Origin of the sequence: Bacillus sp. AK25 (assembly GCF_048270685.1) — a bacterium.
GTDB lineage: Bacteria > Bacillota > Bacilli > Bacillales > Bacillaceae > Bacillus > Bacillus altitudinis.
In genome coordinates, this window is sequence record NZ_JBLUWC010000001.1 from 3,168,978 (window position 1) to 3,284,320 (window position 115,343).

The 115,343-nt window shown below is 40.9% G+C and carries 110 protein-coding genes and 2 pseudogenes (2 of these 112 cut by a window edge); 45 read left to right on the forward strand and 67 right to left on the reverse strand.

Annotation, left to right across the window (positions count from 1 at the left end):
* Positions 1-40, reverse strand: partial view of a hypothetical protein gene (locus ACNO7B_RS16465; protein ID WP_024719258.1) — the beginning only. It extends 284 nt beyond the left edge of the window; the window shows 40 of its 324 coding nt (coding positions 1-40); it begins with the start codon at positions 38-40; its stop codon lies off the left edge, out of view.
* Positions 41-222: 182 nt separating this feature from the next.
* Between ACNO7B_RS16465 and ACNO7B_RS16470 the strand changes: the two genes are divergently transcribed.
* The gene (locus tag ACNO7B_RS16470) at positions 223-1,143 is read left to right on the forward strand and encodes a LytR family transcriptional regulator (RefSeq protein WP_073412884.1); all 921 of its coding nucleotides are present in this window, start codon (positions 223-225) and stop codon (positions 1,141-1,143) included.
* Positions 1,144-1,176: 33 nt separating this feature from the next.
* On the opposite strand, the gene wecB is transcribed toward ACNO7B_RS16470, so the two are convergent.
* Positions 1,177-2,316 (reverse strand): non-hydrolyzing UDP-N-acetylglucosamine 2-epimerase, encoded by a 1,140-nt coding sequence (wecB, locus tag ACNO7B_RS16475; RefSeq protein WP_144625639.1) that lies wholly within the window; start codon positions 2,314-2,316, stop codon positions 1,177-1,179.
* A 268-nt stretch (positions 2,317-2,584) separates the two neighbouring features.
* On the opposite strand from wecB, the gene galU reads away from it, so the two are divergent.
* The gene (gene galU / locus ACNO7B_RS16480; RefSeq protein ID WP_008343198.1) at positions 2,585-3,466 is read left to right on the forward strand and encodes a UTP--glucose-1-phosphate uridylyltransferase GalU; all 882 of its coding nucleotides are present in this window, start codon (positions 2,585-2,587) and stop codon (positions 3,464-3,466) included.
* A 26-nt stretch (positions 3,467-3,492) separates the two neighbouring features.
* Here the strand turns inward: galU and tagH are convergent, their stop codons facing one another.
* From tagH to tagD, 10 genes and pseudogenes are all read right to left on the reverse strand, one after another.
* A complete protein-coding gene (gene tagH, locus ACNO7B_RS16485) occupies positions 3,493-5,091 on the reverse strand; it encodes a teichoic acids export ABC transporter ATP-binding subunit TagH (RefSeq protein ID WP_081114513.1) in 1,599 nt (532 codons plus the stop codon).
* Between the two features lie 19 nt (positions 5,092-5,110).
* A complete protein-coding gene (locus ACNO7B_RS16490; protein WP_224564231.1) occupies positions 5,111-5,950 on the reverse strand; it encodes an ABC transporter permease in 840 nt (279 codons plus the stop codon).
* 248 nt (positions 5,951-6,198) lie between these two features.
* Positions 6,199-8,898, reverse strand: coding sequence for a glycosyltransferase (locus ACNO7B_RS16495; protein WP_224564233.1), 2,700 nt, complete (start codon positions 8,896-8,898; stop codon positions 6,199-6,201).
* Positions 8,899-8,903: 5 nt separating this feature from the next.
* Positions 8,904-9,644, reverse strand: a complete 741-nt coding sequence (locus ACNO7B_RS16500) for a hypothetical protein (protein ID WP_041507855.1) — start codon at positions 9,642-9,644, stop codon at positions 8,904-8,906.
* A 54-nt stretch (positions 9,645-9,698) separates the two neighbouring features.
* Positions 9,699-10,976: a nucleotide sugar dehydrogenase gene (locus ACNO7B_RS16505; protein ID WP_224564236.1), complete on the reverse strand. Its 1,278-nt coding sequence runs from the start codon at positions 10,974-10,976 to the stop codon at positions 9,699-9,701.
* Positions 10,977-10,990: 14 nt separating this feature from the next.
* Positions 10,991-12,280: a glycosyltransferase gene (locus ACNO7B_RS16510; RefSeq protein ID WP_224564248.1), complete on the reverse strand. Its 1,290-nt coding sequence runs from the start codon at positions 12,278-12,280 to the stop codon at positions 10,991-10,993.
* Entirely contained in the window at positions 12,277-13,491 is a 1,215-nt protein-coding gene (locus ACNO7B_RS16515; RefSeq protein WP_224564250.1) for a glycosyltransferase family 4 protein, read from the reverse strand. The genes ACNO7B_RS16510 and ACNO7B_RS16515 overlap by 4 nt, the downstream gene beginning before the upstream one ends.
* Before the next feature lie 286 nt (positions 13,492-13,777).
* Positions 13,778-14,965: pseudogene (locus ACNO7B_RS16520) on the reverse strand (CDP-glycerol glycerophosphotransferase family protein); the annotation flags it as partial.
* Positions 14,966-15,001: 36 nt separating this feature from the next.
* Positions 15,002-16,471 carry an alpha-glucosyltransferase N-terminal domain-containing protein gene (locus tag ACNO7B_RS16525; RefSeq protein WP_081114197.1) on the reverse strand — a complete coding sequence of 490 codons (1,470 nt, stop codon included), beginning with the start codon at positions 16,469-16,471 and terminating at the stop codon, positions 15,002-15,004.
* A gap of 94 nt (positions 16,472-16,565) precedes the next feature.
* Positions 16,566-16,955: a glycerol-3-phosphate cytidylyltransferase gene (gene tagD / locus ACNO7B_RS16530; RefSeq protein WP_008343212.1), complete on the reverse strand. Its 390-nt coding sequence runs from the start codon at positions 16,953-16,955 to the stop codon at positions 16,566-16,568.
* A 370-nt stretch (positions 16,956-17,325) separates the two neighbouring features.
* Here tagD and ACNO7B_RS16535 point away from each other — a divergent pair, with 370 nt between their 5' ends.
* Positions 17,326-18,096: a WecB/TagA/CpsF family glycosyltransferase gene (locus ACNO7B_RS16535; RefSeq protein ID WP_045033965.1), complete on the forward strand. Its 771-nt coding sequence runs from the start codon at positions 17,326-17,328 to the stop codon at positions 18,094-18,096.
* Between the two features lie 11 nt (positions 18,097-18,107).
* Positions 18,108-19,295, forward strand: a complete 1,188-nt coding sequence (locus ACNO7B_RS16540) for a CDP-glycerol glycerophosphotransferase family protein (protein WP_082181666.1) — start codon at positions 18,108-18,110, stop codon at positions 19,293-19,295.
* Between the two features lie 17 nt (positions 19,296-19,312).
* On the opposite strand, the gene ACNO7B_RS16545 is transcribed toward ACNO7B_RS16540, so the two are convergent.
* The 12 genes from ACNO7B_RS16545 to ACNO7B_RS16600 form a co-directional block, all read right to left on the reverse strand.
* Positions 19,313-21,943: a glucosaminidase domain-containing protein gene (locus ACNO7B_RS16545; protein ID WP_410684330.1), complete on the reverse strand. Its 2,631-nt coding sequence runs from the start codon at positions 21,941-21,943 to the stop codon at positions 19,313-19,315.
* A gap of 122 nt (positions 21,944-22,065) precedes the next feature.
* On the reverse strand, positions 22,066-23,016 hold the full coding sequence (manA, locus tag ACNO7B_RS16550; protein ID WP_250026662.1) for a mannose-6-phosphate isomerase, class I: 951 nt from the start codon (positions 23,014-23,016) through the stop codon (positions 22,066-22,068).
* A gap of 147 nt (positions 23,017-23,163) precedes the next feature.
* On the reverse strand, positions 23,164-23,985 hold the full coding sequence (locus tag ACNO7B_RS16555; protein ID WP_008343219.1) for a carbohydrate ABC transporter permease: 822 nt from the start codon (positions 23,983-23,985) through the stop codon (positions 23,164-23,166).
* Positions 23,982-24,953 carry a carbohydrate ABC transporter permease gene (locus ACNO7B_RS16560; protein WP_024719268.1) on the reverse strand — a complete coding sequence of 324 codons (972 nt, stop codon included), beginning with the start codon at positions 24,951-24,953 and terminating at the stop codon, positions 23,982-23,984. Before ACNO7B_RS16560 ends, ACNO7B_RS16555 begins: the two co-directional genes overlap by 4 nt.
* Before the next feature lie 57 nt (positions 24,954-25,010).
* Positions 25,011-26,279: an ABC transporter substrate-binding protein gene (locus ACNO7B_RS16565; protein ID WP_410684328.1), complete on the reverse strand. Its 1,269-nt coding sequence runs from the start codon at positions 26,277-26,279 to the stop codon at positions 25,011-25,013.
* A 99-nt stretch (positions 26,280-26,378) separates the two neighbouring features.
* Entirely contained in the window at positions 26,379-27,800 is a 1,422-nt protein-coding gene (locus ACNO7B_RS16570; protein ID WP_417901718.1) for a response regulator transcription factor, read from the reverse strand.
* A complete protein-coding gene (locus tag ACNO7B_RS16575) occupies positions 27,794-29,236 on the reverse strand; it encodes a histidine kinase (protein WP_417901719.1) in 1,443 nt (480 codons plus the stop codon). The genes ACNO7B_RS16570 and ACNO7B_RS16575 overlap by 7 nt, the downstream gene beginning before the upstream one ends.
* Positions 29,233-30,234 carry a sugar-binding protein gene (locus tag ACNO7B_RS16580; RefSeq protein WP_268358005.1) on the reverse strand — a complete coding sequence of 334 codons (1,002 nt, stop codon included), beginning with the start codon at positions 30,232-30,234 and terminating at the stop codon, positions 29,233-29,235. Before ACNO7B_RS16580 ends, ACNO7B_RS16575 begins: the two co-directional genes overlap by 4 nt.
* Positions 30,235-30,304: 70 nt before the next feature.
* Complete coding sequence (locus tag ACNO7B_RS16585) at positions 30,305-30,760, reverse strand: GNAT family N-acetyltransferase (protein ID WP_203143766.1); 456 nt, start codon at positions 30,758-30,760, stop codon at positions 30,305-30,307.
* 109 nt (positions 30,761-30,869) lie between these two features.
* Positions 30,870-31,478, reverse strand: a complete 609-nt coding sequence (locus ACNO7B_RS16590) for a bifunctional 4-hydroxy-2-oxoglutarate aldolase/2-dehydro-3-deoxy-phosphogluconate aldolase (RefSeq protein WP_417901720.1) — start codon at positions 31,476-31,478, stop codon at positions 30,870-30,872.
* Positions 31,450-32,466, reverse strand: a complete 1,017-nt coding sequence (locus ACNO7B_RS16595; protein ID WP_417901721.1) for a sugar kinase — start codon at positions 32,464-32,466, stop codon at positions 31,450-31,452. Before ACNO7B_RS16595 ends, ACNO7B_RS16590 begins: the two co-directional genes overlap by 29 nt.
* Positions 32,467-32,552: 86 nt before the next feature.
* Positions 32,553-33,563 (reverse strand): LacI family DNA-binding transcriptional regulator, encoded by a 1,011-nt coding sequence (locus ACNO7B_RS16600; RefSeq protein WP_410684316.1) that lies wholly within the window; start codon positions 33,561-33,563, stop codon positions 32,553-32,555.
* A 257-nt stretch (positions 33,564-33,820) separates the two neighbouring features.
* Between ACNO7B_RS16600 and kduI the strand changes: the two genes are divergently transcribed.
* The 5 genes from kduI to ACNO7B_RS16625 all read left to right on the forward strand — a co-directional run bounded on the left by kduI (position 33,821) and on the right by ACNO7B_RS16625 (position 39,243).
* Positions 33,821-34,648, forward strand: a complete 828-nt coding sequence (gene kduI, locus ACNO7B_RS16605) for a 5-dehydro-4-deoxy-D-glucuronate isomerase (protein ID WP_017368169.1) — start codon at positions 33,821-33,823, stop codon at positions 34,646-34,648.
* 4 nt (positions 34,649-34,652) lie between these two features.
* On the forward strand, positions 34,653-35,426 hold the full coding sequence (gene kduD, locus ACNO7B_RS16610; RefSeq protein ID WP_417901722.1) for a 2-dehydro-3-deoxy-D-gluconate 5-dehydrogenase KduD: 774 nt from the start codon (positions 34,653-34,655) through the stop codon (positions 35,424-35,426).
* Between the two features lie 104 nt (positions 35,427-35,530).
* Positions 35,531-36,997 (forward strand): spore germination protein, encoded by a 1,467-nt coding sequence (locus ACNO7B_RS16615; protein WP_035389723.1) that lies wholly within the window; start codon positions 35,531-35,533, stop codon positions 36,995-36,997.
* A 3-nt stretch (positions 36,998-37,000) separates the two neighbouring features.
* Complete coding sequence (locus ACNO7B_RS16620; RefSeq protein WP_072367375.1) at positions 37,001-38,101, forward strand: GerAB/ArcD/ProY family transporter; 1,101 nt, start codon at positions 37,001-37,003, stop codon at positions 38,099-38,101.
* The gene (locus ACNO7B_RS16625; RefSeq protein WP_410684314.1) at positions 38,098-39,243 is read left to right on the forward strand and encodes a Ger(x)C family spore germination protein; all 1,146 of its coding nucleotides are present in this window, start codon (positions 38,098-38,100) and stop codon (positions 39,241-39,243) included. Before ACNO7B_RS16620 ends, ACNO7B_RS16625 begins: the two co-directional genes overlap by 4 nt.
* 204 nt (positions 39,244-39,447) lie before the next feature.
* Here the strand turns inward: ACNO7B_RS16625 and ACNO7B_RS16630 are convergent, their stop codons facing one another.
* Entirely contained in the window at positions 39,448-40,845 is a 1,398-nt protein-coding gene (locus ACNO7B_RS16630; RefSeq protein ID WP_417901723.1) for a glycosyltransferase, read from the reverse strand.
* A gap of 290 nt (positions 40,846-41,135) precedes the next feature.
* Positions 41,136-42,500 carry a sugar porter family MFS transporter gene (locus ACNO7B_RS16635; RefSeq protein WP_417901724.1) on the reverse strand — a complete coding sequence of 455 codons (1,365 nt, stop codon included), beginning with the start codon at positions 42,498-42,500 and terminating at the stop codon, positions 41,136-41,138.
* A gap of 271 nt (positions 42,501-42,771) precedes the next feature.
* On the opposite strand from ACNO7B_RS16635, the gene ACNO7B_RS16640 reads away from it, so the two are divergent.
* Together ACNO7B_RS16640 and ACNO7B_RS16645 are read left to right on the forward strand one after the other, a co-directional pair.
* Positions 42,772-43,737 carry an LCP family protein gene (locus ACNO7B_RS16640; RefSeq protein ID WP_017360001.1) on the forward strand — a complete coding sequence of 322 codons (966 nt, stop codon included), beginning with the start codon at positions 42,772-42,774 and terminating at the stop codon, positions 43,735-43,737.
* Positions 43,738-44,053: 316 nt separating this feature from the next.
* A complete protein-coding gene (locus ACNO7B_RS16645) occupies positions 44,054-44,935 on the forward strand; it encodes a Cof-type HAD-IIB family hydrolase (RefSeq protein WP_417901725.1) in 882 nt (293 codons plus the stop codon).
* 56 nt (positions 44,936-44,991) lie between these two features.
* Here ACNO7B_RS16645 and ACNO7B_RS16650 read toward each other — a convergent pair whose 3' ends face one another.
* From ACNO7B_RS16650 to pgsB, 5 genes are all read right to left on the reverse strand, one after another.
* The gene (locus tag ACNO7B_RS16650; RefSeq protein ID WP_138826575.1) at positions 44,992-46,215 is read right to left on the reverse strand and encodes a C40 family peptidase; all 1,224 of its coding nucleotides are present in this window, start codon (positions 46,213-46,215) and stop codon (positions 44,992-44,994) included.
* A 106-nt stretch (positions 46,216-46,321) separates the two neighbouring features.
* Positions 46,322-46,492, reverse strand: a complete 171-nt coding sequence (locus ACNO7B_RS16655; RefSeq protein ID WP_008343253.1) for a hypothetical protein — start codon at positions 46,490-46,492, stop codon at positions 46,322-46,324.
* A complete protein-coding gene (locus ACNO7B_RS16660) occupies positions 46,489-47,655 on the reverse strand; it encodes a CapA family protein (RefSeq protein WP_417901726.1) in 1,167 nt (388 codons plus the stop codon). The genes ACNO7B_RS16655 and ACNO7B_RS16660 overlap by 4 nt, the downstream gene beginning before the upstream one ends.
* 18 nt (positions 47,656-47,673) lie before the next feature.
* Positions 47,674-48,123 carry a poly-gamma-glutamate biosynthesis protein PgsC gene (pgsC, locus tag ACNO7B_RS16665; RefSeq protein ID WP_007497520.1) on the reverse strand — a complete coding sequence of 150 codons (450 nt, stop codon included), beginning with the start codon at positions 48,121-48,123 and terminating at the stop codon, positions 47,674-47,676.
* 15 nt (positions 48,124-48,138) lie between these two features.
* Positions 48,139-49,320: a poly-gamma-glutamate synthase PgsB gene (pgsB, locus tag ACNO7B_RS16670; RefSeq protein ID WP_007497522.1), complete on the reverse strand. Its 1,182-nt coding sequence runs from the start codon at positions 49,318-49,320 to the stop codon at positions 48,139-48,141.
* 747 nt (positions 49,321-50,067) lie between these two features.
* On the opposite strand from pgsB, the gene ACNO7B_RS16675 reads away from it, so the two are divergent.
* The 9 genes from ACNO7B_RS16675 to rbsB all read left to right on the forward strand — a co-directional run bounded on the left by ACNO7B_RS16675 (position 50,068) and on the right by rbsB (position 59,519).
* Complete coding sequence (locus tag ACNO7B_RS16675) at positions 50,068-51,549, forward strand: spore germination protein (protein ID WP_417901727.1); 1,482 nt, start codon at positions 50,068-50,070, stop codon at positions 51,547-51,549.
* A complete protein-coding gene (locus ACNO7B_RS16680; protein ID WP_410684305.1) occupies positions 51,539-52,636 on the forward strand; it encodes a GerAB/ArcD/ProY family transporter in 1,098 nt (365 codons plus the stop codon). Before ACNO7B_RS16675 ends, ACNO7B_RS16680 begins: the two co-directional genes overlap by 11 nt.
* Complete coding sequence (locus ACNO7B_RS16685) at positions 52,626-53,768, forward strand: Ger(x)C family spore germination protein (protein WP_410684303.1); 1,143 nt, start codon at positions 52,626-52,628, stop codon at positions 53,766-53,768. Before ACNO7B_RS16680 ends, ACNO7B_RS16685 begins: the two co-directional genes overlap by 11 nt.
* 117 nt (positions 53,769-53,885) lie before the next feature.
* On the forward strand, positions 53,886-54,872 hold the full coding sequence (locus ACNO7B_RS16690) for a LacI family DNA-binding transcriptional regulator (protein WP_410684301.1): 987 nt from the start codon (positions 53,886-53,888) through the stop codon (positions 54,870-54,872).
* The gene (gene rbsK / locus ACNO7B_RS16695; RefSeq protein ID WP_417901728.1) at positions 54,869-55,747 is read left to right on the forward strand and encodes a ribokinase; all 879 of its coding nucleotides are present in this window, start codon (positions 54,869-54,871) and stop codon (positions 55,745-55,747) included. The genes ACNO7B_RS16690 and rbsK overlap by 4 nt, the downstream gene beginning before the upstream one ends.
* Complete coding sequence (gene rbsD, locus ACNO7B_RS16700) at positions 55,744-56,136, forward strand: D-ribose pyranase (RefSeq protein WP_017360008.1); 393 nt, start codon at positions 55,744-55,746, stop codon at positions 56,134-56,136. The genes rbsK and rbsD overlap by 4 nt, the downstream gene beginning before the upstream one ends.
* A gap of 15 nt (positions 56,137-56,151) precedes the next feature.
* Entirely contained in the window at positions 56,152-57,633 is a 1,482-nt protein-coding gene (locus ACNO7B_RS16705) for a sugar ABC transporter ATP-binding protein (RefSeq protein WP_035702265.1), read from the forward strand.
* Between the two features lies 1 nt (position 57,634).
* Positions 57,635-58,588 carry a ribose ABC transporter permease RbsC gene (gene rbsC / locus ACNO7B_RS16710; RefSeq protein ID WP_007497532.1) on the forward strand — a complete coding sequence of 318 codons (954 nt, stop codon included), beginning with the start codon at positions 57,635-57,637 and terminating at the stop codon, positions 58,586-58,588.
* 13 nt (positions 58,589-58,601) lie between these two features.
* The gene (gene rbsB, locus ACNO7B_RS16715) at positions 58,602-59,519 is read left to right on the forward strand and encodes a ribose ABC transporter substrate-binding protein RbsB (protein WP_017368181.1); all 918 of its coding nucleotides are present in this window, start codon (positions 58,602-58,604) and stop codon (positions 59,517-59,519) included.
* Positions 59,520-59,555: 36 nt separating this feature from the next.
* On the opposite strand, the gene ACNO7B_RS16720 is transcribed toward rbsB, so the two are convergent.
* Both ACNO7B_RS16720 and alsR read right to left on the reverse strand, forming a co-directional pair.
* Positions 59,556-60,173: a flavin reductase family protein gene (locus ACNO7B_RS16720; RefSeq protein WP_211251391.1), complete on the reverse strand. Its 618-nt coding sequence runs from the start codon at positions 60,171-60,173 to the stop codon at positions 59,556-59,558.
* A 59-nt stretch (positions 60,174-60,232) separates the two neighbouring features.
* Positions 60,233-61,120, reverse strand: a complete 888-nt coding sequence (alsR, locus tag ACNO7B_RS16725) for an acetoin biosynthesis transcriptional regulator AlsR (RefSeq protein ID WP_035702272.1) — start codon at positions 61,118-61,120, stop codon at positions 60,233-60,235.
* Positions 61,121-61,270: 150 nt separating this feature from the next.
* Here alsR and alsS point away from each other — a divergent pair, with 150 nt between their 5' ends.
* From alsS to ACNO7B_RS16750, 5 genes are all read left to right on the forward strand, one after another.
* Positions 61,271-62,971, forward strand: a complete 1,701-nt coding sequence (gene alsS, locus ACNO7B_RS16730; RefSeq protein ID WP_035702273.1) for an acetolactate synthase AlsS — start codon at positions 61,271-61,273, stop codon at positions 62,969-62,971.
* 44 nt (positions 62,972-63,015) lie between these two features.
* Positions 63,016-63,777, forward strand: coding sequence for an acetolactate decarboxylase (gene budA / locus ACNO7B_RS16735; protein ID WP_411859179.1), 762 nt, complete (start codon positions 63,016-63,018; stop codon positions 63,775-63,777).
* A gap of 153 nt (positions 63,778-63,930) precedes the next feature.
* Complete coding sequence (locus ACNO7B_RS16740) at positions 63,931-64,407, forward strand: Lrp/AsnC family transcriptional regulator (RefSeq protein ID WP_017360010.1); 477 nt, start codon at positions 63,931-63,933, stop codon at positions 64,405-64,407.
* A gap of 37 nt (positions 64,408-64,444) precedes the next feature.
* Entirely contained in the window at positions 64,445-65,005 is a 561-nt protein-coding gene (locus ACNO7B_RS16745) for a chromate transporter (protein WP_041091499.1), read from the forward strand.
* Positions 65,005-65,538, forward strand: coding sequence for a chromate transporter (locus ACNO7B_RS16750; RefSeq protein ID WP_007497548.1), 534 nt, complete (start codon positions 65,005-65,007; stop codon positions 65,536-65,538). The genes ACNO7B_RS16745 and ACNO7B_RS16750 overlap by 1 nt, the downstream gene beginning before the upstream one ends.
* Positions 65,539-65,578: 40 nt before the next feature.
* On the opposite strand, the gene ACNO7B_RS16755 is transcribed toward ACNO7B_RS16750, so the two are convergent.
* Together ACNO7B_RS16755 and ACNO7B_RS16760 are read right to left on the reverse strand one after the other, a co-directional pair.
* Complete coding sequence (locus tag ACNO7B_RS16755) at positions 65,579-66,898, reverse strand: UDP-glucose dehydrogenase family protein (RefSeq protein WP_224564257.1); 1,320 nt, start codon at positions 66,896-66,898, stop codon at positions 65,579-65,581.
* A 114-nt stretch (positions 66,899-67,012) separates the two neighbouring features.
* Positions 67,013-67,156 carry a hypothetical protein gene (locus tag ACNO7B_RS16760; RefSeq protein ID WP_003214884.1) on the reverse strand — a complete coding sequence of 48 codons (144 nt, stop codon included), beginning with the start codon at positions 67,154-67,156 and terminating at the stop codon, positions 67,013-67,015.
* A 186-nt stretch (positions 67,157-67,342) separates the two neighbouring features.
* Between ACNO7B_RS16760 and ACNO7B_RS16765 the strand changes: the two genes are divergently transcribed.
* Both ACNO7B_RS16765 and ACNO7B_RS16770 read left to right on the forward strand, forming a co-directional pair.
* Entirely contained in the window at positions 67,343-68,950 is a 1,608-nt protein-coding gene (locus ACNO7B_RS16765) for an SWIM zinc finger family protein (RefSeq protein ID WP_417901729.1), read from the forward strand.
* Entirely contained in the window at positions 68,937-71,714 is a 2,778-nt protein-coding gene (locus ACNO7B_RS16770) for a DEAD/DEAH box helicase (RefSeq protein ID WP_417901730.1), read from the forward strand. Before ACNO7B_RS16765 ends, ACNO7B_RS16770 begins: the two co-directional genes overlap by 14 nt.
* A 73-nt stretch (positions 71,715-71,787) precedes the next feature.
* On the opposite strand, the gene ACNO7B_RS16775 is transcribed toward ACNO7B_RS16770, so the two are convergent.
* From ACNO7B_RS16775 to ACNO7B_RS16785, 3 genes are all read right to left on the reverse strand, one after another.
* Positions 71,788-72,576: an STAS domain-containing protein gene (locus tag ACNO7B_RS16775; protein WP_224558774.1), complete on the reverse strand. Its 789-nt coding sequence runs from the start codon at positions 72,574-72,576 to the stop codon at positions 71,788-71,790.
* A gap of 153 nt (positions 72,577-72,729) precedes the next feature.
* Positions 72,730-73,590 (reverse strand): Cof-type HAD-IIB family hydrolase, encoded by an 861-nt coding sequence (locus ACNO7B_RS16780; protein ID WP_208970838.1) that lies wholly within the window; start codon positions 73,588-73,590, stop codon positions 72,730-72,732.
* A gap of 391 nt (positions 73,591-73,981) precedes the next feature.
* Positions 73,982-74,338 carry a hypothetical protein gene (locus tag ACNO7B_RS16785; protein WP_008343305.1) on the reverse strand — a complete coding sequence of 119 codons (357 nt, stop codon included), beginning with the start codon at positions 74,336-74,338 and terminating at the stop codon, positions 73,982-73,984.
* A gap of 117 nt (positions 74,339-74,455) precedes the next feature.
* Between ACNO7B_RS16785 and ACNO7B_RS16790 the strand changes: the two genes are divergently transcribed.
* On the forward strand, positions 74,456-74,866 hold the full coding sequence (locus tag ACNO7B_RS16790) for a YwpF-like family protein (RefSeq protein ID WP_003215215.1): 411 nt from the start codon (positions 74,456-74,458) through the stop codon (positions 74,864-74,866).
* Between the two features lie 27 nt (positions 74,867-74,893).
* Here the strand turns inward: ACNO7B_RS16790 and mscL are convergent, their stop codons facing one another.
* Both mscL and fabZ read right to left on the reverse strand, forming a co-directional pair.
* On the reverse strand, positions 74,894-75,289 hold the full coding sequence (mscL, locus tag ACNO7B_RS16795) for a large conductance mechanosensitive channel protein MscL (RefSeq protein WP_007497563.1): 396 nt from the start codon (positions 75,287-75,289) through the stop codon (positions 74,894-74,896).
* A 126-nt stretch (positions 75,290-75,415) separates the two neighbouring features.
* Entirely contained in the window at positions 75,416-75,850 is a 435-nt protein-coding gene (gene fabZ, locus ACNO7B_RS16800) for a 3-hydroxyacyl-ACP dehydratase FabZ (protein WP_007497564.1), read from the reverse strand.
* Positions 75,851-76,069: 219 nt separating this feature from the next.
* Between fabZ and ACNO7B_RS16805 the strand changes: the two genes are divergently transcribed.
* The gene (locus tag ACNO7B_RS16805; RefSeq protein WP_410684295.1) at positions 76,070-77,125 is read left to right on the forward strand and encodes a tetratricopeptide repeat protein; all 1,056 of its coding nucleotides are present in this window, start codon (positions 76,070-76,072) and stop codon (positions 77,123-77,125) included.
* A gap of 14 nt (positions 77,126-77,139) precedes the next feature.
* On the opposite strand, the gene ACNO7B_RS16810 is transcribed toward ACNO7B_RS16805, so the two are convergent.
* The 4 genes from ACNO7B_RS16810 to spoIIID all read right to left on the reverse strand — a co-directional run bounded on the left by ACNO7B_RS16810 (position 77,140) and on the right by spoIIID (position 80,427).
* Positions 77,140-77,958, reverse strand: coding sequence for a flagellar hook-basal body protein (locus ACNO7B_RS16810; protein ID WP_007497568.1), 819 nt, complete (start codon positions 77,956-77,958; stop codon positions 77,140-77,142).
* A 29-nt stretch (positions 77,959-77,987) separates the two neighbouring features.
* Positions 77,988-78,827 (reverse strand): flagellar hook-basal body protein, encoded by an 840-nt coding sequence (locus tag ACNO7B_RS16815; protein ID WP_417901731.1) that lies wholly within the window; start codon positions 78,825-78,827, stop codon positions 77,988-77,990.
* A gap of 134 nt (positions 78,828-78,961) precedes the next feature.
* Positions 78,962-79,963 carry a cell shape-determining protein Mbl gene (gene mbl / locus ACNO7B_RS16820; protein WP_007497573.1) on the reverse strand — a complete coding sequence of 334 codons (1,002 nt, stop codon included), beginning with the start codon at positions 79,961-79,963 and terminating at the stop codon, positions 78,962-78,964.
* A gap of 185 nt (positions 79,964-80,148) precedes the next feature.
* On the reverse strand, positions 80,149-80,427 hold the full coding sequence (gene spoIIID, locus ACNO7B_RS16825) for a sporulation transcriptional regulator SpoIIID (protein ID WP_008343327.1): 279 nt from the start codon (positions 80,425-80,427) through the stop codon (positions 80,149-80,151).
* A 346-nt stretch (positions 80,428-80,773) separates the two neighbouring features.
* Between spoIIID and ACNO7B_RS16830 the strand changes: the two genes are divergently transcribed.
* The 3 genes from ACNO7B_RS16830 to ACNO7B_RS16840 all read left to right on the forward strand — a co-directional run bounded on the left by ACNO7B_RS16830 (position 80,774) and on the right by ACNO7B_RS16840 (position 83,099).
* Positions 80,774-81,187, forward strand: coding sequence for a MarR family winged helix-turn-helix transcriptional regulator (locus tag ACNO7B_RS16830; protein WP_026050165.1), 414 nt, complete (start codon positions 80,774-80,776; stop codon positions 81,185-81,187).
* Between the two features lie 15 nt (positions 81,188-81,202).
* The gene (locus tag ACNO7B_RS16835; protein WP_007497577.1) at positions 81,203-82,390 is read left to right on the forward strand and encodes an MFS transporter; all 1,188 of its coding nucleotides are present in this window, start codon (positions 81,203-81,205) and stop codon (positions 82,388-82,390) included.
* 109 nt (positions 82,391-82,499) lie between these two features.
* Positions 82,500-83,099 carry an undecaprenyl-diphosphatase gene (locus tag ACNO7B_RS16840; protein WP_008343330.1) on the forward strand — a complete coding sequence of 200 codons (600 nt, stop codon included), beginning with the start codon at positions 82,500-82,502 and terminating at the stop codon, positions 83,097-83,099.
* Between the two features lie 33 nt (positions 83,100-83,132).
* Here ACNO7B_RS16840 and ACNO7B_RS16845 read toward each other — a convergent pair whose 3' ends face one another.
* The gene (locus tag ACNO7B_RS16845; RefSeq protein ID WP_144625606.1) at positions 83,133-84,524 is read right to left on the reverse strand and encodes an MFS transporter; all 1,392 of its coding nucleotides are present in this window, start codon (positions 84,522-84,524) and stop codon (positions 83,133-83,135) included.
* A 176-nt stretch (positions 84,525-84,700) separates the two neighbouring features.
* On the opposite strand from ACNO7B_RS16845, the pseudogene ACNO7B_RS16850 reads away from it, so the two are divergent.
* The 5 genes and pseudogenes from ACNO7B_RS16850 (at position 84,701) to ACNO7B_RS16870 (ending at position 88,828) form a co-directional block, all read left to right on the forward strand.
* Positions 84,701-85,589 (forward strand): annotated as a pseudogene (locus ACNO7B_RS16850) (transporter substrate-binding domain-containing protein).
* A 41-nt stretch (positions 85,590-85,630) separates the two neighbouring features.
* Positions 85,631-86,308: an amino acid ABC transporter permease gene (locus ACNO7B_RS16855; protein WP_081832172.1), complete on the forward strand. Its 678-nt coding sequence runs from the start codon at positions 85,631-85,633 to the stop codon at positions 86,306-86,308.
* 10 nt (positions 86,309-86,318) lie between these two features.
* Positions 86,319-87,059, forward strand: coding sequence for an amino acid ABC transporter ATP-binding protein (locus ACNO7B_RS16860; protein ID WP_035389775.1), 741 nt, complete (start codon positions 86,319-86,321; stop codon positions 87,057-87,059).
* Between the two features lie 193 nt (positions 87,060-87,252).
* Positions 87,253-88,461 (forward strand): ammonium transporter, encoded by a 1,209-nt coding sequence (locus ACNO7B_RS16865; protein ID WP_035389777.1) that lies wholly within the window; start codon positions 87,253-87,255, stop codon positions 88,459-88,461.
* A 19-nt stretch (positions 88,462-88,480) separates the two neighbouring features.
* Complete coding sequence (locus tag ACNO7B_RS16870; protein WP_007497589.1) at positions 88,481-88,828, forward strand: P-II family nitrogen regulator; 348 nt, start codon at positions 88,481-88,483, stop codon at positions 88,826-88,828.
* Positions 88,829-88,914: 86 nt separating this feature from the next.
* Here the strand turns inward: ACNO7B_RS16870 and ACNO7B_RS16875 are convergent, their stop codons facing one another.
* Positions 88,915-89,811, reverse strand: coding sequence for a peptidoglycan DD-metalloendopeptidase family protein (locus ACNO7B_RS16875; RefSeq protein ID WP_039165313.1), 897 nt, complete (start codon positions 89,809-89,811; stop codon positions 88,915-88,917).
* A 127-nt stretch (positions 89,812-89,938) separates the two neighbouring features.
* Between ACNO7B_RS16875 and ACNO7B_RS16880 the strand changes: the two genes are divergently transcribed.
* From ACNO7B_RS16880 to rpsN, 5 genes are all read left to right on the forward strand, one after another.
* Positions 89,939-90,436 (forward strand): GNAT family N-acetyltransferase, encoded by a 498-nt coding sequence (locus ACNO7B_RS16880; RefSeq protein ID WP_008343345.1) that lies wholly within the window; start codon positions 89,939-89,941, stop codon positions 90,434-90,436.
* A gap of 228 nt (positions 90,437-90,664) precedes the next feature.
* The gene (locus ACNO7B_RS16885; RefSeq protein ID WP_007497598.1) at positions 90,665-91,087 is read left to right on the forward strand and encodes a DUF5362 family protein; all 423 of its coding nucleotides are present in this window, start codon (positions 90,665-90,667) and stop codon (positions 91,085-91,087) included.
* A gap of 140 nt (positions 91,088-91,227) precedes the next feature.
* Complete coding sequence (rpmG, locus tag ACNO7B_RS16890; RefSeq protein ID WP_003214771.1) at positions 91,228-91,377, forward strand: 50S ribosomal protein L33; 150 nt, start codon at positions 91,228-91,230, stop codon at positions 91,375-91,377.
* A gap of 80 nt (positions 91,378-91,457) precedes the next feature.
* Positions 91,458-92,654 carry a GTP-binding protein gene (locus ACNO7B_RS16895; RefSeq protein WP_008343361.1) on the forward strand — a complete coding sequence of 399 codons (1,197 nt, stop codon included), beginning with the start codon at positions 91,458-91,460 and terminating at the stop codon, positions 92,652-92,654.
* Positions 92,655-92,670: 16 nt separating this feature from the next.
* Positions 92,671-92,940: a 30S ribosomal protein S14 gene (gene rpsN / locus ACNO7B_RS16900; RefSeq protein ID WP_008343369.1), complete on the forward strand. Its 270-nt coding sequence runs from the start codon at positions 92,671-92,673 to the stop codon at positions 92,938-92,940.
* Between the two features lie 254 nt (positions 92,941-93,194).
* On the opposite strand, the gene moaA is transcribed toward rpsN, so the two are convergent.
* Positions 93,195-94,202: a GTP 3',8-cyclase MoaA gene (moaA, locus tag ACNO7B_RS16905; protein WP_410684288.1), complete on the reverse strand. Its 1,008-nt coding sequence runs from the start codon at positions 94,200-94,202 to the stop codon at positions 93,195-93,197.
* Between the two features lie 10 nt (positions 94,203-94,212).
* A complete protein-coding gene (gene fdhD, locus ACNO7B_RS16910) occupies positions 94,213-95,001 on the reverse strand; it encodes a formate dehydrogenase accessory sulfurtransferase FdhD (RefSeq protein WP_410684286.1) in 789 nt (262 codons plus the stop codon).
* A 134-nt stretch (positions 95,002-95,135) separates the two neighbouring features.
* Between fdhD and ACNO7B_RS16915 the strand changes: the two genes are divergently transcribed.
* Both ACNO7B_RS16915 and ACNO7B_RS16920 read left to right on the forward strand, forming a co-directional pair.
* Positions 95,136-96,401: an OFA family MFS transporter gene (locus ACNO7B_RS16915; RefSeq protein WP_417901732.1), complete on the forward strand. Its 1,266-nt coding sequence runs from the start codon at positions 95,136-95,138 to the stop codon at positions 96,399-96,401.
* An 82-nt stretch (positions 96,402-96,483) separates the two neighbouring features.
* On the forward strand, positions 96,484-98,832 hold the full coding sequence (locus ACNO7B_RS16920) for an FdhF/YdeP family oxidoreductase (RefSeq protein WP_417901733.1): 2,349 nt from the start codon (positions 96,484-96,486) through the stop codon (positions 98,830-98,832).
* A gap of 51 nt (positions 98,833-98,883) precedes the next feature.
* Here the strand turns inward: ACNO7B_RS16920 and ACNO7B_RS16925 are convergent, their stop codons facing one another.
* The 6 genes from ACNO7B_RS16925 to ACNO7B_RS16950 form a co-directional block, all read right to left on the reverse strand.
* Positions 98,884-99,558: a VWA domain-containing protein gene (locus ACNO7B_RS16925; protein ID WP_025208129.1), complete on the reverse strand. Its 675-nt coding sequence runs from the start codon at positions 99,556-99,558 to the stop codon at positions 98,884-98,886.
* 81 nt (positions 99,559-99,639) lie between these two features.
* Positions 99,640-100,338, reverse strand: a complete 699-nt coding sequence (locus ACNO7B_RS16930) for a VWA domain-containing protein (protein ID WP_008343379.1) — start codon at positions 100,336-100,338, stop codon at positions 99,640-99,642.
* Positions 100,339-100,662: 324 nt separating this feature from the next.
* Complete coding sequence (gene spoIID, locus ACNO7B_RS16935) at positions 100,663-101,685, reverse strand: stage II sporulation protein D (protein WP_417901734.1); 1,023 nt, start codon at positions 101,683-101,685, stop codon at positions 100,663-100,665.
* A 256-nt stretch (positions 101,686-101,941) separates the two neighbouring features.
* Positions 101,942-103,249 carry a UDP-N-acetylglucosamine 1-carboxyvinyltransferase gene (gene murA / locus ACNO7B_RS16940; protein ID WP_007497616.1) on the reverse strand — a complete coding sequence of 436 codons (1,308 nt, stop codon included), beginning with the start codon at positions 103,247-103,249 and terminating at the stop codon, positions 101,942-101,944.
* A gap of 32 nt (positions 103,250-103,281) precedes the next feature.
* A complete protein-coding gene (locus ACNO7B_RS16945; protein WP_048001103.1) occupies positions 103,282-104,016 on the reverse strand; it encodes a YwmB family TATA-box binding protein in 735 nt (244 codons plus the stop codon).
* 128 nt (positions 104,017-104,144) lie between these two features.
* Positions 104,145-104,375 (reverse strand): DUF1146 family protein, encoded by a 231-nt coding sequence (locus ACNO7B_RS16950; RefSeq protein WP_025208130.1) that lies wholly within the window; start codon positions 104,373-104,375, stop codon positions 104,145-104,147.
* 170 nt (positions 104,376-104,545) lie between these two features.
* Here ACNO7B_RS16950 and ACNO7B_RS16955 point away from each other — a divergent pair, with 170 nt between their 5' ends.
* Entirely contained in the window at positions 104,546-105,022 is a 477-nt protein-coding gene (locus tag ACNO7B_RS16955; RefSeq protein WP_417901735.1) for a hypothetical protein, read from the forward strand.
* Positions 105,023-105,064: 42 nt separating this feature from the next.
* Here the strand turns inward: ACNO7B_RS16955 and ACNO7B_RS16960 are convergent, their stop codons facing one another.
* The 13 genes from ACNO7B_RS16960 to rpiB all read right to left on the reverse strand — a co-directional run.
* Entirely contained in the window at positions 105,065-105,460 is a 396-nt protein-coding gene (locus tag ACNO7B_RS16960) for a F0F1 ATP synthase subunit epsilon (RefSeq protein WP_008343393.1), read from the reverse strand.
* Positions 105,461-105,484: 24 nt separating this feature from the next.
* Positions 105,485-106,906, reverse strand: coding sequence for a F0F1 ATP synthase subunit beta (atpD, locus tag ACNO7B_RS16965; RefSeq protein ID WP_417901736.1), 1,422 nt, complete (start codon positions 106,904-106,906; stop codon positions 105,485-105,487).
* Between the two features lie 24 nt (positions 106,907-106,930).
* Positions 106,931-107,797, reverse strand: a complete 867-nt coding sequence (locus ACNO7B_RS16970; RefSeq protein ID WP_007497628.1) for a F0F1 ATP synthase subunit gamma — start codon at positions 107,795-107,797, stop codon at positions 106,931-106,933.
* An 88-nt stretch (positions 107,798-107,885) separates the two neighbouring features.
* On the reverse strand, positions 107,886-109,394 hold the full coding sequence (gene atpA, locus ACNO7B_RS16975; protein WP_008343398.1) for a F0F1 ATP synthase subunit alpha: 1,509 nt from the start codon (positions 109,392-109,394) through the stop codon (positions 107,886-107,888).
* A gap of 16 nt (positions 109,395-109,410) precedes the next feature.
* Positions 109,411-109,956 carry a F0F1 ATP synthase subunit delta gene (locus tag ACNO7B_RS16980; RefSeq protein ID WP_417901737.1) on the reverse strand — a complete coding sequence of 182 codons (546 nt, stop codon included), beginning with the start codon at positions 109,954-109,956 and terminating at the stop codon, positions 109,411-109,413.
* Positions 109,953-110,465 (reverse strand): F0F1 ATP synthase subunit B, encoded by a 513-nt coding sequence (gene atpF / locus ACNO7B_RS16985; RefSeq protein WP_007497634.1) that lies wholly within the window; start codon positions 110,463-110,465, stop codon positions 109,953-109,955. The genes ACNO7B_RS16980 and atpF overlap by 4 nt, the downstream gene beginning before the upstream one ends.
* A 120-nt stretch (positions 110,466-110,585) precedes the next feature.
* On the reverse strand, positions 110,586-110,798 hold the full coding sequence (gene atpE / locus ACNO7B_RS16990; protein ID WP_003214968.1) for a F0F1 ATP synthase subunit C: 213 nt from the start codon (positions 110,796-110,798) through the stop codon (positions 110,586-110,588).
* 48 nt (positions 110,799-110,846) lie between these two features.
* Positions 110,847-111,581, reverse strand: coding sequence for a F0F1 ATP synthase subunit A (gene atpB, locus ACNO7B_RS16995; RefSeq protein ID WP_007497637.1), 735 nt, complete (start codon positions 111,579-111,581; stop codon positions 110,847-110,849).
* 7 nt (positions 111,582-111,588) lie between these two features.
* Positions 111,589-111,972 (reverse strand): ATP synthase subunit I, encoded by a 384-nt coding sequence (locus ACNO7B_RS17000; RefSeq protein WP_007497639.1) that lies wholly within the window; start codon positions 111,970-111,972, stop codon positions 111,589-111,591.
* 498 nt (positions 111,973-112,470) lie between these two features.
* Positions 112,471-113,100, reverse strand: coding sequence for a uracil phosphoribosyltransferase (upp, locus tag ACNO7B_RS17005; RefSeq protein WP_003214553.1), 630 nt, complete (start codon positions 113,098-113,100; stop codon positions 112,471-112,473).
* Between the two features lie 147 nt (positions 113,101-113,247).
* Positions 113,248-114,495, reverse strand: a complete 1,248-nt coding sequence (glyA, locus tag ACNO7B_RS17010) for a serine hydroxymethyltransferase (RefSeq protein ID WP_024718755.1) — start codon at positions 114,493-114,495, stop codon at positions 113,248-113,250.
* Positions 114,496-114,672: 177 nt separating this feature from the next.
* Positions 114,673-115,212, reverse strand: coding sequence for a TIGR01440 family protein (locus ACNO7B_RS17015; protein ID WP_058213512.1), 540 nt, complete (start codon positions 115,210-115,212; stop codon positions 114,673-114,675).
* Between the two features lie 12 nt (positions 115,213-115,224).
* Positions 115,225-115,343, reverse strand: the 3' end of a protein-coding gene (gene rpiB / locus ACNO7B_RS17020) for a ribose 5-phosphate isomerase B (protein ID WP_003214714.1). It continues 331 nt past the right edge of the window; 119 of the gene's 450 nt are visible here — the last part of the coding sequence; its start codon lies off the right edge, out of view; its stop codon occupies positions 115,225-115,227.

The window sequence follows — 115,343 nt, forward strand, 5'->3', positions numbered from 1 at the left end:
GTAGTAGTATTAAGAACGGTAAAACGACGATTTTCTTCATTTTTTTCACCTCATGTCTTTGTATCGTCTTATAACTTAATATTTTAAGGTAAATTTAAGGTTTTTTGAAACCTTTTTTTTGTTACAACGTCTATATCTAGGTTCAGAGTAAAAAAATAACTTGTTTATCAAGATTCGTAAACCTATAATCATGGAAGAATCATAGAAAAGGTGAGGGACAGAATGAGAGCAGAGAGAAAAAGAAATAAGAAAAAAGCACTTTGGATTATTTTATCTATTATTGGCTTGTTTGTATTGGTAACGGGCGGCTATGCCTATCATCTTTGGAATACAGCCGCATCAACTGTCGCAGGCATTCAGGAGAACTTAAAGAAGTCAGATAAGCGTGACAAAGATGTCGATTTAAGTAAAAAAGACCCGATCTCCATTTTAGTCATGGGTGTCGATGAAAGAAAGAATGACCGCGGCCGTGCAGATACATTAATATACATGACAGTGAATCCGAAAACGAAAACAACTGAGATGGTGAGTATCCCCCGCGATACATATACAAAGATTGTCGGAAAAGGCACAATGGATAAAATCAACCACTCCTACGCTTTCGGCGGTACACAAATGGCGGCAGATACAGTAGAGGAACTGCTTGATGTACCTGTGGATTACTTTGTGAAAGTGAATATGGAAAGTTTTAAAGACATTGTCGATACACTTGGCGGGATTACGGTGAACAGCACGTTTGCTTTCAGCTATGACGGCCATTCATTTGGTACAGGAGAGATTAACCTGAACGGTGATCAAGCCCTTGCCTATACAAGAATGAGAAAGCAAGATCCTAAAGGTGACTTCGGTCGTCAGGAAAGACAGCGCCAAGTCATCGAAGGTATTATTGCAAAAGGGGCTAACATTTCCTCTATTACGAAATTCGGCGATATGTTTAAAGTCGTTGAAAACAACATGAAAACGAATATGTCCTTTGACGACATGTGGACGATGATGAATGATTATCGTGATGCAAGGAAAAAAGTGAAACAGCACGAACTAAAGGGAACAGGCACACGAATCAATAATATTTATTACTATCAGCTTGATGACAGCAGTTTAGCGAAAGTGAAGAAGGAATTGAAGGATAGTTTGGAGCAGTAAAAAAGAAGACTACAGGAATGTAGTCTTCTTTTTTTATGATTGAAATGGGGCTGGTTTTTCATCACTTAAACCATAACGATGGAGAAGCTCTTCGACAATTCGTTTTGACGCTTGTCCATCACCATATGGATTAGACGCCTTTGACATGTTGTCGTACTCTTTCTGATCGACTAGAAGCTGTTTTGCCATGTTGTAAATGGTCTCTTCATCTGTACCTGCGAGCTTCAGCGTACCAGCTTTCACACCTTCAGGACGTTCTGTTGTATCACGAAGCACTAATACTGGCTTTCCTAAAGAAGGGGCTTCCTCTTGCACACCGCCAGAATCCGTTAAAATAAAGTGCGACGCAGCAGCGAAGTTATGGAAATCAACCACTTCAAGCGGCTCAATTAAGTGCACTCGATCAAGATCACTGAATTCTGTCTGAGCAGCATCACGAACAGCAGGATTTAAATGAACAGGGTATACGACTTGAACATCTTCAAATTCTTCGACAACACGGCGAATCGCTCTAAACATGTTCTTCATCGGCTGACCAAGATTTTCTCTGCGATGAGCCGTTAATAAGATCATTTTATCTGAACCGATCTTCTCTAAAATTGGATGTTGATATTGTTCTGTGACTGTTGTTTGCAGGGCATCAATGGCGGTATTCCCTGTCACACAGATGGTCTCTTCTTTTTTATTTTCTACTAAAAGATTCTGCTTCGCCTCAGCCGTAGGGGCAAAATGAATGTCAGCAATAGTGCCTGTCATTTGGCGGTTCAATTCCTCAGGGAACGGTGAGTATTTATTGTGAGTTCTTAGGCCAGCTTCGACGTGGCCGACAGAAATTTGGTGATAGAACGCAGCCAAACTTCCTGCAAAGGTTGTCGTTGTGTCGCCATGAACAAGCACAATATCAGGTTTTTCTTCTTGGAATAATTGATCTAGTTTCAACAATGCATTTGATGTAATTTCAGATAATGTTTGGCGCTGCTTCATGATGTTTAGATCATGGTCTGGCGTAATAGAAAATGCCTCAAGAACTTGATCTAGCATTTCTCTATGCTGAGCTGTGACAGTGACAATTGAATTTATTTGTGGATGTTTATTAAGTTCAAGGACAAGTGGAGCCATTTTGATTGCTTCAGGTCTAGTACCGAAAATAGTCATTACATTTAGTTTTTTCACTTGTTTATGCCTCTTTCCTAGTATAATACTTTCAATTATACACAATTTGGAGGATAAATTTAATGATATAAAAAAGAAATTTACATTGAATTAACGTTATCATTCACCCTACTTTACATTTAACATATAAAATGTAAACTATCTAAAAATCATTTTTAGTGAAATCATTTGTCTTTCCTATGATTTGTAAGTTACACTTTATAAAGACGACCAAGAACTAACATTGATTATTAAATCGGTTATCTATGTAAGGAAGGTGCAAAGTTCATTGAAAAAAGTACGTAAAGCCATTATACCAGCTGCAGGTCTCGGGACACGTTTCCTCCCTGCCACAAAGGCTATGCCTAAAGAAATGCTGCCAATCGTTGATAAACCAACTATTCAATATATTATTGAAGAAGCTGTTGAGTCAGGAATTGAAGACATTATTATTGTCACTGGAAAAGGGAAAAGAGCCATTGAGGATCATTTTGATTTTGCGCCAGAGCTTGAGCGCAACCTTGAAGAAAAAGGAAAAAGTGAACTTTTAGAAAAAGTGAGAAAATCCTCTAATATTGCTGATATTCATTACATCCGCCAAAAGGAACCTAAAGGACTCGGACATGCCGTTTGGTGCGCACGCAACTTTATCGGTGATGAACCCTTTGCTGTTTTATTAGGTGATGATATTGTCCAAGCCGAAACACCTGGACTTCGCCAGCTGATGGATGAATATGAAAAAACCTTATCATCAGTGATCGGCGTTCAACAAGTAGCAGACAGCGATACGCATCGCTACGGGATCATTGATCCTCTTACCCAAGAAGGACGCCGCTACCAAGTGAAAAACTTTGTTGAAAAGCCGCCACAAGGAACCGCACCATCCAATTTAGCCATTTTAGGGCGCTACATTTTCACGCCAGAGATCTTTATGTACCTTGATCAACAAGAAATTGGTGCAGGCGGAGAAATTCAGCTGACAGATGCCATCCAAAAGCTCAATGACATCCAGCGTGTATTTGCCTATGATTTTGAAGGAAAACGATATGATGTCGGAGAGAAGCAAGGATTCATTGAAACGACGCTAGAGTTTGCCCTACAAGATGAAGAGCTAAAGAAAAAACTCATTCCATTTATGAAACAGCTACTCGAAAAAGAAGAAGTGAATTAAAAAAAGCTGCCGGCATCGGCAGCTTTTTATTTGCTCGCTGAAACAGTCAGCGTATGCTGTTCATTATCGATAACAAATAGATGATTTTCGCCTTTTACTGCGAATTTCGTTTGTTTTTCATTCATCCAGACATTTTGTTCTGTCAGCCCAAGTGTTGAAGGAGAGATGGGCATGATCTCGCGGAACACCATCGTATTTGCCTGGCCATTTTCAATCACATAATCGGTTTTCTCAGTGGTCAGCCGCTCAATGGTATCGCCTTGTTCACTTTTGACCGAGCTAAGTGTCTGCATTCTTTGCTTCAGCACAGACTCTTCTTTTCCAAGGAAAGAAAGTAAGTACTCATACGAACCCGCAGATGCGGGTGATACATAAGAATTAAACTGACCTGGTCCGATGGATAATGGCTTCAATTTATCCGTCGTCTTAAAGGCTTTCGGCTCCACAAAATACGTTCCTGCTGCTGTTTTAATTTGAACGATTTTTTTATTTTCACCTACAGCCTGTACTTCTTGTCCAAACGACAACGAGACGTCTGCCTTTTCCTTCATGGCTTGGTCTTTATAGACTGTTAATGGATCTTCCACAACAATACCTTGTTGATCAACCTTTTTTAGAGACGTATCCTTCAGTTGAGAACTTGTGGACTGGGGCACTTCTGTTTTATTTAACGTAATGGCACCAAAGGTGGCCAGCGTTCGAAGAGGGCGATCTGAAAACATCGAAAGGGCAAGTAAAATCGTCAAGATTGTAACAAAGGTCACTTGAAATGCAGGACCAAAAAATGAACGTTTCTGTCCTCTATCTTTATAACGAGTGACTTTTTCTGCCTTGTGTACTCCTTTTCGAGCTTCCTTCTGTTCCATTTGATATTCTTGTTTCTCTTTCTTAGAGAGCTTGTTGAACCAATTCACAAACTCTTTGTATTCTTCTACAACCTTATCCGTAGCATCAAACATACGAAGCTCGCCATAATGCATCCATGCAACTCGGTCGCAAATTTTTTGGATTTGGCCAATGGAGTGACTGACAAAAAAGATCGTCTTTCCTTGTTCTTTGAATTCGGTGATACGATCCACACATTTTTGATAGAAGGTTTGGTCTCCTACAGACAATGCCTCATCAATAATGAGGATGTCTGGATCTATATGTGCTGAAATAGCAAAACCAAGACGGGATTTCATTCCGCTTGAATAGCTCTTTACAGGCTGATCTATAAAGTCTCCAATATCCGCAAACTCTACGATTTTTTCATAAAGATCGTCAATTTCCTTATTTGTCAGACCCATCATTAAGCATTTTAAACGAATGTTGTCTTTCCCGCTTAACTGATTGTTCAACCCTGCTGATATGGCAATTAACGAAGGCTGGCCGTCCATATCAATCTCACCGCTTGTCGGTGGAATGATTTTCGCTAGAAGGTTCGACATGGTTGATTTTCCAGATCCATTAATCCCCACAAAACCAATTGTCTCACCCTCATATACATCAAAGGAAACGTTACGAACAGCAAAGAAACCTTTATTGTTTTTATTCGGAAAAAACAGCCCTTTGATTTTATCTGACTGCTTTTTATATAGAAAATACTGCTTGGATACGTTTCGAAACGAAACCTTTAGTTTCATCGTATAATCTCCTTACTTTTTAAAGAAAATCGACAAATTTATCCCTAAATTTCAAATGTAGCAATGAACCAACTATTAAAAGAAGAAGTGTAATCAGCCAAAAATAAAGCGTATATTTGACATCTTGAAAAAACCAATCTCCTTTAATAAAACTTTTCCTAAATCCATCAATAATATAATATAAGGGATTTAATTTTAGGGTAGTCGCAATCCATTCATACTTACCCGTGAATTTATCTCCAATATCCCATAAGATAGGCAGCAAAAACATGAGTAATCTTGTCAAGGATTGCAATAGTTGTTGATAATCTCGAACAAGAACACTAATCGTTGAATTAAACAGACTGAAAGCGAACATAAACACAATCATACAGATAAAATAATAAATATATTGAATCCAGTGGATATCAGGATAGATGCCATTTGCTATGAGCATAATCACATAAATAACCATCATTAAAAAGTAGCTGAATAAATTTGAAGTGATGACTACTGAAGGCAAAGCACTAATAGGGAAATTCATCTTAGATACTAAGTTTATACGTTTAAAAACACTATTCGCACCCTCTGTAATCGTCGAACTAATAAAAAACCATGGAATTAAACCTGCTAACATCCAAATAAGAAAGGGTATACTTACATGAGAACCGTCTGCCATTTCTGCGGTTCTTCCGGCCCCTCTAAGACCTAAACCGAACACAAACCAATAAGCCATAATTTGAATTAGTGGGTTCAATAATTGCCACAGAACGCCCAAATAGTTCAATTGATATTTTGATTTGGTTTCATATACAGCTAACCTTAAAATTAATGGCATTGAACCAAACTGCTCTTTTAGAATTTTATACAATGCATTCACTCTAATCTTCCTTAATTTTAATTGAATAGAATAGACTTTAAATTGATAAAAGCACCGCTCATAATTGTAACAGAAAAATTCCTTCTTTTCACCTTTCGCCTTATACAAAGTCTTCACATTTAAATGACGAATATGTCAAAATGCTTTTTTCATTAAAGCAAATATTGACTTAAGCGACGTAATTCCCAGACCGTTTTTGGTGTTTTGCAAAGAACGAAACGCCTTATGTTATCCATAAGGCGTTAGAATTAATCTTTTTCTTTTAGAAACTCTATTATGTTATCATTTTTCCATTTCATACCTTCGTATAAATTCAAAATGCCTTTTAATATATCTCTTGCTTCACTTTTGTCATACTGATGAATAAGGCTGAACTTTTTCAAATACCAATTCTCTACGTATTTCTCTAACTTTTTCTTCTTATAAGCTGCTAAAAGGTTTTCTTCCTTTAACCATTCAATTCTTTCTTTTTCTAATATAAAGTACTTTTCAAAAAAGCTCTTATCGATTCGATTGATTGAAGAGTTCTCAACCATAGCATAATAAATATGGATAGGTGTGTTTAACACCTTGAAAGACTTCGCTTTTAACAACATTTTTTGGAAAAATAGTGTATCTTGGCCAAGTGCTCCTTCTACCATTCTCAGTTCATTTTTTATCAACAAGTCTCTCTTTACAATTAAAGCTTGTATACTCATTGCTTTAAATGCAACATTTATTAAAAAGTCCGAATGCGGTCCTTGCCTGTGATCTACTCCCTCATTAAGGGACATCATATTAGGGTAGTAAGTGAATACTTCCTTTTTATCAGAAAGCCTTATCATATTACCAATAAACAGATCATGTTCTTCAGATAAAGTAGCATCTAAGAGTTCTTTATATCCATCTGTAATTGCTTCGTTATCTGGATCTAGATATGTTACCCAATCCGCTGTCACAAGTTCCAGCCCTTTATTTCTAGGTCGAGAGGCGCTACCACTTCCACCCTTTGGATACAAATACGATTTGACATTCTCGAAATCTTTATCAAGGGACTGTACAATATGATCTGTTATATTATCAGTCGACCCATCATCCACTAAAATAATCTCCATTTTTTCAAATATAGAGCTTCTTTGAAGACTTTGGAAACATTTATATAATAGATGTCTGCCATTATTATAAACAGGGATAATAACAGATAATAAATATTCTTGAGTTGGTTCATTATCCATGATTTCACGTACATTCACTGATAATTCCAAAGGATCAACACTATATCCATTGGAAATAGAGGTATTTGAACTCTTTTCAATATCTCCCCAGGTGAATGACTTTCTCCAATAAACAGTCCTAAACCGGTCTTCTATTCTTTCAACATAATTATGCTCTACACCAGTCGTAAACTCACCATTATACTCATAAGCATCTTTTGTAATATAGTCACAACGTGTATATTTGAATGCATTTATCATATCTTCTAAATAAAATTGTCCATACTCATATTTATTGCTAAAACACGCAATGACGTCATAGTTATTATACATCTCTTCCGACATTTCATCTTGAGATATAAGTGTCTTATCAGGATAGGACTGTTTATTAAACATTTCAATCACATGTTCATTTAGGTTCTCTGCTACAACAAGGACTTTTCGATTTAGATGTCCTATATGATCATTATTAACTATTTGTATCAATTCGTTTACCCTATGGAAAGCCGTTTCGGATTTTAAAACGGTTCGAACACCTTCCATTTGAATTTGATACTTTTCTTTTTTAGTCAATTTAAGCAAATATTGTTTCAACTCTTCACTAGTATTCACTAAAAACACATTAGGAAATTTGCTGTTAATTCCCACACTATAGTTTGAAATGACAATAGTTCCTGTGGCTTGTAACTCATATACGCGATTTGCAAACATCGTCTTGCTATATTTTACTGAATTCAAGTTTAAAGTGAAATCATATAACTTGTGTATTTTTTGAAGCGTTTCATGGTCTGTTGATTCAACAATAAAAGGTACATATTTTTTTGGATAAAAATGGCGCTCCAATTTCAAGAAGAAGTTCCGATCAATAATAGTCAAATCTTTCTCGGCATTAAGCACACCTTCAAATAACTCTTGAGTATCCTCTTGTCGATATGGATACTTTTGATACCAAGACCCAGCGAATAGAATATCATCCCTTCTATTCATTCTGGTTCCTATAGGATTATGATACAACGGGTTTACAGCGAACTCTAGTACATCGTATGACCTGGCATTCGGACAATCTTTTCTGTAATCTTCTAGAACTTCACTACATGTTGTAAAGATATGATCTGCTTGTTGAGCTAAGTCAATATACTGCTCGTAGTTAACTGGATCTTCTTTAGAGTAGAATATTACAGGAATACTTTTACTCTTATAAAGCTCGATAATCGCATTTATTTCGTCTCGTACCTTTTTAATTTTAGGATTGCCGAGCCCTTTCCACTTACCATCTAATCCTTTCCAAGCAGTTGATACTAGGAATAGATCAATTCTTCCTGCCTCTTCTTCAAAATTATCTTGATTGATATAAATAAAATTGGCTGCATCTTTTAGGCTTTTGTACAAAAATTCATCTGCGATAATTCCAATTGTGACATGACTCTTCTGAAAAAATCTCGTTCCATTGCTAGAAGGCAAAACATTTATTTGAGATTTTATGGATTCATAATACCCTTTTTTGTGATTCTTTTTTAAATATTGAAGGTACTCTTTTTTCCTTTGGTTTTCAACTGTCTGAGTCTTTTCAGTTTGTATATCTACCAAGGTCTCCGGCACATGGAAATTAGGTATATTTTCCAGGCTTTTTTCAAGCTCGTTAAAATCTTGATTCTCTTCGAAGGCTTTTAACATTTGCTTAAAATAAGAAAGTTCCTGATTAGCAGTCGTTCTTTTCTTTTGGTTTACTAATAACTGTTTTTGAAATTTCCCCATCAAATTCACCTATTCTTTCTTTTTCGAGATTTATATCTCCAGTAAGCTAGTGTCAACCTACCTAATTTTGATGAGGATAGAGCTGCATAACGTCTTTTTATTAGGTCCAGTTCTTTTTCAGTCTTCTTAGCTTGTTCTAGTACTTTTTTCTCATTTGTAATCAGATTTAATTTTTCTTGTTTTGCTTCTACTAATTTTTTTAGCAGGCTAGCAGTTACATCCCTACTTTGATTTTGTTCAGTGTCATCAGATTTCTTCAGCCGATCCAAAACCTTCAACAGACTTTCAGCAAAATCAATCTCATTAGAGTTTGTAGTAGGAATTGCTATAAAGCCTGTCCATAAAGGTCTGATGACTTGTTCAATTCGAAAATTCTTTTTATGCATATAAAGCATCAATGATACTATTGACTTTACTTGCACAGAATTTTGATCATGGTTAATCCAAAACAACATAACACCATCATTATTTAGAAATGGTAACACATCATCGACTAACCGATTTACATCAGACATAAATTCAGTCGCATTACCTAACACAATTGTGTCTATTTTGTCTGGCTGATTGGACAAAGTACTGAATTCAATGATTTCTTTACCGATAAAGGATAAATATTTTTCACCCTCTTCTTGTAAACCAAATTGAAAAAAGACTCTTTTTCCCCTAGTGTTTGTTAATAACCATTTATCTGGTTGTTCCGTACTTTCTTTAAATACATTGAAAATTTCTGTTGAAGGTATATCCATTACTGCTCCTTTCTAAGAAAATCTAAGCTTTACATTCACCAAGGAAAAGCAGATTTAAACCAAGGCTTCTTCTTTTTTTATTTCAGAAGAGAGATTTCCGAAATTAATATAAGTGAACTGTTCGTGTCGATTTTGCAGAACATTTTTTGTGTCAAAAATCATTTTATTTTTCATGCCATCAAGTCTTTCAAAATCAAATTCTTTAAACTCTTGATGATCGGTTAGAATCAAAATTAAATCAGATTGTTGAACAGCTTCTTCTAAGTTTTTAATGACAAACTCCTCATCCACATGTGGATCATATGCATCGATTTCATATTTATTCTGATTTTTTAATAAATGATAGATTTCCATTGCTGGGCTTTCTCGAATATCATCGACATTACCTTTGTACGTAAGTCCAAAAATAGTCACCTTATTTCCTTCTACTTTTTCCATGAGCTTCTCAACATTTTCAACAACATAGTATGGCATAGATGTATTAATTGAACGTGATAAGTTAATCATTTTCGCTGTTTCAGGGGCCTTCGCTACAATAAAATACGGGTCTACTGCTAAACAATGTCCGCCGACACCAGGTCCAGGTGTATGCAGGTTAACACGTGGATGCTTATTGGCCATTTCAATGACATCTAGCGCATTAATGTCTAGATCATTACATACTTTTGTAAGTTCATTTGCCAGTGCTATGTTAACATCTCTAAATGTATTTTCCATTAGTTTAGACATTTCAGCGGTTTTGGCATTTGTTCTAATAATTTCACCTTGAACAAACGTTTCGTATACTTTTGCTCCCGCCTCTGTACAAGCTTCTGTAATCCCGCCAACGATCCGGTTATTAAAGATTAGTTCATGAAGAATCTGACCCGGCAGAACTCTTTCCGGACAATGTACTAGATATAGATCTTCACCAATAACGTAACCCTTTTCTTCGAATAATGGTTTAATCACGTCATCCATGCTTCTTGGACCAATAGTAGATTCGATAATTACAACATTCCCTTTTTTCAGGAATGGAATTACTTTCTCAACAGCGCTCTCTACGTACGTTAAATCACATGATTTATACATGTCATCACGGTTAGGTGTAGGAACAGCGATGATAAAGACATCTGCTTCCTCTGGTGTTAAAGAAGCTTTAAATTTTTCAAGTTTAATAACTTCAGTCAAAGCGTCTTGGAGACCTGGCTCCTCTATATGAATCGTTCCACTATTTAAAGAGTCTATCACACTCGGTTTCACATCTACTCCTACGACCTTAACACCATGTTTCGCAAACATAATTGAAGTTGGAAGACCAATATACCCCAAACCTACTGTACAAAGTTTCATTATTTTTACTCTCCTTATGATTGAATTTGTCCATAAACTTTTAGAAGTGATTTTTTTTCTTGTTCCCAATTGTATTTAAGCCTTGCCTGATGACAATTCTCACTGTACTGATGACGCAATTCAGGATTTAAAACTAACTTGTTTACACCCGCTGCGATTGAAATCGGATCGTGAGAGTCAACGACTACTCCAATATTTTCACCTGAAACAACTTTCTTAATTTCTGGAAAGTCACATGCTATGACAGGCACACCCGCCATAATATATTCAAATAGTTTATTTGAAGAGGCTGAATAATGGTTGAAGCACACATTATTCAATACCTGAAAACCTAAATAAGCATTTTTTGTATACCTAGGGAGATCTTCCAAAGGCACCTTTGGTAAAAATTTCACTCGATCAGTGAGCTTCATGTCTTCCGTTAATTGCATAAGGCTTTCTTTAATTCGGCCATCTCCAATAAAGACGAGGATGCCTTCTTCGAAATTAGGTGCTGCCTTAACTAAATTTTCTAAACCTCTACCAGTTTGAATTCCACCTTGATACAACAGGATTTTTTCATCCTTGGAAATGTTTAAAATCTCATGCAAATCTATTTTCTCTATCTCTTTTTTTTGATCGAACGGATAATTATGAACGACTTTTGGGTAAAAACCATATAGGTCTTCGTTGTACTTGGCTCTCGTGTGATTTTCGACTATCATTTGATCAACAAACTTTAAAAGGAAAGATTCCATCTTCCCATATAGTTTGCTATCATACCCAGTCCTACTTGTTTGAACTTCATGTGAATCATAGATGAGTCTTTTTCTGTTAAAAAGTTTAAACTTTGCACAAATAACACCCTGTGGTAAAGTATTTAAATCATTAGAATGATAGATATCATAATTTTTATTCCATCCTTTTACAATCATTCTTAAAAAGATACTTGATCTAATGATTAATGTTCTCACCTTTTTAAGAAGTAAGGATGAAAATAGGATTGTGAAGGCGATCGTTATAATAGGTAAATAAAAAACACCCGCAGCCCACACTAGTAATAGAAGAAGTAGAAGATACTTTTTCTTCTTTAGCAAAGTCAGCATAGACTGAAATAAAACTAACCATCGAGGGTACCTTTTAACTCGGTGGACACGAAATCTTTCATTGATTTCCTCATATGTCTTTAATCCAGGCATTGATGGATCGTGTATACAAATTAGATCGACATCAGATCCGTCTTCTGACAATGCTGTACATTCTCTCAAAACTCTGGCATCGTTGGTAAAGTGGTTCCATACAAACATACATACATTTTTTTTCATGCTTCATTAACCTTTTTTATAGTATTTTTTATTACATTATCTAAAATCATAATATTATTATCCCATAAAAAATTCTTTTCAATAAAGTTCTCGCAATTTGTTTTCATTTCTTGAACCAACTCCGGATGATGATACAAGTGTAAAATAAGAGAAACCATTTCGTCACTCGTTTTTGTTTTAGCTACTAAACCTACATTTTCTTGCTCAATTAATTTTTTTGAATATCCAGAAAGTGAAGCCACTACAGGTAACTGGCAGCTCAAGTAATCTATAATACGTCCTGGCAAAACCGTTTCAAAGATGACTGAACGATTAAGCGTTGCTATACCAATATCACAATTTGCCATCATTTTGAGACACTCTTTTCTTGATAATGGATCAATAAATTCAACGTGTTTCAATTCTTTTTCAATGATATATCTCTCTAATTCTTTCTTATTGACTCCATAACCTAGAATCATAAATCTGATATGATAATCCTTTAAACTCGTAACAATATCACGAAAGACATGCACATCTTGAGCAAGACCTAAATTGCCTGCGAACACTACTTTAAACTCTTTCCTCGTGTTTTTTACTGAAATTTCTGGCAGTTCTTCACGCCTTGCAGAGTTTGGTATGAACGTTAATTTAGCTTCTTGCTCCTGTAAATGCTTTTGAAAACCTTGGCTGTTAATGATAATATGATCTGATTTTGAATAGACAAATTTTTCTGCAAGTTTAAAAAAACCGATGATCATGGGATTTTTGAATATCCCCACTCCTTTTAAAGAGTCTGGCCACAAGTCTCTTATGTCTAAAATCATTTTTGTCTTATATCTAAATTTAGCAATAATTCCAGCAAAGGCAACAAAAATCGGGGGGGTTGTAACATAAATTAGATCATATTTATTTTTATCCTTAAAAATAAATATGATCATCCTAAGCATTATTTCTAGATAATAGAAAAGTCTATTCAAAAAGTTAAAAGCATATTTTTTGTTTTTTACTTTCACTCTTATAAATCTTTCATTCTGACTATTTAATTCTTCTTCGTCCCAAAGGTCATGAGAATCATAGAAATTTTTTTCTGGATAAGTTGGATCCGTTGTTAAAACTTTCACATCGTATCCTTTTCTGTGCAGCATCAAAAATATATTCTTGAGTCTATTACCAGCGCTACCTATTTCAGGGTAGAAATTTTGAGAAATTAATAAAATCCTTTTTGACAATCAAATCCCCTGCACTTTCAATTGACAATCGATATTGGTAAACACAACATATTTAAACAATTTTTTAACTATAACAACAATTATAGGTTTATGCTGCCTTAAAAACAACATCTTTTTGATTCTAAAGACTTTAAATCTTTTAATTTTCAACAAATTTCGCTAAAAAAGTTTTGTTTTTTTAGAGAGATTTTGTCATTTACAGGCTTAAAGATCTAAAACTAAAGTTACAAAAAGGGCATAAATCCGGTAAACATACAATGAAAGTATGTTACCTGATTTATGCCCTTCATCTTTTTTCCTTATTCAGAATGGTCTCTACGACTCGCTTAGATGATTCTCCGTTCTCCAAGTAGCAGAATTTCTCATAAAATGATGTGAATGAAGCTGGTAATGTAAAGGTCGATTTCTCTGTCTCTTTGATCCAGTCAATCACACTTGCTGTTTCTTTCACAAGCGGACCCGGTGCTTCTTGCTCAAAGTCAAAATAGAACCCTCTTAGTTTGTCGCGATACGTTTCGATGTCTGGAACATAGAACAGCATTGGACGCCTAAGGTTTGCATAATCAAAGAACACGGAAGAGTAATCTGTCATGAGTAGGTCAGAAATCATATAAAGGTCTCGAATGTCTTCGTAATGAGAGAAGTCATAGGCAAAGCCTTCATATGGTCCGAGATCAAAGTTTTCCGCTACTAAATAGTGCATACGAAGGATGATGATATATTCTTCTCCGATAGATGACCTCAACTCATGCAGATCAAGGTCCAATTCAAATTTATACTTTCCAATTGTATAATATTGATCGTCTCTCCAAGTCGGTGCATAGAGGATGATTTTTTTATCAAGAGGCAGGTTCATCTTTTGCTTCAGCGCTCTTATCGTTCCTTCATTATTCTGATTGTACAGAAAATCATTTCTTGGATACCCTGATTCAATCATGGTCTGTTGAAATTGGAACGCACGTGTAAAGATCTCAGTCGAGTATGCATTAGGAGATATAAGACAATCCCATTTCGATGCTTCTTTCGTGAAATTCTTTTTATATTTCTTCGTGTTTGCTCCAGGAATATGAACTTCGTCCATATCCACAGCCAGTCGTTTTAAAGGCGTCCCGTGCCATGTTTGCAAGTAAGTTGTGTGGCCTGGTTTTGGAATCCATAGCGGCAAACGGCTGTTTACAACCCAATACTCGGCTCTTGCCATTGCAAGAATCCATTTAAACGACAGACGATGAATATAATAGATGCCCTTTTCTTGAAACGGTGCTTCATACCCTTTTTTAACGCTCCAAATCAACGTATAGTCAGGGTGATTTTCTTTCATATACTCAAAAATAGCACGCGGGTTGCAGCTGAATTGTTTTCCATTAAAGCTTTCAAAAATAACCGTTTTCTTTTTTGGCTGCAGTTTACTGACACCCAAAAACAAGAGTTTAAAAACGATGATATATAAAATTGTAACGATTTTTTTCATTTTCATTCACATGCTTTCACAAAGAATACAGTCCGTTCTTTAATTGATCTTCCAAGAGTAGTAACCATTTTTCGTTTGGTAAGACCACCCATCTATTGACGAAGGTTTGTTGGTGAGCAGTTCTTCTTCCACTTCTAAACGCTGTAGTACTTCTTGATGATGTGTTTTTGACTTGCTTCGGATGTAAAAATCGACATGTTTCGTTTGATTTAGTTCGATCTGTTTCTTTGTTTGAAAATGACCAATCGGGAAAATCACTTGTTGATTTTCGTTGATGGTTTGAGAAATAATTTCAGCACCATTGACTCGATCAAATCCTGCAAAATCTATTTCTACCTGATCCGCAATGTTCATTTCGCCTTCCATCTCAAGCTGCAGATGAAGGACATGATGCTCAGAGCTTACATCACGCAACATCCATCTTACATGTTCCACAACACTTCTTAGTTCTTCTTTAAGTACTCGATTATCAAGCATATTCTGAAGAGCTGCTCCCCAAGAAGAACCATCATCCTGTGGCAATAGATAAAAGGAAGATTGTTCCCCTAAAACTTTTTCGACATCTTCCTTATGTTTCGGATGACAAAAGAAAATAGCATCTACCTGCTGCTTCCTGATTTGTTTAAATAGTTCTTCATAATGAGTGTGCAATTGACGGGGATTTTCCTCGTAGTGTGCGTCATGCACAAAAGCAGCATAAAATACTGAATCAGATTTTTCCATTTTAAACAGATCGTGATCTATCTCTCGATCTTCTGCAATCATCAATTTCATGCGTTCATTTTTTGTTTGAATATCAGATAGCCATTGCTGTACGATATCGGATTTTTTCACAAATGTGGTGATGCCTGTCTTCTTGTACCAATTAATATGCCTTACTGTATTCTTCTTGGCACTCCCAGAATATATGGTTTCCATGTAGATACTTCTATCATCTCTAATGAATTCTTCCAGAAAAGGGACACCCTTATGCGGAACATAGTGAAGTACTCTTCGTAAAGCGCCATGTATATCGTATTCTTCCCGTTTCATCAATTGCTGTTCTTCATTAAATTGATCTATATACAGAATGGGGGAAGAAGGTAGTTCGTATCTTGTCACTTGAACGGTTGAGTTGTCCTCAGATATAACGACTTCATTAATCGATTCCAATACGGTACCTGTAATAAACTCCGAATAAACCCTTTTACTCCCGCTCTCCGGTAAAATATAGTGTTCAAATACATTCAAGATGGAAATTTGAGGGTGGAAATTCTCCTCCAGGCTTCGAATATGCCCCTTTACATTTACATCAAAATTCAAAGTTAAGATGGTAGCTCGTTTATTCTTCTCAGCCAATGATTTTAATCTTAAGTTTAATGAATCCGTTAAGGTGTTGTCCTGTTTTGGCACATCCCCCATCATAAAGTAGTAGTCCATGTCAGGAATTTCAACCGATTTCATTGTTTCATTTAGTTCAGGTTGATCCAATGTGTGTTCACCTTTTTTCTTCATCCAATTTTGAAACACAGGAAGCTCTCCTTATAAAAATGATCACTTGCTATTGTATTTTACATGAAAAAGCACTTCTCACCAAAAGATAAGAAGTACTTTTTTCAATCTATTATAGTCCAGCAATTTCTTCCTTAATTTGTGTTGTCGAAATACCTTCTGTTCTCTTCAAGTAAACGACTTCGCAATGCTCTTTCAAGAAATCGAATTTACCTTCCCAGTCATCTCCCATAACAAACACATCAATGTCATGTTCTTGTACGTCTCGGACTTTTTGATCCCAGCTGTTCTCTGGAATGACTTCATCTACATAACGAATGGTTTCTAAAATCAGCTTGCGATGCTCGTAGCTATGATAAGCCTTTTTTGATTTTTGTAAATTAAACTCATCTGTAGAGATGGCTACCACTAAGTAATCTCCAAGCTGTTTTGCACGCTCTAGCAGCTTGATATGCCCCCAGTGTAATAAATCAAATGTACCGTAAGTAATAACTTTCTTCATTGCAAACATAAACTCCTTTCTTCATCCTTATTCGACTGCTTCAAGCAGTAATGTTTATCCGTAATCCTATTCTCATCGGTCATGTTTTTTCGCTCTTCGGAACTTCATTATATCATAATGCCTAAAAAACGTTAAGAAAATGTAAAGACAAACTATTTCCAATTTAATGGATGGAATAGTGAAACTGCGTCAATACAGTATTTCAACGTTTTTAGAGACTAGTTGTTTATTAAAATGTCATGAAATTAAAAGGATTGTAAAGTTATTGTTAATATTTCATGGAGCAACTGTGATAAAATGATCTGTAGGTTAAGAATGAATTTACAATGATCGTACAATAGATAACAAAAAGAAAAAGGGGGTTTATACAGTGGAAACAGAAGTGGTCTCTAACCTTTCTTATGTAAATGGCGACTTAGACGAATTTATTAGTTATATGAACCAACACCACCTTTCACAGCGAAGAGGCGCAATGATTGCAACGGTGAATCCAGAAATAGGCTATGCAACTATGAAGGATCATGCATATCATAAAGTCATCTCTTCTGCAGACTATGTCTTACCTGATGGTGTAGGTGTTGTCTTGATGTCACGTCTTATAAACCATCCGTTGAAATCAAGAATTGCAGGCTTTGAGGTTTTCATGTCTATGCTTGATCTCGCAAACAAGCAATCTAAAAGTATCTTTTTATATGGGGCGAAAAAAGAAGTGCTCGAGGCTGTCAAACAGCGAATTGATACGGAATATCCGAATGTGGTGATTGCAGGCAGCTGTGATGGTTATCAAGCGGATAAACGATTTGTGGCAAAACAAATTGCTCGTTCAAAAGCAGATATGGTGTTTGTTGCTTTAGGTTATCCAAACCAAGAGAACTTTATTTATGAATACCGTCATTTGTTCCCGCAAGCTGTTTGCATCGGTTTAGGTGGAAGCTTTGATGTATTTAGCGGAACGGTGAAGCGTGCACCACGCTGGATGATTAAAACAAATACGGAATGGCTGTACAGACTCATTGTCAATCCGTGGAGATGGAAACGAATGCTGAATATCCCAAAGTACGCTTTTGCCGTATTAAAAGAAAACAAAGGGAAAAAGCGCTACTATCCTGAGCAAGTAAAAGATCAGACGAAGCAGCTGTGAGAGACTGATACATGATGAATATACGCTCAATGATCATCTCATGCTATGCAGCTTTTGTTTCTTTTGCTGGATGGCTCATGAGCGGCGTGAAACCTCGTGACAATCAGGTGACGCTGCTTGTTTCATTCCAAGAGAATGCAGCTGCTCTTATCGATACTTATCAACAACAGGCGAATATGACAATGAAGCTCACTGTCCTCTATACGAAGCATGCTTCCGTGATAGAAAAGGACGTGCCTCATGTGTCATTTCGCTATTTTCATGAAAAAAATCCCTTTCATCTCATTCAATGTATCTATACGATGCTAAAAAGCAAAGTTGTCGTCACAGATAATTATTTTCTGATGACAAGTGTGCTAAGAAATAGACCTTCTACCACTTGTATTCAAGTGTGGCACGCCAATGGTGCTTTGAAAAAGTTCGGTCTTGAAGACGCTTCAAATCATCACCGTAGTTCTCGTGATCTGCAGCGTTTCAAGCGGGTCTATGCGTCTTTCGATTATATCGTTACTGGCTCAGATCACATGCGCGAGATTTTCAAAACTTCATTTGGCGTCAACGACGATCGTTTTTTGCCAACAGGTGTCCCCTTCACAGATGCGTACTATGATGAGCGCCCTATTTCCTTTCAGACGGATATTTTTCCAAAAGGCAAAAAAGTGCTGCTGTATGCGCCGACCTACCGGGACTTTGCAATGGACGGTCTTGTCTTACCTTTTTCTAAAGAACAATTGCAGAGAGAGCTGAATGGTGACTATATCCTGCTCGTCAAACTTCATCCTGCGGTGAAACATTTAGCCAAAGCAGAAACAGATGGTGAGTGGATCTTTGATGCATCCGATCAGCCGCTCTTTCCATTGCTCTCTGTATGCGATGTCCTGATTACAGATTATTCGTCCATTGTGTTTGAATATGCGCTGCTCCGAAAGCCTGTTTTGTTCTTCACTTACGATCTAGAGACTTATCGCACAAAACGCGGCTTAGTCGAACGTTATGAAGACATCATTCCAGGAAAGGCTTGCGTCACTCATGATATGCTCTTAACGGAGCTTAAGCAGCTAAACGAATCAGCCAATCAAGACTTATTGAAAACCTTTGCTGAGGAATGGAATCAATATTCAAAAGGGAAATCAAGTCAGCAGCTTCTTTCCTTTATTGAACATCAGCTCTTACACAAAAAACGTCCGGCTTCTCATTAAGAAGCACGGACGTTTTTTTATTTGTTATACACGGGGATATCATAATACAGCGTATAGTTATCAAGTAAGTTATACAAACTATACATACGAGTGACCTGTTTAGAAGCCCAGCCAATATCTGTTGCATATTGGTGAGTGGCTGTCGCAGACCAGCGCATTTTGTAAATGGTATCTTGTTTGTATGTGGCATTATTGATGTAGCTGTTGCCAATGAATTTTGCCCCGCCAATAATGGCCGCCTCAGGCGTGAACCATTGCTGTTCATACGCATACTTTGCACCGAGGTAATTCGGGTTACTGTCATATGCACCAATGCCATACATGTTGTACACGATTTTATCATTAAACTTCGTACCGTTCGCTAAAATGGAACTGCCGTTTCCTGTTTCAAGCAATGCATGTGAAATGAGATAGATTTCGTTAATATGATACGTTTTCGCTGCTGTGATAAAGGCTTGTCCTTTTCCGGCAAGAATCCCTTTTCCTGCTAAAATCTTCGTATTCACTTCAGTCGGATTGAGATTTGCAGCTTCAGAGAGTTTGAGAAATTGAAAATAAGATTGAGTGCCCTCCGCGATATTCGCTGGGTCTACATATTTTAATACTTCTGCTGAACTCGCATTTCTCCAGCCGAGGCTGATCTTGATCCAGTTGCCTTCTTTTCCAAGCTGCTTCACTTTTGTCCCTTTGTTCAGCTGTGCGACGATGTTGCTAGCCGAACTTGAATCAGGTGTAGAACGGACATTTAGCCCGTCTGTATTCACTGTGGACGTCGCTGGGTCTACATATGTCGCATAGACATAGGCTGCACCATCTGTCTGCGGTGACACCTTCATTTGTTTGTTTACCATCTCATTGACTGTGAGGTTATAATTCGTCTGCATCACCATTGGACCGTTTTTGATTTTGGTCGCTGTGGCTGTCCAGCCGTATTGGCTTTTCACAAAAGCAATGGCCGCATTCGCATTTGGTAACCCTGTAAACTGCTGTGTGATGTTGATTTTATATGTCGGTTTTGTCGTTGTTGTATAAGCAGCTGGTTCATTTCGTTTTTTGAAGAATGTCATGCCTTGGTCTCTTAAGGCAGCAGTCGAAATAACCCCTGTTTTGATCTGATATTGACCATAATCAGTTGCTCCCGTTTTTTGAGCGGCTGCTTTCATTTTTTGTTTGGTTAAATAACTTAAGGCTTGATTCAGCTTTGTCTGATTCACAGTTGCCTCTGTCGTAATACGGTATTGCTTAACAGCTTCTGTTAATGTTTTTGTACTGCTGGCAACTCCATTTTTTTTCATGATCTCTTGCGCCTGCTTTACTTTGCTTTGATCATATACAGGAGCTGTCATTAGGCTGTATGCTTTACTGACGGCTTGTCCCTTGCCTGTTGTGATGCTGCTTGTCACCTTTTGTGCTTTTAAGTATGCAGCACCTTTATTTACTTTTGTCTGATCTGTTGCTTGATTCACAACAAGTCGATACGTGCTGTCAGATGCTTTGCCTGTTTTTTTCGTTGTGGCGGATACTTTTTTCTTTTGGAAAAATGCCGTTGCTTTTTTCGCTTGATCATCGCCCAAAAGATTCCCAGTCACTACTTGATATGGCTGTGTAGAGGAGATCTTTTTAGATGTATAGCGCCATTTCTTTTTCTTGAAAAAGGCAACTGTTTTTGCGTAAGTTGTGTCATTTAATTGATTGAGCTTTACGATATAATTTTTCGTTTTTCCTACTCGCTGCACAGTCCCTGACGCACCAGCTTGTTTTTTAATCTGAGCCGCCGCTGAGGCTGCTTCTTTATTGTCTTTGAAATAGCCTGATTCCATGCTATATACATTTTTAACAGCTCCAACCTTCTGAATCTTTCCGCTGATTTTCGCTTCTTTTTGCAGCTGGGTCAGAAGGGTTTGCGCTTTAGACTGATTCGTTTGTGCAGCAGAAGTGACGATGTAATACGGTTTGCCTGCTGCTACCGTTTGGAGTACTGCTTTTAAACCAGATTCCTTTTGAAAACCTTGCAGGATGGTATTCGCCTTACTCTGTCCAACAATATTACCTGAGATCAGCTGATACACGGTGCCAGCTTTGTTTTCGGTTTGATATGTACTCGTGACTCCGGCCTGTTTTTGTAGTTCGGTTTGAATATTTTTGACTTTCGTTTCAGAATCAATGGCTCCTGAAATGACCTGATAAGATGGTCTGCTTTGATTGATAACTTCATACGTGCTATTGAGTCCTGATGTTTTCGTCAGCTCGATTGTCAGTTTTTTCGCCTGACTTTCATCGTTGATTGGATCAGATACGATTTTCTGTAAAGGAAGGCGGGCACCTACTGGAGACACCGTACCGCTCATGCCTAACTCTTTTTTTAATGCAGCGGCACTTGCACTCGCTGCTGCTTGTGAGTCATATCCTGAGGCAGTTAGCTGATAGGTCGATGTATTTCCTGAGGTTTGATAAGTGGCTGTCCACTTCTTATCCTTTTTCAACGTGTCAACTGCTTTTTTCACTTCTGCTTCTGTTGTAAATACTTTTGAGGTGCTAATCGTATAAATGGATTGATCGACATAGGAGGCTGCTTGCACTTCTTTGCCTGTGTGTAATGTCATACCAAAGGCAGCTGCGAGTAACATAATCTTGATGGTTTTTTTCACGTTCCCTGTCCCTCTCTTAACTTTGCATAATAGTCTACTAATCTCTTTATCGACAAAAACAAGTCTCTTTCAAGTCCTTTATGCAATAGAAAAATAGAGGACTCTCGAAGTCCTCTTTACCTTTATATATGTGACACAATCAGTTCACAAGATCCTTCAATGGTGAAGTTCCCTGTTTCAGCCGGCAGGATAAAATGGGCTCCTTTTGGTAGCGGATATGTATGTCCATTATGCTCTAAGGACCCTTCCCCATTAATAACGCTGCACAGTAAAAACGGATAATCTTGCGATAGCTCTACTTTTTGATCAATTTCCCATTTATACACAGAGAAATATTCTGCTTCTACAAATGTTCTAATGGTCACCCCTGGACGAGTTTCTACTGATTCATCTGCATAACCGTCTACATGAGGAACCGTTGTGACATCAATGGCCTGCGTGAAGTGAAGTTCACGTTCAAGGCCATTTTGGTCTTTTCGTTCATAATCATACACCCGATAGGTCGTATCTGAACTTTGCTGCGTTTCGAGAACCAGTGTGCCTTCACATAGTGCATGAATGGTACCGCTTGGCACATAATAAAAATCGCCCGGCTTAATTTTCACTCGCCGCAAAAGGCCTTCCCAATCTCCGCTGTTCATCATGGTCACAAGCTCAGTTCTCGTCCGTGCATTATGACCGTAGATCATTTCTGCGCCTTCTTTGCAGTCAATGATATACCAGCACTCTGTTTTCCCAAGCTCACCATTTTCATGTCTTTCCGCATAATCATCATCTGGATGAACTTGAACGGATAAGTCTTGGTTTGCATCTAAAATTTTGGTTAAGAGCGGGAAGCGATCGCCTTCTATTCCACCAAACAATTCTCTGTGATTGTCCCATAGTTCGATCAGCGTTTTCCCTTTATATGGACCGTCTTGCACGACACTTGGTCCGTTTGGATGAGCAGAAATTGCCCAGCATTCTCCCGTTTGATCAGAAGGAATATCATAGCCAAATTGATCCCTTAAGGCTGTACCTCCCCATATTCTCTCCTTCAATTCAGGCAGTAAAAAAATTGGTGACTGCTTCATTCAGGATGACTCCTCCCTTTGCTACCCTTTGATAATCCTTGCCTAGCATGATGAAAACTAGCAAGTCTCAACTTTTATTATGACGCTATCTAAAGAGAAGTCAATCCTTTCAGTACACCAAATGAAAACGATAACAAGAAAATCAATTTACCCTTTGACAGAGCCTGCAAGAAGCCCTTTCACAAAGTATTTTCCAAGTAGAATATAGACCAAAAGTGTTGGCAGCGCAGCCAAGATGGCACCTGCCATTTGAACATTCCATTGCACAATTTGACTGCCTGATAAATTTTGCAGTGCAACCATGACCGGCTGATTCTCTGCTGTGGTCATAGTGACCGCAAATAGAAACTCATTCCACACATTTGTGAACTGCCAAATGGCAACCACGACAAACCCTGTGATGGAAAGCGGCAGAATCATATGTCTGAAGATCCCGATAAATCCGGCCCCATCCATCTTCGCTGATTCAATCATTTCATCAGGAATGCTTACATAAAAATTGCGGAACATGAGTGTTGTGATTGGCAGGCCATATACGACATGAACAAGCACAAGTCCCGGAATGGAGTTATACAAGCCGATTTCACGTAAAAATTGAATAAGTGGAATGAGGATACTTTGATATGGAATAAACATACCAAACAACATGAAGGTAAACACCACTTCTGATCCTTTAAAGCGCCATTTAGACAGCACATAGCCATTCATCGCACCTAATACAGCTGACAATAAGGTAGCAGGAATGACTAGATAAAGAGAATTCATTAAATTGGGTGATAACTTTTCAAAAGCGATTTTGTAGCTTGAGAAATCTAGTGTAGATGGAAGCGACCACATTCGCTCAAGGGTCACTTCACCTAATGGCTTTAAGCTTGTGACGAGCATGACATAAACAGGCATGAGAAAAAACAAACTGCACAGTATTAATAACGCATAAAGAACTGGACGGACAAACCCTCTTGCGGTCATGATGAAGCCCCCTTCCGGCTAGACAGGAGATACGGCACGATAAAGACCGCAACAGAAATCAGCATAACGATCGCAATGGCGGCACCACCTGCATAATGGTTTCCTCTAAAGGTCATTTCAAACATATAAACACCTGGCACATCGGTGACAAAGTTTGCACCTGGTCCTGTCATCGAGTAAATCAAATCGAAGATCTTTAAAGAAATATGTGCCATGATAATGACGACACTCGCTGTGATTGGTTTTAACAGCGGGAAAATGATTTTCCAGTAGATTTGCCACTCGGTTGCGCCATCCATTCTAGCAGCCTCTCTCACTTCCTCTGGAATGCCTCTAAGACCAGCCAAATACATCGCAAGTGAAAATCCTGTCATCTGCCACACAGCAGCGATGACAACTGCAATCATTGCTGCCGGTACACCAAACTCAATTTTTCCCCAGACAAATCCAGCTAAAATGTTCGTATCCGTGTACCACTTGGGCTGGATGCCGAGTGTTTTTAAAAACAGATTCACCCCAGTTGATGGATTTAGGATCCATTGCCACACAACACCTGTGACAACAAAGGAAAGGGCCATCGGAAAGAAAAAGAGATTCCGAAAAAGTGATTCCCCCTTGATCTTCTGGTCTAGTAAAATGGCCAGTACAAGCCCAGAAGCAATGACTGCTCCAATAAAGAATAATGTAAAAAAGACCGTGTTCCGAAGATCTGACTGAAAGCGAAAATCTTGAAACAGCATGACATAATTTTTCATACCTGCGAAAGAAAAATCAGGAACAAGCGAGGTCCAGTTCGATAATGAAACATATCCTGTCCAGCCAATAAATCCGTAAACAAAAATGAATAATAAAACAGCTGACGGTGCTAAAAATAGCAGGGCAAGCAGCTGGTCTCCATTCCATTTTTTCCGAACACGTTTCACTTTTGCTGCTGGTGTTTTTGTGATCGGCGATGTGTCCATGCGCATGAAGCTACACTCCTTTTTTAAAAAAGAGGCGGTGCCTAACGGCCGCCTCTTTCATCTTTATTTGATTGAATCTTTTAAAGAAGAAACGAACTGACTGCTGTCTTTTTGTGTCACGAAAATATTGACGGCTTGGTTCGCCTTCGTGACAAAACCTTCTTCAGCAGCTGAGCCATGCGCAAGAGACGGTGCCAGCTTTGACTCTTTAAACGCCTTCATTGCTGATTTTCCGTATTCATCATATTTTGATACGTCTGCATCCACACGTGCCGGTATGGACCCTTTCAGCGGATTAAACGCATCCTGTCCTTCCACAGATCCTAAGACAGATAAGAATTTTTTCACGTTTTCTGGCTGTTTGACACCTTTCGGCAGTCCGAATGTATCCGTGATAACCATAAAGCTACCCTCCGTACCAGGAGTTGCCACGTATCCAAAGTCTTTATTTACCTTCAAATCTAGATCATTTACAAAGTATCCTTTTGCCCAGTCGCCCATGACATTCATTGCAGCTTCCCCTTTTGCCACGAGCTGTGAGGCATCCTGCCAGTTACGCGAGCTATGATCGTCGTTGACGTATTCGAGCATACGTCCAAAGATGTCTGCTGCTTCCTTCACTTTTGCATCATCCATTTTTAAGTCGCCCGCCCAAAGTTTTTGATAGTCATCTGCACCTAGTACACCTAGAAGAACGCTCTCAAACAAATGAGTCGCTGCCCAAGGTTCTTTATCCCCAAGCGCAAGTGGTGTAATCCCTTTTTTCTTTAAGGCATCGGCTGTTTTGAAAAATTCATCAAACGTCGTTGGCGGCTCTAAGCCCTGATCTTCAAATACTTTTTTGTTATACCAAAGCACATTGCCTCTGTGAATATTCACTGGAACGGAATAGATTTTCCCGTCTTTGCTCACAAGGTCAATCAGTGATTCTGGAAATTTATCCTTCCAGCCTTCTTTTTCATATAGATCATCCAGCGCCTCCATTTTGCCTGCGGCTACCCAGCTCTCATTCAGCTCTGCTCCCCCGTGTACTTGGAAAGTAGCTGGCGGATCATCTCCTTGCATCCGGCTTGTTAGAACAGCCTTTGCATTCGTACCAGCGCCACCAGCGACAGCTGCATTTTCAATTGGAATGTCTTTATTTTTCTCTTCAAACAATTGAATGAGTGCCTTCAGCCCGTCTTCCTCACCTGCACCAGTCCACCAAGAGAAAATTTCTAGTTTCTCCGCTCCGCTCTCTTTTTTTGCATCTGAGTTCGTCGATGAACTGCAAGCAGAGACGACCAGCATACAGAGTGCCAATAAAGTAAAGCCTATTTTAAACTTCATCATGGATCCCCCATCCCTATTTTGTAAGCGTTATCAAAATAAGTATACTGGCAGATCCTTGCCTTTTTTCAGGCAAACTTCTTCACTTTTTTATGAAATTCTTCATTTTTTTACGACCTGTTTTCGATATTCCTTCGGCGAACAGCCAACCATTTTTTTAAACACACGACTGACGTAATTCGGATCAGTATATCCTGCTTGATAGGTGATTTCTTTTAAACTAAGCGAACTCTCTTTCAGTAGCTTCTTCATTTTATCCATCCTACAGGCCGTCACATATTCTTTAAACGTCAGACCTGTCTCATCCTTAAAGCGTTTGGTGAAATACGTCGGGCTTAAATCAACATAGGCGGCCGTTTGCTCCAGCGTAATATGTTCGCAAAAATGTGTTTGAATGTATCGTTTCGCCCGTTCTATATCATTCACCGTCTGGGTTCTTGCTTCATACAGATCAAATAAATGTTCACAGCATTGGCGGCATTCTGTTTCTGTGGTGATAGCTAGAATCGGCACATCTGCACGAAGTCGTGATTTGAGTAAAATGAGCAGCTCTTTCACATGAGAAATGGTTGCCCCTTCTAATTGGAAGGCATCATAGTAAGCAAGAGCATCATCTCTTCTCCCTTCTTCTAGTGCCAGCATCATGTCATCGGCAAGCTCAGGCAAGTTGATCAATACGTAAGGTTGTCTATCTGTATAGTAAAAGCCATAACGAACCGCACCGTCATCTTTTTTTCGCTGATAATAGGAAAGCTTCGCTTCTGCCGCACTTTTCTGAAGTTGAAGTGGATTTGAGACAGGATGACCCATGCCAACAATGACAGGGGAATGCCGTTCGATTGTCATAGCAGCGCGAATGGCTTGCAGTACATTCGCCTTTAGATGACCAGGTGATTGACAGCTGTAAATCAAGCATGTAAACAGCTCACCGCTCACTTTGATAGGCACTGCTTGAAAAAGAGCAGACTCCTGCAAATGATTCAGGAGTTGATCCCCGCCTGTCCGCTGAACAGCGATCACTAGACCTGCTTGAAAATCATGAAACAGCCGCTCAAACGCTGTGGAGGAATAAGATTGACCGTTCAACACATGAGCTTCCAGCCATTTTGACTGCTGATTGACTTTCTCCGCCTGCCGCAGGGAGACCTCCTGCTGAATTTCTGCCGCAACAGAACGAATCGCTGTAATGGTTTCGTCTTTATCAGCTGGTTTGATAAGGTATTGTTTGACCCCTTCCTGCATGGCTTGCTTGGCATAATCAAACGTATCGTAGGCTGTCAGCATAATAAATTTAGTATGAGGACGGCTTGCCTTGATCTGTTTGATCGCTGTGAGTCCATCCATGCCTGGCATCTGAATATCCATGAGCACAAGGTCAATTGGCTTAGACCGCGCCAATTCCACTGCCTTTTTTCCATTCGCTGCTTCCCCTGCAATATGACAGTCTGGCAGCCATTCGGTCATGAACTTACGCATCGCCATTCGTTCAATTTTTTCATCATCCACAATCAGCACGTTCAGCATGCTCGTTCCTCCTTGATTGGTATTGTCAATTGAATGGTGGTCCCTTCGTTTGGCTTTGAATCAATTTGAAGGGCATCCTGCACTCCGTAAAACAAACGCAACCTCGACATCACATTTCGAAGACCAATTCCTGTCGAGTGACCTTTACTACGTGTGTCTGAATGATCTTCTTCCTCTTGCGATAGCAATCTCTTTTTCTCTTGATCACTGATGCCAAGTCCATTATCCCGAATCCGAATCATGACAAAGCCATCATCTCGATCAATAGAGAGCTCTACAAGCCCCCCCTCCTCTTTTGGTTCTACCCCATGGATAAAGGCATTTTCGACAAGCGGCTGCAATGTAAGGCTCGGAATTTGAACAGATAGGCACGACTCATCTATGGTCGTTTTGCATGTAATACGATCGGAAAATCTTGTTTCTTGTATATGAAAATATTCTTTTACCACTTTCACTTCTTGTTCTAACGTAACAGATGCGCTGAGAGGAGATAGCGAATACCGCATCAGCGTAGAAACGGATTGTATCAATCTCGATGTCGCATCAGCTGATTCTAAGTACGCCATACGTGAAACGATGTTTAATGTATTAAATAAAAAATGTGGATTCATTTGATTTTGCAGTGTTTTCAGCTTCATGTCTTTAATTTTCTGATCTAAAGCGGCCTTTTGTTTCATCTCTTCAATCATGACCTTCATCTCTCGCCGCATTCGCTCAAAGGCATGATTTAACACAGAGATTTCGTCCTTTGATGACACATGCAAATTCGGACCATCAAAATTTCCTTCTGATACTTCTTTGGCACTTCGAGATAGATGAACGATCGGTCTTGAAATTCCGCCCGCAATGATATAGGCCATCCATAAAGCGATGCCTATCGATAATGTAAACAGACATAGAGTAAAAAGCGCATACGTTTGATGTCTTTTTTGAAGGGATTGGTAGAGTACTTGATACTCAGATAATTCATCATCCAAAAGGGTCATTGTCTGCTCTTGGATATAAGAGGACACGGTTCTTACTTCTTTCACACTTGCAGCATATTCTTTGATTTTCCCTTCTTTGACATGATTCATTGTCGCATCACTTTCGTTTATGAGCGTCCGCATCATATATTGATATTTTTCAATGGAGGGGATGGCGGCATGAAGCCCTGCATCTTTGAGTAATGTTTGGTCATATGATGTCATTTTCTGTTTTGATTCAGCATACCCCTTGGCAAACGCCTGATCCTTTTCGATGGCAAAGGCGTTGACCTTTTCATACATCGTTTTTGCCTCTGTCGAAATATCATTCAGCAGGAGAAAGGAACGAAAGCTCTTGCTATATTCTGATGTGATTTTTGAACTGCTCCAATACACAAAAAAAGCGGCCACATTGCCAAGGAGCACAAGAATTAAAAAAGCCAATAATAACTTACTTCGTATTTTTCTCATGGCTGAACCCCCTGTGGTCTTTCCGTTTGATGAAGGGGCAGGTCTCCTCGCCGAATCACACTCGTCCCTGTGTACTGCAGCGGTTCTTGTTTATCCCCTTGTTGCAAACGAACAAGAGATTCAACCGCTTGATAGCCCATTTCATATGGGTGCTGTACAACCACTGCATCAATTTTCCCATCATCCAGCGCTTGAATCGTATCAGGCAGAGTATCAAATGCGAGCACATAAACATCTTTAGACGAATGATATTGCTCTGTTGCTTGAATAATGCCGACACCGTCTAATGCACTTGTTCCATAAAATGCGGTGAGCTGCGTATGATCATTTAACAATTTATACGCAGCACCGGAAGCACCTGATTTCGTAATCGCAGACTCTTCTATTCCAGCAATATGAATGCGTTTTTCACCAGAAACGGCATCTCGAAACCCCTTCACGCGAAGCTTCTGGTGAATCGCATCAAGCCGTCCCGTCACAATGCCCACATACTGTTCGCCTTTTGTATCGGAGATGAGTGCCTGTCCGGCGATAAAGCCAGAATAATAGTTATCTGTTCCGACATACACTTGACGCTTGCTCCCCTCTGCATCGGTATCGACTGTGACGACATCTATACCTTTCTCTCTTGCTTTTTGAAAGAGCGGTTTATATTTCTTTGCATCAAGCCCTTGCGTCATAATGCCGTCCACATGACCAGCAATCGCCATATCAATGGTTTTCAGGTGATCATCCAAATCAGCCTGCTTTGGACCTAGGTATTCTAGATACACCCGATGAACTTCCGCCGCATCAGCAGCTCCCTTTTGCACCAATTGCCAATATTCATTATCAAGTTCCTCCGGTACAAGAACAAAGTGATATTGGTAAGTTGATACCGCCTCATCGGAAGCGCTTTCAATTTTAACTAAATCTTGACCTAATACAGATAAAAAAAGAACAGATACGACACAAAATGTGAGAAATGCGCCTATTCCGAACAACTTCGACCTTTTCATTCACATCCGCCTCCTTCCATTGTTGCCGCATAAAAAAAGAGCTGCTTATAAAAGCATACTCTCTCGACCTCTATAATTCCTTTGTCATAAATAAACTGTTTGGATCTTCTTGGTATGAACCAAAAGGCGGACAATATTGAAATCCAAAGCTCTCATATAATTTTCTTGCCGGTTCAAAGAAAGCAATCGCACCTGTTTCAAGGCTGACTCTTTTATAACCCCGCCGCTTCGCCTCTTGGAGAAGGTGAGTCAACAGATACTTCGCCACGCCTTTTCGCATATGGGCTGCTGCCGTCCTCATCGATTTGAGTTCACCATGTTCACTTGATAGCTCCTTGATGGCTCCGCAGCCAAGAAGCGCCTCTCCATCCCTTGCACTCCATACTGTGACGTCTTGTTTTTTCAGATCGTCTAACGGAAGGGCATGAATGCTTTCTGGCGGTGAATGTTTTTTCATCTCTTCTAAATGAGCTTGAATTAATTGTTCTATTTGACCATCTTTTAGTTCATCTTGTTGAATGTACATATCGACCTCTCCTTTATGCTCATTTTACGTGAAAAGATGCGTCTTCTGAGCTTTTTTGTCAGATAAACGAACAAACAACCGGCAGTCATCCGCCGGTTGTTTATGTGAACTACATGATGGTGGAAGAAAGAACAGCCTGTAATTCTTCTGCTGTACTGCTTTCAAGCTGGCTGCCGACACCTACTGCCACAGCTCCAGCTTCAAGCCACTTTGGCACATCGACTGGATGAATGCCTCCTGTTGGGATGAACTCAATCTCTGGAAACGGACCTTGCAAATTTTTCATATAGGACAAACCGAAGGAGCCGCTCGGAAAAAGCTTTAACACGCTGTATCCATTTGCTTTCGCCTGCATAATTTCACTCGGGGTCAAAACACCTGGCACGTAGAGTGTATCGTGAAAAGATAGGTGCTCTCCGATGATAGGAAGATATCCCGGGCTGACGATAAATTGAGAGCCGGCTTCAATGGCTGATTGTGCCTGCTCAAGCGTTGTAATCGTTCCGGCTCCGACAATCAAGTCGTGGTCATGCTGGTAAGATGCAATGATCCGCTCTGCATTGGGCGTGGTATATGTCACTTCGATGGCCCGCACCCCTTTTTTCTTTAAACGAGCAATCATCTCTATCCCCTCTGCTTCACTACCTGCTCTGACCACCGCAATGAGTTTACAAGCTGCGAGCTTCTCTTTAACGCTCATACTTGCTGACTTTCCCATACCTCTCATCTCCCTTCATATCGTATCGCCTTTGATAACGTTTGGATTCTTTTATAAATGCCTGAAGCTCTTTTCGAGTCGGCAGTCCCTCGTGATCTCCTGGGGACATGACTGCAAGTGCTCCAATGGCATTGCCTCTTGTCACCGATTTTTCATATGATAATCCGTCCAGCAGACCGCTCATCACTCCCACTGCAAATCCATCACCAGCTCCGACTGTATCCACGACATGAGACACATGGAAACCATCCACTACACCTTGGCCGGATGCACTTTTGAAATAGGCTCCTTCCGCTCCCAGTTTAATGACCACAAGCTTGACACCTTTTTGTAAATAAACATCCGCAATCGCTTCCGGCTCATGACATCCTGTGAGTCTTTGACCTTCTGCAAGCCCTGGGAAAAACCAATCTACTTGAGCAGCCATCTGATTCACCGTATGAATCATGTCTTCTTCCTCTTCCCATAGTTGAAGTCTCAGGTTCGGGTCAAAGGAAATGGTTTTTCCTGCTTCTTTCATTTCTTTAAGGGCATGAAAAGAAAACGCTCTCATTTCACTAGACACAGCAGGCGGGATTCCGGTCATATGAAGATGTCTTGCCTGCTGAAAATAAGTGGACGGGAAATCGCTTGGGTTCAATGTACTCGCAGCAGAGTCTTTTCGGTAGTACGTCACATCAGGGTCTCCATCGATGACTTTTGATTTAAGCAATATCCCTGTTTTGGCTCCATCATTTGATCGGAGTACTGCCTTCGTATCGACCCCTTCTTTTTGAAGCTCTTCTAAAATAAATGTACCAAGTGAGTCCGCCCCGACCTTGCTCATCCAACCAACGCTAAAGCCTAATCTTGCCAAGCCGACCGCAACATTACTCTCTGCACCAGCAAGTGCTTTTTGAAACGTATGCACTTGGTGAAGCTCGCCAATTTCTTTTGCATAAAACATCGCCATTGATTCCCCAAATGTGATCACATCCAATGCTTTCACTGATTTCTCCCCTTTCTTGGTACCGGTTTCAAAACAGTTGAAAAAGAGAGAGCATGCACGTATGTATACTCTTCTCTGCCTGACGTTTATAAAGATTTTCTCACAATGATTTCTCCATCAAGTTGAATGGTCTGGGGTGCACTCTTATCTCCTTCAAGACGTGTCTTGATTTTTTGCATCGCCGCTTTCCCCATCTCATGAGATGGCTGCGCCACCGTAGTGATGCCTGGCCCGATCAGCTTATACCATTCTGTATCATCAAATCCGGCAATGCCTATCTCCTCAGGAATCTTCACCCCAAGATCGACGAGTTCACTGATGAGCTTCAGCATGAGTAATCCATTGCCTGCTAAAATCGCTTTTTTCTGATGGTTTGATTGTAAAAAACGACAAATCTCATCTCGCATTTGTTCCTTTTGCTTTAAATTGATTTCTGCAATCATAGGTGTCTTATGTTGACTCATGACCGTCTGTTCATAGGCTTCTTTTCTTTCTTCACGAGGACTAATCCCATCGACCGGTTCAGTAAAGAAAGCGATATGTTCGTAGCCTTTTTCAACCATTTGATGAAGTAGACGAGCCGTGATGTCACGGTTATTCGTTGTGACGGTATCGACCTTGAGCTCAGGTAACTTACGGTCAACAAGAACAATCGGTACACCATTTTGCTTAAAGTCTTGCAAAATGTCATTGTTTTGACCGGTCGTATTAATGATCAGTCCTTCAATATAATGCGCATTCAGCTTCAGAAGCATTTCTCGTTCTTTTTCTGGGCGATTATCTGTGTTACACACCATGATGCTGTATCCATATTCATCACAAATCTCTTCCACACCACGAAGTGTCGCAACAGAGAACGGGTTCGTAATATCAGCCACAATAAAACCAATGACCTTACTCTTTCTTACTTTCAATCCTTGGGCAAGCTGACTCGGACGATAATGGAGCTCCTCAATGGCTTTTTTAATCTTTTTTACCTTTTCAGGAGAAATTTCATTTGTTCTGCCATTGATGTATCTGGATACCGTTGATTTTGAGACACCTGCATATGCTGCAACTTCGTTAATGGTGACTTTCGTTTGCTTTTTCTCTTTCATACAAAAAACTCCCAAGATCGATCTTCTCATTTGTTTCGAAACCGATTTCAAATAAACTTAAAAAAAGCATACCACAAGTTGAACTGTATCAGAAGATTTTTTTCATGAACATGAAGAAAAAAAGCTTTTGCACAATTAAAGAAAGCGATTTCAAATTAACGGTTGACGCCGCCCTCTTTTTCCTCTAGAATTTTCCTTGAAACCGATACCAAATAAAACAATCATATGTTTCAGATGGAAAGGGAGGCTTATCTCAAATGGAAAATCGTTATGCTGTACATCCTGAGCAGGTCAAGCGTTTTACAACAGAGGAACTTCGTCGTCATTTTCATATTCCGACACTTTTTGTCAGTGGTGAATTGAAGCTGTATTATTCGCATGAGGACCGTGTGGTGATTGGCGGTGTTATGCCGACATCGGAACCGATCAAGTTGGATGCCGGCGACTTTTTACGTACAGAATATTTCCTTGAAAGACGGGAAATTGGCATTGTGAATGTCGGCGGCCAAGGTACGGTCACAGTCGATGGTGAGTCATTTGTGCTGGAGCATAAAGATTTCTTATATATTGGACTTGGACACGAACATGTACAGTTTGCTAGTTCATCAGGTGAGCAGGCCAAATTTTATCTTGTGTCAGCCACCGCTCATAGAGCGTATCCGACACAAAAGGCTGCGATCGCTGAATTAACACCGAATCATTTAGGGGAAGCATCCGCCTCGAACGTACGGAATCTGTATCAGGTCATTCATGCAGACGGCATCCAAAGCTGCCAGCTTATGATGGGCATCACTCAGCTTGAAACCAATAACACATGGAACACGATGCCTGCTCATATACATGACCGGCGGATGGAAGTGTACTTATATCTTGATATAGAGGAAGACGCACGTGTCTTTCATTTTATGGGGGAGCCATCTGAAACGAGACATCTCGTTGTGGCAAATGAAGAAGCCGTCATCTCACCTGCCTGGTCCATTCATTCAGGCTCAGGTACCGCAAATTATTCATTTATTTGGGCAATGGCGGGAGAAAACTATACGTTTAAAGATATGGACTTTGTCCCGATGGACCAGCTGAGGTAATGAGATGACGACGACATCATATGTAGCGTCCCTCTTTTCCCTCGAAGGCAAAACAGCTCTTGTCACAGGTCCTGGAACTGGTATTGGGCAAGGGATTGCCGTAGCGCTTGCCCGTTCAGGTGCAGATATCATCGGCACCTACCACCATACGCCGCTTGATGAAACAAAAGAACTTGTCGAACAGACCGGCAGATCATTTCATGCGATTCAAGTAGACTTTTCAGATCCTAAGTCCGCAAAGCGGGATGTTGATGCCCTTTTAAAGAAGCATTCAATTGATATTTTGATCAATAATGCTGGGACCATTAAAAGAGAAGAGGCCGCTCAATATTCAGAGGAAAACTGGCATACTGTGATGGATGTGAATATCAACAGTCTCTTTTTCCTCACGCAAAAGGTCGGACAGCAGATGCTGAAAAAAGGGCAAGGAAAAATTGTCAATATCGCTTCCCTTCTATCATTTCAAGGTGGTGTCTTTGTTCCCGCTTATACAGCAAGTAAGCATGCTGTCGCAGGTTTGACGAAAGCTTTTGCAAATGAATGGGCAAGTCAGCATATTCAGGTCAATGCGATCGCGCCTGGTTATATTGCAACCAATAACACGCAAGCCATTCGTGACGATGCGAACCGGAATGAAGAGATTCTGAAACGAATCCCCGCTGGACGCTGGGGACGGCCTGAAGATCTAGCAGGTGCTGCCGTCTTTCTCAGCTCCCCTGCCTCTGATTATATGAACGGTCATATTTTAACCGTAGATGGCGGCTGGCTGGCGAGATAAACATGTGAAGAGAATTCCTATTTTAGGGGATTCTCTTTTTTCTATTTGCATAATTCTTCTCCTTCCGAGTCACTCTATAAAAAAAGACATGAGGGTGAGGTATTATGAAAAGTCGTATTGAACAAGATATAGAGTCCGTCATTCAGCGTGTCAAAAGCTTTGCCGGCAAAAGTGATGATATCGTGTTCCACTCGTTTTCATTTGGTCCTTCCGCTGTCTCTGCATGTCTCGTGTACGTTGAAGGACTCACAGAATTTGAGATGCTTTCCAAACAAATCATTTCACCTATGCAAAAGGAACTGACCATCACCGAGGTCGACCACACCACACTTTCTTCCCTTTCTAAAACGTTCTTTGGTATTCAAAATGATGTGCTGGAAGATATGAACCTTGCCATCGAGCAGTTATACAGCGGCAGGGCTATTTTATTTGTGGATAGAGCCACTCAAGCGCTTGCGCTCCATACGAATCTTTTTCAATTTAGAGAAGTAGAGGAGCCACAATCAGAAGTTCTTGTAAGAGGACCCCGGATTGGATTTATTGAAAATCTTGAAAAAAACACGGCATTGCTTCGTGAAAGAGCAAACGACCCGAACCTTGTCATTCAAAAGGTAAACATAGGAACTCGCAACAAGAAATCTGCTGCTCTTGTGTATGTTCGTGATATCGCAGACCCCAAACTAGTAGATGATGTATTCTCTCGTATGAAGCAAATCAAAATGGATGATATTCCTGAATCCGGCTATATTGAACAGTTGATTGAAGACAGTCATGTCTCTATTTTTCCGCAGATTCAAAATACAGAACGTCCTGATCGGGTGATTGCCTCTGTGCTAGAAGGAAAGGTGTCTATTTTGCTCGATGGGACGCCCTTTGCCCTCATTATGCCGATGACTCTCACTGCCTTGATGCAATCACCGGAGGATTATTATCAAAGATGGACAAGTGCGACTCTTTTGCGTTTGCTCCGTTATATTGCCGTGCTTTTGACGATCTTTTTACCGGGACTCTATATTGCCCTTGTTTCCTATCATCCTGGTTTATTACCAACACGAATGGCACTTACCATCGCAGGCAGCCGGCAAAATGTGCCCTTTCCTCCTGTAGTGGAAGCCATTTTGATGTCGTTTACGATTGAACTGCTGCGGGAAGCTGGACTTCGTCTTCCTAGGGCAATTGGGCAGACGATTGGACTGATTGGCGGCGTCATTATTGGACAGGCGGCTGTCCAAGCCAATATCGTCAGTGCTTTAATGGTCATTATTGTGTCTCTGACGGCACTAGCCGATTTCACTGCTCCATCATATGATTTCAGCTTCCCCTTACGCATCCTGCGGTTTATGGCCATCTTCAGTTCAGCCATGTTTGGATTATACGGCCTCATCATGTGTTATTTATTTGTACTTTGTCATTTGATGCAGCTAAAGACCTTTGGTTTTGACTATTTCACACCTGTTTTGTCTTCACCGTTTTCAGATTTAAAAGATACGTACGTTCGTTTACCAATAGGGCTATTTAAATCAAGACCGAAAACAGCCAAGACAAAAAATCTCAAAAGACAAGGAGAGTAAACGATGTACAGAGCTGAGAAGCTATCATTGTTACAAGTCACCATTCTGTGCAGCTCTACAATGATAGGCGCTGGAATTTTAACCATTCCACGCAGTTCTGCCAATTCAGGATTCCCTGATGGCTGGATCATTGTATTAATACAGGGAGTCATCTTTGCTTTCGTTGCTTTTTTGCTAGGTTGGATTGCGGAGAAGAATGCACCGGATACCATTTTTGAATCGAATACAAAAGGAGCCGGTGCCTTCTTTGGCACAATCTTTAACCTAATGCTGATCGGTTATTTACTAGCCATTGTTGGCTTTGAGGCGCGTGTACTAGGGGAAGTGGTTCAATTTTTCCTGCTGCAGTCGACCCCGATGACCGTGATTGTGATGATTTTTTTACTGGTGGCCACCTATCATTTGAAAAGCGGAATTTTTCCGGTAGTGAAAATGGTGACATATATTTATCCGATGACCATGATCATTTACATTGGGCTCATGCTGTTTAGTTTGAAAATATTTGATTTTGATTACTTACGCCCGGTAATGGCTCACGGGTTTAAAGATTTTAGTAATTTGTTCTCTCAAACATTTATTCAATTTACAGGCTTTGAAGTCATTTTGTTTGTCGTACCGCTTATCTATAAAGACAAATGGTCAAAAGCGAAATGGGCCGCAGCGATCGGTGTGGGGATCACCACACTTATTTACTCCCTCACGCTCTTTATTGTGATTGGTTCCATGACGGTTGGAGAAACGAAATCACTCACCTGGCCCACTGTCTCCCTCATTCAAGCGCTAGAACTAGAAGGGGTCTTCATTGAACGCTTTGATATTTTCTTACTGACGATCTGGACGTGCCAGCAGTTTATTTGTATGCTTGGCTTTTTCCAATTTGCTATTAAAGGCTGTCAAACGGTGTTTAAGACAACCAATTTAACGAGACTGCTATGGTTGCTGTTTTTGCTGACCTCAGCTCTCTCTCTTTTTCCGAGAAATATCAATGAAGTCTTTTACTACTCGACTTTACTCGGCTATGCATTATTCGCTGTTTTAGCGATTCCTTTTATAACAGCTATTCTACTCATGATACGTAAAAAATGGGGAGGTCGATCTGCATGAAAGGGCGGCGTTTATGGCTCATCTTTCTGTCTTGCTGTCTTTTGCTTTTATCGACAGGTTGCTGGGACTTAAAAGATATTGAGAAATTATCGTTTGTGCGCGGTGTTGGCATTGACGAGGAAGATGATAACGGAGTCAAACTCACCTATCAAAACCTTGTCCCTAAAATGGGCGGAACACAAGAAGCAGATTCCCCTGGCTATGTGAATGTCGTCTCAAAGGGGAAAAATGTACTGGAAGCAGTCAGCAATGTCGCTTTGAAGGACCCGCCGATTTACAGTGATCACCTCAAAATCTTTTTGTTTGGCAAAAATCAAGCCGAGCATCATGATATTCAAGGAACACTCAACCACTTTATACGAGATGATGAGGTTCGAAGAAGCAGCTACCTCTTAGTGTCACGCCATGAGGCATCAAAAGTCATCAATCAAAAATTAAAATCACAACAAAAGGTTCCAGTCGAGCATATTTTTGAAACATCAAAAAACCGGAGCTTTAACGGGAAAATTTTACTGCCAACACGTATTGGCCGAGCGTCGGATTACTTTCAGATGGGTACAAGCTTTCTTGTCCAAAGTGTGGATGTTGTAAACGGAGAACTCACCTATGATGGCGCAGGCATTATCCATGGGAAAACGCGAAAGCTGATAGGGTTCATTCCAGCAAAAGATGTCCAATCTTTAAACTGGGTCATGAATCGCATCTCAGGCGGAGTCGTACCCGCCACCTACAAAGGCTTTCCGATTACGTATGAAATCAAGAAAGCAAAATCCAAGATTGAACCCTATCTGAAGAACGGAAAGATTTCCTTTAAAATAAGTGTACAAACAAACGGGAAACTATCAGAAGATCAATATCCCCCTGAAAACTCATACGATGAGCAATACATCAAACGATTTGAGCGCATTTTTGAACGCAAAATCAAAGAACGCATTCAAAAAGCTGTCCACCACATGCAAAAAGAAGTTGGCGTTGACCCGATCCTTTTAAATCGGCAGGTGCGCATCAAGTATCCAGACTTTTGGGATAAGCACCGCAACGAATGGGATACACTATTTCAAGAAGTAGACATTGCATATGACGTAAAAGTCAGCATTTTGAATTTTGGTGCAGAAGGCGCAACGAAAAGCTTTAAATGGTAGCACAAAAGGCGGTTGACCGCCTTAGATGGTTGACAAAGGGCTAAAATGAACTTTGTTTTAGCCCTTTGTCTTCTTTTCAGCGTGATAGAAAACCTTTGCAGTCTAGGAAGGACGAGTACCGGAGCAGAGCGAATGAAGGATTCGCGAGCACCGGCGCAGAGGACTGACAAAGAATGCGAGGGTTTGCCTACACGCTGAGGCGGATTACCCGGAGGGGGAACCGCCTTTTTTACGTGCAACGATCAAAAGCTGATAGAGCGTCACTTGATCAGATAATGCTTTTGTTTGAAAGCCAAGTGACTCTCCTACTCTCGCCACTTCGTCAAAAAATAATTGAACGTTTTGATCAATTGGCACATTGATGGGCTGTTCAATCACGCGATGAAACAAATGGTCTGGAAAGAGCGCCCGCATTGTATTTGGTGTGAAAAATCTCATATGTGTTCGATCTAAAATCCCCACATCTTGATACGTAAAATCACCTGCCATTAAAGGCAGCAGTACTTCCGCATGCATCATATTAGGTAAGCAGCAAATGATCACGCCACCTGTTTTTAAAGACGCATGCGCTTGAGCAATCATCTGCCATGGATCTGACACATGCTCTAACACATCAGAAAAGATCACAGCATCAAAAAAAGCTTCTTTCTCTGACCAAGGATACAACTCCGCTTTGGTCTCAATCACTTCTTTGTAATACGCCTTTGCGATCTCTGCTTTTAATGCATCTCCCTCTACTCCATACATGTCAACGGACTGCCGGTTGATCAGTTCAAGTCCTGTCGCCCCAGCACCGCAGCCAACATCCAGCACACATACGGCATCCTCAGGGAGCAGTGCTGCAAAATATGGATGGGGCGTTATCAGATTTAAATCAATGCCCCATTTATCTAAAAAACGAAGCCTGTTCTCCGCAAACAACGTAGAGATGTTCGTTTCTTCATTGGCATTGAAGGTAGCATGACCGTGATGATGCACAAAAGAATCATGGACGATTTGCAGCTGGTACCCCTTCAGCAATGAGCGCAGACAAAGGTCATCATCCTCAAATGATCCATATACAAATCGCTCATCAAATAACCCTACATCCTCGATCAGCTCTCTTTTGACCAGCAAACAAAAACCAACAAGTCTGTGCACATATGTTCTTTGACCTTTTCTCGAAGCCGTATATGCCTTCGCAAAGGCAGGAAGCTCCTTCACATCTGTGTAAGATGGCTGAACGAGCTGAGGACCACTTACATAATTGGAGACAGGCCCTACCATGCCAATACGCTCTGATGCAAAAAGGGCTTCTCTTAAAGGCAAAAGCCAGTTTTCGGTCACAATCGTGTCGTTATTTAAAAAAAGAAGACTATCTCCTGTTGCCTTTTTCGCCCCTTGGTTACAGCCCTTGGCAAAACCTTGATTCTTCTCGTTGTCAATCAACACGACATCTTCCAGTTGTCTCACATATTCCTTTGTTCCGTCTGATGAAGCATTATCCACGATAATGAGTTCATATTCATCACGCCGAGTATGCTTCTTGATACTGTCGATACATTTTTTCGTTAGGTGCAGTTCATTGTACGTCAGCATCACAATGCTCGTTTTTCCTTTCATCTCATTTCCACCTTTCGCCCGCCTGTTCCATATGTATGTCATAGGCAGCACGTTCAGAAGATGAGTGATTGTCCTTTCTTGATTAAACGTTTGTTTAACAAAGGGCTAAAATGAATTTTTTAGCCCTTTGTCTTCTTTTCAGCGTGATAGAAAACCTTTGCAGTCTAGGAAGGACGAGTATCGGAGCGGAGCGAATGAGAGATTCGTGAGCACCGACACACAGGACTGACACCGAATGCGAGGGTTTGTCTACACGCTGAGACCAGCTGCCTCATGCAGCTGGTCTTTTTTCATACCGTTTCCCCTTCGTCATTCACGACGGCACGGTTTCTCTTTTTTAAATCTTCTTCAATCTCTTCAAGACTTTTCCCTTTCGTTTCTGTGACTAAATATTTCACAAATAAGAAGGCACCTATACCGATGGCTGCATAAATAAGGAAAAGGTTACTGATGCCAATTGCACTTAACAAGGCTGGGAATGTGAGCGAGATGATCAAATTCCCTGTATGCAGTAGGAAGGTCGATACCCCCGTACCGATTCCCCGGACATGTACTGGGAACAGCTCCGGCAGCATCACCCATACGACCGGGCCCCAGCTGACAGCAAAAATGACGATGAAAAGTCCTAAACATATAATCGTCGTCCACCCTGCAGCTATTGATCCCTCGAAAAAACGATTGACCACTGCTAGAACTATCAAACTAAGAACCATCCCTACATTTCCAAATAGGAGTAACGCTTTCCGCCCGACACGATCAATGATTTTAATCGCAACAAACGTCATGACAACATTGACTGCACCAATTCCTACAGTTCCTAAAATGGCTGCTGAATCGCCAAAGCCGACACTTGTGAATGTTTTTGGTGCATAATAAATGATCGTATTTGTCCCAATAAACTGCTGTAAAAAGGCTAAACCGACACCAGCAATTAAAGCGGGGCGCACCCATGGTTCGAGTAATTCCTTAAGACCGCCTTTTTCTTCACTTTCTGCTTTTTGAATATCCGCAATTTCGTCTTCAACTTCTTGCTTGCTTTGTCTAAGTTTTGACAATATTTCTTTCGCCCGGTCCGCCTGTCCTTGGACAAACAGCCAGCGAGGACTTTCTGGCATAAACAAAATACCACATAACAAGAGCACAGAAGGAACAACGGCAATTCCAAGCATCAGACGCCATGCCTCTGCATCTGCTAAAACGTAGTTCACAATATAGGCAAGAAGAATACCAAATGTGATCATGAGTTGGTTTAATGAGGAAAGTGCCCCTCTTGATTCCTTTGGTGCAAGTTCAGATAAATACAATGGAACAATCGTCGTCGAGCATCCGACAGCAAGTCCTAGCACGATTCGGAATAAGACCATGACCTCCGTATTCGGTGCAAGGGCTGTTCCAAATCCGCCGATAATAAATAAAATGGCTGCGGCGATAATCGCTTTTTTCCGTCCGAATTGATCTGTTAGTTTTCCAGAAAGAGAAGACCCGAGCATCGCCCCGATTAAAATCGAGCTGACTACAAGTCCCTCTGTAAATGCATTTAAACCTAAATCCTCTTTCATAAATAAGATAGCGCCAGAAATGACACCTGTATCGTAACCATATAAGGCGCCGCCAAGTGCGCCGAAGAAATAAAGCCACCCATTCCGATTTTTCATGATCATAACCCCTCTTTTATCTATGTAATGACTGGATGTTTCTCTATGAAAAATCATTTTCCTCACTTCCTGTCATTTCAAACATTTCGATGTTTTATGACAAATATATTTCATTTGCGTATCATTGAAACTTTTTTAGATAAGGAAACGTCAATTAAGCGTTAGTGAAAAAAATGTCGCACTATATCCCGTTTTAAGGTATATTTGTTTTAGTTTGTAAACATAAAAGAAGGACATCTTTACTATAAAATCATAGCGAGGGTTTAAATATATGGATCAAACAAGAAGTAAACGCAAAGGCAAAAAGCGTTTAAAACCATGGGTGAAAGTCACTCTTTTTATTTTTGGTATTCTTTTACTGACAACCGCTTCTGTTACCGGCTATGCCTACTATAAAGTGACATCGGCTGCGAAAAAAGCACAAGTCTCTCTAGACCGCGGTGCACAATCTGTCAAACGGATTGAAGCATTTGATCCTGGGAAAGACAGCTTTTCTGTCTTGCTGCTTGGCATTGACAGCAGACCAGGCGAAACCGTCAAACAAGCACGAAGCGATGCAATGGTATTAGCGACAGTAAATCGTACGAATAAAACCGTGAAATTATTAAGTATTCCAAGGGACTCATATGTTAATATTCCAGGTCATGGTTATGACAAAATCACACATGCACACGCATTTGGTGATGCAGACCTCACGGTGAGTACAGTTGAGAATTTACTAGATATCCCTGTCGACTTTGTGATAGAAAGTAATTTCAAAGCATTTAAGGAAATTGTGAACGAATTAAACGGTGTTTCCGTTAACATTAAAGATGAATATGTTGTGAAACAGATTCTTAAAGATACAAAGGGCAAAGTTCAGCTGCAAACAGGTACTCACACATTAGATGGTAATCAAGCTCTCGCTTATGTGAGAACAAGAAAAGCAGACAGTGATCTCATGCGCGGACAGCGTCAAATGGAAGTTTTAAAAGCCATTTTCGATAAATCAAAATCAGTAACGTCTATTCCGTCTTATGACAATATCATAGATACTCTAGGTGATAACGTCTCAACTAACCTGTCAATGAAAGAACTAGTCGGTCTTTTCCCACTACTCACTTCATTGAAATCTGTTGATACGATTCAACTAAAAGGATCTGATTACCAGCCAAATGGCGTTTATTATTACCAATTGGATCAAAACCAACTGAACGAAGTCAAAACGGAATTAAAGAAACAGCTTGAATTATCATAAACACAGAAAGCGTCCTTTTGGGCGCTTTTTATGTGCTGAAAAAGGTGTTTGCGCTTTTTCTTCTTTTCAGCGTGATAGAAAACCTTTGCAGTCTATGAAGGACGAGCACCGGAGCACAGGACTGACAAAGAATGCGAGGGTTTGTCTACACGCTAAAAGCGTCCTTTTGGGCGCTTTTTCTTATATCCTTGATCAATTGACCATTTTTGTTTAGCCTTAAAGAGAGGAATCCACGATCCGACTCTTTCATGAGAATGAAGGAAATCGTACATACTTTGAAGAGGCTATTGCATGAATGAAGGAGGATATAACAGCAATGAAAAAAATGATTGCGATTGATTTAGACGGTACACTCTTAAATACGAAAAGTGAAATATCCGCTCAAAACCGGCAAGCATTGATTCGTGTGAAGGAAGCTGGATATATTGTGACCATTTGTACAGGGCGCGCGACTTTTGATGTAAAAGAGCTTCTTGGGGATTTGGACATTCCCATTATTGCGGCAAATGGAGGAACTGTCCATACAGAAGGGTACAAGCTCTTCAGCAGAATCACCCTTGATCAAGAAGCTGGAAGACGTGCTGCAAAGGAATTAGTGGAACGGAACATTTATTTCGAGGTGTATACAGACGATGCCCTCCTTTCCCCATTTGATGGAAAAGAAAAGCTCAAAGCTGAATTTGATATGATCAAAAGCGCCAATCCTCATGAAGATGTAGCTGATTTATGGGAAGGGGCGATGACTCAATTTAAACAGTTTGGCATCAAACCTGTCGATGACATCCGTCAAATTTTTGAGTCGAATGAACCAACTTATAAATTACTATGCTTCTCATTTGATATGAATAAGCTGCAAGAAGCACGAGATCTTCTTTCTAAGATGCCTGAGCTCTCCTTGACCTCATCTGGAGAACATATCATTGAGGTACTGCCAAAAGAGTCAGGCAAAGGACATGCCCTCAAGAAACTTGCGGCATATTATGGCGTAGACCGATCCAATATTTATGCGATTGGTGACAGCCCTAATGATCTATCCATGTTCGATGAAGCAGGACACAGGATAGCGATGGGGAATGCGGTGGATATCATTAAAGAAAAAAGCACCTATATCACAAAAGGCAACCACGAAGATGGCGTCGCTTATTTTATTGATCTGCTTTTGCAGAATCAATTCCAAGAAAAAAAGACGCTTGTCTGATCAGCGCCTAGTGAGAAGTCGAGAAGTCCGATCTGAGCATTGATCGGGCTTTTTCTTTATTTTTTAATTCTAACAGCCGTCTCATATTTATCCTTCCAATACGTACTTGTTTTCATATTGGTAATGACAACGCCATTTGAAACCGTCACATGAATGACTTGATTTGAACCAGCATAAATGGCTGGCATCAACGAAGTCCCTTTAAAAAAGACAAGATCTCCTGGCTTTAGTTCCGATCGTTTCACAGGTGTACCTGCTTTAACTTGTCCCTGCGCATAGCGAGGCATCTCAATTCCAAGCACTTCTTGATAGATATACTGCGTGAATCCTGCTGTATCAAAGCCTTGCTTTGGGCTCGCACCACCTTTTACATAGGGTACTTCTCCAATATACGTAGCGGCTTTTGATACGACTGGGTCTTCTTTCGCTAGTTTCAGCTCAGTTAATCGTTTCGCACCTGTCCATTTCTCACGCCAATACGATTCAGACAAATAAGAAATCGTCACACTTTCCGAACGGCTCGCATGAATAAAGCGGTCTCCTCCGATGTACATTCCTACATGTGAAATTCCTTTTTTATACGTGTTGCTAAAAAAAACAAAGTCTCCAGGGCGAATATCGTCTCGTGCTACTTTCTCTCCAACCATCCATTGCTGCTCAGCACTTCTTGGTAAATAAATCCCAAGTGATTTTTCGAACAAATATTGTAAAAAACCTGAACAATCGAATCCTACTTTTGGATCTGATGCCCCGAATACATAAGGGATTCCTAAATATTTCATCGCATCTTTCACCAGTTGATCATCCGACATCTCTTGGGAGACAGGCAGCCGTTTGACCGCATAGAACCGATCGGTCCAATATTTACTTTTGCTGACATCTGTTTTCACCACCCCTTGACTGAGTGTGATGTGGATCACTTGATCATTTCCAGCGTACAAAGCAACATGTGTCGGGATGTCTTTTGTTTCTTCAAGACTGCGAAAATAGACAAGGTCTCCAGGCTTCGCTTTTTCCCATGATACGTTTTCACCGATTTGGTATTGATCAATCACCTTTCGCGGCAAATCAAATGCACCTGTTGTTTTATATACATATTGTATAAAGCCAGAAGCATCAAAGCCCGTTTTCGGATCGATTCCTCCTTTATGATAAGGCGTGCCTATCAGCGTTTCCGCTTGTTTTAAAGGAGATGTTGTTTGAGCAGACACCTCTGTTTGAGACATAAACATGAGTCCTACAATGGCACATCCTCCAAGCAGTATTCCTTTCCATTTCATCCTCTCTTCCTCCTTTCTTTTATAGTTTCGACATGACCCCTTTCATTTTACACCTTTTTCCGTCAAAAAAGAGCACGCCTCGCGTGCTCTTTTCATCATCATTTCTTTATTTACTCGCTTCCGCTTTTGACTGCTTTTGCTGTTCAATTTTCTGCATTTCAACCGAGATCTTTTGTTTCTCATGATCTGTGAGGCTGTCACTAAATTTAAAAGCAGACATAAAGACAAAGACTAAAATTAACGCAACAAACGGCCAGCTTGCTTTAAGGAATTTCATTTTTTATCCTTCCCCTCGTTTTCTTTTAATGTTTGAACTTTATCAGAATGATCGACTTCAAAGAAAATATGTCCGTCTTTTTCTTTCCAATCCGCATTCGTGCCATTTGTCAGCATACGGATAATCGATTTTGATTCAAGAGATCCTGCCTTGACTGGAGCAGGTGTCGCTTCTTTGATGTACATTGGAACCACTTCAAATGTCGCTTTTCCATCTTCATTCAGATGATACTGAACAATGGCAGAATCACGTGTTCTTGACCAGCCTTGGTCAAAAATAAAGTTCCCCAAGCTATAGAAGATCGCTGTTCCGTTATAGACTTCCATCGGCTCAAGAACGTGCGGGTGTGCACCAATAATGATATCAGCACCAGCCTTTGACATCGCTCTTGCCAGCTCTCTTTGTCTGTCGTTTACTTCATTGTTATATTCCTGTCCCCAGTGCGCATGAACAACAACGATATCTGCCTTTTCAGCAGCTTGTGAAATCATCGGAATAAAGATAGATGGATCAGCTGGTAGAATACCTGCCTTGCGATTTGTTGCTTTAAAATCTTTTCCATATACATCTGTAAAACCAAGGGTAGCGATTTTAACGCCATTCACTTCTTTGTATGAAATGTTCTGCTTCGCATCATTGACGTTGCGCCCTGCCCCTGTATAATCCATGTCAGCTTTTTCAAAGGCATCGAGCGTGTTATTTAAGCCTTTTTCACCGTAGTCTGCTGCATGGTTATTCGCAAAGTTTAGTACAGAGAAATTCAAATCCTTTAACGCTTGTACAGAATCTTCATCTGTTTTCAAATGAATATTCTTTTGTGCTGCCTGTTCCTTATCTGAAGCCACTGGATGCTCAAAATTCCCTGTTACATAATCTGATACATCAAAATACGGCTTCGCATAGCGGAACAGGTGCTGCTTTCCATAGCGGTCTGTTACTTTCTCTACATTTCTTCCAAACATAATATCTCCGACAAACGAAGCGGTCAGGATGTTTTCTGGATTCTTTTCTACAGTTGGTACTTGTGCTTTCCCGATAAATGTAAATAGAAATGTACAGGCAATGACAATCGGTAAAGCAATCAGTACGTGTTTATTCGTCTTTTTCTTTTGGTTCTTTGTGATTTTCAGCAGCTTTTCCTGAAAGCTCAATTTTTTATTCATCATTGGACACACCTTATCTTAAAATAGATAGTAAACATACATGATGGCAAATGTTGCACCACTTAGAAGTAATGTGCTTCCAAGGGTAATCGTAAGACCTTGCTTTTGAATCGTATTCGCAATCAATCCAGGCACGATGATTCCGATTCCGCGGAATTCTGCTATTTCAAACGGAACCACTGGATAGAAGAAATCAAATATGAGCTTTAAGGCAATTCCTGTAATCAGCATCGCCGCAAACTTTCTGCGTCCGTACAAAATCATAAATTTCGATAGACCAAAACGAACGATCACATATGTCAGCAAGCTGACAGATAAAACAACTAAAATGAAGACTGGCTGGTTAAAGACGAGTGCCAGATAACCTGGAACAACCAACCCAGCTGGTACGATTCCTGTTTTTTCTGCAAAGATTAAACTGAGTAGAACACCTAAAATTAACGAGATATAAAGATCTGATCCGAACATTTTCTATATTTCCTCCTAGCTGACAAGCTGCTTAATTTTGTATTCTTGAATTTTTTCGATTAAAGGTTCAGCGGCGCCGTGAATATTGCCGACTCCATAAACCACTCGATTATGAAGCTTTTTCTCAAGCATGTTCATAATTTGTTCTGTAGATTGATATTCAAGGTTGTGTAAGTGGTCAGCCGGAATTTTTCCATCCTCAAATGCCTTCACAATTGGATCTGTCGTTTCACCAATTAAGACAAGATCACTTGCTTCAATATAAGGAAGTACATCCTCCGCAAACTGGATCGTTCTATCTACGCGATCCGCACGACAGTTCATGATAATAATCGGTTCATCTGTTGGATACCCAATTTCCTTCACACGCTTCCAAATGTTCAATGTAGATGCTGCGTCATTAGCCGCAAATCCATTTACAAAATGTCCAGGTGTTTTTGCGTCCATTAATGGAAGAATTCTCATCGCTCCTGGATCAGGCGGCGCATTTAACATGCCTCTAAATGCCGTATCTTCATCAATTCCCAATGCTTGTGCGACACCAAGTGCAAGTGAAGCATTATCCGGGAACACCATGTACTCAAATTTCCGTAAATACTCATCGGTAATCTTGGAATTATCTGCAACAATCACTTCAGTATTGCGTTTTTTCGCAATCTCTTTAAAGAAATCTGTATATTCACTATCCGTAATAACCAAGTGCCCATTGTAAGGAATTGTCGCTGTAAAGGCTTCAGCTATTTCATCAAGAGTTGGCCCCATCACATCCATATGATCTTCAAGAACGTTTACGATCACGCCAATATTCGCTTGAAGCAGCTCTTCCTGAAAGATAATTTGGTAATCTGGATTCACCGCCATACATTCACTGACGATGGCATTTGCTCCTCTTTCAACGGTTTCTCTCATAACTTCTTTCTGCTCTCCGATATTCGGTCCTTGCGGTTTCCTTTTAATCGGTTTCTCTTCTGGCGTATCCCAATAAATCATTCTTGCATCCGTTCCTGTTGTTTTGCCGACAGTTTTATAACCTGCCTCCATTAAGATACCGGTTGTCAATCTTGTAACGGTAGACTTTCCGCGTATACCATTAATATTGACGCGTACCGGCAGGGCATCGATATTTTTCTGATGACGCTTCTTTTCAATAAAGCCAATCCCTAACATGATGACACAGGCTATAACGATTAACCACATCGCTTATCTACATCTCCTTTTTTTATGAGTGTGATATGTAAATTCAATCAACAGTATATAGGTTCAGCATAAAATCACAATCGGTATTATGTAACATAATCTTTCACTTCCTCGTATGCCAAATTCCTCTAAACAGAAGGCGTAATTGCCTATCTCACGCTCAAATGAAAAGGCCAAAAGACGGACAAAATGACGACTGAATTTCTGCTTCAAACAAGAGAAAGCGTTACCATCAAACAGTGAAAAATCTTTTGTCCTTTTCTCCCTAAATTTTTCGACAATTATTAAGATGTATTTTGAATCAATGTTTTAAAGCCCTCTCATCTCTACGAAATCAGTCATATCAGTGCTTTAAATGAATAGTGCGTGTTTTAGAATATTTTATATTTTTAAATGAACAGGTTAGAAAGTCATCCTCATTGGTCAGAACGCTATGTGTTGACCTATGACAAAGGTCACCTGTCAAAAAATCAAGTCATCTGCTTATTTTCAGGTCACAAAAAATTGGGATAAGATGTCAAAGATTAATCATTTTGTTATAGCCTCTCTTTACGATATTCACTCCTTATGACCTAAACAATGAAACATTATTCATTTCTTTTTATCAAGATTCATCATTTCTTAACATTTTTAATGTGATTTTAGTTGAAAGTTGTCGGTGCGTGTCATGCTTTCCCCAAAGATGACGCATAAAATCATCTTCTCGGCTTACACTATGGTTAAAAAATCTGTGAGAGGAGGCTAAAGATGCCAAATACGAATGAGCAAACACGCTTACACTTTTTATCAGGCGGTTTTGAGGAAAAGATTCGGATTCTGAAAAAAGCATTTCAACAAAGCGCTGATTTTGAATACCGGGAATTGATGGTAAATGAAACGAAATCAGTGCTGTTTTTTATTAAAACAAGAGTGGATGAAAGTAAATTAAACAACTTCATTATTGGCAACTTGCTTGGCCCTCCTGGAAAACAGGACTATGCAAAATCTCTTAGTTCACTCGAAACAGGTGACTTGACGCTGATTGTCGACAGCATTATTGCCGGAAGTATTGCCTTCCTTGATGAAAAATCCGCACAGATCAAAATATTTGCTGTTGGACAGCCGCCGCTGCGTTCCATTTCTGAACCTTCTTCTGAAAGTATTATTGCAGGCGCACATGATGGGTTTGTTGAGAGTTTAGATACCAATTTATATTTGCTGCGTTCACACTTAAATGATCGAAAACTTGCAATCCAGTATCATAAGGTCGGTACAAAATCTGAAACAAAGGTTGCGACGGTTTATATTTCTGATATTGCCAATCAAGACAAGATAGATGAGGTTAACAAACGAATTTCTTCTATTAAAGTAGACACGCTGCTTAGCCCCGGTTCTATTGTAGAGGCGATTGAGGATGATTCGTATTCCATCTTCCCGCAGCTTATTGACACAGAACGACCTGACAAAGTGAGATCCGCCATTCTTGAAGGAAGAATTGTCGTCTTAATGGACGGCAGCCCAATGGCTATCATTCTGCCTATTACGTTCTTTAGTTTCTTTCAATCACCAGATGACTATAATAGCCGCTGGATTCCGGCTACATTTATTCGTATTCTTCGCTATGTTGCCTGTATCATCGCAGTGATTTTGCCTTCTTTTTATATTGCGGTCATTGGTTTTCATTATGAGGTGGTCCCGGATGAATTAGCGATTACGATGAAAAATTCCATCATCGGCATTCCTTTTCCGCCGTTAATTGAAGCAATGCTGATGGAGATTACGATTGAGCTCATACGAGAAGCAGGGGTGCGACTGCCAAAGCCAATTGGTCAGACGATTGGGATTGTAGGCGGTTTGGTGATTGGAGACGCTGTGGTAAAAGCTGGACTCATTTCGAATGTCCTTGTCATTGTCGTTGCCGTGACAGCTGTTGCCTCCTTTGTCCTTCCATCTTTTGAAATGACGTCAACCATTCGTATGCTGCGTTTTCCCCTCATGTTTATGGCATCGATGTTTGGGTTTATTGGCATTTCATTCGGCCTGTCGATCGTATTGATGAATTTATGCCGCCTCGAATCACTAGGTGTCCCGTACTTATCTCCAGTAGCCCCATTTAACTGGCAGGACTTAAAAGATACTGTGATTCGATTACCGATGTGGATGTACAAAAAGCGCCCTGTTTACTTAAATCCAAAAAAGAAAGAGCAAATTGAAAATTTGAGAGGATGGACAAATAAAGATGAAAAATAAAATATCTCCACCTCAGGCTGTCTTTTTTATCATTCAATCTCAAATTGGTGTCGGTATTTTAGCTCTCCCCCATTTGCTGATGAAAGACATGGGACACGATGGGTGGATGGCGATTATCTTAGCCTGTTTTTTCATTCAAATCATTAACACCATTTTTATTTACATCATTCAGAAGTATCCTGATACATCATTTTTCCAAGCCTTAATTGAAGTGTTCGGAAAATGGATCGGCCGGACTTTGGTGGCACTATATACGTTATACTTCGCCTCCGTCTGCATTGTTGTTTTATCCATTTTCACAAGAATTCTTGGCATTTGGGTGCTGCCGCTCACACCAAATTGGGTCATTAATCTATTACTGATGATCTCCATCATTTACATTGCAAAGGAGCAAATTACGGCCATCGTCCGTTTTAATTTCATTCTGACACCCTTTTTGCTCATGCTGTCTCTCTTAATGCTCTATTCATTAAAAGGAACCAATATCGACTACCTCATGCCTTTTTTCCAAGTGGACATTTCTCAATTTTCACTCGGATTAAAGGACGTCGTTCTATCTATGAATGGGTTCGAGATGATTCTCATTATCTCTCCATTGATGAAAGGAACCATTAAGGAACGATATAAAGTCATGACCATTGCCAATATATGCACGACGCTTTACTACCTATTTATTACATTGATTTGTTTTATGTTCTTCAGTCCGATTGAGCTTAATATCATTCCCAACCCTGTTCTTTATCTGTTAAAAACCATTTCGTTCGGTGTAATTGAGCGGACAGATTTGATTTTTCTCAGTTTCTGGGTATTTAACATTCTTGCCACACTCAGCAATTACCTTTACTTTTGTGCTAATGGCGTGGCAAGTCTTCTTAAGAAAAAAGAACATAAAAAATATGTCTTATATTTTGCCATTTTGATTTATGCCGCTAGCTGTTATCTTGCAACTGATAATTTTAGAATACAGCGCTTTAATGACTTTACCACCATCGCCCAATATTCATTTATTTACACACTCCCAATCTTTATGGCCATTATCATCTTTATCAAACATCGCAAAGGGAAGGTGAGATCACATGCGTCATAAGTACATACTGACGTTGCTTATGTGTCTTTCTCTCATATTCATGCCTGGCTGCTGGGATCAAAATTTATTAAAGAACATCTCTCTTGTGTTAACCTCCGCTGTTGATCAAGGAGAGGATGAAAATGCAAGATACTCGATTACTTATCGAAAGGTGCAGCAGTCTCAAAGTATGGAACAAGGAAATACAGGTAGCTTTTTAACCACTCTTCTCACAACTGAAGCCCCTACTTTAAGAAAAGCGAGAACCAACTTCAGCCGGATTGTGGATCAAAAAATAGACATGTCGAAAATGCGGGTGATGCTGATCGGTGATGAATTTGCCCAAAATCGTCTTCTGCCCTACTTAGATATGTTTTATCGTGATCCAAAAAGTCCCCTCCTCGCAAATCTTGCCGTTGTTCAAGGGGGGACCTGTGAAGAAGTGATTAACTCGTTGCTGAAGGAAAAACTCATCGTGAGTGACTATTTAAATAACTTGATCACAACCGCATCACGCTCCTCCCAAGTAGCACCTAAAAACATCCAAAGTATTCGATCTAAGATGCTACAAACTGGAGAGGACTTCACACTGCCGTTAATCTATTTTGATCAATCGAAGAAATTAATCAATGTCAAAGGGGTTGCTCTATTTGATAATGAGAAGAAGAAAGGCGAGCTGTATGGTCAAGATGCGATTCTGCTCACCGTAATGGACGGGAAAATGGGCAAGTATGCGAACTTCACTAAAAAAGTGAGAAGTGACATGAGGTCAAAAGAAAACAATTACATCACCATCCAAGTCACTGATGTGAAGAGAGACATCAAGATTCTGAATCCTGATCATCGAAACTTAACATACTCACTCAAATTTGAATTTAATACTTCTGTCCTTGAGTACCCAAAAGATAATCTAGATACAGATAAAAAAATTGAAATGCTCAACAAAAGACTTTCAACCATCTTGACAAAAGAAGCAGAAAAAATTGTTGCTACATTACAAGAAGCAAATTCTGACGTCTTAAGCCTCGGCAGAAAATACAGAGTCAGACATTATGATGAGTATATGAAAATGAATTGGGTCACCGATTATCCAAAAGTGAAAATCATCCCAAAAATCAAAGTGAACATTACCCAAACGGGCATTATTAGTTAAGAAAAGGAAGACGTCCTCTTTCTTTTCTTTTTTTATTTTTTTAAGATTGTCTTTTTAATGCTTTCGTGATAATCTATCTGTGTAAACGGTTACACATCAAAGAAGGGAGGCACTCCATTGGCTACAATTAAAGATGTTGCAAAAGCTGCTCAAGTGTCTGTTGCAACTGTTTCACGCGTGCTCAATGATACTGGATACGTCCATATTGATACGAAAACCCGTGTGACACAAGCGATGCAGGAGCTAAACTACTTCCCCAATGAAGTGGCACGATCCCTTTTTAAAAGAGAATCAAGATTAGTTGGTCTCATCTTACCTGATATCACAAACCCCTTCTTCCCTCAGCTGGCTAGAGGCGTTGAGGATGAGATTCATGCAAACGGTTTTCGGTTATTATTCGGAAACAGTGATGAAGATCGGGAGAAGGAAATGGCCTATTTACAAACCTTTAAGCAAAACCAGGTGGTCGGTGTCATCGCTGTCACAAACGAACCTGAATCGGATTTGTACAATGATGATGAACTGCCTGTTGTCTTCTTAGATCGTACCGTTCCAAATGCGCCTTCTGTGTTTGCAGATGCTACGGCAGGCGGGAAAATGGCTGCAATGGAATTAATCAAACGCGGCAGTCAGCAAATCACATTGCTAAAAGGGCCCGCTCATCTTCAAACGGCGCGGCAAAGATTCAAAGGCGCACTTGATGTTCTGACTGAAGAAGGTGCTAACTTTCATGTGATGTCTAACGCTTCTTTTTCTTTTCAGGAAGCCCGAAAAAGCGCCAAGGCTCTTTTCAAGCTGTACCCTGAAACAGATGGCATCATTGCCAGCAATGACATCGTCGCAGCAGCAGTCGTACACGAAGCGCTTCGTATTGGAAAAGCCATTCCAAAAGACGTCCAAATCATTGGATTTGATGATATTCCGCAAAGTGAACTGCTCTTCCCTTCTTTATCAACGATTCGGCAGCCTGCCTATGATATGGGGAAAGAAGCCGCAAAGCTGATCATTAAAGCCATTCAAAAACAGCCAATAGATCAAGCAGTGATTCAAATGCCCGTCTCTTTTATTGAACGAGAGACCACAAGAAAGGTGGATTCACAATGAGTCAAATAGTTGTCGTAGGAAGTTGTTCCATGGATCTAGTTGTCACATCGAATAAGCGTCCCAATGCAGGAGAAACCGTCCTAGGCGAATCATTTAAAACGGTTCCTGGGGGAAAAGGAGCAAATCAAGCAGTAGCAAGCGCAAGGCTCGGTGCAGATGTATATATGATCGGCCGAGTTGGTGATGACGCATATGGTCAGGACATTATGAGCAATTTGCAAGCACAAGGTGTTCGCACCACCTATATGAAACCGGTTACCGAAATGGAAAGCGGAACAGCTCATATCATTCTAGCTGAAGGAGATAACAGCATTGTTGTCGTCAAAGGAGCAAACAATGAGGTAACACCTCACTATGTAAAAGATGCTCTTTCTTCTCTTGAAGATATCGGAATCGTCCTTATCCAGCAGGAAATTCCTGAAGAAACAGTCGAAGCCGTCTGCGCCATTTGCAGCGAAAAAGGGATCCCAGTCATCTTGAATCCCGCACCAGCTCGCAAAGTCTCTCAGCAAATATTAGATCAAGCTGCCTATATCACGCCAAACGAACACGAAGCAGCTCTTATGTTTGATGGACTCACCATAGCAGAAGCTTTGCGCCAATATCCAAACAAATTACTCATTACAGAAGGGAAAAATGGTGTTCGTTACTTTGACGGATCAAAAGAAGTGTTGGTACCAGGCTATCCTGTGAAAGCCGTCGACACAACAGGGGCTGGCGATACTTTTAACGGCGCTCTAGCTGTAGCACTAACAGAAGGAAAATCCCTATACGACGCACTTGCCTTTGCCAACTTAGCCGCATCTATCTCAGTCACAAAATTTGGCGCCCAAGGCGGCATGCCAGCAAGAGAAGAATTGGAGAATAAGAAATGAAGAAAAATGGTATTTTAAATAGTCATATCGCCAAGGTGCTTGCTGACCTCGGTCATACAGATACAATTGTCATCGCAGACTGTGGCCTGCCCATTCCAGAAGGCCCGGTCAAGATCGACCTTGCATTATCCATCGGCACACCATCCTTTCAGGAGGTTACTTCCCTTCTTCTTGAGGAAATGGCCGTTGAACACATCACGATCGCCAGTGAAATCAAAGAAGCCAATGAGAGAGATCATTTATTTCTAAAGAAAGCGTTCTCACATCCGTTAGATGAAGTCGATCACGAGACGTTCAAAGACATGACCAAACAGGCAAAAGCAGTGATTCGCACGGGTGAAGCCACCCCATACGCAAACTGCATTCTTCATGCCGGTGTCATCTTTTAAAAGGAGGAGCCACTTATGAATATTGAAATGCATAACATCCATAAGGCCTTTGGAAAAAACACCGTTCTCGCCGGGGTCTCCTTTGACCTCGTCACAGGTGAAGTCCATGCACTTATGGGTGAAAACGGGGCAGGAAAATCAACGTTAATGAATCTGCTGACAGGACTCTATTCCCTGGATCAAGGAACGATTCAAATCGACGGAAAAGAAACCGCTTTCAAAAATCCGAAAGAAGCCGAGCAGAACGGGATTGCCTTCATTCATCAAGAACTGAATATATGGCCTGATATGACGGTACTCGAGAATTTATTTATCGGGAAAGAAATCTATACAAAACTTGGTCTCCTAGACACCAAGAAAATGAAAGCCCTCGCCCAAGCGCAGCTCGACCGATTGTCTGTCAACCTCTCGCTCGATCAAGAGGCAGGAAGCTGTTCTGTCGGACAAAAGCAGATGATTGAGATTGCGAAAGCGTTAATGACCGATGCAAAGGTCATTATTATGGATGAACCAACAGCTGCTCTCACAGACCGTGAGATTGAAAAGCTATTTCAGGTCATTGAATCACTCAAAAAAGAAGGCGTTTCCATCGTCTACATTTCTCACCGGATGGAAGAAATCTTTGCCATCTGTGACCGGATTACGATCATGCGTGACGGAAAAACGGTCGATACGAAAGCGATACCAGACACGAATTTCCATGAAGTCGTCAAAAAAATGGTCGGCCGCGAATTAACCGATCGTTACCCTGAGCGCACACCTTCTACTGGTGATATCGTCCTAGAGGTGAAGCAAGCAACGAGGAAAGGCCGCTTTCAAGATGTCAGTTTTTCCGTCAAAGCTGGGGAAATTGTCGGTGTTGCAGGCTTAATGGGCGCTGGCCGGACGGAAATGATGCGGTCGCTCTTTGGACTCGATCCCCTGGATCAAGGAGAAATTTGGGTTCATGGGAAAAAGGCTGTCATTAAAAAACCAAGTGATGCAGTCAAACTTGGCATCGGTTTTATCACGGAGGATCGCAAAGATGAAGGACTGATGCTGGATGCATCCATTCGGGAAAACATCGGCTTGCCTAACTTAGACAGCTTCTCACCAAAGGGGCTGATCGATAAGAAAAACGAGCAGGACTTTGTTGACCTTCTCATCAAACGACTCACGATCAAAACCGCTTCATCTGAAATCTCTGCACGCAGCCTGTCCGGTGGAAATCAGCAAAAGGTCGTCATCGCCAAATGGATCGGCATTCAACCGAAGGTACTCATTCTAGATGAACCGACAAGAGGTGTCGACGTCGGGGCGAAACGAGAAATTTATCAGCTTATGAACGAGCTGACGGATCGAGGCGTTGCGATTTTGATGGTCTCCTCTGAACTCCCAGAAGTTCTTGGGATGAGCGATCGAGTGCTTGTCATCCATGAAGGAACCATCAGCGGCGAATTAAGTAAAACAGAAGCTACACAAGAACGAATTATGACATTAGCTACAGGAGGGAAGTAACATGAAACCACTTACTTCAAATGGACGATTTGACAACATCATGCAAAAGCTTGGGCCATTCTTAGGACTCATCATCCTTGTTGCCATTGTTTCTATTTTAAATCCGGCCTTTTTAGAACCATTAAACATTTTAAACTTACTCAGACAGATCTCCATTAACGCCCTCATTGCCTTTGGCATGACGTTTGTTATTTTAACCGGAGGAATTGATTTGTCTGTCGGTGCCATTCTAGCGCTGTCTAGTGCTCTGACTGCCGGCTTTATTGTATCTGGTTTGGACCCAATTCTTGCCATCATCGTTGGATGTATCATCGGTGCCATCCTTGGAATGATCAACGGTCTTTTAATCACAAAAGGAAAAATGGCTCCTTTTATCGCAACACTTGCGACGATGACGATTTTCAGAGGATTGACGCTTGTTTATACAGACGGAAATCCAATTACAGGGCTTGGCTCTAACTATGCATTTCAGCTATTTGGCCGTGGATATTTCTTAGGCATTCCTGTTCCAGCGATCACCATGCTTCTCACCTTTATCGTACTTTGGGTCTTGCTTCATAAAACACCTTTTGGCAGAAGAACGTATGCCATTGGCGGAAATGAAAAAGCAGCCCTCATCTCAGGCATTAAAGTACCACGCGTCAAAATCATGATTTACTCATTAGCCGGCTTTATGTCTGCTTTAGCAGGTGCGATCTTAACATCTCGTCTCAACTCAGCCCAGCCAACAGCTGGTACGTCGTATGAACTTGATGCAATTGCTGCCGTTGTACTTGGCGGGACAAGCCTATCCGGCGGAAGAGGACGAATTGTCGGCACACTCATCGGGGTGCTCATTATTGGTGTCTTGAACAATGGTATGAACTTACTTGGTGTTTCATCATTTTATCAATCTGTTGTGAAAGGGATTGTCATCTTGATTGCAGTCCTACTCGACAGAAAGAAATCTGCTTAAGGAGGCAGCTGCTATGAAAAAATATGTAATCCTGATCGTGACTCTCTCATTATTCATGCTCTCTGCCTGCTCGCTTGAACCGCCAGAGTGGGCCAAATCAACAAAGGATGGCAAGAAAAAAGACATTAAAATCGGACTGTCGATCTCGACTTTAAATAACCCATTCTTCGTTTCTCTTAAAAACGGCGTGACAAAAGAAGCGAAAAAGCTTGGCATCGAAGTTGTCATTGCCGATGCACAAAATGATTCAGCGAAACAAACGAGTGATGTAGAAGATTTAATTCAACAAGGGGTTGATGCATTACTCATTAACCCAGCCGATTCCTCTGCCATATCAACGGCTGTCGAATCTGCGAATGCTTCAGACATACCGGTCATCACATTAGACCGCTCCGCAGAAAGCGGAAAGGTTGAAGCGCTCGTTGCTTCCGATAACATCAAAGGCGGCGAAATGGCCGCTAACTTTATCATCGACAAGGTTGGTAAAGGCGCAAAAGTGGCTGAACTAGAAGGTGTACCAGGTGCTTCTGCGACACGTGAACGAGGAAAAGGTTTCCATCAAATTGCAGACAAAAAGTTAGATGTCACAGCAAAACAAGCCGCTGACTTCGACCGGACAAAAGGGCTCAACGTGATGGAAAACCTTCTTCAAGGAAACCCTGACATCAAAGCCGTTTTTGCCCACAATGATGAAATGGCGCTTGGCGCACTAGAGGCCATCCAAAGCTCTGGAAAAGACATTCTTGTCGTCGGTTTCGACGGTAACGAAGATGCACTCAACTCGATCAAAGCAGGAAAACTATCTGCAACAGTCGCGCAGCAGCCAGAGCTGATCGGTCAACTGGCAGTCGGCGCTGCTGACGATGTATTAAAAGGCAAAAAGGTAGAAAAAAATATCGCCGCACCATTGAAACTAGAACAAAAGAAATAAACACTAAACCCCCGATAGCCTCGGGGGTTTTAGATGTTATTCCGGTCTCTTCAGTACAAATGGCGTGCCTAAATGGGCATAATCATTACCTGCTAGGCGCGCGACTGGCTTTAATTCATTCGTAAAAATATATCCTTTTTCCGCATCATAGACAGACTCATCTAAATGCGCACACACCACCCGGCCAATGATATGATCGACTGTGACCTCCCCTTCATCATTTTGAAAGGTCAGATGTCTTTCCAGCTGACATTCAAAGCGAATGCGTGCTTCCTTGATTCCTGGCACTGACACCACGCTGCTCTTCACTTGATGAAGACCGGTACGAGTCAGCTCACTCTCTTCCTCTGGCAAAGTAGCAGCTGTTTCATTAATATCTTCAATCATCGCTTCATCACTCACATGGACAACAAATTCTTCCCTGTCGATGATATGTTTTGCTGTATCTTTCATCTCTCCTTGACGACGTCCAATAGAAACAGCGATCAGCGGAGGATGACCGCTGATGACATTAAAGAAACTAAATGGTGCAGCATTGACGACTTCTTCTTTAGAAAGGCTTGTAATAAATGCAATGGGTCTTGGAACGACGGAACCAGATAATACTTTATATGCTTCTTTTCGTGACAACTGATCCATTTGTAATGTAATCACTTCAGACATGCCTCCTCTTGTATGTAACGACATCATACCATACCCCGTTCTCTCTTCCCTTATTCCGGCTCAGCGCGATGGAGAATATGATGGACAAGATGAAACAATGCCGGATTATGATTTTCTCGTCTATAAGAAATGGTCCATTCCGCGAGTAGCTGCTCACCTTCAATTGACCGATACACCACATCTAAATTAAATAAACGCCGGGCCGATGTTGGAATGATAGCAATTCCGATTCCCGCTGTGACAAGCCCAATGACCATTTGATATTCTGCTGCTTCCTGCACGATATTAGGTGAAAATCCATACTTTTCACAAAGTAGGACAAAATACTGATAAAGGGACGGCCATGATTCCTTTGATAAAGAAATAATCGGCTCATCACGAATATCTTCAATCGTGACCGCTTCTTTTTCCGCCAGCGGATGGTTTTTCGGAATCGCAAAAATACATTCACTTTGCTTCATTAAACGACTGACCAATTCTTCTTGCGGTGATGTAGGATGCAAAAAACCAATATCAATCTCACCATTCAAAAGCGCCTCAAGCTGCTGCGGGACAGAGAGCTGTTGCAGCTCAATACTGACAGAGGGGTACAGCTCTCTGAATTCACGGACAACTGGCGGCAGAATATCATATGTCGCTGTACCAACGAAACCGATGATAATCTTCCCAAGCTCCCCTCTTGCCGTATGCCGGGCATGATCAACGGCTTTATCAAGCTGATGCAGCACCCCCCGGACCTCATGTAAAAAAACCTTTCCAGCAGCTGTTAACTCCACCACCCGTTTAGACCGGTGAAACAAAGGAAATCCCAATTCTTCCTCAAACTGCTTAATTTGCTGACTAAGTGGAGGCTGTGTCATGTTCAATCGTGCGGCCGCTCTACCGAAATGCAGCTCCTCCGCGACTGTGACAAAATACTGCAAATGTCTCAGTTCCATCCTTTCACTCCTCAAACACTTATTCGTGAAACATATTAAAACTACGTTAAACATATATTGGAAAATTTATTTTGTGAAATGTATAGTAAAACATATCATGAAAATATATTTTCATAAAAAATTTTACTTGCCGAAAGGAGTGCGGGGTATATGAATTCTCAAACACAACCCCTAACAAAACGAGGAGCAGAGTTGATTGTCGATACGCTCATTGCCCAAGGTGTGACCCATGTTTTTGCGATTCCAGGTGCAAAAATTGATGCAGTATTTGATGTATTAAAAGACAGAGGTCCAGAGCTTGTGCTATGCAGACACGAACAAAATGCGGCATTCATGGCAGCAGCTGTCGGTCGTTTAACTGGCAAACCAGGCGTTTGTCTCGTCACATCAGGTCCTGGCGCATCCAATTTAGCGACAGGTCTATTAACAGCCAATACAGAAGGTGACCCTGTTGTTGCAATCGCTGGAAACGTCATCCGTGCGGATCGACTCAAACGAACACATCAATCACTCGACAATGCGGCATTATTCAAACCAGTGACAAAATATAGCGTTGAAGTACAAGACGTAAACAATATACCAGAAGCATTAACAAATGCTTTTCGCGCGGCACAAAGAGGTCAAGCTGGAGCAGCATTTATCAGCTTTCCACAAGATGTCGTGACCGAACACACCACACAAACACCAGTGTCTGCTCACCCTTCTCCAGAACTAGGTCCTGCACCGGATGCTCTCATCAGTTCGGCCATCGCCAAAATTCAAAATGCGCACTTACCTGTTGCAATTGTGGGAATGAAAGCTAGCCGTCCAGCTGCGGCAAATGCGACAAGAACATTATTAAAAACACTTGGTATCCCATTTGTCGAAACGTACCAAGGAGCCGGCGTTCTCTCAAGAGAGCTTGAGCCTCAATATGTGGGCAGAATCGGCTTATTCCGTAATCAGCCAGGGGACCTTCTCATTGAGAAAGCGGATGTGATTTTAACTATTGGATTTGATCCAATCGAATACGATCCGAAGCATTGGAATTTGAAACCGCAGCAGCGTCAAATCATTCATGTGGATGACATGCAGGCAGATATTGACCATTTCTATGAACCGACGCTTGAGCTTGTGGGCAATATATCTGAAACGGTGCAACATCTAGCCCACGACAGCGTTCCACTTTCATTATGCAAAAAGAACATAGATCTGGTCACAGAATTACAAGAGCTGTTAAGTGATATCGAAAAAGCACCAGAAAGAGAAAGTCATTTATCACACCCGCTGGATGTCATTCATACGTTGAGACGTATCATCCCAGATGACACGAAAGTGACATGTGATATCGGATCTCATGCCATTTGGATCTCTCGCCACTTCCGTGTTTATGAACCGAACACGTTCCTAGTGAGTAACGGAATGCAAACACTTGGCGTGGCTTTACCATGGGCAATTGCAGCCTCCATATTGAATCCAGATGAAAAGATCATTTCAGTCTCAGGTGATGGCGGTTTTCTCTTCTCCGCCATGGAATTAGAAACAGCCGTGCGCATGAAAACAAATCTCGTTCATCTCGTTTGGAACGACAGCACATACGATATGGTGGCATTCCAGCAGGAAATGAAGTATGACCGTACGTCTTGTGTTGAGTTCGGTCAGATCGACTTAGTGAAATATGCAGAAAGCTTTGGAGCAACTGGATTACGTGTCAACTCACCTGAAGAGCTTTCAACTGTCCTTCAAAAGGGTATAAACATAGAAGGACCCGTTATTATTGATATTCCGATAGACTATCAAGACAACCCAGACCTCGCCAGTCAAAAATGGCCAGAAGTCTTTCGTGAAAAACACACAACGAACGTCAGATAAGACTTCGATACATTACGTTAAAGGAGTGAGCGGATATGGGTATGATGCACCCAATGAATCAACAAAACAACACAATACCGCAGGACAAAAAGCAAGAGGTCTATCAAGTATCAACCATGACCTCCTTGCTGGAAGCCGTATACGATGGAGATTTCTCCCTATCACATATTCCCGAGCACGGTGATTTTGGCATTGGCACATTCAATCAATTAGATGGGGAACTAATCGGCTTTGATGGCGCTTTTTATCGACTGCGCTCTGATGGAACAGCCACACCAGTAACCGATCAAGATTATTCACCATTCTGCTCTCTAGCATTCTTTGAAACGGACATCGTTCATCGAATTGATGCACCGATGACGTCCAAAGAGCTAGAGGAAGAAATCGACCGAATCTTACCGAGCAAAAATGTCTTTTATGCGATCCGCATCGATGGGTCATTCAAAAAGGTTCAAACCCGTACGGTTGAAAAACAGGAAAAACCTTACGTTCCGATGGTAGAAGCAGTTAAGTCACAGCCTATTTTCGATTTCGAGGATATTCGCGGAACTATTGCAGGATTCCGAACACCGCAGTACGCACATGGCATTGCGGTAAGCGGATATCATCTCCACTTTATTGATGATGATCGCAGTGTCGGCGGGCACGTATTTGATTACACTGTGGATCAAGTGACCATCCGAATTTCCCAAAAACGTCACATGAATTTACACCTTCCAAATACGCAAGAGTTCTTCCAAGCAGACATTGATCGTGCTGACCTTGCACAACAAATTGCCAGTGCGGAAAGCAGCCCAGAAAATTAAAATGAACACACCCCGGTGATGCCGGGGTGTTTTTTTATGCAAAAAGATGTTTTATATTCCTTTACCATTTCATTTCGTTACTCAATTGAAAATCAAACATTCTATTCGCAATAAAATATGATAGAATATCAACAGAAGAAAGGTGGTTATACGATGGCACATGAATATCGCATTCCAAACTTAACATTAGATGAAAGAGATAAACAAATTCTTTCCTTATTACACGAAGACGGGCGTATGTCCTATACAGATTTAGGGAAACAAGTCGGCCTTTCCCGTGTTGCAGTACAAGCCCGTATTCAGCAGCTTATTGAAGCAGGTGTCATTGAACGATTCACCGCTGTCATTAATCCAGCAAAGATCGGCATTCATGTCTCTGTCTTTTTTAACGTAGAGGTTGAGCCGAAATGTTTAGAAACAGTCGCCCTTCAGCTTGAGCAGGAAACAGCCGTCACAAGCCTTTATCATATGACAGGACCAAGCAAACTGCATATGCATGGCATTTTTCAAAATGAACAGGAAATGGAGACGTTCCTGACAAAGAAGCTGTACCCACTTGAAGGCGTCGTCAGTGTGGACTGTCAAATGCTCATTAAACGATACAAAAGCCGAATGGGCATGAAATTGTAGATAGGAGTTGAACCACTTGCAATCATATCTTGAACTCATGATCGCCATGGTGCGAACCGGTATTCTGGGATTTGGCGGAGGACCTTCTGTGATCCCGCTCATTCGCCATGAAGCGGTCGTCAAATACAAATGGATCAATGATGACGAATTTGGAGAAACACTCGCCATCGCCAACGCATTACCCGGACCGATTGCTACGAAAATGTCGGCATACCTCGGCTATCGATTAAAAGGTGTATCTGGCGCCATTGTTGCAACAGCTGCACATATTTTACCGACATGTCTCGCTATGGTGGCACTTGTTACACTTGTCAGCGTCTTAAGCTCTTCAGTCATCATTCAAAATATGATCGGTGCTGTGACACCAGTGATTGCCGTTCTGTTAGGAATGATGGCATATGAATTTGGACAAAAAGCGTTGAAGGGCTTCGGCATGATCTTCGGAATCGCCCTATTCCTTTTGGCATTTGTCGGTCTTCAAGTACTCTCGATTCATCCAGGAATCATTGTCATCATCTTTTTATGTTATGGTGCCTTTCATTTTAGACTGAAAGATCGCTGGAATCGAACAAATAAAGAGAAAGGAGTGTCTTCATGATGCTGATTCTCTTTTTATTCTGGGCATTCTTCTTATCCAATCTGTTAGGGTATGGCGGAGGACCTGCCTCCATTCCGCTCAATTATGAAGAAATCGTCAATCATTTTCATTGGATGACGAACGAAGGGTTCTCCAATATGCTCGCATTAGCCAACGCACTTCCAGGTCCAATCGCTACGAAAATTGCGGCTTATGTAGGCTATGATGTCATGGGATGGCCAGGCTTTATCGTTGCACTGCTTGCGACGGTACTGCCGTCTGCGATCGGATTGATCTTACTGCTAAAACTCATTGATCGTTTTCGCCAATCTTCTGTCGTCAAAGGCATGACCCTATCTGTACAGCCTGTCATTGCCATGATGATGCTTTTATTAACATGGGAAATTGGCGGAGATGCCGTGAAAGCCATTGGCTGGACACAATCACTTGCCATTGCTGCCATTTCATTTTTCTTTATGACCAAATTCAAATTGCACCCTGCCTTTCTGATTGTGGCTGCATTTTTATATGGCGGATTCATTCTTCCGCATTAACGCAAAAACCGATAACACGTGAAGTTATCGGTTTTTCTCATTACATATAAATAGGAGAGACAGGCCTGCGCCCAATAGAATGATACTCGACACCAGCTACTTCTGCCGCTTCAAGCGTATGACAATTCCGGCCATCAAAAATGATCGGCTGCCTCATGAAATCTTTATAAGCTGAAAGTGGAAATGACTGAATATCCGCCCACTCAGTTAATATACAGACCGCATCAGCATCCTTGATCGCCTCTTCAATCGTTTGAGCAAAAAGGACTTGATCAGGCAGTTCTTGAGCTGCATTGCGAGCGGCAGCAGGATCATAGGCTACGATCTCCGCTCCTAATTGATGGAGCTGATGAGCGATCGGGATTGACGGCGCCTCTCTCATATCATCTGTATTCGGCTTAAAGGAAAGGCCAAGGAGAGCCATTCTCTTCCCTTCCAAGTTTTCTCCCATCCGCTCCTTCACACTTCGAATAAAACTTGCTCGCTGCTCATTGTTGACTTTGATGACAGCCTTCAATAGCTCAAAATCATGGGACACATGCCCTGCAATTTGGACAAGGGCATTAGTATCCTTCGGAAAACAGGAACCTCCGTAACCAATGCCTGCCCTAAGAAACGAAGTACCAATCCGCTGATCGAGTCCCATCCCTTCTGCAACTCTCTCAACATCAGCTCCTGTTTTTCCACAAATCGAAGCAATTTCATTCATGAAGCTGATTTTTGTGGCAAGAAATGCATTTGATGCGTATTTGATCATCTCTGCGCTTTTCCGATCTGTTCTCACGAATGGAATGTGGAAATCCGCATACATAGACTCTAGCTGATCTAATCCGTTCTTTGTTTCGGCTCCAATCACCAGCCGATCCGCTCGCAACGTATCTGAGATGGCAGAGCCTTCTCGTAAAAATTCTGGATTCGATGCGATAGATAATGGCTCCTTACGACCTAACACGTGATGAATCAAATGATCAATTTGATCGCCCGTTCCGACAGGCACTGTACTTTTCACGACAAGCACTGCGCCTGGCTTTGCTTGTAAGCCCATCTCCTTTGCCGCTTGAAAGACATACTGCAAATCAGCTTGACCGTCTGCCTGCTGCGGGGTACCGACAGCAATCATTAACACGTCAGCCTGCGAATAGGCTGACGCTCCATTAATATGAAAACGAATGCGTCCTTGCTCCATATTCCGTTTGAGCAGTTCTTTTAATCCCGGCTCGTACATCGGAGGATTCCCTTGCTTCAGCTGCATGACCTTCCGCCGGTCAATATCCATACATGTCACATCATGTCCCGCCTCTGCTAAACACACCCCTGTGACAAGCCCTACATACCCACAGCCTGCAATCGCAACCTTCATGACACATCAGCTCCCCATACTCCTTATGCTTGTAATGTCATCGTATGCCGGGGATTTTCGTTCCATTCATAAAAGCATACAAAAACCCCCTGCTGAGAGAGCAGGGGGTTACTTTTATGAAACAAGGCCATTTCGAATATGAGCAATCAGATTTTCAAGCATTTCTTTTGTTGTGACATCATTGGAATTTTCACCAATATCATGAGCGTACATCAAAATCTTTAAAAACTCTTCTTGATTTAAACCCTTATTATCCATGTCTGTATCCTTTCGATTCCACTAATTTCATTATTATATGCTGTATGGTTGGTTTATGCAATACTCTAATACATCATTCGACAGCTTTTGAAATTTATGACCATTTTCATGAAAAACTTTTTTATAAATCACCATTGAGCTATAATAAAAGAATTGGAATCTTTTACTTGGTTAGGAGCGGATCAAATGCTTCAGCACAACATCAACGAAGAAGAAATCAAACAAACAGCCGAACAGATCAAAGAACTTCTTCCTGCAACAGATGAAAACAAGCAACTCATCAAAAAAGCATTGATTACTTATAGACAGGACAGCGTATATCGGCTCAAGCAAGAGTCTGATACCGAATGGTCAGCTTATGTACATGATGTCGTGGCAGCAAGAGTCCACCTTCATGTGCTGTTTCCAGTGAGAAGCAGCTGCTCATGTCCAGCTGATGGACTATGTAAACACATCCTCGCTGTCTTCTTTTCGCTATACGCTCAAGTAGAGAGTGTGACCGGCTTTACAGAAAATTGGTCAGAGAAGGATGAATTACAGCGCAGCAAAGAACTCATTCGTCAGCACTTCCAAGTGAAGCGCCCAGATGAACAATCACTTCAGAGCTGGCTGAATTTTTTCCAGGAGGAATTTCACCTCTGGCTGAAACGGACACCGAAGCACCAGCAAACACCACAGCATTTGTATTACGGCTATTTATCGATCCTGAAAAAACACGCACCCACTTCACCTGAATTCAAGAGTTTATATGCGATTCATACGTCCATCGATGTGTGGTTAAGGCTCCATGAGCTAATCGATCTCGGCCGTCTTGATGCCGAAAAAGACTTTTATTCGATGAATCCATATGTAGAACAGCTCATGAACACCATTTTTGATTCAGTGGATCATTTGAGGACATACGCCCTTTCCTTTTCCCTCGATCCGTTTCTTGAAAACACACCAACTGCCGTTCGGACACTTCTTCAAATCAGCGGACCTTTCCAGCATGAACGAGTTGCGGTCTTTATGGAAATGTGGGGAACTATATTAAATAGAGGGAAATGGGTCAAAAAAGAAACAGAACTACTCAAGAGCGCCCAACAGCAGGAGCAAACGGTTGAGCGCACCATTGGGCTGATGCATATGGATTATTTGCTAAAAGAAGACGAAAGACTCTTCCAGCAATTAAAATTGCTCAATGCAGATATGCTGCCGAATGTGCTCAATTGGCTAAAGGATCTCACAAACCGCAAGGACTGGAAGCGTCTCAAACTTTGGTATCAAGAGATCACATATGTATTAGAAGAATATTGCCAGCTTGACCTATCTTATAGAGAACTGCGTGGAGCCGTCAGCGATTTCTTCTTTTATTTAGACGCGTACTTTAAACAGACGAAAGATCATTTCTTGTATGAACGCTATCTCCAAATCTGTATGCCTTATGCATTTACTGAATATAGTCAGCTCTTATATGCACAAGAACGCTATGCAGAATGGATTGAAATACACAGCCTCGTCGGTTTCTCCATCAGTGAATTGGAGAAAGAACTGATCAAACAGATTGCAAAGGAAGAGCCTGAAGCACTCATTCCTTCGTACCACCGGGAAATCTCACAGCTTCTCGATCAAAAGAATCGAAGTGCTTACCGGGAATCTGTGAAAATGCTCAAAAAACTGCGTACGCTTTATCATAAAACGAAAAAAAACGCGGTGTGGGAAAGATATGTACAGCAGCTGCAAGATTCAACAAAACGGCTGCGTGCGTTCCAAGAGGAAATGAAGAAAGGAAAATTAATTGATGACACGCCATAAACAAATTGTCATTCATGCAGAACAAACCGAAGATTTCTCTTTCACCATTTCAGCGCAAGCAGAGGACGGACAGCCTGTACCGCTAAATGAAATGAAGAGGCAGCTTTTCCAATGGCACGAATCATCTTTTTACGGAACATTCTTAGAAGATGTGAGCTTTATTGGCACACCTGCCTTCCTGTTAAGTCCTTGGATGACCGTTGAATTGCTAGGGAAGAATTCATTCAATACTTTCAGCCATGTGACGTTAACGGATGAAACAGAGCCGCTTATGAAAACAGCCTCAACCATTTACGAATTCATCGAGGATGAAGATTTTGTCCCAGATTTCGAGGCATGGACAAAAGGAATGCTTCGCTTTAAAGACAAAGAAGGTCTGTTAGATGGCTACACAGCTGATTGGTTCTCCTTTGCCGTACAGGATTACATTCAATATGATGATGCCTTGCAGCACAAATGGAACCGAATGACTGCACAATCGCCTGCTCTTTCCTCCTTCCAAGGTCATTTTTTAGATGAACAGGATTTTTTGGAAACGATCGGCTGGATTGATGATGAGACGCCTTTCACTGTCGGCTTGCGTTTAAATGAGCCTGATTTCGACGGGGATGATTGGAAAATTGAACTGTTTTTGCGTGATAAGAAAAACAGTGATCTGCATTTCTTTGAAGGCATCCGTTCTATAAAAAAATCATGGCGTCCGTTTCAAGAAAAAATCACCAGAGAGCTGGAGCGGTTCGGTCAGATTGTCCCTTGGCTCTCATTTACATCTGGTACCACCCTCATGTCAGAAGAAGAAGCGTGGCTCTTCCTGTCTGAAGCGAGTGAAACACTTGTGAACATGGGGATTGAGATCCTGCTCCCATCATGGTGGCAAATCGTCAAAGAAAGCACCATGATGCTAAAAGCACGGATTTCCTCCACACCACGAGGCGAATCGCACGTTGGAATGGATGCCCTTATGGACTTTAATTGGCGCTTTGCCACAAACGGGATTGAGCTGACAGAAGATGAATTCAACGAGCTTGTTCAAAGTAAACGTCGTCTTGTCAATATTCGTGGACAATGGATTAAAATCGATCCGACCTTTATCCAGCAAATGAAGAAATGGATGGAGCGCGCTGAGAACGAAGGACTTCATATGTCGGATATTTTGTCACGTGAACTCGCAGACCAAGAGGCCTCTTCTGAGTCGATTCCTGAGCTGCTAGACAGTTCGGCCTTTGCCCATATTCAATTTGAACTTTCGTCTCAACTACGAGGGCTTGTTCATCAGTTAAATGATACACAGGAGCTGCCATCCTACGAGATGAGTGAGTCCTTTAAGGGCACACTGCGGCCGTATCAGCAGCACGGTGTCAACTGGCTTCTGTTCTTAAGGTCTCATGGATTCGGGGCTTGTTTAGCAGATGATATGGGGCTTGGAAAAACGATTCAAATGATCGCTTATTTCACCTATTTGAAGGAGCATCAACAAGACGCCGCTCCATCTCTCATCATTGCACCGACTTCCGTATTAGGGAACTGGCAAAGAGAGCTTGAAACATTCGCACCACATTTAAATGTCGCTCTGCATTATGGACCGTCACGTCCACAAGGTGAGAACTTTACAAAAGCATACGAGTCAACAGATATCGTCCTCACTTCGTATGGCCTCTCACATTCTGACCGTGATGAATTAACAGCAGCCAAATGGAATACCATTTGCTTAGACGAAGCCCAGAACATTAAAAATGCCCATACGAAACAATCGAGAGCCATTAGGCAATTAAAAGGACAGCACCACATTGCCCTCAGCGGGACACCGATGGAGAACCGTTTGACAGAGCTTTGGTCTATTTTCGACTTCGTGAACAAAGGATATCTCGGCAGCCTGACCAGTTTTCATAAAAAGTTCGTCCTTCCGATTGAAAAAGACCGTGAAGAAAAAAGAATCCAACAGCTGCAGCAGCTGATCAAGCCATTCTTATTAAGACGAACAAAACAAGATGAAGAAGTCGCACTCAATCTGCCAGAGAAACTAGAAGAAAAAGAATTCATCCCGTTATCTGCAGAGCAGGCATCTTTATATGAACAGCTGGTCAAAGATACATTCGAACATATGGCCTCTTTAACAGGGATGCAGCGGAAAGCCATCATTTTAAGTATGCTTGGCAGACTCAAACAAATTTGCGATCACCCTGCTCTTTATTTAAAAGAGAGCGGAACAGATGTGAAATTGTTGAAGCGTTCATTAAAAATGGATAAATTAGCAGAGCTGTTAAAAGCCATACACGAACAAGGAGAAAGCTGTCTCATTTTTACGCAGTATATTGAAATGGGCAACATGATCAAACAGCTCGCCGAAAAGATGTTTGGAGAACCAGTTCAATTTTTAAATGGGAGCTTATCAAAACATGATCGGGACAAAATGGTGGAACGCTTTCAGAAAAAAGAGTTCAACATCTTAATTCTTTCTTTAAAAGCAGGAGGAACCGGACTAAACTTAACTGCCGCCAATCATGTCATTCACTACGATAGATGGTGGAATCCTGCTGTAGAAAACCAAGCAACAGACCGTGCTTACCGCATCGGGCAAAAGCGGTTTGTTCACGTCCATAAGATGATCACAACCGGCACGATAGAGGAAAAAATTGATCAAATGCTCGAAACAAAACAAACGTTAAATGATCAAATTATCCAAAGTGAAAGCTGGATTACAGAGCTGTCAACGAACGAACTAGAAGATTTATTCACGTTAAGTGCAGCCGCTCAATCATCTTAATGACAGCAAAAAGAGGACTTTTCTCAGGGCGTGATGAAAAGTCCTCTTTTTTTAATCTCATATAAAGGAATGCTTAAATTTGCAGCTTTTTCAATGCAGATTTCACATTCATATACGTATTCAACTCACGGAAGTCCTCTCTCATTTCTCCCATTTTCATCGCAAGATTGGGTTTAATACCTGTCACGATCAGTTCTGTGCCAGTCATTAAAATCAAATCGTTCAGCTTAAAGATCGCATCCGCCACAAATGAATCCACCTCTAATAAACCAGACAGATCCACAATGAAGTAATCGTCTTTGGATTGAGAGATATAAGTGGAGACTGTTGAGATGATTTTATCAAATCTTGGTGCTGTTAACGTACCAATGATCGGCAGTACAGAAATTCCATCCTTCACCGGAACAATCGGGACAGAAATATTCAATACTTCATCAATAGATTGCTCAAGAAGCTCTTGCTGTTCCTTCTCTTTCGTAACATCCTTTTGCAGACCGACGAAATAAAGGCGTTTCCCTTCATTTTCATCAATCCATAGAGGCGCCACACTTAACTCGTTCCAAAACATTTGACCAGATTTTTTATAGTTTTTCAACTGTACAGTAACAGCCTCTTTGTTTTCAATGGCTGCCCTAATTTGTTTGAGAGCAATCTGTTCAGTTTCATCTCCTTGAAGGAAACGACAGTTCTTTCCTATTACTTCGTTTTCTTGATAGCCTGTCATATCTAAAAAGCCCTTGTTCACATATATTAAAGGATTATCAGGTAAAGACGGGTCCGTCACCGTCAGGCCAACCTGAGTATAGTCTAAGGCTTCCTTGATTAAATGCAGATTGTCGGACTTATAAGATTCCAGCGCCATTCGTTTACTCTCCTTCACTTCCTTACAAGCGGGTTATATTCATAATTAAATTATATGATGTTCCATAGCGGGTGTAAATAGAAGTAGTTCTGAATTCCTCTTTTGTAGAATGCGCTTCACCCTATGTCATTTATACAAATACATACGATTCAATTATTTCAAAAGATGTTGAATCATATGTGCCACACCATGTTCATCATTTGTTAACGTGACGTGATCAGCTAATTCTTTTATATCCTTTCTCGCATTCCCCATGGCAATTCCAACCCCAGCTGCTCGAATCATCGATTCATCATTTAAACTGTCTCCTACAGCCGCTGTTTGGCTTAATGGAATACCGAGCTTTTCCGCCAGCCTGGTTAACGCCTGCCCTTTCGACGCTTCCTTTGCACCAATTTCAAAGTTATGATCAGCCGAACTGACCAATGTTAATTCAGAATCATGTCCAAACGCATCCCATCCGGCTTTCAATCTGTCTTGAAAAAATGAGAAACCTAAGATGTTATAAAATGAAAGCTTCTGATCCTCACGAAACAATTCTTGATATGTATCAATATAAGCAAAACCTGACTGGCTGTATTGAACTTCAGCCGCTTGCTCAAGAACACGCTGATCCGTTTCTGGATTTGCACTCTTTAAGCGGTCCATTTCTATCGCCAGAAGCTCTCTGCCGCGGTTTGGTGTGTAAATGGCTTCATTCGTAAACACTTCATAATAATAATCACGCTCCTCAAGCCATGATAAGATGTGTTTTGCTTTTTCTTCTTCTAGAACAGCCGAATGATATACCTGACCTTCTGGATCATGAATCACAGCTCCATTTGCACTGATGACCCACGTATTCATCCCAAGCTGATCAAAAATAGATTTCACATCAAAATACGCTCTTCCTGTTGAAACGACAACCTCAATCCCGCTCGCTGCTGCTTCCTTTAACGCCTGCTCGTTTTCCTGACTCACTTTGTGCTCACTGTTCAATAAAGTTCCGTCTAAATCCGTTGCGATTAATTGAATGTTTGTCATCGGTCTCTCCTTTTTTGCCTTCATTTTCAGTTGACCTTCCGTTTATCAAATCCATCATCATTATGAAATGAGTATCCACTATTTGCAAGGGATGATCGGCTTATCAATGAATATAAGAGTACCCGGTCACGCTACATGACCGGATACGCATAAGGGGATTCACAGGGGACACATGACTGATACAAATAAACCTTGGTTCTACTATTACGCAGTGAATATGTGTACAAGGCAAAGTCTATCAGCTATAGCTAGAGGGGGGCCGCGAGATGCTAGACCTTTGCCTTTTGCCTCCTTTCCTTTCAGCTAACCCTAGTCTACTGAGAAATAGCACAAGAGACAAAAAACGAAAATGACAAAATCGTTCTTCAAATTCTTTATTTCCTCAATCATTTTTACTTTTTACCGCTTGCGTATAAAACATCATCTTATTTTGTTTGACGAAATACTTATTTTTCATAAATTGATAAAAAACATCTGAATGAATCCAATTACTAGAAGGCATGTGAATATAGTCAGACCCGTCCCACGCAAACCAATAAAAACAAAGCCTTCCATCATGAATGGACAATTGAAATTCAAAACAGTCCATTTGATCGTCTGTCACGTATTGAAAAGTGAGGGACTCCCCTTCTTCCATATACACATCACAAAATGAGAGAATGTCTCCCCATGTATAGACTCTCACATTGCTTTCCTTTTCCTCACCAATATGTATGTTTCGAAGTTGATAGGACTCCATAAAACATCTCCTTTCACTTATATGCAGCTAGTTCTGAGTAGGCAGCGGTTTCATTTATACAGATGTTGTATGCTATAATGATACTTACGAATAATGAACGCTTGTGAGGTGATAAATATGAAAACCTTTAGGCTGATTGATTTAAAAATCGAACTTGATCCAAAGCAAGATAAAATGTCCAGCATTCCCCTTCGTGACGGCTTAATCATTAATAAAGAAGATGGCGAAAATCACTGGATGATCGAGGCACTGATTCCAAAGAAGCATAGACAAGTGTTTGAGGTGCTCTTCCAGCAGCATACAGAAGTAAAGATTCTCGTGACGATTACAAAAGAAAACAACCGCCCTGTTCATCTATCGGTCCAAGTCAAAAACATCGTTGCCTTAGAAGAAAACATATCTGTATTACTCGACGGTAAAATGATCACAAATCGTTACAGAACAGAAACCGAAGAAGTATTAAAAGACCTCGTCAAAGAGGGGCTGTCAGGAGAAAAACTGCTGGATGCTTTTAAACAGAACACATAAAAAAGAGCGGGATGAGCCGCTCTTTTTCTATTGCACATCTTTCGATTGGCTTTGATTTTTCAATAAATCTCTAATTTCGGTTAACAACACTTCCGTTTGATCTGGCGTTTCAACCACTTCCTCTTCCTCTACCTTTTTCCGTTTTAATTTATTTAAATAACGAATAAAGATAAAAATGGAAAAGGAGATAATCAAGAAATCGACCACTGTTTGAATGAAACTTCCATACAAAATTTGAGCAGAACCGATTTTAATAGACAATCCACTAAAATCATGCCCCCCGACAATAATACCAACAAGCGGCATAATTAAATCATTCACAAGAGAAGTGACAATTTTGCCAAATGCTCCCCCGATGATGACACCGACAGCCAGGTCAATCACATTCCCCTTGACGGCAAACTCTCTAAATTCTTTTAGCATTCTTAATCACCTTCATCTTTTTTTGTCTAATATGACGTTTTTTTGTCAAAAAAGCAAGTCCTCATCCGATCTGGATGAATGTTTCCATATAAAAAACGGTTCATACAAGATGAACCGTCAGACACATTACGATACTTTCGGACCGATAGAAAATGTCAGTTCTGCTTCACATGCCACTTCGCCATCTACTGTTGCAACTGCTTTTCCTTTGGCAACTGGACCGCGAAGACGTGTGACTTCAACCTCTAAACGTAGCTGATCGCCTGGCTTGACCTGTCTTTTGAATCGGCAGCTGTCAATCCCTGCAAACAAACCAATTTTCCCTTTGTTCTCTTCTTTACCTAACATGATGACCCCAAAAACTTGAGCAAGCGCTTCTACAATAAGCACACCCGGCATGACGGGGTATCCTGGGAAATGGCCATTAAAAAATTCTTCATTTACTGTGACATTTTTGATTCCAACCGCTCTTTTCTCACCATCAACTTCTAGAATACGGTCAACCAATAAAAATGGATAACGGTGTGGAATAATGTCTTGAATTTGCTGAGCATCAAGCATATCTTGATCTCTCCTTCTTTTCTATATCGCTGATCTTCATTTGATTCCTATTGAAGTATATTATGAATGCAATCATTTTTCAACGTCCAGCCAACATTTATGGTAAAAAATAGAATCTATCATTACCTATTGTCATGAAATATAATCCACTCTACACTCATCGTTTTTTCACAAATATGGTAATATATATTACATCATTGATTGAATAAGAGGGTAAAAATGAATTTTATAAGCGATAAATCCATTAAAAAACTTCTCCATTCGTGGTATACAATGCTAAAACATCGACATTTTTCGAAGGCTGAAGAGATCAAAACGTCCTTAACCAAATATAAACGTAGATTATCAAAGAAACAGGAGCTTCATTTACATTATCAGCTTATACTTTTTCGGCACCAGCTCTGGATGAACCAAACAGAAGACTTAGAAAAACTGAAGCATGAACTCTTGCTCCACAAAGATCAAATGAACGATCAACTACAATATTATTTTTACTTTTTTCTCGGTTTATACGAATCTTTAAAGAGCGATCAAAATGATGCCATTCATTATCTTGAAAAAGCAGAAGAAAAACTTCCCCTGCTAGACGATGAGCTAGAGGAAGCGGAGTTTCATTTCCGTACAAGTGGTGTTTATTATAACAACCGCTATTCACTGTTATCCATTCGACATGTTGAAAAAGCCATGGATATCTTTGCAAAGCACGGGGATATCCACAGCATTTATCGGTGCAAAATTGTGCTCGCACTTAACTTTAGTGATCAAAAAAAATATGAAGAAGCAGAAGCTATTTTTATTGAAATTATCGAATACGTGAAAATGATTGATGACCAAGAACTGCTTGGTATCGTGTATTATGACGCTGGTTTTATCAAGTCGAGACAGAATCGTCATAAGGAAGCACTAGAATACTTTAAAAAAGCACTTCGGCTCCCAGCATACCGGAAATCTGCCCACTCCTATGTATCGTGTCTCTATGAAACTGTGCGTTCCTGCTTTAAAGAGAATTTAACTGATGAAGGAATGAAGTATATTCAAAAAGGGCTAAAAGAAGCCGTTGATGCCCAATTTGATCTATTAAGAATCAAGTTCCAAATTTTATTCCTTCTCTACAGCCAAACGCCCAAGGCAGATGAGCAGATTGCTACACTCGTCACATGTCTTGAACGAAAAGAAGCCTGGATTGATCTTGAAGATCTGCTTGCAGATGTCTCAGATTTTTATAAAAAAAAGGGCGACTTTGAGCGAGCCGCCTTTTTTATCATGAGAGGCTGACATACGCCTGCTCATTATCGAATGGTATTAATGAGTCCTAGCATTTGATCGCCCATCGTAATGGTTCTTGAGTTCATCTGATACGAACGCTGTGTTGTCATGAGGTCTGTTAATTCTTTAGACATGTCTACATTCGACGTTTCAAGTGCACCTTGCTGAAGTTGAATGGCCTGACGGTTTGCCCCATTCAGTGCCGTTAAAGCGCCTTGATAGTTGCCGTCGACTGAGAACAAATTTTCTCCTTCAGAGATGAGTGCTGAAGAATTATTCACTTGAACAACCCCAAGATTCACCTGCTGATTCGGTTGATTGCCTCGAGATATAGCTGTAAGCCGGCCATTTTTATCGATAGAAATATCACGGAAATTCGCATTTAAGACAATCTCATTCCCGTTTTCGTCAAGAATCGGATGACCTTCGCTTGTCACCAGCTGGACTTGATTCCGATTATTTCCTGGCTGTAAATAAAGAGAGCCATCTCTTGTATACCGGATGTTACCGCCAGCATTAACCTGCAAATACTGAGATGGCGCACCAAATGCAACATCAAGGTCACGGCCTGTTTCTTTAATAGATCCTTGCAATGAGTTAATGGATGCATTGACCATCGTTCCAGTTCCAAGCCTTAAACCAGCAGGTGTCAGACGACTGTTTGCCACCTGCTCATTTTTTTCATCTACCTGATTAAACTGTTGTCTGACCAGCTCTGAAAAACGAGTGTTTTTCGCACGATACCCTGTTGTTTCACTGTTTGCAATGTTATTACTAATGATATCAAGCTGCTTTTGCACCTCGTTCATTGACACAGCTGCATTGATCATCGTTCTAAGCATGAGAATCCTCCTCTCTCTTCATTTTTTCATTAATACACTCTTCCGATTTCGTTCACTGCTTTTTCTAAACTCTTATCATATGCCTGAACCACTTTTTGGTTTGTTTCAAATGCGCGGTAGGCTGTTGTCATTTCTGTATATGATTTCGTCACATCAACGTTCGACAGCTCTGATACACCTTGGCTTAATGTATAGGACATTTGACCGTTATTGACCGCACTTGGAAGAGGTTGGTTATCAGCTGTACGGTATAAATCATTTCCTTCACGCGCAAGGTTTCTTGTATCCATTGCAATACGTACATCAATTTGTCCAAGGTTTTGTCCGTTTTCACTCACGGTTCCATCTGCGTTCACTTTGAAATTCTCACTTTGAACGGTAATCGGCTGACCCGTCACAGAAAGAAGGGCACGTCCATTGATCGTCAACTGATTTTGATCATTCAAAGTAATGGAACTGCTTTTCGTATAACGAACGCCTTCTGGTGTATTCACAGCATAAAAAAGCGCTGACTTTTGATTTGTCTCCGGGTTGATGGGTACATTATTTTCTACTAATGCGATATCCGTTGTTTGATCCGTTGTTTTTAATGTTCCTTGTGTAAATTGAGGAATTAATTCCTGCATGTATGTTCCCGTATTAATTCCGCCAATCGCCGTTTGCTGCGGGATACTAAAGCCTTTGCCTGAAGATGTTTGGAAACGCCCTGATTCCATTCGGCTTAGCAGCATTTCTGGAAATGCGCGCATGGCCCCTTCATCTGCTTTATAGCCTGGAGTATTCGCATTTGCGATATTATTTGAAAGCATTTCTGTCCGCCGCTCTTGAGCGATCATGGCAGATGTTGCGGTGTATAGTCCTTTTAACACGTGCTCACCTCATTCAAATTCTTTCACATGATCTAAAATCATCAGTACACAATCTTCTATGAAATATATCGGCATATTGGCAGGCTTCTTTAATAAAAATCCCCCATTCTTTCTAAAAAGAATGAGGGAAATCATTAGCTGAGTTTACGCTTTGGCAGCTTGTCCATATTATCAAGCATCACGCCAGTACCAACTGCTACACAATCCATTGGATTTTCTGCAACGAAAACTGGTACTTTCAGCTCTTCTGCAAGCAATTGATCAAGCCCGTTTAGAAGCGCTCCGCCACCAGTAATGATGACGCCGCGGTCAATGATATCAGCTGATAATTCAGGTGGTGTTCTTTCAAGAACTTGTTTCGCAGCCTGAACAATGGCAGATACAGATTCACGTAATGCTTCTTCTACTTCTTTGCTTGTGACGGTAATCGTTCTTGGTAATCCTGTCACCATGTCTCGTCCACGAATCGAGATCTCTTCGTGACGTGCGTCTGGGAATACCGTTGCAACTTGGATCTTAATGTCCTCTGCAGTTCGCTCACCGATCAACAGCTTGTACTCTTTTTTAATGTAGTTTAGAATTTCCAGGTCAAATTTGTCTCCAGCCATTTTAATAGAAGAGGCGGTTACAATGTCACCCATCGAGATGACAGCGATATCTGTCGTTCCGCCTCCAATATCTACGACCATGTTTCCACTTGGCTGAAAAATATCCATACCAGCACCAATTGCTGCTACTTTTGGCTCTTCTTCAAGAAATACATGCTTCCCGCCGCTTTTTTCAGCAGCTTCTTTGATTGCCTTCTGCTCAACAGATGTAATGTTTGTCGGGCAGCAGATGAGCATACGCGGCTTAGAGAACAGCCCTTTCACATTCAATTTGTTAATAAAATGCTTGAGCATCGCTTCAGTTACTTCAAAATCAGCAATTACGCCATCTTTTAATGGACGAATCGCAACAATATTCCCAGGCGTACGTCCAACCATACGTCTTGCTTCTTCTCCAACAGCTAATACTTTCCCGCTGTTTTTATCAAGAGCGACAACAGATGGTTCATTTAACACAATTCCTTTTCCTTTGACATGAATCAGTACATTTGCAGTACCAAGATCAATTCCAATATCCCTAGCAAACATCTATATATATCCTCCTTGAAAATCTGTTTCCATAGCAAATACCACATTCTGCCCTAATTATATATTCTATCATAATTTGCAGAAAAAAAGATATTTCTTTACAAAAGTCTTTACAAAATTTGTGGTTAGAAACTACCGATAAGAGGAAGATATATATATCATGTTTATGAACAAAGAACTAAAGCTTACTGTTTTACAGGCTCACCTTCTAAAATTTCTTCTTTTTTATACTTTAACTTTGTGGCTTCTCCCCCTCGCAGGTGGCGGATTGATTTATGATAATCCAGTATCTCCTTCACTTCGTTAGCCAGATCTGGATTAATTTCTGGCAGTCTTTCTGTTAGATCCTTGTGTACAGTACTTTTAGAGACTCCAAATTCTTTCGCAATTACACGAACGGTTTTCTTTGTCTCCACGATATACTTTCCTATCTTGATTGTTCGCTCTTTGATGTAATCGTGCACACCACTCGACCTCCCTAAAATGGATGTGAGAAGTGTGAAATGAGATCCGTATCAATATTATCCATTTTCAGCGGCGCTTGTTCGTCTTAATTTCTCATCCATTAGGTAGTAAATGCCAAACACGATCCCTCACCTCAAACACTCTCTTTGTCAGGTTTGTAACAGTGTATTAGCATTGCATAGGGAATATGCTAAAAATGAAGATGGGACAAGGGATTTATCAGAAAAGACAAAACAAAAATCATTTCGAGTGGCGAAAATTTTCACTTTACAAGCATCGGTGTAACACGTAAAATAGGAAAGGTGAATTTATTTACCTAGATAAATAATGAATAAAGGTGAGCCTATGGATACGTTAAACAGAGAGTGTTTACATCAAATACATCAAAGCGCGCGGCTGCTGTCTAAAAAAGCGAACGAAGCGCTTGCTGCTTATGACTTGTACATGTCCCAGTGGACTGTACTTTTTTGTTTGGATACATTCGGCCCTAAAACGCAAAAAGACATTTGGACCTATTTGAACGTCGAAGCACCGACGATTACAAGAACCGTGACGCGTCTAGAAGCAAACGGCTGGGTGAAACGAGTCCAAGGAAAAGACAAACGTGAGAATCTCATCGTCATGACAGACGATGCAAAAGCAAAGTTTAAAAAAATCAAACAGACGATGGAACAATTTGAAGAAGAATGTCTTTCAGATTTTACCTACGAAGAAAAACAACTCCTCCATACACTTTTACACAAATTATCAACTGAATAGGAAGTGACATACACCATGAACGAACGCATTTGGACAAAAGACTTTATCATGATTGTCCTGGTGAATTTATTTACATTCACCTCTTTTTATGCCCTTTTGACACTACTCCCCATTTACACAATGGATGAATTAAATGGAACAGAATCACAGGGCGGCCTCCTTGTGACGGTCTTCTTATTATCAGCAATTGTGACAAGACCATTTTCAGGGGCCATTATTGAGAAATTCGGCAAGAAACGCATGGCGATTTTTTCTTCAACGGCTTTTGCCCTGCTCACTTATTTATACATTCCAATTGATCAATTCCAAACACTTCTCATGCTGCGTTTCGTGCAAGGAATCTTCTTCAGCATTTTGACAACCGTAGCAAGTGCCATTGCTGCTGATATGATTCCGAAACATAAACGAGGAGAGGGTCTTGGATACTTTGTCATGTCGATGAACCTTGCCGTGGTCATCGGTCCGTTTATCGCACTGAATCAAGTCGGAAAAGTAGGATTCCATTCTTTATTTCTGCTCTTTTCCATCATCGTCTCCATCGGCGCAGCTTTCACGATGCTGATTAGACAACCAGAGCCTGAAAACGGCGGAAGTGTCATCTTTCGATTCACTTTTTCTCACCTGTTTGAAAAAGGTGCTTTAAAAACGGCAGCAGTTGGAATCATTATCTCCTTCTGTTACTCGCCGATCATTTCATTTATTTCAGTCTATGCCAATTCCCTGAACCTAATGGGTGCAAGCAGTTATTTCTTCATTGTTTTTGCAGCTGCGATGCTTGGATCACGTCCATTTACAGGCAGACTATTTGACCGAGTCGGGCCTCATATAGTGATCTACCCATCGATTGCTCTCTTTGCGATTGGTTTATGGATGCTGACCGCTACCCAAACAGCCACCATGCTTCTTTTATCCGGCGCTGTCATCGGCCTTGGCTACGGCTCTTTGGTGCCATGTCTACAAACACTTGCGATACAGCACTCACCAGCACACCGTACAGGCTACGCCACAGCAACTTTCTTTACCCTGTATGATACGGGGATTGCCGCTGGATCATTTGTCTTCGGACTGCTTGTCAGCTTCACAGATTTTTCAAATGTATATCTCATTGCTGGCGTTGTCGTGTTACTCAGCATGGGCGTTTTTTATTGGAGCGAACGAAAACCGCAAGAAGCAAAAGCACAAAAGGTTTCCCTATCAGAATAGGATACTGTTTTAAACTTCACTGAAAACATGCTAAAATATAGGATATTTCAAATGAACAGATAGGTCTTTTGAAAAATAGTTGGCGTTAAGCGAAAGTATAGGTGATGTTTTGAATTACGAATTGTTTAAAGTCATACACGGGATGGCTCATCATTCTGAGTTTTTAGATCAGGCCATGATTTTCATTACGAAAAAGGCCATTCTCGTATATGCCCTCGTCTTATTGATTTGCTGGTTTTTAGGTAATCACAAATTTAAGAAGCATGTCTTCTTTTCTGGTGTAACAGGCATCGTGGCACTCATCGTCAATTTTGCTATTACGCTGTTTTATTATGAAGAGCGGCCGTTTGTGGCGCACAAAGTCGACACACTCATCCCGCACTCAGCAGACGCTTCCTTCCCAAGTGACCACACAACAGGTGCACTGGCTCTTTCACTAGCCATTCGATCCCGTAATAAAAAACTCGGCAATATTTTGCTTGTTTTTGGATTACTGACAGGGTTCTCCCGCATCTGGGTCGGTCATCATTATCCATTTGATGTATTAGGCAGCTTGATCGTATCGATTGTGGTTGTCTTTATCATGAATAAATTATGGAAGTTCTTTGACTCTCCAATTGACCGTATCGTGACATTTTACGAGAACATTGTGGGCAAAATTTTCAGAAGGAAGCAAAAGGACCAAGGATCAGACCTGTCCAACTCTTAAGCGGCTTGCGATAAAGTATGGAAGACCTCTCTTCTACTTTATCCCAGCCGCTTTTTTCATTGTTTGTTTTCCTCTGACCATACTCGAAAAATAAAGGCTGACGCTAATGCCGACAAGAGAAATCATGATCAATGTCCAGCCTAATTGGTCAAAATGAGAACCTGCAATTTCCTCACCAAACAGCATGCCAAGCACGGCAGATGACAGAATGGAACCAAGGTACCTGCATGTTTGAAAAAGCCCAGAGGTCGTGCCAATCATTTGTTGAGGGCTCGCTTTTAACATCGCAGCTTGAAGCGCAACATTTCCAATCCCGTAACTGAGTCCAAGCAAAGCAAGAACCAGTCCTTTCCCCCAGAATGGCGCAGGAATAAAAAAGAAAGTCATGGCGGAAGCGCCGGCCAGCATCAGCACAGCACTTGCCAAAACAGGGTGCCGTTCATCGCCGCGATCTACCCACTTGCCAGTCAGCGGCGATACCATAATGCTCACGCCAGACATGCAAAGCATAAAGAGACCCGTCATCTCCACACGCCAGCCCAATTCATCCTGAAAATAACTTGGCAAGCCAAAAAAGAGGCAATAGAAGAAAATATTCAAAATGATAAATTGCACATACACAAGCGAAAGCCGTTTCTCCTGCCTGAACATCCGAATTTGGATAAATGGCTCATCCACCTGATATTCCCACCATATAAAAGCACCTGCACTCACAAGACAGAGAATGCCCTGTACATACTGAATACCATCAGATAGTGATAATAAAAAAGAAAGCAAAAGGACAATACAAACTGTAAATAGAAACATCCCTGGCAAATCAAGCTTTCGGACAGTGTCTCCGATACGCAATTTTTTCTTTTTCTCCTTAGGAAACAAGGAAAGGCCTAGAAAAAAACTAATCAATATGAATGGCAGATTCACTAAAAAGATCGCCGGCCAGCTGCCGATTGTCATCAAAAACCCGCCAAGTGTCGGCCCGAGTGCTGTCATCGCTGAAGCAAAAATAGACAATACCGCTAAAGCAGAAGCTTGTCGTTCCTTCACATGATCCCGAATCAGTCCAACACCTGAAGGATAGATCGCACTGCTTCCAATCGCCTGAAGAAGCCGGATTACAATCAGCACCGCAAAAGTCGGGGCAAACGGCGCACAAATGGCTGAGACTGCCACTAGAACTAGTCCAAATAAAAATAAAGTTCTCCGGCTCATCACATGATCTCCAATTCGTCCACTCACCGGCTGCGTGACCGCGCTGGCCAAATAAAAGGTTGAAATGAGCCAAGATACCGTCGTAAACGACAAACCGAACTCATGCTGAATTTGATGCAAGGCTAAAGAAATCATTGAGGAATTCAATGGATTTAACATCGTGCCAAAAGCAATCGCCGTTAAAAAGACTTTTCTGTTGTTTTTCCATTTGATCATACACCCGCCCCCTTCTTTTGACATACACGTTCTTTGTCTATCTCCTCGTTATTATGAGATTCATTTCCCTTTTTTACCCTTAGCAATTCAAGTTCTCTCTCCGAAAAGCAAGACATACATTCTAAAAAGGGCAAGTGTTGGAAAAGCGCATATAAAATTGAGAATATGAGGAACAAATGGTAAGATGCTACACATATTTAAAAGCCTACTTTCTCCTTATACGGAGAACGGCTGAAAAGGAGGAGATAGCTTATTATTAAAAAAAGACGGTTTTGGGTCCCAGCCCTTTTCTCGGTTGCAGTATTACTTCTGTCTTCGTGCGGTTCAAATGAAACAAATGGGAACGGAGATAAACGTAATTCTACAGCGAAAGGGTCGCCGATTTTGGAGGATGGGAAATTTATTTTTGCAGCATCAGGTGAATTCCACCCATTCAGTTACATGGATGGAAACCAGATGTCCGGCTTTGATATTGATGTCGGCAATGCGATTAGTGACAAGATGGGCCTAGAGCCTGTACAGAAAAAATATAAATTCGCAGGCATCGTCGAAGGCGTCAAAGCAGGTAAATTTGATGCGGCCGTTGCAAGTCATACCATCAACGAGGAACGAAAAAAACACGTCCTTTTTTCTCAACCGTATTACTACTCCGGTCCGCAAATCTTCACAAGACCCGGCGCAGACATTCACAGTGCAGATGACTTAAAAGACAAAGAAATCGCTGTCTCTAAAGGTTCGTCCTATGCGGATATTGCCAAAGAACATAGCGGGCAGGAACCAAAATATTACGACAGTGATGTTGTCGCTTTAGAAGCACTAGCCAACGGCAAACACGATGCGGTCGTCACTGATTTTGCCACAGGTGCAGAAGCCATGAAGAAAAAACTTAAAATTGAAGCACAAGAAAGACTCGGGCAAAGTGAGCAAGCAATCGCTGTCTCTAAAGACAATAAAGAGCTCATAAAAGAAATCAACGATGCGATTGACGCACTTAGAAAAGACGGAACATTAAGACAAATTAGCGAAAAGTATTTTGACGAAGATATTACCGTCAAACAGGATTAAAACCACGATTGTGCGCCTTTCTCTAGGCGCACTTTCTTCAAATGGAGATGATTGTTTTGCCTACCTTATCACACTTTTTTCAAACGCTGATTGATTCTAGAGGCGTTTTCTTAGAAGGAATGCTGCTCACCTTACAACTCACTGTCATCAGTATTTTCATCGGCATGTTCATCGGGCTTTTCTTTGCCTTACTAAAAATATCCCACGTAGCCGTTTTCGGTTATATCGCAAATGCCTATATCTTCCTTGTACGCGGGACACCACTCATTGTGCAGATTTTTATCCTGTATTTTGGGCTGACAGAATTAAATATACCCGACTTTTGGGCAGCCTCTATTGCGCTTGCCTTCCATAACGGTGCCTATATAGCAGAAATATTTAGAGGTGCGATTCAATCAATCGATCAAGGTCAAAAAGAAGCAGGACGTTCTCTTGGCATGGGGCGATTTCTAACCATGAGACGTATCATTCTCCCGCAAGCGATGCGGCGTGCCCTCCCCCCTCTCGGCAATCAGTTTATTATCGGCTTAAAAGATTCATCACTTGCCGCCTTCATCAGCGTCAATGAACTCTTTAACATCGCCACCACTCAAGGTTCCAACAGTTTTGACAACATGACGTACTTACTTGTCGTGGCTGTCTATTACTTAGTTCTTGTCCTGCTGTTAACATTCGCTGTGCAAACCGTTGAGAAGAAACTTTCAGTCAGTGATCATTAGGAGGAGAAGCATGACAGAATCAAAAGAGATCATTCGTGTTGAAAAACTGAATAAATACTTTGGAGAGCTGCATGTCTTAAAAGATATCGATCTCACTGTATATGAAAATGATGTCGTCGTCTTAATTGGTGCAAGCGGCTCTGGGAAAAGCACCTTGCTCCGTTGTATGAATTTTTTAGAAATAAAAAATGACGGTCAGATCATCATTGATGGCAGTCCCGTTCATCCAAAACGAGATCAATTAAATGAAATGAGGCAGAAAATAGGCATGGTGTTTCAGCATTTTAATCTCTTCCCGCACAAAACCGTGCTTGAAAACATCATCGAAGCACCGGTCATGGTGAAAAAAACAAAGAAAGCACAAGCGATAACTGAAGCCAATATCTTATTAGAGAAAGTCGGACTAGCGGATAAAGCAAAAGTGTACCCTTCAAAGCTATCAGGCGGTCAAAAACAGCGCGTTGCCATCGCACGAGCTCTCGCCATGAAGCCCGATGTCATGTTATTTGACGAGCCTACTTCTGCGCTGGACCCAGAGCTTGTAGGCGAAGTGCTGCAAACCATGAAAAGTCTTGCCAAAGAAGGCATGACAATGGTCATCGTCACTCATGAAATGGGCTTCGCAAAAGAAGTAGCTGACCGAGTTGTTTATATGCATGAAGGACGAATCGTCGAACAAGGTACCCCATCAGAATTATTTGATTCTCCTCAAGAGGAGCGAACCAAATTGTTTCTCAGTTCGATTTTATAGGTCAAACGCCCTTTATTTTTCGTCGTTCATACACGTTTATTCTCATTTTTTACGAACTTTTCATCCATTTATATTGATAATGACCAAAAAACCATGTTAGATAAACTTACATGAATATGTTATATATGACTTTTCTCTCTATAATGAAGAATTAAGAAATCTATTAATTCTGAATGATTCGGGGGAATGCAGCATGCAAATGGGTGATACAGTATTTATGTTCTTCTGCGCACTACTCGTGTGGTTAATGACACCGGGTTTAGCCTTATTCTACGGAGGACTTGTGAGAAGTAAAAACGTGTTAAGTACGACAATGCACAGCTTAACCTCACTAGCCATTGTCTCTATCGTCTGGATCGTGTTTGGCTATTCACTGGCCTTTGCGCCAGGCAATGCATGGATCGGAGGCTTTGACTGGGTTGGACTAAAAGGCGTTGGCTTTGAACCTGGTTCATATAGTGATACGATTCCACATTCATTGTTCATGATGTTCCAAATGACCTTTGCCGTCCTCACAACAGCCATTATCTCTGGTGCCTTCGCTGAACGTATTCGTTACTCAGCGGTGGTCGTGTTTACACTCCTTTGGGTCACATTTGTATACGCTCCAGTCGCACACTGGGTATGGGGTGGCGGCTGGATTGGCGAAATGGGAGCACTTGACTTCGCCGGTGGAAACGTCGTCCACATATCATCCGGTGTGGCTGGTCTAGTCGTAGCCATTGTTCTCGGGAAGCGAAAAGAAGCGGCAAACTCTTCTCCGCATAACTTGATCTACACACTTCTTGGCGGAGCTGTGATTTGGTTTGGCTGGTTTGGGTTTAACGTAGGAAGTGCCCTCACATTAGATAGTGTCGCCATGTATGCCTTTATTAACACGAATACAGCAGCTGCTGCAGGAATCATCGGCTGGCTGTTAGTCGAATGGATGATCAACAAAAAACCAACGATGCTAGGTGCAATCTCTGGCGCCATTGCAGGCCTAGTAGCGATTACACCTGCCGCAGGTTTTGTCACACCATTCGCTTCGATCATCATCGGAATCATCGGCGGAATCGTTTGTTTCTGGGGCGTCTATTCACTCAAAGCCAAGTTCGGCTATGACGATGCACTGGATGCATTCGGTCTCCACGGAATCGGCGGTACGTGGGGAGGCATTGCTACAGGCCTTTTCGCCACTACATCTGTCAATGATGGCGGAGCCAACGGCTTATTTTACGGCGATCCAAGCTTACTTTGGAAACAAGTTGTCGCCATCGTGGCCACATACGTCTTTGTTGCAGTTGTCACATACGTGATCATCAAAGTCGTCAACATCTTCTTCAAGATCCGCGCAACTGAAGAAGAAGAATCAGTCGGTCTTGATTTAACGATGCACGGCGAAAAAGCATATCAAGATTAAAGAAAAAAGGGGTGTCTCTATGAGCAAAATGTATAAAGTGGAGATTGTCACACGTCCAGCTAATTTTGAAACATTAAAGGTGGAGCTTGGAAAGATTGGTGTCACCTCGATTACCTTTTCCAATGTGCACGGCTGCGGATTACAAAAAGGACATACGGAACTATACCGTGGCGTCAAAAAGGAAAGCAATGTGTACGAACGTTTAAAGATCGAAATCGTCTTAAGCAAAGTACCTGTTGAACAGGTCGTGGAAACGGCTCAAAAGGTACTTCGTACAGGAGAACCAGGGGATGGGAAGATTTTTATATATGAGATAGAAAATACAATCAACATTCGGACAGGTGAAGAAGGACCTGCCGCCTTATAGCATCCCCTCCGCCATATGGCGGAGGTTTTTTTAAAGACAGAAAAAAACCTCTGTGCATTTATCTACACAGAGGATCTGACATGACATTAAGATTGTTTTGTTTCTTCTGACTGACTGCGGTCTTTAGAGGAATCAGAAGACTTTTCTTGATCAGAGGATTTCCCCTTCTCATCAGACTTATCTTCAGACTTTTCTTCAGCCGGCTCTTTTGCCTTATCGTCAGCAGCAGGTTCCTTCGTTTTTTCATCAACTTTTGGCTGAGCAGGTTCTTTTGCTTCTTCCGTCACTTCTTGCGCTGCTTTTTCAATGGAAGAAACAGGCTTATCAATGAAGCTAAGTGGATTAAGCGCTAAACCTTCCATACGAATTTCAAAGTGAACATGGTTGCCGCTTTCAGCACCATATAGATTCTTACCAGAAGCACCGATGACATCATTCTGCTTTACTTCATCGCCTTCTTTTACACTCACTTGAGACAACGATTGATAAACAGTAGACAATCCATCTTCATGTTCAATTTCAACAACGTGACCGAGAACTGGATCTTTTTTCGCCTGAACGACTGTTCCACTAAGAGCAGCTGTGACATCAAACACTTTGCCATCTTTATCTGCAAGATCAATACCTTTGCTTAAGGTATAGGTGTTATTATAGTTTACAAGTGCTGCTTCTTTTTCTTTTTGATCAGCATCTGCTTCATAGAACTTTTTCACGACAGAAACATTCTCAGAATTCTGGACCGGCATAGCGACATTTTCAATTGGCTTTCCAACTTCAACGGCATCATCACGTTGTTCTTGTCCTGTTTGATTTCCATCAGATAGTTGGTCTTTCACATCTTTCGATACAGCTTGATACCAAAGAACGGCTGTTAACACGACCGCTGCGCTGACCAAGTAAATAGCAGGGAATACCCAGCGCTTACGGAAAAATTGCTGAACTTTTGTGATTTTGGAAGTACGTTTCTTTTCTTCCTCTCTCATTTTTCATCACCTCAGCAACATTCTGAACACTTTTCAAAAAATATATACACACGAAATCATTTTTCTTTTTATTTTGCGCAATCGCATCAATAATATGTATGATGAATGAAAAAAGATGGGGGTACATATGGTGAAAACTTTCAACCGCATGGCAACAGAAGATGACCTCAAAGAGATCGTCGATATCTACAATTCTACGATTGCTTCAAGAGAAGTAACGGCCGATACAGAACCTGTTACAGTAGAAGACCGCCGTCAGTGGTTTTTGAATCATTCAGAGAAACGTCCTCTCTATGTGAAAACAGATGAGGAAGGAAATATCTACGGCTGGCTCAGTTTTGAAACGTTTTACGGCAGACCCGCATACAACGGTACTGTTGAAATGAGTATTTACTTGAACCAAAACTATCGAGGAAAAGGTTTAGGGTCACTGTTCTTACAAGAGGCGCTCGAATTGGCACCCTCATTAGGCATCCGAACGTTACTTGCCTTTATTTTCGGCCACAACGAAGCCAGCATCAAATTATTTAAGAAGCACGGATTTGAGACTTGGGGACATTTACCACGCATCGCAGAAATGGACGGCAATCGGTACGACTTAGATATTTTAGGAAAAGAATTATAAACGGAGCGTCTCTTGAAGAAAGAGACGCTTTAGACTGTTAGCAAAGAGCTAAAATGAACTTTAATTTAGCCCTTTGTCTTCTTTTCAGATTGATAACTTGAAAATCATTTAATTATCATAAAAAGTAAATAAATGATAAAAAAAGATCAATTGATCAACATTCACTCTTCCTAAAGTACTACATGCTCCAGTATGATAAAGAATGAGTACATAAAGGAGTGAACACAATTGCAACAAACTGAGAAAATCATTCAATCTCTTCATTCAATAACAAAGTGGGGAAAGGTTGGGAGCATCTTTCTTTATATTTCAGGTGGTCTATCCATCCTCAGTGGGTTTTGGCTTGTTCTTCCTGCTGCCATTGGCGTTTTTCTGATTATGATGGGAATTCATGTCCAAAAATCCGTGAAAGCTGCTGAACAATTGATTCAAGCTCCTGATACTTCTTACGAAGAATTATTGGAACAATATGCTAAGATGATGAAAATGCAAACACTGTTTGCGATTTCAAGTATTGCCGCCGTTATTCTCTCATTCATCGCGATCGTTTTGATGTTTATACTAGGCGGGCTAGCCTTTCTCCAAGAGCTTCCTACCGATGTCCAACAGTACGAAGATTATTACGAAGAAGAACTTGGTGACTTTTATTAATAGAAAGGGGTATCAATGAAATACGATACCCCTTTTTTATTTGAGTTGGCATAGACTTGATACTAAACTTGACAATCAGCCTTTATCATTTTAAAATACAAATCGTAATCATTACGAAATAAAGGAGGATTATAGCAATTATGCGTGTGAAAATCACCTTAGCCTGTACTGAAACAGGTGACAGAAACTATATCACTACAAAAAATAAACGAACGAACCCAGACCGATTAGAGTTAAAAAAATATTCTCCACGATTAAAGAAATACACCCTTCATCGGGAAACAAAATAATTTTCAAGATTTAAATCGTAATCATTACTATATAAGTGAGGCGGCATACAAAATGAGCATGTTCAAGAGGACTAAAACAAATGGATAAAAGAATACCTGTCACAGTTTTAAGCGGTTTTTTAGGAGCTGGAAAAACCACGATATTAAATCATGTTCTACAGAATCGTAAAGGGCTAAAAGTAGCTGTTATTGTCAATGACATGAGTGAAATAAACATTGATGCGGAATTAGTTAAGCAAGGCGGCGAACTCTCTCGATCAGATGAGAAACTGGTTGAACTATCTAATGGTTGTATTTGTTGCACATTGAGAGAAGATTTATTAATTGAAGTAGAACGCCTTTGTAAGGCTGGGAATATCGATTATATTGTCATTGAATCTACAGGTATTAGTGAACCAATTCCTGTCGCTCAAACTTTCTCTTACATTGATGAAGAAATGGGCATAGATTTGACACGTTTTTGCAGATTAGACACGATGGTAACGGTGGTAGATGCAAACCGTTTCTGGACAGATTTCCAGTCAGGAGAAAGTTTATTGGATCGTAAAGAAGCAGTTTCAGATGATGATGAACGAGAGATTTCCGATTTACTTATTGATCAAATTGAATTTTGTGATGTGCTCATTATCAACAAATGTGATCTTGTATCAGCATCAGAACTAGATCGGCTTGAGCACGTGTTAACCAAACTTCAACCAGAAGCAGCCATTATTAGAACCTCTAAAGGTAACGTACAACCTAGTGATATTTTGAATACTGGTTTATTCGATTTTGAAAAATCTAGTGCTTCTGCGGGCTGGATCAAAGAAATCAATGCTGGACACTCTCAGCATACGCCTGAAACAGAAGAATACCAAATCTCATCTTTTGTTTATGAAAGAAGGCTTCCTTTTCATACTGGCAGACTGAATGCATGGTTAGATCAAATGCCAGAGCAAATCGTTCGAGCGAAAGGATTTACATGGCTAGCGACACATCATGATTTAACCATTTTAATTTCACAAGCCGGAAAATCTGTGGCAATTGAACCAATCGCATACTGGATTGCTGCCTTGCCTGAGCAAGAACGATCACGGATCTTAAATCAGGAACCAGAAATTCTAGATGAGTGGGATGCAGAGTTTGGTGATCGACATACAAAACTTGTCTTTATCGGTGTAGATTTACCTAAAGCAGATATTATTCGTACACTAGATCAATGCTTACTCACACCTGAAGAATTTGATCAAGATTGGACAACGTTTGAAGACCCCTTTCAATGGAACATACACACTTAAACCAGGAGGGTTTTAAATGGCAAAGAAATCAAAAATAGCAAAAGAAAAAAAGCGGCAGCAGCTCGTTTTGAAATATGCACAATTAAGGAAAGAGCTAAAAGAAAAAGGTGACTATGAAGCTTTGCAGAAACTACCTAGAGACTCTTCACCCACTCGCTTAAAAAACCGCTGTGAATTAACTGGTCGTCCTAGAGGTTACTTGAGAAAATTTAAAATGTCTCGAATTGCTTTTCGTGAGCTTGCCTATAAAGGACAGATTCCAGGAGTGAAAAAATCGAGTTGGTAAAGATTGATTTGATCTTAGCATAGTTCCTGTCAATGTAAAGCAGGACAAAATGAATAAAAATCTTTTTTTCATCCTTACTCCGTCAATTTTGAGGTACAAAATAGCATTTTAAAAAAACAGCAGAATCTCTGCTGTTTTTTTATGGGGATGAACTTATAGGAAAGATTGTCCTGATGTTAAAAGAAGATTTTCAACAGAGATTATAGCATTTTCTCTTCTTTTCAAAAATCGATGATCATGATACTTTGTTGTCATTACCCGCCGATGTAGGACATCTCAACTTTTTTCTGATCTTTCTTTTGCTCTCTCTCAGCTGAATATTGATCCTGTCTGTTTAACCAAAGTTCCTTCAATATGTTCACTAAATATTCATCATTTTCTGAATTACGGATGAATCGTCTCAGATCAAAACCCGCTGATGCAAAAAGACAGGTGAATAATTCGCCACGTGCAGATAGTCTAGCTCTATTACACGATCCACAAAAAGCATCTGAAACGGAAGAAATAATGCCAATCTCTCCTGACCCATCCTCATAAAAATAACGCTTGGCTACTTCCCCTTGATATCGAGGGGGTTCTGGTTTGATAGGGTATTTTGAATGAATTAGCTCCATAATCTCTTTTTTCGTCAATACATGCTTGAGATTCCATTTGTTCGTATTGCCAACATCCATGAATTCAATAAATCGTAGAATGTGTCCTTCTTTTTTAAAATAGGCTGCCATTGGTAAGATATCTTGATCATTCACACCTTTTTGGACAACCATATTGATCTTAATAGCAAGTCCAGCTTTTTTTGCAGCCTCTATCCCATCAAATACTTTTTGGATAGAAATTTGTCTTCCATTCATCTGCTTAAAACGATCTGGATTTAAAGAATCTAAACTAATGGTGACTCTATTCAGACCTGCTTTCTTTAGCTTATCTGCGTACAAAGGTAACAGCGTTCCATTGGTTGTCATCGCGATGTCTTCAATACCTGGAATTTTTGCGAGTTTTTCTATCAAAACGGGCAAATCTTTACGCATTAAAGGTTCACCGCCCGTAATACGTAATTTCACCACACCTAATTCCTTTGCAAAAAGCGCAGCAAGTCGTTCAATTTCCTCGAAGCTAAGCAGCTCTTCTTTATCTAAAAAAGGATAATCTGGTCCAAAGATTTCAGCAGGCATACAGTACGTACATCTAAAATTACAGCGATCTGTTACGGATATTCTTAAATCGCGCAATGGTCGATGTCTTTTATCCAAAATACTGACCATACTTAGCCTCCTATTCTGTAATACGCTGATGATGAGTATAGATATTAAAAGATTCTCCTCTTACGAATCCAACTGTTGTTATATTTAATTCTTCTGCCATTTTAAGTGCTAACTCAGTAGGAGCTGATTTTGATATGACGATTGATACTCCTAATTTTGCTGCCTTCAACAGAACTTCAGATGATATCCGGCCGCTAAATACAAGGATTTTATCTCTCAGTGGGATTTTATGAAGTAAACAATATCCATAGATTTTATCCAACGCATTATGCCGTCCTATATCCGTCCTAGTGATGAATAGCTTTTCTGTATCACACAGTCCAGCATTATGGACACCACCAGTATGTTGAAATAACTGACTTTCCTCCTGTAAACATTTCATTAAATGAATACAAGTTTCAGCAGAAATACTGATTCGGTCAATGGCTGTTTTTGCCGTCTTCACATCTTGGAGAAAATAAAAATGTCTTCCTTTCCCACAGCAAGATCCGATCACTCGTTTTGTAAAATCTGAGGATTGGAAATGAGTTGAGTGATGTAAGTCAACATATGCAAAACCCATACTTTCATCTATTGTAAACCTTTTAATCTCTTTTTCAAATCGAATGACTCCTTCTGAAGCTAAAAAACCGATCACCAATTCTTTCAAATGATCCGGTGAACAAACGAGTGTGACAAACTCTTCACCATTCACCAGCACGGTTAAAGGGAATTCTTCTACAACTTCATCTGTTTTACATGTCATTTGACCTCTGCGATATTGGTGTATGCGTCGTTTCGTTTTAACAGAAGGATTCATGATCTGATCTTCCTTTCAACACAAATTTAGTTATATGAACCAGACGAATTGTGATATTATTTTAAAAAGTCATAAAAATGTAACATATTTCTATCTTATCAAACTTTTTGTTTGCTTTATATGGAGGGAACACAATGAATAAAACAAAAAATCGTTGGCTGATCGCTACAAGTGCTGTGGGGATTCATTTATCTATCGGATCTGTTTATGCATGGAGTGTTTTTACGAATCCTTTACATCAAACCTTTCAATGGTCATTAACAGAAATAAGCCTGACATTTAGCATCGCTATTTTATTTTTAGGTTTATCGGCTGCCTTTATGGGGCATTTCGTTGAAAAGTATGGGCCGAGGGCATCAGGGCTCTTCTCAGCTATTTTCTTCGGCATTGGGATGACTGGATCAGGGTTTGCTGTCCACATGTCTTCATTACCTCTCCTCTATTTATTTTATGGTGTACTCGCTGGAATCGGATTAGGTGTAGGCTATATTGCTCCAGTATCAACATTAGTCAAATGGTTTCCAGATCGAAGAGGACTCGCAACGGGTTTAGCCATTATGGGTTTTGGGTTTGCTTCTCTGATTTGCAGTCCCATTATTCAATTTCTCATTGAAAAAGTTGATATTGCAAACACCTTCTATATTCTCGGAATCTCTTATTTTATCATCATGGTCGTTTCATCTCTTTATTTATCACCACCAACACCTGATGATGTCAAACAATTTAACGTGCTAAAAACAAGCCAAAGGAAAATTCCTCAAGATTTATCACAGCTCACCGCAAATGAAGCCATTAAAACACGGCGCTTTTATTATTTGTGGATCATGCTCTTTATCAATATCACATGCGGAATTGCTATTATTTCTGTAGCATCACCGCTTGCTCAAGAAAGTGTTGGTTTCACGGCCGGTGCAGCAGCTACTCTTGTTGGAATTTTAGGTGCTTTTAATGGGCTAGGACGGATCGGATGGGCATCCTTCTCTGATTATATCGGAAGGCCAAATACGTATACGATTTTCTTTACTATACAGCTCATTGCTTTTCCTTTAATTCCCTACTTAAAAGAACCGCTCATCTTTTCAATCGTGATGGCGATCATTTATACGTGCTACGGAGGAGGGTTTGCTTCAATTCCAGCCTATATCGGAGATTTATTTGGTACGAAGCAGCTAGGTGCCATACACGGTTATATTCTCACCGCTTGGGCCGCTGCTGGTTTAGCAGGACCTTTATTTTCCTCCTTTATTCGTGACATTACAGGCAATTACACACAAAGTCTCATGGTCTTCTCTGGCCTATTTTTCATTGCGTTTATCATATCTCTTCTCATTCGGAAGGATATTAAACAACTTCGTGAATCAAATCTTACTGCTCCTTCTTCTGTCACGGTCCGCTCTTAAGATGAATTTGACAGAATGACAATCTACAGGTAATTTTTAGATATGAAAACGCTTTACAAAGTGATAGGAGGGTGACGATATCATGGGAAAAACAAAACACAAGGGGCCTATTAAACTCAACAAAAAACCCTCACCAAAGCTATGGGCCTCTTTTGCTCCTATGGGGCTCGGAAAAGTAAAACCGAAACACATTCGAGACACAATGAAAGTGGCATGGGAGAACAAAGATAACCTCCCCTATGCGTACCGTATATTGACTCAGGGCGTTTGTGACGGCTGTGCTCTTGGTGTATCAGGTTTATACGATCAAACACTAGCAGGGCCCCATATATGCACGACAAGACTGAATGTGCTACGGCTTAACACAATGCCAGCAATTGATCCAAAATGGTTCGAAGATATTGAGCGGCTCAAACAAATGGATAGCACGTCTCTTCGAAAACTTGGGCGTATTCCTTATCCCCTGATTCGAAAAAAAGGTGAGAATGCCTTTACACGCATTTCTTGGGATGATGCATTAGATCAAATCGCCGCTAAAATCATATCAATTGATAAACGTCAGCTTGCTTTCTATTTAACGGCTAGAGGGATTACAAATGAAGTGTACTATACTGCGGCGAAAGCTGCGCGATTTATTGGAACAAATCATATCGATAATGCTTCTCGTATTTGCCATTCACCAAGCAAAACCGCTCTTAAACGCTCCCTTGGTATAGGTGCATCCAGCTGTAATTACAGTGATTGGATTGGAACAGATGTATTGATATTTTGGGGCTCTGTTGCAGCAAACAACCAGCCGGTTTCGACTAAATATATGTACGCCGCTAAAAAGAAAGGAACCAAGATCATTGTCATCAATCCATATAAAGAACCTGCAATGGAAAAATATTGGGTCCCTTCTATTCCAGAAAGTGCTTTATTCGGCACAAAAATAGCGGATGATTTTTATCAAGTCAATATAGGCGGTGATATTGCGTTTATGAATGGTGTCATCAAACATTGGTTTGATATGGAGGAGCAAGCGCCCCATTCCGCTCTTGACCATGAATTTATCCAAGCGCATACAACCGGCATAAAAGATGTAAAGCAGCATGTCACTCAGTTAAAATGGTCGGATCTCGAAGCATCGTCAGGCTTATCTAAAGAAAGAATGAAGGAATTCGCTGTACTGCTTGCCAATGCCAATTCAGGCGTGTTTATTTGGAGTATGGGTCTCACTCAGCATCGCTTTGCCACTGATAATATATCACAAGTCGCAAACCTTGCCATGTTACGCGGATTTATTGGCAGAAAACATTGTGGCGTTATGCCTATTCGTGGCCATAGCGGTGTCCAAGGTTCAGGCGAAATGGGTGCTGATCCATTCGTATTGCCCGGCAGTGATTTTGATGAAGAGAATATTAAAAGAATCGAGAAGATATGGGGATTTGATATTCCAAAATGGCATGGTGACACGATTGGGCAATCATTTGAAAAAATGGCTCTTCCAAAAGAACACCCGCAAAAGCTGAAGATGCTGTTTACTAGCGGTGGAAACTTTTTAGAAACGATGCCAAATCCTGAAGCGATTGAAAAAGCACTATCCGAGCTTGAACTCCGTGTCCATCAAGATATTATTTTGAACACCTCTACACTAGTAGAAGCAGAAGAGACTGTGATTGTTCTGCCTGCAATGACAAGATATGAACAGCCAGGCGGCGGTACATCAACCAGTACGGAACGCATGGTGTATTTCAGTCCGGAAATTGAAGGACCTCGCATTGAAGAAGCCAGAGCTGAATGGGACATTTATATTGACCTAGCAAAAAGAGTTCGCCCAGAAGACGCGAAGTTGATTCATTTTGACCATGCTGAAGACATTCGCCGTGAGATTGCCATCGCAAATCGGAACTATGATGGGATCCAACATTTGCGTCATAAAGGGGATGTCTTTCAATGGGGTGGCGCATGGCTTTGCGAAGATGGGGTGTGTCCAACAACGGATGGAAAAGGACACCTGCTTCCAGCACAGCTGCCTCAATATCGAAAAACTGAGGGACATTTCAATATCACGACAAGACGAGGCAAGCAATTCAACTCTATGATTTACAGTGAAAAGGATGCCTTTAATGGCGGAAAGCGTCATTCTATCTTGATGAATGAAGAAGATGCGAAAGAGCTTTACGTCCAAGAAGGCGATCCTGTTGTCCTTTTCAATCAATATGGATCCTACCAAGGAGTGGCTCAATTCGGAGAGCTGAAACGTGGAAATATTGCAGTTTATTGGCCTGAAGGAAACGTGTTAATACCAAAAGGAGTTTACGAAAGCTATTCCCAGATCCCAGAATACAATACCACCGCGATATTAGAAAAAGCCGAAACCTTTCATGCAAGAAAAGATCAGCACTACGTGGAGAAACGGATTGATGAATTGGAAACGACTTTAAATTGATCCTTTATGAAAAAACAGCTGGGGGTTTCTCCCCAGCTGTCTATTCACATCCTATTGACCAAAAGAGTTCGCTTCTTTTTGAAGAATATGATTTAATTCTTCTGCATTTGCTGCTGGTTGATATTGTCCACCACCAGCTTTGGCAACAGATTTTAGACTTTTTGCTTCTTTTTCATTTACATCGAAGCCAATGATATTGACGATTGTGTCAATACCTTCTTCATGTAATTGCTTCGCTGCTTGTGATGGGCTTCCGCCACATGTTTCCTCACCATCGCTGACAACATATACAATATTTTTTCCTTTAGCTTGGTGATCTTCAAAATCTTGTTTCGTATCAGTTAATGCTTTGGCAAGTGGTGTCCAGCCTGTTGGACCATACACATTTAGCGCTTGTTGAAAGGTTGCTTGCTCATATGTTCCAAATCCATAAACTGCTTCGGAACTTGCACAAGAAACGGCTTTTCCTGCATTTTTATTCGTTCCTTCATGACCAAAAACACGAAGCAAGACTTGTGTATCTTCTGATAAAATACTTGCGAAACTTTGGATCGAGCGTTTTGCGATATCGATTTTCTTTTCGCCTTCAACCGATTGTGCCATGCTTCCGCTTAAATCAAGTAAAATCACCACATGAGCAGGCTCCTTTTTCGTTACAGCATGAGCTGGTGAAGAAAGAAGCAGAACAAGACTCGCTAAAATGGTTAATATAATATTTCTTTTCATTAAAAAATCTCCCTTTTTTTCATTTGTACAGAAAAAGAGAAACGAAAGCATCAATCAATCGTTTCCCTTTTCTTCAGCAAGTTATTCGTGTAGTTTTAATGATTCTGCTGTAAGGATAGAACCCATTTCTTTCCCAGTGCTTGCTTGGTAGTAATGACCTTTACCAGCTTTAGCTACTTGCTTCAATTGACCTTCATAGCCATCGTTAAAGTCTAATCCAATCACATTGACTACAGTAGATCCTTTTGAGTTATGAAGCTCTTTCGCTACTTTCACTGGATCTCCACCACAAGTTTCTTCACCATCAGTAATTAAGTACACAATGTGTTTTGTTCCCTTATGAAGCTGTTTATCCGCTTGCTTTGCACTTTCAAGAGCACGTGCAATCGGTGTCCAGCCATTTGGTCCAAGACCGTTTAGAGAGTTTTCGAAACTATCCTTTTCATAAGGCTGAACGCCATAAACGCCTCTAATGACTTCACATGATTGAGCTTTACCTGAGTTTTTGTTGTTTCCTTCAGACCCAAACAAGCTCATACGGATTTTAGCATCTTTCGGAAGAGACTGAGCAAATTTAAATACCTCTTGTTTTGCTAAATCGAATTTGCGCTCTCCATCCACTTTTCTTGCCATACTTCCACTTGCATCAAGTAAGATCGTCACTCTTACATCTTTCTTATGTTTTTTGGCTGATGCTGCTTCTGCAAATACTGGTGAAGAGATTGACATTGATAATGTCAATACAGCTAAGGTTACGAGTGTAAATACTTTTTTCAACATGCTTTTCCTTCCTCCTTATGTATTTGATTGAAACATCTTAATCGTAAAATATTCTGTCTTGGAATGGTATAGGACTCGATCCCTTTTTCTCTTTCATCAAAATCACTAAAATTCTGTCAGATGTCTAGATATATTCACCTAATGACTCTTTTGTCATCCTCGTTTTCTCATTCTTTCGAGGGGCTTTGTATCGGCCATCGGTTCTTGTCGGGATGTAAATGTTTAAGATTTCCTGAGGTGCGCCTTAAGTCGCAATTTGTCACATTCTGTTCAAACCTCTTCACACATAAAAAAAGATGCCCCCATTTTGAGGCACCTTTGCTTTTATTTCTTAGCCATATATGTGTTCAGAAAGCGATCAGCTGATTCGATTTTTATCCCTTGATAATAATGTTTCACGATCGTCTCTACTTTTTTGCCTGACTGTGCCATATAATGTGCACCATACTGACTCATGCCCACACCATGGCCATACCCTTTTGTCGTAATCACGATTTGCTGACCCTTTCGTTCCCATGTAAAGTCTGCAGAGTGCAATCCTAGTGATTCGCGAATTTCTCTGCCCGACAATGTTTTTCCGTTAATGACGGCTTTGGCTACTTGATTGCCTGGTGTTCGTTCTACAATTTCTCCCATCTGCTGCTGGCCAAGGGTCACACCCAGTTTTTGCTGAAATTCGCTCACTGTGATGGTTTTCTTGTTTTGGAATTTGGGTGATTTTTCGTCCCATTTGCTTGAGACGCTTTTCAAATAAGGGATTTCATTTTTCCAATAAGCTTCTGCATTTTCGGTTTTCCCATTACTTGTTGAAAAGAAGGAAGCATCAATTGGTTTTTCGTCATACGTCAGTACTTTCCCTTGTGTACTGGCGACCGCTTCTGTGACCTTTTTTAATTTCCAATTGTACGCTTTTCCCCAAATTTTCTTCAGTTCCTGTTTATTTTTGTACACTTGGAACATTTGAGTGTCATCTACAAGAGAACCCTGTGGAGATTTGACGGTTTTATCAATGATCATTTGTCTGACGATATACGTTCTAGCGGCGAGTGCCTGTGCCTTGAGCGCCTCTATTTCAAAATCGGCTGGCATTTCAGAAGCGACGACACCGATCACATACTCTTCTAAGGGGATGTTTTCTACCTGCTGATGCGCTGAACGGTAGACGGGAATGGAGACGGGTGATTGTTTCAATTTGACTGAACCTTTCACTTCTTTTTTAACTGATGGTTCTGCTGCTACGTGTTGGCTGGCTGCTGGTTTTCCTTGGAACGTCGGCAACACGAGTAAGGTTGGAATCATTAAAATGATGATGCAAATTCCTGCGATTGTCCATATCATTGGTTTCATATTGGCTGCCCCCATTTGTCATTGAATCTCTTTTATCCTATGGGCAAGGACAAGCTAATATGACAGCTTCTTTCATTCATTGGACAAGTCTTTTGCTGATATGTTTGTGCTCTTCTTCATTTGATTTACTGTTCGTCTTTATGAATAAAATTTAAAACGATTGGATACACTAATGATAAGCTTTTGAAAATGCAACCAGTCTATGATTCTAAAAAAAATCAGCATGCCCAAATGGACACACTGATTTCTTTTATCATTACGCGTTCAGATCTGATACAACTTGTTCTTGTGTCACATCTGCTGATTCATCATTTACTCTTTCAATGTCTGCACCGATTGCTGCTAGTTTTTGGTGGAAGTTCACATATCCACGGTCAATATGCTTCAATTCAGTGACACGTGTATGACCTTCTGCCACTAATCCAGCAAGTACAAGTGCTGCTCCTGCTCTTAAATCAGTCGCTGCCACTTCAGCACCTTGAAGTTGAACAGGTCCATTGATTATCACAGAGCGACCCTCAATTTTAATATCGCCATTCATGCGGCGGAATTCTTCAGCATGCATAAAACGATTTTCAAACACAGTTTCTGTGATCATGCTTGTTCCGTTCGCACGAAGCAATAGCGCCATCATCTGAGATTGCATATCCGTTGGGAAACCAGGATGCGGCATTGTTTTTAGATCGATTGGCTTGAGTTCAGATGGTCCAATGACTCTTAAACCTTCTTCTTCTTCAATGATCTGAATACCCATTTCTTCCATTTTCGCCACAAGTGAAGTCATGTGCTCAGGCACAGCGCCTTTTACAAGAACATTTCCTTCAGTAATGGCTGCTGCCACCATAAACGTACCAGCTTCAATTCGGTCAGGGATGATGTTGTGTTTTGCACCGTGAAGTGTTTCTACACCTTCGATTTTGATTGTACCAGTTCCAGCACCGCGAACCTTACCGCCCATGGCATTGATGTAGTTTGCCAAATCAACAATTTCAGGTTCTTTTGCTACGTTTTCTAAAATCGTCGTTCCTTCAGCCAATGCTGCTGCCATGATGATGTTTTCAGTTGCCCCTACACTTGGGAAATCCAAATAGATTTTTGCACCTTTTAAACGGCCATTTACTTCAGCCTCGATGAAACCATTACCTACTTGAATTTTAGCTCCCATTGCTTCAAAGCCTTTTAAATGCTGATCAATTGGTCTTGAACCAATCGCACAACCACCAGGTAATGCAACTCTTGCATGACCTGTTCTAGCTAAAAGTGGTCCCATGACGAGCACAGATGCTCTCATTTTACGGACGTACTCAAACGGAGCCTCAGTTTCTAGTGCATGAGATGCATCTACTGATACTTCGTTATTTTCAAAATGTACTTCTGCTCCTAAATGACGTAACACTTCATTGATTGTATATACATCGGAGAGCGTAGGTACATCACAAATTACGCTTTTTTCTGTACTTGCTAACAAAGATGCAGCGATAACTGGTAAAACGGCATTTTTTGCGCCTTCTACTTTAACTGTGCCGTTTAACTTTTGACCGCCGCGGACGATGATTTTTTCCAAGGTCTTCCCCTCCGCGTCCCAAATTCTCTATATTAATATTCAGTCGTTACGATTGGTGTGCCAACCGTAATCGTATGATTTTCGTTCATTTCCGAACTTCTGATGGCAATTTGAACATTCATTTTATCATTTGAAGTCATAATGAACTGTTCCCACTTCTCTGTGTAAGCGGAAAGCGACACAAAATTAGACTCAACGAGATACTCAACTGGTTTTGCTTGAAATTCATTTGCTATCATTTCAGCTTTTTTTTGCAAAACAACATCCATCATACCATTTACATGACCATCGAGACAAGTAAAAATCACAAATTTTTCTTGTAATATGCTTTTTGCATGACGTACGAACTGATCATATGTATGCTCCCAGGTATTCAGTGGGCGAGCACCTTTTTGCTCATATAATAAATACGACTTTTGGTTTGATTTTGTGTCGGTCTTCACGAGTAAAATTTTCGATAATGTATCATTTTTTTCATCTTTGTAAATTCCTGTGACTTTGGTGACATGTTTCTCTTTTTTTTCGGTCCACTCATACTGTCGTAGTTCGTCTTTCAAACGTTTCACTTTTTTTGAAAATTGTTCGGATGAAATGTTTATATTTGTTTTGGCATGAAGCGTCCATCCACTTACTTCGATTTGCTGGTTTTTCATACCTTCTGCTATTTGGGCGAGCGTCGATGTTTCTTCTGCCCGAACACCTTGAATCATCAGAACAAAAAAAAGAATAAATGCAAATAATGGCCAACCTTTTAAATACTTTCTCACTTGTCATTCCCCCTTGCTACAAGTGTTGCCGCAAGGAGATCAATGCATACGTGGAAAAGTCATCAAAGGCCATATTTTTGACACTTCTTTTTACGTTCCCGCAGAAGGCAGTGACCAAACCTTTTATGTTAAAACATATAAGGGATTTGTCTGGAGAAATTTAAATAATCAAGGAAGAAATTGCTGACTGCCGATGCAATAGCAATCGTGATCAGCATCATGAGCAATCTAGCTTGAATAATTTTTCCTTTTTTAATCAGTGGATCAATATTCACCGCAAGCAATGCCCACCACGTAATGGCAATAAAAAATAGGTGGATCACAATACTGACAATTGCTTGTTGTCCTACATCTTCCATACACTTGAATCCTCCTTTTATTGATTTCTGTAAAGGAAAACTCCCTTTCATTATATCCTCCAAAATCGGAAAGATGAATCATTTGGAAAAAAGAGCTACATTTAGAGTGAATCCCCTCTTATTCTGATGAGAAGGAGATGATATACTGCGGTGGAAGGAGCTGATCATATTTGAAAGATTCTTTTCCTGACTTTGTTGATTTGTACGGAGAACTGGTTCCCTCATTTGAACATGAATGGGAAGCCATTGCTTTCTACTTTGATTATAGACAGACACAGCTAGAAGAATTAGCACAATTGTGTCATTTTCATAACATTTCTTTGGATTACTCAGGGGAAAGCCTTTATCAGTTAGAGTCATTATACTTCGATGCCTTCCGTCAGCAGCTTTTTGCTGAGTGGAAAATGCCAATAGATGCATTAGAAGCGATGATGAGTGTGTATTTAGGAGAGGTTGTCATCCGTCATCATTCAGATGCTGACTGGGTCGTGCGGCCTTATATGGACTCTTCGCACCAATATACGCTTGGCTTACGCAGAAACAATAAAACATGGCATTGCAGTACGCAATTTTGCGAGCAGTTATATCTTGAAAAGCAAGCATCTCATCCGTATGTGTCGATGTATCAATCTCTCATGTCATCCTAAAAAAAATCCTTCTTATCACAGTGATAAGAAGGATTTTCTGTTTTATTTCCCTGCTACATTTAAACGGTTTAATGCCCGTTTTAATGCGAGTTCCGCCCTGCGTACATCACTTTCATTCGGGTGGTTCAAATGCTCTTCAGCACGCTGTTTCGCTGATTTTGCACGATCTACATCAACTTTGTCTGATGTTTCAGCAGCCTGAGCAAGAATGGTTACTTTTTCGGGGCGAACTTCAACAAATCCACCGCTTACTGCAACCAATTCAGTTGATCCACTATGTTTTAAGCGAACTGCACCGATTTTTAGCGGAGCAACCATTGGAACGTGGCCAGCTAAAATCCCAAGCTCACCGCTTTCTGCTCTTACACTGACCATTTCCACATCCGCTTCATACACTGGGCCGTCGGGAGTAACGATATTGACTTGAACGGTCTTCATGCTTTTACCCTCCTAAGGACCAGATTAGACCTCTACACCCATCTCTTTGGCTTTTTCAACCACTTCTTCAATGCGGCCGACTAAGCGGAATGCATCTTCTGGAAGGTGATCGTATTTACCAGATAAGATTTCCTTGAAGCCTTTAACAGTTTCTTGCAATGGCACATAAGAACCTTTTTGGCCAGTGAACTGTTCTGCTACGTGGAAGTTTTGAGATAGGAAGAATTGAACACGACGAGCTCTGTGTACCACAAGCTTATCGTCCTCAGATAATTCATCCATACCTAAAATGGCAATGATATCTTGCAATTCTTTATAACGTTGCAATGTTTGCTGAACTTCACGCGCGATCGCATAATGCTCTTCGCCAACAATCTCAGGTGCAAGGGCACGAGATGTTGAAGCAAGTGGATCTACCGCTGGGTAAATCCCCATCTCTGTCAACTTACGCTCAAGGTTTGTCGTTGCATCAAGGTGAGCGAACGTTGTAGCTGGAGCTGGATCTGTATAGTCATCCGCAGGTACATAGATCGCTTGAATCGATGTAACCGATCCTACGTTTGTAGACGTGATACGCTCTTGAAGCTGACCCATTTCTGTTGCAAGAGTTGGCTGATAACCTACCGCTGAAGGCATACGTCCAAGAAGGGCTGATACTTCAGAACCTGCTTGTGTAAAGCGATAGATGTTATCGATGAAGAACAATACGTCTTGACCTTGTTCATCACGGAAATGCTCTGCCATTGTCAAACCAGTTAGAGCTACACGCATACGTGCACCTGGTGGCTCGTTCATTTGGCCGAAGACCATCGCTGTTTTTTCGATAACGCCAGAATCTTTCATTTCGTAGTAAAGGTCATTTCCTTCACGTGTACGCTCTCCAACACCAGCGAATACAGAAATACCGCCGTGTTCTTGTGCGATGTTGTTGATCAATTCTTGAATCAGAACGGTTTTACCAACACCGGCTCCACCGAATAGACCGATCTTTCCACCTTTGATGTAAGGAGCAAGAAGGTCAACAACTTTGATACCTGTTTCAAGAATTTCAACTTCTGTAGAAAGTTGATCGAAAGAAGGCGCTTGTCTGTGGATTGGGTCTCTTTGCGCTTCCACACCAAGTGGCTCATCTAAGTCAATGTTATCTCCCAGTACGTTGAATACACGTCCAAGTGTTACGTTACCAACTGGTACTGAAATTGGTTTTCCAAGGTCTACAGCTTCCATACCGCGCTTCACACCGTCTGTTGATGCCATTGCGATGGTTCTCACTGTATCATCACCTAAATGTAGTGCTACTTCTAAAGTTAAGTCGATATCAACTTCACTTTCGCTTTCCGCTTTATGCGAAACTTTGATCGCATTATAAATCTCAGGCAAGTGACCGTCTTCAAAACGAACGTCTACGACTGGTCCCATGATCTGACTGATGCGTCCTGTTTTCATTGCATTCCCTCCTGACAATTATTTCTATTCTAAGGCAGCTGCTCCGCCGACAATTTCTGTAATCTCTTGTGTAATCGCTGCTTGACGAGCACGGTTGTAAGAGAGTGTCAGGCTGTCGATCAATTCTTTTGCGTTGTCTGTTGCACTCTTCATTGCTGTCATCCTTGCAGCATGTTCACTTGCTTTGCTGTCAAGAAGCGCACCGAAAATCAAACTCTCTGCATATTGAGGAAGGAGAACTTCAAGAATTTCTTCTTCAGAAGGCTCAAACTCATAAGATGCGGAACGTTTATTTGGTGTCGCTGCGGCCGAAAGGTCCGTTAGCGGCAATAATTTTTTCTCTGTTACTTCTTGTGAAATGGCACTGACGAAATGGTTATAGAACATGTAAAGCTCATCAAACGCTTCATCAGAGAACATTTGCACTGTACTGCTTGCTAATTCTTTAATATCAGCAAACGCTACTTCGTCTCCAAGCCCTGTTACTTCAGAAATAACTGGAATACCACGCTTTTTGAAGAAGTCGCGTCCGATTTTACCAATCACAATCACCGCATATTCATCAGCAGATTGATGACGAGATTGAATCGCTTGGTAAGCGGCACGTAAAATCGAGCTGTTAAAAGGTCCTGCAAGTCCTCGATCAGATGTAATGACGAGATACCCTGTTTTCTTAACAGGTCTTGAAAGAAGCATTGGGTGCTTAGCACTTGTTCCAGTTGCGATTGCCGCAACGACTTCTTGGATTTTCTCCATGTATGGAACAAAGGACTTCGCATTATTTTCAGCACGATTCAGTTTCGCAGCTGATACCATTTGCATCGCTTTTGTGATCTGACTCGATTTTTTTGTTGACGTGATCCTTGACTTAATATCGCGTAATGAGGCCAAAGATTTCACCACCTTTTTTCAGGAATCCGTGTTCATTTACGTGAAAAGAGAGAAAAAGAGAATCTTTTTCTCTCGGAAAGATTACTAATTAGTTGCTTGGTGCAAACGTACGTTTAAAGCCTTCGATCGCAGCTTTCCACTCTTCATCAGCAGGCATGTTTCCTGTTTGAGAGATTGTGTCAAACAAGTCTTTATGGTTTTCTTCAATGTACATGAATAACTCAGCTTCAAAGCGTTTGACATCAGCAATCGCTACATCATCTAAGTATCCTCTTGTCAGTGCATAAAGAATCGCTACTTGTTTTTCAACTTTCAGCGGTTTGTTCAAGTCTTGTTTTAAGACTTCAACTGTTCTAGCACCACGGTTTAATTTGGCTTGAGTCGCTTGGTCTAGATCAGATCCAAACTGAGCGAATGCTTCAAGCTCACGATAAGAAGCAAGATCCAGACGAAGTGTACCTGCTACCTTTTTCATCGCTTTGATTTGTGCAGAACCACCTACACGAGATACAGACAATCCTGCGTTTACCGCTGGACGTACGCCTGAGAAGAAGAGGTCAGATTGTAAGAAGATCTGGCCATCTGTGATTGAGATAACGTTTGTTGGGATATATGCAGAGATATCACCAGCTTGCGTTTCTACGAAAGGCAATGCTGTGATAGAACCGCCACCCTTTTCATCACTAAGCTTCGCTGCACGCTCTAATAAACGAGAGTGAAGATAGAAAACATCACCAGGGAATGCTTCACGACCTGGAGGACGACGAAGCAATAATGAAAGCTCACGGTAAGCTGCCGCTTGTTTAGAAAGGTCATCATACACTACAAGCACATGCTTGCCGTTATACATGAATTCCTCACCCATCGTTACACCTGCATATGGAGCAAGGTAAAGAAGTGGAGCTGGCTGTGATGCAGAAGCTGTGACAACGATTGTGTAGTCAAGCGCACCATGCTTACGAAGTGTTTCAACAACACCACGAACAGTTGATTCTTTTTGTCCGATCGCTACATAGATACAGATCATGTCTTGATCTTTTTGGTTCAGGATCGTATCAATTGCAACAGATGTTTTACCTGTTTGACGGTCCCCAATGATCAATTCACGCTGTCCGCGTCCGATTGGAATCAAGGCATCAATTGCTTTAATTCCCGTTTGAAGCGGCTCATGTACCGATTTACGATCCATAACGCCTGGTGCTTCACTTTCGATTGGACGTGTTTTGCTTGTTAAAATTGGACCTAGTCCATCTACAGGCTGACCAAGTGGGTTCACAATACGTCCGATTAACTCTTCCCCTACTGGAACCTCCATGATACGACCTGTACGTTTTACGTCGTCACCTTCACGGATATCTTTGTAAGGTCCTAAGATTACGATACCTACGTTAGACTCCTCAAGGTTTTGAGCCATACCCATTACACCGTTAGAGAACTCAACAAGCTCTCCTGCCATAATGTTGTCAAGGCCATGTACACGCGCGATACCGTCCCCTACTTGAATGACTGTACCGACATCTTTTACTTCAATTTCAGATTGATAGTTTTGGATTTGCTGCTTTATCAGCGCGCTAATCTCTTCAGCTTTGATACTCACTAAGGTTTCACCCCTTCTAACGATTTTCGCCTGCAAGCTGACGTTCAATGCGGGAAAGCTTTCCGCTGACACTGCCGTCATAAATGCGGTTTCCGATACGGATTTTCACTCCGCCTATTAGATCCTTGTCAATCACGTTTTCAACACGCAGTGATGTGACTCCGGCTTTTTTGGCAAATACTTCAGATAAAGATTGAATTTCAGCTCCGCTGAGCGGTTTAACTGAATACACGATCGCATCGTCTATTTGTTTCGTACGGTTTGCAAGTTTCACAAACTCAGACGTCATTTCAGGAAAAATATTCGTGCGTCCGCGGTCAATCAATAAATACATTGTGTGCAAAACATATGTCGAAACACCTTTGAAAGCTTCTGCAATCAGATGTTTCTTTTTGTCTGCCGTAATCTTCGGATGAACAAGAAAGTCATTTAATTCTTGATCATTCTTAAGAACTTTTTTGATCTCATTCAGCTCTTTTTCAGTTTCGTCTACTGCCGAAGAAGCAAGAACGATGTCAAAAAGAGCAGAAGCGTAACGCTTAGAGACAATAGTCACGCTCATCGGCTTTCGCCTGCCTCTTTAAGATACTCTTGGATCAATTTCTCTTGTGCTTGCTCATCAAGTTCTTTTTCAATCACTTTAGAAGCAATTAATACAGATAGTGATGCAACTTGCTCGCGCAGTGCAGCCACAGCTTGTTCTTTTTCTTTCACGATTTCAGTTCTAGCAGACTCTTTCAAGCGCTCTGATTCTTGACGTGCTGCTTGAATGATGTCTTCTTTTTGTTTCTCACCAATCTTTTTCGCATTTTCGATGAGTGTATGTGATTCTTCGCGTGCTTCTTTCAATAAGACACGTTGTTCTTCAAGAAGCTTTTCAGCTTGAACGTGCTTTTCTTCAGCACTTGAAATTTCATTTCCTATATAATCTTCACGCTGTTTCATAATCCCTAATAAAGGCTTAAGCGCAAATTTCTTTAAAAGTGCAAGCAGGATGAGCATAGCGATCAACTGGAATATGATATCTCCGGTATTTAGACCTGCTCCTAAAACTACTGGTAACTGAGACATTTAGTACGGCAACTCCCTTCTTTAAATAATATGTTAAGAAACAAAACATAAAGGAATGGCGAAGTTTCGAACTAATCTGATCTTCGCCATTAAAATTCATATTAGAACGCTTCTCACATATTAACCAAAGAATGCCAAGAATGCGATAACGACAGCGATAATTGGAAGTGCCTCAACTAAAGCTACCCCGATGAACATAAGTGTTCTTAGTTCTCTACCAGCCTCTGGCTGACGAGCGATTCCTTCAACTGTTTTAGATACGATTAGACCGTTACCAATACCTGCTCCTAGTGCTCCTAAACCGATTGCAATTGCTGCTGCTATTAAATTCATTAAAAAGCTCCTCCTTTAAAATAACGTCCTTTTTGGACTCTCAATTTTTTAGTGTTCGTCGCTGACTTTATGGGAGATATACACCATTGTCAGCATGGTGAAGATAAATGCCTGGATGGTTCCGACAAACAAACTGAATGCCTGCCATACAATCATCGGCACGATGGCACCTAATGTACCAATGATACCTAGTGCAAGGTTTTGCGAATAGAAATTAGTCGCAAGTCCTGCAAGTAAACCAAGAAGAATCTCTCCAGCGAAAATATTTCCATAAAGACGCAAACCAAGTGTTAATGTGTTTGCAAATTCTTCAATAATTTTCAGCGGTACTAAGAGTGGGATTGGTCTAAAGTAGTCTTTTGTATATTCCTTGACTCCTTTTGCTTTAACACCATAGTAGTGTGTCAATCCCATGACCATAACCGCTAGTGTCATTGTGATTGCAGGATCAGCAGTTGGTGATTTCCACCATAAGTTGTGATCGACCGTAATCGAGAATGGCAGTCCAAGCATGTTTGAAACAAATATGTACATGAGTAATGTAACGCCAAGCGCTAGAAATGGGGCTCCTGTTTTCATGTCCATCGAACTACCTATGATATTTCGAACAAAATCAACAATCCATTCCATGAAGTTCTGCGCCTTTGTCGGACGAATAGCCAGAACACGAGTAGTCAGCACCGCTATGAGAAGAACGATGATACTAGCAATCGTAATCATGAGAACATTGGATAAGTTGAACGTTAACCCTAAAAATTCTGTAGTTTTTGAACTGTGACCCAAAGAGTATTCACCTCTCTTCCATAGTAGAACGTTTAAGTTGAATGAAGGAATCTATCATAATGACAGGATATATTGTCATTAATCCTATAACAACACCTGCCAGATGAACTTCGTTAGGGTAACGCCAAGCAATCGCTACTGCGAGAATTGCGTTGGCCCACCTGGCTGTACTTCCCATTGAACGAATAGATTTTCCTTTTTTAACTGCTCGATCAAAAGCATGCATTCTCCGAATAAGCAGGAATAAATTAAAGAAAGCAAAAATTGTGCCGATAATGAAACCAAGAAACAGTGGTTTAAAACCAGGCATGGCATAGCCAAACACAAAAATTGCCAATAAATAGAACATATATTTACTCTGTCTGCGGAAAATGACGTTTGGATCGTTCATTCATCTGACTCCCGATGAAAAATATTGTAAAAAAGGTGATAAATGGTGATGAAAACTGCGTAGAAGACGCTTATGATAAGCTGTCCTATTTGAAAAAAATCAATCACCCATCGGTCTAATTGTGCAATCAGACTTGAAATCTTTAGATCTATGGGATTCTGCTTCATTCGCTGATACAAACCCTGATTATTAAAGGGTTCACAATGAGGATTAGTAGAGTGCTATAGGCTATGAAAACCTTACCATAATACCCTCGTTTAGCATACAATAGCGTCTATGATGTGTCAATCCGTTGAAAGTTAAAAAACTTTTCTATAATGAGAGAGCACACAAAATGTTCACAATTTCATCAAACTTTAGGAGAGTTGTGACATTCATTCAAAAAAACTGCTAATGTTCAGTATACATTGATTTTTCTAAGAACGATATCAACCGTTTGTCATATTTTTCAAAAAAGCCCACATGCACGTTTGCATGTGGGCTTTTCGTGAATCATTCTTATTTTGTTCCATACATACGGTCACCAGCATCACCAAGACCTGGGATGATGTAACCTTTTTCGTTTAACTTCTCATCTAATGCCGCAATGTAGATATCAACATCTGGATGATGTTTTTGCATTTCTTCTACACCTTCTGGCGCAGCAATCAGACACATGAAGCGGATGTTTTTCGCACCGCGTTTTTTCAAGCTGTTTAATGCTTCTACTGCTGATCCGCCCGTTGCAAGCATTGGGTCTACTACGATAAATTCACGCTCTTCCACATCAGATGGAAGCTTCACATAATATTCAACAGGCTTTAATGTCTTCGGATCACGGTATAAACCGACATGTCCCACTTTGGCAGCTGGAATGAGTTTCAAAATCCCGTCTACCATTCCAAGACCTGCTCTTAAAATCGGCACAACTCCGAGTTTTTTACCTGAGATCACGTTTGATTTAGCGACTTGTACAGGTGTTTCTACATCTACCTCTTCAAGCGGTAAGTCTCTTGTGATTTCAAATGCCATTAATGTTGCGACTTCATCCACTAGCTCTCTAAATTCTTTTGTTCCTGTATGAACGTCACGAATATATGTAAGTTTGTGCTGAATAAGCGGGTGATCAAATACATAAACCTTTGCCATAGCTTGCTACAACTCCTTTTCTGTCATCTTCCGGTGAACTTTGCACACTTCCTACAATTCTACATAAAAAGACATCATCTTTCAATATGATTCGCAAATCCTACAAAAAAAACCCACATGCCAAAAATAGGCAAATGGGTCTGCATCTTAATAATCTAATTCTTGATATAGAGGGAAACGAGCTGTCAGATCAGATACACGCTTTTTCGCCTCTTCTAATTTCGCTTCATCTTCATGATGTTTCAGCGCAAGCGCAATGATGGAACCGACTTCTTTCATCGCTTCTTGATCGAAGCCACGGCTTGTCACTGCTGCTGTACCTACACGTACACCACTTGTAACAAATGGTTTCTCTGGATCATATGGAATCGCATTTTTGTTCACCGTGATACCAATTTCATCAAGAACGTTTTCTGCAATTTTTCCTGTAATGCCAAGAGAGCGCAAGTCGATGAGAACAAGATGGTTATCTGTTCCACCAGATACAAGCTGAATATCCTCAGATAAAAGTGTTTCAGCTAGTTGTTTTGCGTTATCAATCACATTTTGTGCATATGTTTTGAAATCTCCGTTCAATACTTCACCGAAAGAAACAGCTTTTGCAGAGATCACATGCATGAGTGGTCCACCTTGAATACCAGGGAAGATCGATTTGTCGATCTTTTTACCAAACTCTTCACGGCATAGAATCATTCCGCCGCGAGGTCCGCGCAATGTTTTGTGAGTTGTCGTTGTCACAAAATCAGCGTAAGGAACAGGATTTGGATGAAGACCTGCTGCAACAAGACCCGCGATGTGAGCCATGTCCACCATAAAGTAAGCACCGACTTCATCGGCAATTTCACGGAACTTTTTGAAATCAATTTGACGTGGGTAAGCACTTGCCCCCGCTACGATTAGTTTCGGCTTATGCTCACGTGCTTTTTCAAGTACATCTTGGTAGTCGATATGTTGTGTTTCTTTATCTACACCGTATTCTACAAAGTTGTACTGTACGCCGCTAAAGTTTACAGGGCTTCCATGTGTTAAATGCCCGCCATGTGATAAGTTCATGCCTAGCACTGTATCGCCATGCTCAAGGATTGTAAAGTATACGGCCATATTCGCTTGAGCTCCTGAGTGAGGCTGTACGTTCACATACTCAGCGCCAAAAATTTCTTTTGCGCGGTCACGTGCGATATCTTCTACAACGTCTACATGTTCACAGCCGCCATAGTAGCGTTTACCAGGGTAACCTTCTGCATATTTGTTTGTTAAGACAGAGCCCTGCGCTTCCATGACTGCTTCGCTTACGAAGTTTTCTGATGCAATTAATTCGATTTTGTCCTGCTGGCGTTTCCGCTCTAGTTGAATTGCTTTGAATACTTGTGCGTCTTGCTCAGGTAAATGTTTCATCAGCGAAATCCTCTCCAATCTATTTCCATTCGATGTTTTCACCATCTCATTGTACACGGTTTTTGAGTAAAATGTAAAAGTTTTTTTTGGAAAATCGACTTCTTTTTTATGAAAACCCGAATATTCAAGGGGTGAAGCGTCTTCATCATTCAACATTATATTAGAAATATATCCGAACTATGATCTTGTATAAACGGCTCGTTCTCCGCCAATCAGCTTTGGACGAGTTTTTGCAAACGTCACATGTGCTTGTCCTAATTGATGACGGCTGAGACGGACCGGTACGGCTACCCGCTTTAAGTGCATGCCGATGAATGTATCACCGATATCAATCCCTGCATGTGCTGAAATGGATTCAACCAGCACAGGGTGTTCCATTTGCTGATACGCATGAGCCGCCATAGAACCACCCGCCTTACGGACAGGTACTGCCGCTACAATCTCTAAGTTAACCCGGTAAGCCACCTCTTCTTCCACAACGAGGGCACGATTCAAATGCTCGCAGCATTGGAAGGCCAATTCAATTCCTATCTCGCGCCTCAGTTGATCGAGCTCTTGATAAATAGCTTCAGCAATTTGCTCACTTCCCGCTGTCCCAATGTGCTCGCCAGCCACTTCTGACGTACTGCAGCCAATCACTAAAATGTGGCCGGCTCGCAGTTCAACTGTTTGATGAAACTCTTTTAACATTTCAAGCCAATCTTGACCAATGTTCATGTTAAGCGCTCCTTACAGATGCTTTTCTTCGTAATCAGCGATTTTACCAATCCGCACAGCATGACGTCCTGCAGTAAATTCTGTTGTCAGCCAAATGTGAGCAATCTCTCTTGCCAATCCTGGTCCAATGA

Coding starts and splice junctions, on each gene's coding strand:
- ACNO7B_RS16470 (WP_073412884.1), top strand. CDS start 223: ATGAGAGCAGAGAGAAAAAGAAATAAGAAAAAAGCACTTTGGATTATT.
- tagH (WP_081114513.1), bottom strand. CDS start 5,091: ATGAAACTAAAGGTTTCGTTTCGAAACGTATCCAAGCAGTATTTTCTA.
- ACNO7B_RS16495 (WP_224564233.1), bottom strand. CDS start 8,898: ATGGGGAAATTTCAAAAACAGTTATTAGTAAACCAAAAGAAAAGAACG.
- ACNO7B_RS16500 (WP_041507855.1), bottom strand. CDS start 9,644: ATGGATATACCTTCAACAGAAATTTTCAATGTATTTAAAGAAAGTACG.
- ACNO7B_RS16505 (WP_224564236.1), bottom strand. CDS start 10,976: ATGAAACTTTGTACAGTAGGTTTGGGGTATATTGGTCTTCCAACTTCA.
- ACNO7B_RS16510 (WP_224564248.1), bottom strand. CDS start 12,280: ATGAAAAAAAATGTATGTATGTTTGTATGGAACCACTTTACCAACGAT.
- tagD (WP_008343212.1), bottom strand. CDS start 16,955: ATGAAGAAAGTTATTACTTACGGTACATTTGATTTATTACACTGGGGG.
- ACNO7B_RS16540 (WP_082181666.1), top strand. CDS start 18,108: ATGATGAATATACGCTCAATGATCATCTCATGCTATGCAGCTTTTGTT.
- manA (WP_250026662.1), bottom strand. CDS start 23,016: ATGAAGCAGTCACCAATTTTTTTACTGCCTGAATTGAAGGAGAGAATA.
- ACNO7B_RS16555 (WP_008343219.1), bottom strand. CDS start 23,985: ATGACCGCAAGAGGGTTTGTCCGTCCAGTTCTTTATGCGTTATTAATA.
- ACNO7B_RS16560 (WP_024719268.1), bottom strand. CDS start 24,953: ATGCGCATGGACACATCGCCGATCACAAAAACACCAGCAGCAAAAGTG.
- ACNO7B_RS16565 (WP_410684328.1), bottom strand. CDS start 26,279: ATGATGAAGTTTAAAATAGGCTTTACTTTATTGGCACTCTGTATGCTG.
- ACNO7B_RS16570 (WP_417901718.1), bottom strand. CDS start 27,800: ATGCTGAACGTGCTGATTGTGGATGATGAAAAAATTGAACGAATGGCG.
- ACNO7B_RS16575 (WP_417901719.1), bottom strand. CDS start 29,236: ATGAGAAAAATACGAAGTAAGTTATTATTGGCTTTTTTAATTCTTGTG.
- ACNO7B_RS16580 (WP_268358005.1), bottom strand. CDS start 30,234: ATGAAAAGGTCGAAGTTGTTCGGAATAGGCGCATTTCTCACATTTTGT.
- ACNO7B_RS16585 (WP_203143766.1), bottom strand. CDS start 30,760: ATGTACATTCAACAAGATGAACTAAAAGATGGTCAAATAGAACAATTA.
- ACNO7B_RS16590 (WP_417901720.1), bottom strand. CDS start 31,478: ATGGGAAAGTCAGCAAGTATGAGCGTTAAAGAGAAGCTCGCAGCTTGT.
- ACNO7B_RS16600 (WP_410684316.1), bottom strand. CDS start 33,563: ATGAAAGAGAAAAAGCAAACGAAAGTCACCATTAACGAAGTTGCAGCA.
- kduI (WP_017368169.1), top strand. CDS start 33,821: ATGGAAAATCGTTATGCTGTACATCCTGAGCAGGTCAAGCGTTTTACA.
- kduD (WP_417901722.1), top strand. CDS start 34,653: ATGACGACGACATCATATGTAGCGTCCCTCTTTTCCCTCGAAGGCAAA.
- ACNO7B_RS16615 (WP_035389723.1), top strand. CDS start 35,531: ATGAAAAGTCGTATTGAACAAGATATAGAGTCCGTCATTCAGCGTGTC.
- ACNO7B_RS16620 (WP_072367375.1), top strand. CDS start 37,001: ATGTACAGAGCTGAGAAGCTATCATTGTTACAAGTCACCATTCTGTGC.
- ACNO7B_RS16625 (WP_410684314.1), top strand. CDS start 38,098: ATGAAAGGGCGGCGTTTATGGCTCATCTTTCTGTCTTGCTGTCTTTTG.
- ACNO7B_RS16630 (WP_417901723.1), bottom strand. CDS start 40,845: ATGAAAGGAAAAACGAGCATTGTGATGCTGACGTACAATGAACTGCAC.
- ACNO7B_RS16635 (WP_417901724.1), bottom strand. CDS start 42,500: ATGAAAAATCGGAATGGGTGGCTTTATTTCTTCGGCGCACTTGGCGGC.
- ACNO7B_RS16640 (WP_017360001.1), top strand. CDS start 42,772: ATGGATCAAACAAGAAGTAAACGCAAAGGCAAAAAGCGTTTAAAACCA.
- ACNO7B_RS16645 (WP_417901725.1), top strand. CDS start 44,054: ATGAAAAAAATGATTGCGATTGATTTAGACGGTACACTCTTAAATACG.
- ACNO7B_RS16650 (WP_138826575.1), bottom strand. CDS start 46,215: ATGAAATGGAAAGGAATACTGCTTGGAGGATGTGCCATTGTAGGACTC.
- ACNO7B_RS16655 (WP_008343253.1), bottom strand. CDS start 46,492: ATGAAATTCCTTAAAGCAAGCTGGCCGTTTGTTGCGTTAATTTTAGTC.
- ACNO7B_RS16660 (WP_417901726.1), bottom strand. CDS start 47,655: ATGAATAAAAAATTGAGCTTTCAGGAAAAGCTGCTGAAAATCACAAAG.
- pgsC (WP_007497520.1), bottom strand. CDS start 48,123: ATGTTCGGATCAGATCTTTATATCTCGTTAATTTTAGGTGTTCTACTC.
- pgsB (WP_007497522.1), bottom strand. CDS start 49,320: ATGTGGTTAATCGTTATAGCCTGTGTCATCATGTTAGGGATTGGCTTT.
- ACNO7B_RS16675 (WP_417901727.1), top strand. CDS start 50,068: ATGCCAAATACGAATGAGCAAACACGCTTACACTTTTTATCAGGCGGT.
- ACNO7B_RS16680 (WP_410684305.1), top strand. CDS start 51,539: ATGAAAAATAAAATATCTCCACCTCAGGCTGTCTTTTTTATCATTCAA.
- ACNO7B_RS16685 (WP_410684303.1), top strand. CDS start 52,626: ATGCGTCATAAGTACATACTGACGTTGCTTATGTGTCTTTCTCTCATA.
- rbsK (WP_417901728.1), top strand. CDS start 54,869: ATGAGTCAAATAGTTGTCGTAGGAAGTTGTTCCATGGATCTAGTTGTC.
- rbsD (WP_017360008.1), top strand. CDS start 55,744: ATGAAGAAAAATGGTATTTTAAATAGTCATATCGCCAAGGTGCTTGCT.
- ACNO7B_RS16705 (WP_035702265.1), top strand. CDS start 56,152: ATGAATATTGAAATGCATAACATCCATAAGGCCTTTGGAAAAAACACC.
- rbsC (WP_007497532.1), top strand. CDS start 57,635: ATGAAACCACTTACTTCAAATGGACGATTTGACAACATCATGCAAAAG.
- rbsB (WP_017368181.1), top strand. CDS start 58,602: ATGAAAAAATATGTAATCCTGATCGTGACTCTCTCATTATTCATGCTC.
- alsR (WP_035702272.1), bottom strand. CDS start 61,120: ATGGAACTGAGACATTTGCAGTATTTTGTCACAGTCGCGGAGGAGCTG.
- alsS (WP_035702273.1), top strand. CDS start 61,271: ATGAATTCTCAAACACAACCCCTAACAAAACGAGGAGCAGAGTTGATT.
- budA (WP_411859179.1), top strand. CDS start 63,016: ATGCACCCAATGAATCAACAAAACAACACAATACCGCAGGACAAAAAG.
- ACNO7B_RS16740 (WP_017360010.1), top strand. CDS start 63,931: ATGGCACATGAATATCGCATTCCAAACTTAACATTAGATGAAAGAGAT.
- ACNO7B_RS16745 (WP_041091499.1), top strand. CDS start 64,445: ATGATCGCCATGGTGCGAACCGGTATTCTGGGATTTGGCGGAGGACCT.
- ACNO7B_RS16750 (WP_007497548.1), top strand. CDS start 65,005: ATGCTGATTCTCTTTTTATTCTGGGCATTCTTCTTATCCAATCTGTTA.
- ACNO7B_RS16755 (WP_224564257.1), bottom strand. CDS start 66,898: ATGAAGGTTGCGATTGCAGGCTGTGGGTATGTAGGGCTTGTCACAGGG.
- ACNO7B_RS16760 (WP_003214884.1), bottom strand. CDS start 67,156: ATGGATAATAAGGGTTTAAATCAAGAAGAGTTTTTAAAGATTTTGATG.
- ACNO7B_RS16765 (WP_417901729.1), top strand. CDS start 67,343: ATGCTTCAGCACAACATCAACGAAGAAGAAATCAAACAAACAGCCGAA.
- ACNO7B_RS16770 (WP_417901730.1), top strand. CDS start 68,937: ATGACACGCCATAAACAAATTGTCATTCATGCAGAACAAACCGAAGAT.
- ACNO7B_RS16775 (WP_224558774.1), bottom strand. CDS start 72,576: ATGGCGCTGGAATCTTATAAGTCCGACAATCTGCATTTAATCAAGGAA.
- ACNO7B_RS16785 (WP_008343305.1), bottom strand. CDS start 74,338: ATGGAGTCCTATCAACTTCGAAACATACATATTGGTGAGGAAAAGGAA.
- ACNO7B_RS16790 (WP_003215215.1), top strand. CDS start 74,456: ATGAAAACCTTTAGGCTGATTGATTTAAAAATCGAACTTGATCCAAAG.
- mscL (WP_007497563.1), bottom strand. CDS start 75,289: ATGCTAAAAGAATTTAGAGAGTTTGCCGTCAAGGGGAATGTGATTGAC.
- fabZ (WP_007497564.1), bottom strand. CDS start 75,850: ATGCTTGATGCTCAGCAAATTCAAGACATTATTCCACACCGTTATCCA.
- ACNO7B_RS16805 (WP_410684295.1), top strand. CDS start 76,070: ATGAATTTTATAAGCGATAAATCCATTAAAAAACTTCTCCATTCGTGG.
- ACNO7B_RS16810 (WP_007497568.1), bottom strand. CDS start 77,958: ATGCTTAGAACGATGATCAATGCAGCTGTGTCAATGAACGAGGTGCAA.
- mbl (WP_007497573.1), bottom strand. CDS start 79,963: ATGTTTGCTAGGGATATTGGAATTGATCTTGGTACTGCAAATGTACTG.
- ACNO7B_RS16830 (WP_026050165.1), top strand. CDS start 80,774: ATGGATACGTTAAACAGAGAGTGTTTACATCAAATACATCAAAGCGCG.
- ACNO7B_RS16835 (WP_007497577.1), top strand. CDS start 81,203: ATGAACGAACGCATTTGGACAAAAGACTTTATCATGATTGTCCTGGTG.
- ACNO7B_RS16845 (WP_144625606.1), bottom strand. CDS start 84,524: ATGATCAAATGGAAAAACAACAGAAAAGTCTTTTTAACGGCGATTGCT.
- ACNO7B_RS16855 (WP_081832172.1), top strand. CDS start 85,631: ATGGAGATGATTGTTTTGCCTACCTTATCACACTTTTTTCAAACGCTG.
- ACNO7B_RS16860 (WP_035389775.1), top strand. CDS start 86,319: ATGACAGAATCAAAAGAGATCATTCGTGTTGAAAAACTGAATAAATAC.
- ACNO7B_RS16865 (WP_035389777.1), top strand. CDS start 87,253: ATGCAAATGGGTGATACAGTATTTATGTTCTTCTGCGCACTACTCGTG.
- ACNO7B_RS16870 (WP_007497589.1), top strand. CDS start 88,481: ATGAGCAAAATGTATAAAGTGGAGATTGTCACACGTCCAGCTAATTTT.
- ACNO7B_RS16875 (WP_039165313.1), bottom strand. CDS start 89,811: ATGAGAGAGGAAGAAAAGAAACGTACTTCCAAAATCACAAAAGTTCAG.
- ACNO7B_RS16880 (WP_008343345.1), top strand. CDS start 89,939: ATGGTGAAAACTTTCAACCGCATGGCAACAGAAGATGACCTCAAAGAG.
- rpmG (WP_003214771.1), top strand. CDS start 91,228: ATGCGTGTGAAAATCACCTTAGCCTGTACTGAAACAGGTGACAGAAAC.
- ACNO7B_RS16895 (WP_008343361.1), top strand. CDS start 91,458: ATGGATAAAAGAATACCTGTCACAGTTTTAAGCGGTTTTTTAGGAGCT.
- rpsN (WP_008343369.1), top strand. CDS start 92,671: ATGGCAAAGAAATCAAAAATAGCAAAAGAAAAAAAGCGGCAGCAGCTC.
- moaA (WP_410684288.1), bottom strand. CDS start 94,202: ATGGTCAGTATTTTGGATAAAAGACATCGACCATTGCGCGATTTAAGA.
- fdhD (WP_410684286.1), bottom strand. CDS start 95,001: ATGAATCCTTCTGTTAAAACGAAACGACGCATACACCAATATCGCAGA.
- ACNO7B_RS16915 (WP_417901732.1), top strand. CDS start 95,136: ATGAATAAAACAAAAAATCGTTGGCTGATCGCTACAAGTGCTGTGGGG.
- ACNO7B_RS16920 (WP_417901733.1), top strand. CDS start 96,484: ATGGGAAAAACAAAACACAAGGGGCCTATTAAACTCAACAAAAAACCC.
- ACNO7B_RS16925 (WP_025208129.1), bottom strand. CDS start 99,558: ATGAAAAGAAATATTATATTAACCATTTTAGCGAGTCTTGTTCTGCTT.
- ACNO7B_RS16930 (WP_008343379.1), bottom strand. CDS start 100,338: ATGTTGAAAAAAGTATTTACACTCGTAACCTTAGCTGTATTGACATTA.
- spoIID (WP_417901734.1), bottom strand. CDS start 101,685: ATGAAACCAATGATATGGACAATCGCAGGAATTTGCATCATCATTTTA.
- ACNO7B_RS16950 (WP_025208130.1), bottom strand. CDS start 104,375: ATGGAAGATGTAGGACAACAAGCAATTGTCAGTATTGTGATCCACCTA.
- ACNO7B_RS16960 (WP_008343393.1), bottom strand. CDS start 105,460: ATGAAGACCGTTCAAGTCAATATCGTTACTCCCGACGGCCCAGTGTAT.
- atpD (WP_417901736.1), bottom strand. CDS start 106,906: ATGAAAACAGGACGCATCAGTCAGATCATGGGACCAGTCGTAGACGTT.
- ACNO7B_RS16980 (WP_417901737.1), bottom strand. CDS start 109,956: ATGAGCGTGACTATTGTCTCTAAGCGTTACGCTTCTGCTCTTTTTGAC.
- atpF (WP_007497634.1), bottom strand. CDS start 110,465: ATGTCTCAGTTACCAGTAGTTTTAGGAGCAGGTCTAAATACCGGAGAT.
- atpE (WP_003214968.1), bottom strand. CDS start 110,798: ATGAATTTAATAGCAGCAGCAATTGCAATCGGTTTAGGAGCACTAGGA.
- ACNO7B_RS17000 (WP_007497639.1), bottom strand. CDS start 111,972: ATGAACGATCCAAACGTCATTTTCCGCAGACAGAGTAAATATATGTTC.
- upp (WP_003214553.1), bottom strand. CDS start 113,100: ATGGCAAAGGTTTATGTATTTGATCACCCGCTTATTCAGCACAAACTT.
- glyA (WP_024718755.1), bottom strand. CDS start 114,495: ATGAAACATTTACCTGAGCAAGACGCACAAGTATTCAAAGCAATTCAA.
- ACNO7B_RS17015 (WP_058213512.1), bottom strand. CDS start 115,212: ATGAACATTGGTCAAGATTGGCTTGAAATGTTAAAAGAGTTTCATCAA.